The sequence below is a fragment of the Pseudoalteromonas sp. MMG012 genome, assembly GCF_018100875.1.
Classification (GTDB): Bacteria; Pseudomonadota; Gammaproteobacteria; order Enterobacterales; family Alteromonadaceae; genus Pseudoalteromonas; species Pseudoalteromonas aurantia.
Genome location: NZ_JAGJEF010000009.1, coordinates 1 through 115343, shown reverse-complemented (window position 1 = coordinate 115343; position 115343 = coordinate 1). Strand labels below are relative to the sequence as shown.

91 protein-coding genes and 1 pseudogene (1 of these 92 running past the window's edge) are annotated in these 115343 nt (G+C 41.4%); 59 read left to right on the top strand and 33 right to left on the bottom strand.

What is annotated here, in order from left to right:
* Positions 1–738, top strand: partial view of a LysR family transcriptional regulator gene (locus J8L97_RS05215; protein WP_211048137.1) — the 3' portion only. Its footprint begins 135 nt before the window's first position; 738 of the gene's 873 nt are visible here — the last part of the coding sequence; its start codon lies beyond the left edge, outside the window; it ends in the stop codon at positions 736–738.
* Positions 739–789: 51 nt separating this feature from the next.
* On the opposite strand, the gene J8L97_RS05210 is transcribed toward J8L97_RS05215, so the two are convergent.
* From J8L97_RS05210 to pabB, 3 genes are all read right to left on the bottom strand, one after another.
* Positions 790–2166, bottom strand: coding sequence for an L-serine ammonia-lyase (locus J8L97_RS05210; protein WP_192507965.1), 1377 nt, complete (start codon positions 2164–2166; stop codon positions 790–792).
* Positions 2167–2255: 89 nt separating this feature from the next.
* Positions 2256–2819 carry a CoA pyrophosphatase gene (locus J8L97_RS05205; RefSeq protein ID WP_211048136.1) on the bottom strand — a complete coding sequence of 188 codons (564 nt, stop codon included), beginning with the start codon at positions 2817–2819 and terminating at the stop codon, positions 2256–2258.
* Between the two features lie 18 nt (positions 2820–2837).
* The gene (gene pabB, locus J8L97_RS05200) at positions 2838–4196 is read right to left on the bottom strand and encodes an aminodeoxychorismate synthase component I (RefSeq protein WP_211048135.1); all 1359 of its coding nucleotides are present in this window, start codon (positions 4194–4196) and stop codon (positions 2838–2840) included.
* 157 nt (positions 4197–4353) lie between these two features.
* Here pabB and J8L97_RS05195 point away from each other — a divergent pair, with 157 nt between their 5' ends.
* From J8L97_RS05195 to J8L97_RS05150, 10 genes are all read left to right on the top strand, one after another.
* A complete protein-coding gene (locus J8L97_RS05195) occupies positions 4354–5880 on the top strand; it encodes a fumarate hydratase (RefSeq protein WP_192507962.1) in 1527 nt (508 codons plus the stop codon).
* A gap of 328 nt (positions 5881–6208) precedes the next feature.
* A complete protein-coding gene (locus J8L97_RS05190; protein WP_211048134.1) occupies positions 6209–7249 on the top strand; it encodes a Glu/Leu/Phe/Val dehydrogenase in 1041 nt (346 codons plus the stop codon).
* 75 nt (positions 7250–7324) lie between these two features.
* The gene (locus J8L97_RS05185; protein ID WP_211048133.1) at positions 7325–7966 is read left to right on the top strand and encodes a CatA-like O-acetyltransferase; all 642 of its coding nucleotides are present in this window, start codon (positions 7325–7327) and stop codon (positions 7964–7966) included.
* A 411-nt stretch (positions 7967–8377) separates the two neighbouring features.
* Positions 8378–9148 (top strand): DUF3450 domain-containing protein, encoded by a 771-nt coding sequence (locus J8L97_RS05180; RefSeq protein WP_192507959.1) that lies wholly within the window; start codon positions 8378–8380, stop codon positions 9146–9148.
* A gap of 7 nt (positions 9149–9155) precedes the next feature.
* Complete coding sequence (locus J8L97_RS05175) at positions 9156–10520, top strand: MotA/TolQ/ExbB proton channel family protein (RefSeq protein ID WP_192507958.1); 1365 nt, start codon at positions 9156–9158, stop codon at positions 10518–10520.
* Positions 10520–11044, top strand: coding sequence for a MotA/TolQ/ExbB proton channel family protein (locus J8L97_RS05170; RefSeq protein ID WP_138593585.1), 525 nt, complete (start codon positions 10520–10522; stop codon positions 11042–11044). Before J8L97_RS05175 ends, J8L97_RS05170 begins: the two co-directional genes overlap by 1 nt.
* Before the next feature lie 14 nt (positions 11045–11058).
* The gene (locus J8L97_RS05165) at positions 11059–11463 is read left to right on the top strand and encodes an ExbD/TolR family protein (protein WP_192507957.1); all 405 of its coding nucleotides are present in this window, start codon (positions 11059–11061) and stop codon (positions 11461–11463) included.
* Positions 11463–12077, top strand: coding sequence for an energy transducer TonB (locus J8L97_RS05160; protein WP_192507956.1), 615 nt, complete (start codon positions 11463–11465; stop codon positions 12075–12077). Before J8L97_RS05165 ends, J8L97_RS05160 begins: the two co-directional genes overlap by 1 nt.
* An 11-nt stretch (positions 12078–12088) precedes the next feature.
* Positions 12089–13348 (top strand): tetratricopeptide repeat protein, encoded by a 1260-nt coding sequence (locus tag J8L97_RS05155; RefSeq protein WP_211048132.1) that lies wholly within the window; start codon positions 12089–12091, stop codon positions 13346–13348.
* 56 nt (positions 13349–13404) lie between these two features.
* Positions 13405–14415, top strand: a complete 1011-nt coding sequence (locus tag J8L97_RS05150) for a hypothetical protein (RefSeq protein ID WP_211048131.1) — start codon at positions 13405–13407, stop codon at positions 14413–14415.
* On the opposite strand, the gene J8L97_RS05145 is transcribed toward J8L97_RS05150, so the two are convergent.
* Positions 14402–14755 carry a conjugal transfer protein TraR gene (locus tag J8L97_RS05145; protein ID WP_192507953.1) on the bottom strand — a complete coding sequence of 118 codons (354 nt, stop codon included), beginning with the start codon at positions 14753–14755 and terminating at the stop codon, positions 14402–14404. The two genes, J8L97_RS05150 and J8L97_RS05145, sit on opposite strands and share 14 nt — an antisense overlap.
* 35 nt (positions 14756–14790) lie before the next feature.
* Complete coding sequence (locus J8L97_RS05140; RefSeq protein ID WP_192507952.1) at positions 14791–15777, bottom strand: tRNA-dihydrouridine synthase; 987 nt, start codon at positions 15775–15777, stop codon at positions 14791–14793.
* Between the two features lie 153 nt (positions 15778–15930).
* On the opposite strand from J8L97_RS05140, the pseudogene J8L97_RS05135 reads away from it, so the two are divergent.
* From J8L97_RS05135 to J8L97_RS05100, 8 genes and pseudogenes are all read left to right on the top strand, one after another.
* Positions 15931–16257 (top strand): annotated as a pseudogene (locus J8L97_RS05135) (hypothetical protein); the annotation flags it as partial.
* A 56-nt stretch (positions 16258–16313) separates the two neighbouring features.
* On the top strand, positions 16314–17156 hold the full coding sequence (locus J8L97_RS05130; RefSeq protein ID WP_211048129.1) for a DUF692 domain-containing protein: 843 nt from the start codon (positions 16314–16316) through the stop codon (positions 17154–17156).
* Positions 17156–17896: a DUF2063 domain-containing protein gene (locus J8L97_RS05125; protein WP_211048128.1), complete on the top strand. Its 741-nt coding sequence runs from the start codon at positions 17156–17158 to the stop codon at positions 17894–17896. Before J8L97_RS05130 ends, J8L97_RS05125 begins: the two co-directional genes overlap by 1 nt.
* A 366-nt stretch (positions 17897–18262) precedes the next feature.
* The gene (apt, locus tag J8L97_RS05120; RefSeq protein ID WP_192507949.1) at positions 18263–18808 is read left to right on the top strand and encodes an adenine phosphoribosyltransferase; all 546 of its coding nucleotides are present in this window, start codon (positions 18263–18265) and stop codon (positions 18806–18808) included.
* A gap of 1 nt (position 18809) precedes the next feature.
* Entirely contained in the window at positions 18810–21197 is a 2388-nt protein-coding gene (gene dnaX, locus J8L97_RS05115; protein WP_211048127.1) for a DNA polymerase III subunit gamma/tau, read from the top strand.
* 59 nt (positions 21198–21256) lie between these two features.
* Positions 21257–21583 (top strand): YbaB/EbfC family nucleoid-associated protein, encoded by a 327-nt coding sequence (locus tag J8L97_RS05110; RefSeq protein WP_010365021.1) that lies wholly within the window; start codon positions 21257–21259, stop codon positions 21581–21583.
* A 409-nt stretch (positions 21584–21992) separates the two neighbouring features.
* Positions 21993–23408 carry an SH3 domain-containing protein gene (locus tag J8L97_RS05105; RefSeq protein ID WP_211048126.1) on the top strand — a complete coding sequence of 472 codons (1416 nt, stop codon included), beginning with the start codon at positions 21993–21995 and terminating at the stop codon, positions 23406–23408.
* A 137-nt stretch (positions 23409–23545) separates the two neighbouring features.
* Entirely contained in the window at positions 23546–24322 is a 777-nt protein-coding gene (locus J8L97_RS05100) for a hypothetical protein (protein WP_211048125.1), read from the top strand.
* 336 nt (positions 24323–24658) lie between these two features.
* Here J8L97_RS05100 and J8L97_RS05095 read toward each other — a convergent pair whose 3' ends face one another.
* From J8L97_RS05095 to J8L97_RS05085, 3 genes are read right to left on the bottom strand one after another with little or no spacing between them, the layout of a single operon-like run.
* Entirely contained in the window at positions 24659–25258 is a 600-nt protein-coding gene (locus J8L97_RS05095; RefSeq protein WP_211048124.1) for a hypothetical protein, read from the bottom strand.
* A 3-nt stretch (positions 25259–25261) separates the two neighbouring features.
* The gene (locus J8L97_RS05090; RefSeq protein WP_211048123.1) at positions 25262–25564 is read right to left on the bottom strand and encodes a hypothetical protein; all 303 of its coding nucleotides are present in this window, start codon (positions 25562–25564) and stop codon (positions 25262–25264) included.
* 32 nt (positions 25565–25596) lie between these two features.
* On the bottom strand, positions 25597–25854 hold the full coding sequence (locus tag J8L97_RS05085) for a helix-turn-helix domain-containing protein (protein ID WP_192507943.1): 258 nt from the start codon (positions 25852–25854) through the stop codon (positions 25597–25599).
* 472 nt (positions 25855–26326) lie between these two features.
* On the opposite strand from J8L97_RS05085, the gene J8L97_RS05080 reads away from it, so the two are divergent.
* Positions 26327–27277: a DUF1015 family protein gene (locus J8L97_RS05080; protein ID WP_211048122.1), complete on the top strand. Its 951-nt coding sequence runs from the start codon at positions 26327–26329 to the stop codon at positions 27275–27277.
* 65 nt (positions 27278–27342) lie between these two features.
* Here J8L97_RS05080 and hisC read toward each other — a convergent pair whose 3' ends face one another.
* Genes hisC through J8L97_RS05035 form a run of 9 tightly spaced genes read right to left on the bottom strand, consistent with a single transcriptional unit; the run spans position 27343 to position 39004 of the window.
* Entirely contained in the window at positions 27343–28485 is a 1143-nt protein-coding gene (gene hisC / locus J8L97_RS05075) for a histidinol-phosphate transaminase (RefSeq protein WP_211048121.1), read from the bottom strand.
* Positions 28482–29867, bottom strand: coding sequence for an MATE family efflux transporter (locus J8L97_RS05070; RefSeq protein WP_211048120.1), 1386 nt, complete (start codon positions 29865–29867; stop codon positions 28482–28484). Before J8L97_RS05070 ends, hisC begins: the two co-directional genes overlap by 4 nt.
* A complete protein-coding gene (locus tag J8L97_RS05065; RefSeq protein ID WP_211048119.1) occupies positions 29861–30847 on the bottom strand; it encodes an ornithine cyclodeaminase in 987 nt (328 codons plus the stop codon). Before J8L97_RS05065 ends, J8L97_RS05070 begins: the two co-directional genes overlap by 7 nt.
* Positions 30848–30861: 14 nt before the next feature.
* Positions 30862–31908, bottom strand: a complete 1047-nt coding sequence (locus J8L97_RS05060) for a cysteine synthase family protein (protein ID WP_211048118.1) — start codon at positions 31906–31908, stop codon at positions 30862–30864.
* 41 nt (positions 31909–31949) lie between these two features.
* The gene (locus J8L97_RS05055; RefSeq protein WP_211048117.1) at positions 31950–33302 is read right to left on the bottom strand and encodes a lysine/ornithine decarboxylase; all 1353 of its coding nucleotides are present in this window, start codon (positions 33300–33302) and stop codon (positions 31950–31952) included.
* Positions 33299–34765 (bottom strand): DUF3526 domain-containing protein, encoded by a 1467-nt coding sequence (locus J8L97_RS05050; RefSeq protein ID WP_211048116.1) that lies wholly within the window; start codon positions 34763–34765, stop codon positions 33299–33301. The genes J8L97_RS05055 and J8L97_RS05050 overlap by 4 nt, the downstream gene beginning before the upstream one ends.
* Positions 34762–36162, bottom strand: coding sequence for a DUF3526 domain-containing protein (locus tag J8L97_RS05045; RefSeq protein ID WP_211048115.1), 1401 nt, complete (start codon positions 36160–36162; stop codon positions 34762–34764). The genes J8L97_RS05050 and J8L97_RS05045 overlap by 4 nt, the downstream gene beginning before the upstream one ends.
* Complete coding sequence (locus J8L97_RS05040) at positions 36156–36890, bottom strand: ABC transporter ATP-binding protein (protein ID WP_211048114.1); 735 nt, start codon at positions 36888–36890, stop codon at positions 36156–36158. The genes J8L97_RS05045 and J8L97_RS05040 overlap by 7 nt, the downstream gene beginning before the upstream one ends.
* A gap of 11 nt (positions 36891–36901) precedes the next feature.
* A complete protein-coding gene (locus tag J8L97_RS05035; RefSeq protein WP_211048113.1) occupies positions 36902–39004 on the bottom strand; it encodes a TonB-dependent siderophore receptor in 2103 nt (700 codons plus the stop codon).
* 369 nt (positions 39005–39373) lie between these two features.
* Here J8L97_RS05035 and recR point away from each other — a divergent pair, with 369 nt between their 5' ends.
* From recR to J8L97_RS05005, 6 genes are all read left to right on the top strand, one after another.
* Entirely contained in the window at positions 39374–39976 is a 603-nt protein-coding gene (recR, locus tag J8L97_RS05030) for a recombination mediator RecR (RefSeq protein ID WP_211048112.1), read from the top strand.
* A gap of 462 nt (positions 39977–40438) precedes the next feature.
* Positions 40439–43240, top strand: coding sequence for a TonB-dependent receptor (locus J8L97_RS05025; protein ID WP_211048111.1), 2802 nt, complete (start codon positions 40439–40441; stop codon positions 43238–43240).
* 59 nt (positions 43241–43299) lie between these two features.
* On the top strand, positions 43300–44631 hold the full coding sequence (locus J8L97_RS05020; RefSeq protein ID WP_211048110.1) for a DUF5690 family protein: 1332 nt from the start codon (positions 43300–43302) through the stop codon (positions 44629–44631).
* 11 nt (positions 44632–44642) lie between these two features.
* Positions 44643–45452: a phosphonoacetaldehyde hydrolase gene (gene phnX / locus J8L97_RS05015; RefSeq protein WP_211048109.1), complete on the top strand. Its 810-nt coding sequence runs from the start codon at positions 44643–44645 to the stop codon at positions 45450–45452.
* Positions 45452–46858, top strand: coding sequence for an FAD-dependent oxidoreductase (locus J8L97_RS05010; RefSeq protein WP_211048108.1), 1407 nt, complete (start codon positions 45452–45454; stop codon positions 46856–46858). The genes phnX and J8L97_RS05010 overlap by 1 nt, the downstream gene beginning before the upstream one ends.
* Before the next feature lie 126 nt (positions 46859–46984).
* Positions 46985–47677 carry a UTRA domain-containing protein gene (locus J8L97_RS05005; protein ID WP_211048107.1) on the top strand — a complete coding sequence of 231 codons (693 nt, stop codon included), beginning with the start codon at positions 46985–46987 and terminating at the stop codon, positions 47675–47677.
* Positions 47678–47809: 132 nt separating this feature from the next.
* Here the strand turns inward: J8L97_RS05005 and J8L97_RS05000 are convergent, their stop codons facing one another.
* A complete protein-coding gene (locus J8L97_RS05000) occupies positions 47810–48904 on the bottom strand; it encodes a 2-aminoethylphosphonate--pyruvate transaminase (RefSeq protein WP_211048106.1) in 1095 nt (364 codons plus the stop codon).
* 259 nt (positions 48905–49163) lie between these two features.
* Between J8L97_RS05000 and J8L97_RS04995 the strand changes: the two genes are divergently transcribed.
* The 4 genes from J8L97_RS04995 (at position 49164) to J8L97_RS04980 (ending at position 54067) form a co-directional block, all read left to right on the top strand.
* Positions 49164–49637, top strand: a complete 474-nt coding sequence (locus tag J8L97_RS04995; RefSeq protein WP_211048105.1) for a DUF6998 domain-containing protein — start codon at positions 49164–49166, stop codon at positions 49635–49637.
* A 497-nt stretch (positions 49638–50134) separates the two neighbouring features.
* Entirely contained in the window at positions 50135–50965 is an 831-nt protein-coding gene (locus J8L97_RS04990) for a hypothetical protein (RefSeq protein WP_211048104.1), read from the top strand.
* Positions 50966–51781: 816 nt separating this feature from the next.
* On the top strand, positions 51782–52594 hold the full coding sequence (locus J8L97_RS04985; RefSeq protein ID WP_211048103.1) for a helix-turn-helix transcriptional regulator: 813 nt from the start codon (positions 51782–51784) through the stop codon (positions 52592–52594).
* Positions 52595–52945: 351 nt separating this feature from the next.
* Complete coding sequence (locus J8L97_RS04980; RefSeq protein WP_211048102.1) at positions 52946–54067, top strand: heme-binding protein; 1122 nt, start codon at positions 52946–52948, stop codon at positions 54065–54067.
* Positions 54068–54786: 719 nt separating this feature from the next.
* On the opposite strand, the gene J8L97_RS04975 is transcribed toward J8L97_RS04980, so the two are convergent.
* Positions 54787–55269, bottom strand: a complete 483-nt coding sequence (locus tag J8L97_RS04975; protein WP_211048101.1) for a hypothetical protein — start codon at positions 55267–55269, stop codon at positions 54787–54789.
* Between the two features lie 3 nt (positions 55270–55272).
* Between J8L97_RS04975 and J8L97_RS04970 the strand changes: the two genes are divergently transcribed.
* On the top strand, positions 55273–57705 hold the full coding sequence (locus J8L97_RS04970; protein WP_211048100.1) for a TOMM precursor leader peptide-binding protein: 2433 nt from the start codon (positions 55273–55275) through the stop codon (positions 57703–57705).
* Positions 57706–57720: 15 nt separating this feature from the next.
* A complete protein-coding gene (locus tag J8L97_RS04965; RefSeq protein WP_211048099.1) occupies positions 57721–58692 on the top strand; it encodes a Gfo/Idh/MocA family oxidoreductase in 972 nt (323 codons plus the stop codon).
* Between the two features lie 561 nt (positions 58693–59253).
* Here J8L97_RS04965 and J8L97_RS04960 read toward each other — a convergent pair.
* A complete protein-coding gene (locus J8L97_RS04960; protein WP_211048098.1) occupies positions 59254–59760 on the bottom strand; it encodes a hypothetical protein in 507 nt (168 codons plus the stop codon).
* A gap of 649 nt (positions 59761–60409) precedes the next feature.
* On the opposite strand from J8L97_RS04960, the gene htpG reads away from it, so the two are divergent.
* Together htpG and adk are read left to right on the top strand one after the other, a co-directional pair.
* On the top strand, positions 60410–62323 hold the full coding sequence (gene htpG / locus J8L97_RS04955; RefSeq protein WP_211048097.1) for a molecular chaperone HtpG: 1914 nt from the start codon (positions 60410–60412) through the stop codon (positions 62321–62323).
* 154 nt (positions 62324–62477) lie between these two features.
* Positions 62478–63122, top strand: coding sequence for an adenylate kinase (gene adk / locus J8L97_RS04950; RefSeq protein WP_192507915.1), 645 nt, complete (start codon positions 62478–62480; stop codon positions 63120–63122).
* A 50-nt stretch (positions 63123–63172) separates the two neighbouring features.
* Here adk and tpx read toward each other — a convergent pair whose 3' ends face one another.
* Positions 63173–63754 carry a thiol peroxidase gene (tpx, locus tag J8L97_RS04945; RefSeq protein WP_211048096.1) on the bottom strand — a complete coding sequence of 194 codons (582 nt, stop codon included), beginning with the start codon at positions 63752–63754 and terminating at the stop codon, positions 63173–63175.
* Positions 63755–63959: 205 nt separating this feature from the next.
* On the opposite strand from tpx, the gene J8L97_RS04940 reads away from it, so the two are divergent.
* On the top strand, positions 63960–64964 hold the full coding sequence (locus tag J8L97_RS04940) for a response regulator (protein ID WP_192507913.1): 1005 nt from the start codon (positions 63960–63962) through the stop codon (positions 64962–64964).
* Between the two features lie 4 nt (positions 64965–64968).
* Positions 64969–65940: a diguanylate cyclase gene (locus tag J8L97_RS04935; protein WP_192507912.1), complete on the top strand. Its 972-nt coding sequence runs from the start codon at positions 64969–64971 to the stop codon at positions 65938–65940.
* A 104-nt stretch (positions 65941–66044) separates the two neighbouring features.
* On the opposite strand, the gene J8L97_RS04930 is transcribed toward J8L97_RS04935, so the two are convergent.
* From J8L97_RS04930 to J8L97_RS04915, 4 genes are all read right to left on the bottom strand, one after another.
* Complete coding sequence (locus tag J8L97_RS04930; RefSeq protein ID WP_192507911.1) at positions 66045–67556, bottom strand: SpoVR family protein; 1512 nt, start codon at positions 67554–67556, stop codon at positions 66045–66047.
* A 20-nt stretch (positions 67557–67576) separates the two neighbouring features.
* Positions 67577–68860, bottom strand: coding sequence for a YeaH/YhbH family protein (locus tag J8L97_RS04925; RefSeq protein ID WP_192507910.1), 1284 nt, complete (start codon positions 68858–68860; stop codon positions 67577–67579).
* Positions 68861–68886: 26 nt separating this feature from the next.
* Positions 68887–70809 (bottom strand): PrkA family serine protein kinase, encoded by a 1923-nt coding sequence (locus J8L97_RS04920; protein WP_192507909.1) that lies wholly within the window; start codon positions 70807–70809, stop codon positions 68887–68889.
* 203 nt (positions 70810–71012) lie between these two features.
* Positions 71013–71594, bottom strand: coding sequence for a Fe-Mn family superoxide dismutase (locus tag J8L97_RS04915; protein ID WP_192507908.1), 582 nt, complete (start codon positions 71592–71594; stop codon positions 71013–71015).
* Positions 71595–71831: 237 nt separating this feature from the next.
* Between J8L97_RS04915 and J8L97_RS04910 the strand changes: the two genes are divergently transcribed.
* The 3 genes from J8L97_RS04910 (at position 71832) to J8L97_RS04900 (ending at position 78539) form a co-directional block, all read left to right on the top strand.
* Complete coding sequence (locus tag J8L97_RS04910) at positions 71832–72179, top strand: Grx4 family monothiol glutaredoxin (protein ID WP_192507907.1); 348 nt, start codon at positions 71832–71834, stop codon at positions 72177–72179.
* 475 nt (positions 72180–72654) lie between these two features.
* Positions 72655–77115 carry a glutamate synthase large subunit gene (gene gltB, locus J8L97_RS04905; protein WP_211048095.1) on the top strand — a complete coding sequence of 1487 codons (4461 nt, stop codon included), beginning with the start codon at positions 72655–72657 and terminating at the stop codon, positions 77113–77115.
* Positions 77116–77123: 8 nt separating this feature from the next.
* Entirely contained in the window at positions 77124–78539 is a 1416-nt protein-coding gene (locus J8L97_RS04900) for an FAD-dependent oxidoreductase (RefSeq protein WP_192507905.1), read from the top strand.
* 85 nt (positions 78540–78624) lie between these two features.
* Here the strand turns inward: J8L97_RS04900 and recN are convergent, their stop codons facing one another.
* The 3 genes from recN to nadK form a co-directional block, all read right to left on the bottom strand.
* A complete protein-coding gene (gene recN, locus J8L97_RS04895) occupies positions 78625–80301 on the bottom strand; it encodes a DNA repair protein RecN (RefSeq protein WP_211048094.1) in 1677 nt (558 codons plus the stop codon).
* Positions 80302–80394: 93 nt separating this feature from the next.
* Positions 80395–80979, bottom strand: a complete 585-nt coding sequence (locus J8L97_RS04890; protein ID WP_211048093.1) for a hypothetical protein — start codon at positions 80977–80979, stop codon at positions 80395–80397.
* Positions 80980–81042: 63 nt separating this feature from the next.
* On the bottom strand, positions 81043–81927 hold the full coding sequence (gene nadK / locus J8L97_RS04885) for an NAD(+) kinase (RefSeq protein ID WP_192507902.1): 885 nt from the start codon (positions 81925–81927) through the stop codon (positions 81043–81045).
* An 88-nt stretch (positions 81928–82015) separates the two neighbouring features.
* Between nadK and J8L97_RS04880 the strand changes: the two genes are divergently transcribed.
* Both J8L97_RS04880 and grpE read left to right on the top strand, forming a co-directional pair.
* Positions 82016–82960, top strand: a complete 945-nt coding sequence (locus J8L97_RS04880) for an HrcA family transcriptional regulator (RefSeq protein WP_210996927.1) — start codon at positions 82016–82018, stop codon at positions 82958–82960.
* A 58-nt stretch (positions 82961–83018) separates the two neighbouring features.
* Positions 83019–83615, top strand: coding sequence for a nucleotide exchange factor GrpE (gene grpE / locus J8L97_RS04875; protein ID WP_192507901.1), 597 nt, complete (start codon positions 83019–83021; stop codon positions 83613–83615).
* Between the two features lie 53 nt (positions 83616–83668).
* On the opposite strand, the gene J8L97_RS04870 is transcribed toward grpE, so the two are convergent.
* Positions 83669–84844 (bottom strand): Bcr/CflA family multidrug efflux MFS transporter, encoded by a 1176-nt coding sequence (locus J8L97_RS04870; protein ID WP_211048092.1) that lies wholly within the window; start codon positions 84842–84844, stop codon positions 83669–83671.
* Between the two features lie 218 nt (positions 84845–85062).
* On the opposite strand from J8L97_RS04870, the gene J8L97_RS04865 reads away from it, so the two are divergent.
* Complete coding sequence (locus J8L97_RS04865; RefSeq protein ID WP_192507899.1) at positions 85063–85860, top strand: M48 family metallopeptidase; 798 nt, start codon at positions 85063–85065, stop codon at positions 85858–85860.
* Here J8L97_RS04865 and J8L97_RS04860 read toward each other — a convergent pair.
* The gene (locus J8L97_RS04860) at positions 85848–89810 is read right to left on the bottom strand and encodes a response regulator (RefSeq protein ID WP_211048091.1); all 3963 of its coding nucleotides are present in this window, start codon (positions 89808–89810) and stop codon (positions 85848–85850) included. The genes J8L97_RS04865 and J8L97_RS04860 overlap by 13 nt on opposite strands.
* A 143-nt stretch (positions 89811–89953) precedes the next feature.
* On the opposite strand from J8L97_RS04860, the gene J8L97_RS04855 reads away from it, so the two are divergent.
* The 8 genes from J8L97_RS04855 to J8L97_RS04820 all read left to right on the top strand — a co-directional run bounded on the left by J8L97_RS04855 (position 89954) and on the right by J8L97_RS04820 (position 98949).
* Positions 89954–91078, top strand: coding sequence for a response regulator (locus J8L97_RS04855; protein ID WP_210996922.1), 1125 nt, complete (start codon positions 89954–89956; stop codon positions 91076–91078).
* A gap of 163 nt (positions 91079–91241) precedes the next feature.
* Complete coding sequence (locus J8L97_RS04850; RefSeq protein ID WP_192507896.1) at positions 91242–92084, top strand: isopenicillin N synthase family dioxygenase; 843 nt, start codon at positions 91242–91244, stop codon at positions 92082–92084.
* A gap of 315 nt (positions 92085–92399) precedes the next feature.
* Positions 92400–93311 carry an N-acetylglucosamine kinase gene (nagK, locus tag J8L97_RS04845; protein ID WP_192507895.1) on the top strand — a complete coding sequence of 304 codons (912 nt, stop codon included), beginning with the start codon at positions 92400–92402 and terminating at the stop codon, positions 93309–93311.
* Positions 93312–94436: an N-acetylglucosamine-6-phosphate deacetylase gene (nagA, locus tag J8L97_RS04840; RefSeq protein WP_211048090.1), complete on the top strand. Its 1125-nt coding sequence runs from the start codon at positions 93312–93314 to the stop codon at positions 94434–94436.
* 66 nt (positions 94437–94502) lie between these two features.
* Entirely contained in the window at positions 94503–95630 is a 1128-nt protein-coding gene (nagX, locus tag J8L97_RS04835) for a transmembrane glucosamine N-acetyltransferase NagX (protein WP_211048089.1), read from the top strand.
* 239 nt (positions 95631–95869) lie between these two features.
* The gene (gene nagB / locus J8L97_RS04830) at positions 95870–96664 is read left to right on the top strand and encodes a glucosamine-6-phosphate deaminase (RefSeq protein ID WP_210996919.1); all 795 of its coding nucleotides are present in this window, start codon (positions 95870–95872) and stop codon (positions 96662–96664) included.
* A gap of 189 nt (positions 96665–96853) precedes the next feature.
* On the top strand, positions 96854–97768 hold the full coding sequence (nudC, locus tag J8L97_RS04825) for an NAD(+) diphosphatase (protein WP_211048088.1): 915 nt from the start codon (positions 96854–96856) through the stop codon (positions 97766–97768).
* 11 nt (positions 97769–97779) lie between these two features.
* Positions 97780–98949, top strand: a complete 1170-nt coding sequence (locus J8L97_RS04820; RefSeq protein ID WP_211048087.1) for a cystathionine beta-lyase — start codon at positions 97780–97782, stop codon at positions 98947–98949.
* Between the two features lie 74 nt (positions 98950–99023).
* Here J8L97_RS04820 and J8L97_RS04815 read toward each other — a convergent pair whose 3' ends face one another.
* Positions 99024–100349 (bottom strand): dicarboxylate/amino acid:cation symporter, encoded by a 1326-nt coding sequence (locus J8L97_RS04815; protein WP_211048086.1) that lies wholly within the window; start codon positions 100347–100349, stop codon positions 99024–99026.
* A gap of 166 nt (positions 100350–100515) precedes the next feature.
* On the opposite strand from J8L97_RS04815, the gene J8L97_RS04810 reads away from it, so the two are divergent.
* The 7 genes from J8L97_RS04810 (at position 100516) to J8L97_RS04780 (ending at position 112005) form a co-directional block, all read left to right on the top strand.
* Complete coding sequence (locus J8L97_RS04810; RefSeq protein ID WP_211048085.1) at positions 100516–103839, top strand: hypothetical protein; 3324 nt, start codon at positions 100516–100518, stop codon at positions 103837–103839.
* Between the two features lie 248 nt (positions 103840–104087).
* Entirely contained in the window at positions 104088–106730 is a 2643-nt protein-coding gene (gene topA, locus J8L97_RS04805) for a type I DNA topoisomerase (RefSeq protein ID WP_211048084.1), read from the top strand.
* Positions 106731–106981: 251 nt separating this feature from the next.
* Entirely contained in the window at positions 106982–108514 is a 1533-nt protein-coding gene (locus J8L97_RS04800; RefSeq protein ID WP_211048083.1) for an alpha/beta hydrolase, read from the top strand.
* Positions 108511–109245 carry an ATP-binding cassette domain-containing protein gene (locus J8L97_RS04795; RefSeq protein WP_211048082.1) on the top strand — a complete coding sequence of 245 codons (735 nt, stop codon included), beginning with the start codon at positions 108511–108513 and terminating at the stop codon, positions 109243–109245. The genes J8L97_RS04800 and J8L97_RS04795 overlap by 4 nt, the downstream gene beginning before the upstream one ends.
* Positions 109245–110378 (top strand): ABC transporter permease, encoded by a 1134-nt coding sequence (locus tag J8L97_RS04790; protein ID WP_211048081.1) that lies wholly within the window; start codon positions 109245–109247, stop codon positions 110376–110378. The genes J8L97_RS04795 and J8L97_RS04790 overlap by 1 nt, the downstream gene beginning before the upstream one ends.
* 270 nt (positions 110379–110648) lie before the next feature.
* Positions 110649–111386: a prephenate dehydratase domain-containing protein gene (locus tag J8L97_RS04785; RefSeq protein WP_211048080.1), complete on the top strand. Its 738-nt coding sequence runs from the start codon at positions 110649–110651 to the stop codon at positions 111384–111386.
* A 142-nt stretch (positions 111387–111528) separates the two neighbouring features.
* A complete protein-coding gene (locus J8L97_RS04780) occupies positions 111529–112005 on the top strand; it encodes a DUF1456 family protein (RefSeq protein ID WP_211048079.1) in 477 nt (158 codons plus the stop codon).
* Between the two features lie 130 nt (positions 112006–112135).
* Here J8L97_RS04780 and J8L97_RS04775 read toward each other — a convergent pair whose 3' ends face one another.
* Both J8L97_RS04775 and J8L97_RS04770 read right to left on the bottom strand, forming a co-directional pair.
* Positions 112136–112675 carry a hypothetical protein gene (locus J8L97_RS04775; RefSeq protein ID WP_211048078.1) on the bottom strand — a complete coding sequence of 180 codons (540 nt, stop codon included), beginning with the start codon at positions 112673–112675 and terminating at the stop codon, positions 112136–112138.
* 57 nt (positions 112676–112732) lie between these two features.
* Positions 112733–113749, bottom strand: a complete 1017-nt coding sequence (locus J8L97_RS04770; RefSeq protein ID WP_211048077.1) for a YHYH protein — start codon at positions 113747–113749, stop codon at positions 112733–112735.
* Positions 113750–113981: 232 nt separating this feature from the next.
* On the opposite strand from J8L97_RS04770, the gene J8L97_RS04765 reads away from it, so the two are divergent.
* Both J8L97_RS04765 and J8L97_RS04760 read left to right on the top strand, forming a co-directional pair.
* Positions 113982–114704: a glutamine amidotransferase-related protein gene (locus tag J8L97_RS04765; protein ID WP_211048076.1), complete on the top strand. Its 723-nt coding sequence runs from the start codon at positions 113982–113984 to the stop codon at positions 114702–114704.
* A gap of 307 nt (positions 114705–115011) precedes the next feature.
* Positions 115012–115343, top strand: a 332-nt coding sequence (locus J8L97_RS04760) for a hypothetical protein (protein WP_211048075.1), incomplete at its 3' end; no start/stop codon positions are given.

The window sequence follows — 115343 nt, the reverse complement described above, 5'->3', positions numbered from 1 at the left end:
GCAGATGTGTTTGAGTCGAATCAATCTGGATTTGTGCTAACCTGTTTTGGCAAAACCTTATTACACTCGGCGCAAGAAATTGAAAAGCTGATATTAAGCGATTTACGCCGAGAGCAAAGTGTCAATGCGGATCTGTCGGGTAATATTCATTTATCAGTGCCACCTGCAATTGCGCAATTCTTAATTTTTGACGCGTTACATGATTTTCAATTGCAGCATAAAAATATCTCTTTACATGTACATACTTCATACTCTTTAGCTGATTTAGATAGATCTGAAGCAGACGTTGTTGTGAGGGTATCTAATACACCCGATGAGCATTTAGTTGGACATCGCTTATTCCCCATTTATTTGGGTTATTATGCCAGTGAGGCATATTTAGAAGCGAAGGAGTGTTCACAATATCAGTGGATAACTAATGTGTATCAACAGGCAGCACCGACCTGGATTGCTCAATCTCCCTTTCCTGATGCACCGATTGGATTTACAATCGAAGATTTAGTCTTGCGTCATTACGCGGCTTTAAAAGGTCAAGGAATGATACTCGGTGCCTGTTATATTGCAGATACGTTAGGACTTAAGCGCTTAAACACTCAGTCGTTAATGATACATCAGGATATATGGGTGTTAACTCACCCAGACCTTAAAGATGTTCCACGTATTCGCGCGTTAATGCGCTTTTTAACACACGCGATACGTCAGAAAAAACCGTTAATATTCGGTGAAATTAAACAGTGAAAACCCAAGCACGATTGAGCTTGGGTCAATCAGAATGTTACATTGGCGACTTTAACACTCGATAATATTCACAGCCAATCCACCGCGGGCTGTTTCTTTATATTTTGTCTTCATGTCATTACCAGTATCTAGCATGGTTTTAATGACTTTATCGAGCGATACCTTTTGGTCACCAGTACCTCTAATGGCAAGTCGAGACGCGTTGATGGCTTTGACGGCGCCCATCGCATTTCGTTCGATACAAGGTACTTGCACTAAACCACCAACAGGGTCGCAGGTTAAGCCTAAATTGTGTTCCATACCAATCTCTGCAGCATTTTCAACATGTACGACATTGCCGCCCATAATTTCTGTTAATGCGCCTGCGGCCATTGAGCACGCAACGCCGACTTCACCTTGGCAGCCTACTTCAGCACCAGAAATAGAGGCATTTTTTTTGTATAAAATACCAATAGCTGCAGCTGTCAGTAAGTAACGGGTGGCAATTTCTTCGTCAACTTCTCGAATAAATGTGTGATAGTACATTAATACTGATGGTAAAATACCGGCGGCACCATTGGTCGGCGCTGTTACAACACGGCCGCCAGCAGCATTTTCTTCATTAACGGCAAGGGCAAACAAATCAACCCAGTCCATGGCCCGTAATGGATCATTACTGTTTTCTACATTGAGCTTTAAATACAGACTAGGTGCTCGACGCTTAACTTTTAAGCCACCAGGTAAAATACCTTCAGTTCTCATACCGCGCTCGATACACGCTTTCATGACTTCCCAGATATTAAACAATTCAGCTTTGATTTCTGCCTGTGTACGCAATGTTTTTTCATTTGCCATCATTAAAGATGAAACACTCAGGCCAGAGTCTTTACACAAAGCAAGGAGTTCAGCTGCATTTTCAAATAGATAAGGAGCAGGGTTTTGTTCTCTTATATCTAGCGCCGCTTGCTTTTCACAGTCAAACTGTTCGTCAGTTACAATGAAGCCACCGCCGATTGAATAATATACTTGGCTATGCAGACGTTCGTCACCATTAAAAGCAACAATTTCCATTGCGTTAGAGTGCTTTGGAAGGGTTTTTCTACGGTGAAATACGATGGCGCCTTGCTTAGGAAAAGCTGCTTTGTGGGTTTTATCTAAGTAGATCACTTGTTCTTTTTCGATTTGATCTAAGATAGATGGAACAGCATCAGCGTCGATGGTCTCAGGATCATAACCTGCAAGACCTAAAATAACCGCTTTACCTGAACCGTGGCCAATACCAGTTTGACCTAATGAGCCGTATAGCTCGACTTTAACAGCAGTAACGTCTTCGATCATTCCTTTAGATTGTAAATCTTGTACGAATAAACGAGACGCGCGCATTGGACCGACGGTATGCGACGACGAAGGTCCAATACCGATACTAAACATATCGAATGCACTAATCATAATTTATACTCAACATTGCCTTTGAACGGGCGCACATCATAACTTTAAAATGCATAATTGTAACCAGTTCAATTATGAATTTATTATGCTTACTCAACCAATTTAACAAAGTTTTTAACGACACTGGCGGTTGCTCCCCATAGGAGACCATATGGTGTTAAAAAGCCGTCCATTTGACGTGACTTACCGGCATATTCAACATGCATAGTTTGCCAGTTATTACGGTCTATCAGGTGTGAGAGCTTGATGGTAAAAGCATGATCAACTTCAGCACTTTGAGTATGCCATATGGCATGTTTTTCAAGTGTTGCCACGATAGGTCTAATACAAAACCCTGTTAAAGTATTATGCTCGTTGAGCTGACCTATGGTGTTTATGTATTGTGATTCTATTCCCAGCTCTTCTTGTGTTTCTCGCACGGCCGTGTGTGTTTTTGATTTGTCACTGGGCTCTACTTTGCCCCCAGGAAAACAAATTTGACTTGGGTGATGTGCTAGATAAGCGGGGCGTTTGCAAAATAGTAAAGCAGCTTCACCGTGTTCTTCAATTAAAGGTAACAAAATGGCGCTGTCACGAACGCTGGTATGTGGTTGATGGTCGCTTGTTGTATCAGCATGAATATGAAATCTGGCAATAACATCAGATAGTTTCACTGTTTCTCCAAACGAGATTTATTGTTTACTAAGTATAGGTAAGATTTTTTGTACTTTATGAAAAGTTTCTTGATATTCTAAATCAGCTTCCGAATCAGCAACAATTCCGCCACCGGCCCAACAAAATATTGTATTGTTGTGGCATATTAATGTTCTGATGGTAATGGATGTATCCATTCGACCACATGCACTTAAATAGCCAATTGAACCACAATATACACTGCGTCGGTGCGGCTCTAGCTCTTCGATGATTTCCATGGCTCTAATTTTTGGTGCGCCTGTTATCGACCCTCCAGGGAATGCTGCATATAATTGATCAACCGCGGTTTTTCCTTGTGCAAGTTCACTGGTAACGGTGCTTACTAAGTGATGCACCGCGGGGAAGCTCTCAATAGCAAACAGTTTGGGGACAGATACGGAGCCAGGCCGAGCAACCTTACCGAGATCATTTCTTAATAAGTCGACAATCATCACATTCTCAGCACGATCTTTCGCACTATTTTGCAGTGTTATGGCTTGTTGGCGATCGGCATCGGCGTTTGCAAGTCTGGGTAGAGTACCTTTGATAGGTTTTGATTCAACTTTGTTGTGATTAACGAGCAAAAACCGTTCTGGTGATACCGATAAAACTGCGCCATAAGGCAAATTAATATAGGCAGAAAAAGGGGCTTTATTTTGAGTTTGCAAGCGTTTATATGCTGCCCAAGGATTGCCAGAGTATTGTGCACTGAAGCGTTGTGCGAGATTAATCTGATAACAGTCACCACTTTTTAAGTAAGCTTGAATGTGTGAAAATTTATCAAAGTATTCTTGTTGTGTAAGGTTCGATGTCCAATCGCTGTTTAATGAGAAGTCGTTGTTACTCTCAGCGCTGTTTGTCGGTGTAGATAAGTCGAAGTAATCGGATAAGTTATCGACGTTTGGTTGCGACACATAATACCAAGTATCTGTTAAGTTATCTTTGATCAACGCATCTAGGTAGAGGCCAACGACCATATCAGGTAACGCAATATCTTGTTGTGCTGATTCAGGCACTCTTTCTATATAACGGCCTAAATCATAACCAAAATAACCTAACCAACCGCCTGAAAATGGCAATTCAAATGGCGCGGGCTGTTTAGATAACATATTTAAGTGGGTATTCATGGCCTCGAACCAATTTAACTCTATTTTATTTCCATCTAGAAAAATTGCTTGAGATTTGGCTTCAAGTATCTGTGTCGGGTTAATGCTGATAATGTCATAGCGACTATTTTCATGTTGAGCATGACTAGAATCGAGCAAAATTGCGTATGGTAAGTGGGCAAATTGCTCAAAAAGTGCCACAGTGGAGAGTGATATATCTAATTTTTTACAATTGATTTGCTCATTTATCATTTACTTGAACCTGAAAACTAGCCCGAAACGGGCGGGGAGGGTATCATACTTATCTCGTTTTCTACAGTCACCCAAGGGTCACTGTAAACCGTCATTATCGTCTAGATGTATTCTGTTATTGACTATTGTGGTTAATAGCACAAATTAAGGAACCGTCATGAGTATGATCCGTCAGCAAGATTTCATCGACAGTATTGAAGATGCTTTGCAATATATCTCTTTTTATCACCCGTTGGATTTTGTTCAAGCATTAGAGAAGGCTTATCACAAAGAAGAAAGTAAAGCTGCAAAAGATGCCATAGCGCAAATTTTGATAAATTCTCGCATGTCTGCAGAAGGCAAACGCCCGCTGTGTCAAGATACAGGTATCGTGACCTGTTTTGTTAAAGTTGGCATGGATGTGAAATGGGATCAAACGGATTTAACTGTTCAACAAATGGTTGATGAAGGTACTCGTCGCGCATATTTAAATCCAGACAATCCTCTGCGTGCTTCTATTGTAGCAGACCCTGCAGGAAGTCGTAAAAACACCAAAGACAATACACCATCGGTTGTGCACATTGATATGGTGGCTGGCGCTGAAGTGGAAGTAATGATTGCCGCGAAAGGTGGTGGTTCAGAAAATAAAACAAAAATGGTAATGCTTAACCCATCAGATGATGTGGCTGCATGGGTTGAAAAAACACTGCCAACAATGGGGGCAGGTTGGTGCCCACCGGGTATGTTAGGAATAGGTATTGGTGGTACTGCGGAAAAGGCCGCTGTACTGGCAAAAGAATCGCTGATGGATCCGGTTGATATTCATGAATTACAAGCTCGAGGGGCTGAAACTGCAGAAGAAAAATTGCGTCTAGAGATTTTCGAGCGAGCGAACAAACTAGGGATCGGTGCTCAAGGTCTTGGTGGGCTAACAACAGTGGTTGATATAAAAATCAAAACAGCGCCTACCCATGCGGCATCAAAACCTGTGGTTATGATCCCAAATTGTGCAGCTACACGCCATGTACACTTTACGCTCGATGGTTCAGGACCTGCAGATTTAAAAGCGCCAAAACTAGAAGATTGGCCTGAAGTGACATGGGAAGTGGGTGAAGATACGCGTCGCGTTAACCTTGATACGCTGACAAAAGAAGATACCCATGACTGGAAAATGGGTGAGACAGTATTACTTTCAGGCAAAATTTTAACGGGACGTGATGCTGCACACAAACGTTTACAAGACATGATCAACTCTGGTGAAGGTTTACCTAAAAATGTAGACTTCAATAATAAATTTATTTATTACGTAGGCCCTGTTGATGCTGTCGGTGATGAAGCAGTGGGCCCTGCTGGTCCAACAACGGCAACGCGTATGGATAAATTCACTGACTTGATGCTCGAAAGTACTGGCATTGTTGGTATGATTGGTAAAGCAGAACGAGGTCCAGCGACCGTTGAATCAATTAAACAAAATAAATCAGTGTATTTAATGGCTGTCGGTGGTGCTGCATACTTGGTTGCGAAGGCAATAAAAAAAGCGCGGGTCGTTGCTTTTGAAGATTTGGGAATGGAAGCTATCTATGAATTTGAAGTAGAAGATATGCCGGTAACTGTTGCGGTAGATAGCACTGGTGCCAATGCGCATGAACAAGGCCCTGCAATCTGGAAAGCAAAAATAGAAGAGTTAGACAGTAAGTTAAAATAAACTTGTTAACAGTTTAATCATAACCGCATATAAGGTCACTTTTATGCGGTTTTTTTGTAATTATATCTGTACATTGAGGCCCAACTTTACGTTTACGTAAAGGGTCCTTGCTGATAATTAAGATATTTTAACTGTATAAGTTGTTGTTTGAATAAATATTGGATTATTTACCTATGTTTTTTATTTAATTTAAAATAACAATTCAAATATACAAGCAATTGTAGGTTGATCATCTCATTTCCTAGTAACACCAAACAGATAGTGATAGAGTTTTGCCAGTTTCAGCGCTACTCACCCCAATGGGGCAAAAATTTCGGAGAACTATAAAGTGGCTGTTTTTAACCAAGTTGAATTTGATAACCATGAACAAGTGGTGTTTTGTGCCGATGAGGCGTCAGGCTTAAAAGCCATTATAGCAGTACATAGCACTAAGCTAGGTCCTGCCGTAGGCGGTTGCCGCTTGTGGGATTATGCAGAAGATGAAGATGCGGTGTATGATGTACTGCGCCTGTCAAAGGGAATGACATATAAAAATGCGGTTGCTCGTTTACCATTTGGTGGCGGAAAATCAGTCATTATAGGTAATGCTAAGACGATTAAGTCAGATGCACTATTTAAGGCTTTTGGCAGACACCTTGAGCGTTTAGGTGGCAGCTATTATTCAGCAGAAGATGTTAACATTACTACCGGTGATGTAATGGTTATGAATCAAGAAACTAATTATGTATTAGGTCTTGAAGGTAAAAGTGGTAACCCATCACCATTTACTGCCCTAGGTACGTTTTTAGGGATCAAAGCGGCATATCAGCATAAGCATGGACATCAAGATTTGGCGGGTGTTAAAGTCGCAGTGCAAGGGCTTGGCGCGGTTGCTTATGGCTTGTGTAAGCACTTACATGAGGCGGGCGCAGAGTTGTTCGTGACAGACATAAATATGGCGTCCGTTGATAGAGTGGTAACTGATTTTGGTGCAACTGCTGTTGGTATCAATGAGATTTACGACCTTGATGTGGATGTTTACGCTCCATGTGCTTTAGGCGCAACGGTTAATGATGAAACTATTCCGAGAATTAAAGCGAATATCATTGCAGGCTGCGCTAATAACCAGCTTGCAGAGTCTCGACATGGTGAGATATTACGTGAAAAAGGCGTGTTGTACGCACCTGATTATGTGATTAACGCTGGGGGTATCATTAATGTATTTTATGAAACTCAACCACAAGGGTACGATGAAGTACTTGCAACTAAGCATGTTGAAGGCATTTTTGAGACATTAGCAGAGATATTTACTCGCTCTGAGTCTGAGCAAAAGTCTACTCACATTATTGCGGATGAATTGGCACAAGAGATAATAGCAAACGGTTTATAATCGATAGACTATAATTTCAATGAGAAATGATAAGGCATGCTTTGGCATGCCTTTTTTATGTGAGAGTGATTAGCAGTGAAAACTTTGAATATGAAAATATGGCCAAGAGCAGACCACTTTAGATTTTATCAAGCGTTTTCGGAGCCATTTTTCAATATTACAGTTGAATTAGAGCTTGGTAAGTTACACGCGTGGTCGAAAGCGCGCAAAGTGCCGTTTTCACACTGTTATTTATATTGTTTGTCACGAGCGATAGATGCTTATGAGCCCATGCGCTATCGAATTATGGGTGATACGGTGGTGGTGACTGATGATGTGGTTTTGAGTACGGTGTTTTTAAATGATGACGAGACCTTTCGCTTTGTGCCATTGAATAAGGGCACCGACTTATTTGAGTTCTCTCAAAGTACGGCGCTCGCACAACAATTCCATTCAAAACAGCCCTTGATTAACGATGTATTTTTGTCAAGGTCCACTGATTTAAACCAGGTGTATGTTTCCATTTTGCCTTGGTTCAAGTTTTCCAGTTTTAGCCATGCCCGTACAGTAAGAGATGTAGAAAATGGCATTCCAAAATTTGTATTTGGGAAATATGATTCTATAACTAATACAATACCGTTAAATATTGAAGTCCACCATGGCCTTATGGATGGGCTTCATGTTGCTAAATTCCTCACGGAAATTGAGGTTCAAATAGTGAAAGCAAGTAAAGAATAAGCTCGTTTTTTAGTCGTTTGAAGCACTCTATGTTTGTTGGTGAATAAATTGCAATAATTTTTTTAGAGTTAATATTTCTACCCTTTTAAAATCAATAGGTTGCATTTAAAATTTACCAAAATAATATATCCATTACAATATTTTGTACGGTTGTAATAAATTGTAAAGAAGATTGGTTAAGTGCTTTATAATCAACGGCTACAGGCGCTGGGGTAGAAAATCATTGTTAATTTTTTGTTTTCTATCGAGTTTATTTTTTCTTGTCAACAAAAATTGTTTTGCCCGTGAAGTTGACACATGGACTTGCATTTAGCATTATTGGACAGTTGATATCTGTTAAAAGATATCAGGGTTGCTCTTTTAAAGAGTGATAAAATTATAAAAGTAACATTACTTAATTGGTTGGGAACTATGTCTGTTAAAATCAGAAAGAGTCTTGTAGCTACAGCACTTTTAGGTGCTACAGCATTTGCAAGCAGCAATGTGATTGCAGATCCTTTGAACGACGTACAAAAAGTAGGTCAACAAACTCAAAAGGCTGCTCAAAAGTCTCAAGAAAAAATCGACAACATTTTCGGTCAGACGCAAGAATTGGTCGGCGAATATCGCAGTGTTGTAGACGAAACAGAACTTCTTAAAGTTTATAATGATCACGTTGAACGTTTGGTTATGGACCAACGTGCAGGTATCGAATCTTTCGACCGTCAAATCGGAACTATCGAAAAGACCAAACAAGACGTTGTGCCTTTGATGTATCGCATGATCGATACGCTTGAGCAATTCATCAAAGCGGACGTTCCGTTTGATACTGAAACTCGTATGGGTCGAGTTGAAAAACTACGCGGATTACTTTCTAACTCAAAAGTAACGACTTCTGAGAAGTTCCGTCAAGTTCTAGATGCATATACAATTGAAACTGGTTACAGTTCAGGTATTGCTGCATCACAAGGTTCTTTAGAAATCAGCGGAAAGAATATTAACGTTGACTTCGCGCGCTTAGGGCGTATTGCCTACGTTGCTCAATCATTTGATATGAAGCACGCTTGGGTATGGAACAACGATTCAAAGCAGTGGGATGCATTAGGTGAAGAATACCTTAAGCCGATTAAAGATATGATCCGTATCGCTCGTAATCAGGCAGCCCCAGATCTTGTTGCATTACCAATCTTTGGCGCGGAGTAATATAAAAATGAAGAAACTATTTAAAGGTTTTGCAGTTGCTGCAGCACTATCTGTTTCTGCAGGTGCCGCGCTTAACGCACATGCAAACACAGAAGCACTAGACAAAATCCTTCAAGAAGTTAAGCAGTCGCGTATTTCTGAAGGTAATATCAACAAGAAACGTGAGCAAGAGTTCTTATCAGCACGTGCTGATAAGCAAGCTTTGTTTAACAAAGCGAAGCGCGAACTAGCTGCTGAAAAAGCACGTGGCGTTCGTTTAAACAAAGAATTCAAGCAAAACGAAATTACACTTGCTGAGAAAGAAGTTGAACTAAACAATGCAACGGGTACGCTTGGTGAGATGTTCGGTGTTGTTCGTCGTTCTGCATCAGAAGCAATTGGTTCAATTGAGGCATCTTTAGTTAGTGCTGAAAAACCAGGTCGTGCTGAAGTACTTCGTTCATTAGCAGCAGCAAAAGAGCTTCCGACTACTCGTGAGTTAGAAGAGCTTTGGATTGCTTTCCAAACTGAGATGACTGAATCTGCAAAAGTTTCTACTTTTGAAGCACAAGTTGCTGAGTTAAGTGGTGAAGTGAAGGTTAAGCAAGTAACTCGTGTTGGTAACTTCAACCTTGTAACGAAAGACGGTTATGTACTATACGATGCGGCAAATAAAGCAATCGTACCTTTAGGTAAACAACCTGATGGATACGTACTAAATCAAGTTAATGAACTACTAGGTACTTCAGCTGGTTCATATGCTAAGTTTTATGTTGACCCGACTCGTGGTTCAATTTTACGTTTGAACACACAGCGTGCAACAGTTGAAGAGCGTTGGCATCAGGGTGATACAGTTGGTTATATCATTACTGTATTACTTATTATTGGTGCGTTGTTAGCGCTAGTTCGCTTTATTGATTTAATGATCGTTGGCGGCAAAATGAAAGCGCAAATGAAAAACATCAATACACCTAACGCAAACAACCCGCTTGGTCGTATCTTGAAAGTTTACCAAGATAACAAGAACCAAGACGTTGAAAACCTTGAGCTTAAGCTTGATGAAGCTATTTTACGTGAAACACCACGTGTAGAAGCTGGTATCAACATTATCAAGATTCTTGCAGCTATTGCACCTTTACTAGGTCTACTAGGTACGGTTGTAGGTATGATCATGACGTTTGAATCAATCACGTTATTTGGTACAGGTGACCCGAAAATCATGGCAGGTAACATCTCTCTAGCGCTAGTAACTACAGCACTAGGTCTGATTGCTGCTCTACCTCTAATCCTATTACACGCTATCGTTTCAGGTCGTAGTAAATCTGTACTACATATCCTTGACGAGCAAAGTGCTGGCATCGTTGCAGCACATGCGGAGAAGGAGAAAGCCTAATGCTAGTCCTGATGGAGACCTGGGAATCTATCAGGGATTTTGTTGGCACAGGCGGCCAAGTATTATACGTGGTCGCGATAGCACTCTTTCTTATGTGGGTTTTAATGATAGAGCGCTATTGGTTCCTACTTGCTGAATACCCGAGAATGAAAGCGGATATTGTAGCTAAGTGGGACGCCCGCCAAGACACAACGTCTTGGTACGCACACAGAATTCGTGATGCATGGATTTCTGAAGCGTCTGAGAAATTAGATGAGCGTATGTTGATTATCAAAACATTGGTAGCTATGTGTCCATTAATAGGCTTACTAGGAACCGTAACAGGTATGATCACAGTTTTTGAAACTATGGCTACCCAAGGTACTGGTAACGCACGTTTGATGGCATCAGGTATTTCAATGGCAACGGTACCAACGATGGCTGGAATGGTTGCGGCACTGTCAGGTGTTTTCTTTAGCACTCGCCTTGAAGCAAGAGCGAAAATGGCTAAAGCAAGCCTTGTGGACAGTCTGCCACATCACTAGAGAGAGAAATAAATATGGCACGTAAACAACGTTTTCGTGAAGACGAAGAAGCAGCAGTAGATATGACACCGATGCTAGACATCGTATTCATCATGCTGATCTTCTTCATCGTTACCACTTCTTTCGTGAAAGAAGCAGGTATTGAAGTTAAGAAGCCTAAGGCTGCTCAAGCTCAACAGACCAAGAATGCTAATGTCTTTATCGCTATCCGTGAAAATGGTGAGATTTGGATGGATAAGCGTCAAGTAGATGTTGAGCGTGTTAGTGCGAACCTTGAAAGTATCATTGCAGAACAACCGACTGAAACCATCATTATCCAAGCGGATAAAGGTGCTAAACACGGTGTAGTTGTGAAGGTAATGGACCAAATCAAGGCGACTGATGACGGCCTTAAGATTTCAATTGCTGGAGCTAAGTAATGATTCGTTTTCTGTTTTCACTGATTGCAGGTGGGGCAGTTACTTTCGGCTTGTTCTTTTTTATGTCTTATTTGATCTCCGGCGGTGCCGATAGATCAAATGAGCAAAAAGAGCAGATAGTTGTCGAAATTTTGACGAATCCGCCTGAATCAGAGGTGCAGGAGCGGAAACGTGTTCCGCCTCCACCGCCACCTCCACCGAAGCAGCCGCCTAAACCGCAGCCGCCTCAACCTGAAAATGCAAACCCTGCAGCAGGTGCTATTGGCTTTAACATGCCTAGTATCAACTTAGGGGGAACAGCTGGTGGTCTTAGTGGTCCTGGTGCATTTGGACGCGATGGTGATGCTACACCTATCGTTCGAATTGAGCCTAAGTACCCAACACAAGCTGCGCGTGATGGTAAAGAAGGTTGGGTACAACTTTCATTTACAATTAACGAGCTTGGTGGCGTTGATGACGTAAAAGTTATTGCCGCAGAGCCAAAGCGTATATTTAATCGTGAAGCGATTAGAGCGTTACGTAAGTGGAAATACCGACCTAAAATTGTTGATGGAAAGCCACTGGTACAGCCAGGGTTAACTGTTCAACTTGACTTTAAACTTAACCAAGATTAAGGAGGCAAGAAATGACGCACTTAAAGAAAGCTACAGCTCTTGCTTTACTTATGTCTTTATCAGGTACTGTTTACAGTGCAGCTGCTGTTGCAGCACCTGATTATGCTAAGATTGAAGAACGTAAAAACGCCAAGACCAAAATCATGGGTGAACGTACAGGTAAAAAAGTGGTTAAAGCTTTTGACTTGTACAACGAAGATAAAGTTGATGAAGCAATCGCATTGCTGAAAGAGCTGGAGCCTTCAAGTGATTTTGATAAAGCAACGGTTAATCGCTATCTAGGTAGCATGTATGCGCAAAAAGAGAACTATGCTGAAGCGATCAAATATGGTCGTTTAGCAATTGCGCCTGATGCACTGAACTTCAAAGATCAAGCTGACTTATATAAGTTACTAGGTGATTTATTAGCTGGTACTGGTAAGTTTAACGATGCGATTAAATCGTACAATGACTGGATGGACTTTACTGGAGAAGAAGACAGTAAAGTGTATGCGCGTATTGCTCAGGGTTATTATGAACTTAAGCAATACAACAAAGTTGTTGAGCCTGCAGATAAAGCTATTGAGCTAGAAAAAGAACCTAACAAACAATATCATATGATAAAGATTGGGGCGTTCTTTGAGCTTAAGCAGTATCAAGAAGCAGTTAAAGTTGGTGAAACTCTCGTTAAGTTATTCCCTGAAGATCCGCAGATGTGGACTCGTTTGGGTTCTTTTTACATGCAGACTGAACAATATAGTAAAGGGCAGACTGTGATGGAAATAGCGTATAAAAAAGGCTATTTTGAAAAAGAAAACCACTACAAGATCTTAGGTAGTTACTATTCTTTAAACGAAATTCCTTATAAAGCGGCGATTGTGTTTGAAAAAGCAATCAAAGAAGGGAAGATTGAGCGTGTTAAAAAGAATGTAACGGCGGTTGCAAGTTACTTTCACCAAGCTAAAAACTTGATTAGTGCAGCTAAGTACTATGAAGAAGCAGCAAAGTTTGACGATGATGCTGAACTTTATAGGAAAGCGGGTAGTCTTTTACTTTCTAAGCAAAAATATAGTGCTGCAGTTAAAAAACTGAATAAGGCACTAGAGTTAGGCACTGATAAGAAAGGGATGACATACTCAGACTTGGCTGAAGCTTATTTGTATCAAGAAAAATACAAAAAAGCATACCAGTCTATTGTTAAAGCACAAGAAGATCCTAGAACTCGCAAGTTTGCAAGAGGTTGGGCTACGTTTATTAAAGACAAGGCACAACGCAAAGGCGTTAAAATCTAGAAATAGAAGCCCCGAAAGGGGCTTTTTTATTGGCTCTGTTTTAATACGATAATATTATGAACCCTAAAATTACTTACCTTTTAACAACCTTGATGCTGTTAGTTGGCTGTGATGCTCATACACCTGCGTCTTTGTCTTTTAATGATGTACGCAATGAGCTTAAAGCGAACAATCGCGTGCTTGATGGCCATACAAAGATGGATGACATCATTACGTTACCATTTAGTGAGGCTTACTTAGCGCGCCGGCATCATTTGTATGGATCGGTTGCTGTTGATGTGTTGACGCAAGCACAGCAACAAGAACTCGAATTTCTTCAAATTCAGGAACGCTACCCTGAGCGCTTTTTACCTTGGCCTGTACAAGTCAATATGCTCGAGAACTTAGGCACTAACAATGAAAAATTAGCTGCATGGTCACACTTAGTACAGACGCGATTGCAGCAAGCGATAGACAGTAAAATTTATTTATCTCGCTATGAACGTGACAGACTATTGCGATATATCACGACGACAACGCCTCAGGTAGGATCAATAGTGTCGTTAGAAACGTATTTAGACACATATAAGCCCAGAACAGCTCTAGGTTTGTATCAATTGCCAAATGGTAAGGAATGGTATCAAAGTAAGCTAAATTACTACTATGGCCTTACTAAGGCACCTAGTAAAACGCTCAATGTAGTTCAACAAGCATTGGCGAGCCAAGGAAAAAAGAGTTCGATTGATATCGATGATAGTAATGGAAGGCATTTTACACTGCATTATTTACAAGCGCACTGCCAGCTGATAAATGGGTTAAATTGGATTGATAGTTATATCAATTTACCTGAAACGGCACGCCACTGCGCATTCAGTATTAAACCAGATACAAAGCACTTGATTTTGGCATTAATGGAGATTGACCTCGGGATTCATTATCAAGGTTGGTCACACAAGCAGGCGAGTGTTACTTTGCAAGCGCGGATAAAACTCGTTGATGAGCAAACAGCGGCACTGATTGAAAGTGTGCTCTTATACCCAGGCAGTATTTTCTCTTTGGCGAACATCGCTGGCTTTAACTCACTTTAGATTGGCATTGATGGCATCGCTGAGTAGCCGCATCTTTTTTGAGTTCTTCGTACGTTAGTGGTACTTCACAGTCACAACAATAGCCAAATTGACCAATGTCGATTTGGCACAGCGCGGCTTCTAATTGCACTAACCGTTGGTAACGTGGAAATTGTTCAGGAGTCACTTTACTTGCAATAAGGTCAAGCCAATCTGCGGGCGCGTTTTGTTCTAATACTAGCGCGAGCTCCCCTGTATATGGATGCTTTGATTGCTTTAGTTCCAATAAAAACCGATTGCGAACGAACTCAAGCTCATTCTTCAATTGAAGTTGATAGTTTCCAGTTTGTTCTGTATTCATAGTTGCTCTCCTGTGAACAACTATTATCATCAGCTTTAGTCAATTATATTATGATTTGAATCAATACTTGGCTGTTTTGCGTATTTTTCTAACACATTCACAACATCTTGTTTGGCTTTTAAGGTTTTTATTTCATCAAATAACTCATGGGCTTGTGGGTATTGACGCTTCAAATAGCCTAACCATTGCTTTGTTCTGGATGAAAAGTATTTCTCGTTAGACGCTGGGTCTTGGTGCATAGATGAATGCAGTATATGATAAATAATATGCTCCCATTGCAGTGGAGTATAGTCATACCCTTGCATTTTAGCTTTAATTTTTGCCGCTAAATCAGGTGTTGCAAGCGCACCTCGGCCTAACATCAAATCTTTACAACCACTGCGTTGTTGACACAAGAAAGCATCTTCAACTTGCCAAATTTCTCCATTTGCGACAACTGGTATTGAGAGCCTAGATAATAAGGGAGGGATCTTTTCCCAATAAGCAGGTGGTTTGTAGCCATCTTTTTTGGTTCGGGCATGAATCGCTAAACTAGATGCGCCAGCACTTTCAACGGCATCAATAATCTCGCTGCTGTTACTGTCATCATCGAAACCCAGTCGGATCTTAGCACTCACTTGATGTTCGCTTGGTACTGCGTCACGTACGGCTTTGATGATTTGATACATTTGCTCTGGTTCTTTGAGTAAAACAGCCCCACCTTTACTTTTATTGACCGTTTTAGCTGGGCAACCAAAATTTAAGTCAATGCCATGAGAGCCGAGCATAACGGCTTTTCGGGCATTATTCGCCAAAGCATGTGGTACCTGCCCTAGTAGCTGAATACGAACGGGTGTGCCAGCGCGTGTTTTACCTTTATTGAGCAACTCAGGGCAATAGCGAGTGAAAACGCGTCGTGGAAACGTTAGGTCGACAACGCGAATGAACTCGGTGACACATAGATCAAAGCCGCCAATGTCAGTTAATAACTGGCGCATTTTAAAATCGACGACGCCTTCCATAGGGGCTAACACTAGTTTCATCAGGTTACTTCATACAGCAAAAGGGCGGCCATTTTAAACGACTCTGTAGAAGTTTCTAAGTACAAATTTGCTTTTTTTGAGTTTTTAGTGAAAGATTTTAGTAGGGCATATGGTCTATTCAATGAATCAATTATTTCACAGAGAGAATCCAGCATGAACACAATTAAGAAAAACTCTATTGCATTAACACTAGGTGCGGTTGTTGTAGGTACTACGAGTTTAGCTGCTCCAGAGGCGAGCGCTAACCCATTTGCATTTGAAACAATGACTGCGGGATACCAGTTAGACGCTGGAGAAGGTAAATGCGGCGAAGGTAAATGTGGCGGCGACGCAAAAGGTAAAAAAGAAGGTAAATGCGGCGAAGGCAAATGTGGCGGAGACGCAAAAGGTAAAAAAGAAGGTAAATGCGGCGAAGGTAAATGTGGTGGCGACGCAAAAGGTAAAAAAGAAGGTAAGTGTGGTGAAGGCAAATGTGGTGGTTCACACTAAGAAAATAACACTGGGGTAGCGCTGGCTGCCCCAATTGAGGAGAAAAGATGCTGCAGTCCCAATTAGGAAAAGTCGGCCTTGGTTTAAGGCGAGAGATGTTAGATGACTTTTTACTTTCTCCACCGTCTGAGGCGCAGTTTTTTGAAGTGGCACCAGAAAACTGGCTTAAGATGGGAGGTAAGTTTGGTCGCCAGTTTAAACAATTAACACAGCGGCATCAGTTTATTTGTCATGGTTTATCACTCTCGTTAGGGTCACCGAATGCTCTTGATGTTGCTTTTGTTAAAGAGTTAAAAACATTTTTTGATGAGCATAATATTCTGCTTTACAGTGAGCATCTTAGCTACTGTTCCGGTAGCGGGCATATGTACGACTTAATGCCTATTCCCTTTACTGAGGAGGCGGTAACACATGTTGCGAGCCGTATTCGGCAGGTACAAGATATTTTAGAGCGAACTATTGCAATAGAAAATGTCTCGTACTACGCAGCGCCGGGTCAACAGATGTCAGAGCAGGACTTTACTTTAGCTGTTTTAGAAGAAGCAGACTGTGACTTGTTATTAGATGTAAATAATATTTACGTTAATAGCGTAAACCATCAATATGATGCGCTTGAGTTCATGCGTGCAATGCCGCAAGCGCGCATAGCGTATGGGCATGTGGCAGGGCATTTTGTAGAAGCAGAAGATTTACTTATTGATACACACGGCGCACCGGTTTGTGATCCGGTTTGGGATTTACTGGATAAAACATACCAATATCATGGTGTATTTCCCACTTTACTAGAACGCGACTTTAATATTCCCGACATTGTAGAGCTTAGGGGTGAATTAAATCAAATTCACAGCCTGCAGGCCCAAGCACAACTTAATACGAAAGGGGTTGCATAATGTCATTTGCTGAAGTGCAACAAGCATTTATGGCCCACATTCGAAACCCTGAATTAGTTGCTCGGCCAAAAGGTGTGTCAGAACGGCGAATAAAAATTTATAACGAACTGTTTTTTAATAATATTGAAGGTTTTGTTGCGTCGGCCTTTCCAGTATTAAAAAGCCTGTATGGGCGCAAAGATTGGCTGGCATTGGTACGGCAATTTTTTACTGTACATAACTGTCAGAGCCCCTATTTTTTGGAGATTAGCCAAGAATTTTTATCGTTTTTACAGCATAGTTATGAGCTGACACCGAACGACCCTGTCTTTATGCTGGAGCTAGCGCACTATGAATGGGTAGAGCTTGACGTATCTGTGTGCCTAAGTTCAGACAACTATTGTGCAATAAGTGATTGGCAGACACAGCCTTTATACTTAAAAGACACCGCCCGTAATTTAAGTTATATCTTTGCGGTTCATCAAATTAGTGAGGAATTCGTGCCACAACAGCCAAGTGAGCAACCCCATTACTTTGTGGTATATCGGGACGCAGATGAAGAGGTGGCATTTATTTCTTCTAATCCGATGACGGCTTTACTGCTGAACGTGTTAGAACAAAACCCAGGGATTGTACTGCCGAAGTTAGTTGATGCAGTGTTGACTCAGGTCCCTCAGTTTACGTCTGAACAGCTAAGTGTAGGTGCACAACAAACACTCAGTGCAATGGCCGAATTAGGAGTTGTTGCGTCAAAAAACTAACATTTACATCTTTATTGACTATAGTAGATCGATTATCATGTGCTGCGTTTTGTCGTGCTAAAAATTAAGGTAATTACTATGTCTGAAGGTGATTTCAAAGACCCATTTAATGCAACATATTTTTTTGCATTTTTAGCGGTGTTTGCAGTGGTAGGGTGTTTAAATGGGATTTTAGGTTGGATCAGCCTAAGCGCATAAACCCAATCACATTGTTTATATCATAAGGCTGCCAATGTGCAGCCTTTTTTGTTGTTTGTTTGAGCACTCAAACGTATTAATTTGATAAACATAGCAACGGGCATTTCATGTTCAGCCATTCTTGTTATAATCACTTCTTTGATAATTTATTTAACAAAGTTTCTTATTATGACGAAAGCTAATTTGTCTTTAATTGCAGACAGTATTGTAACTATTCCAGATTACCCTAAGCCTGGGATCATGTTTCGCGATGTAACAACGCTACTCGCTAACCCTGAAGCACTTAAAGCAACCATCGATTGCTTTATTGAGAAATATCAAGGGCAAGGGTTTACAAAAATAATAGGGACAGAATCCCGCGGCTTTATTTTTGGTGCACCTTTATCGTACGCATTAGGTATTCCATTTATTCCAGTACGTAAGCCAGGCAAATTACCACGTGAAGTGATCAGTCAATCTTACCAATTAGAATACGGTGAAGACACCTTAGAGTTACATACCGATGCAATCGTAGAGGGTGATAAAGTACTCTTAGTTGATGACTTACTAGCAACAGGTGGCACAATTGAAGCAACCGCTAAATTGGTAGAGCGCTTAGGCGGTAAGGCAACGGATGGCGCGTTTGTTATCTCATTACCGGGCCTTGGTGGCGAGAAGCGTATTAAAGAACTTGGTATTAACGTGTTTACGTTGGTCGAGTACGAAGGCGAATAATATGAGTTATCAGGTCCTAGCTCGAAAGTGGCGTCCACAAACCTTTCATCAATTAGTTGGCCAAGCGCATGTAAAGCAAGCACTGGTCAATGCACTCAATGAGCAAAGGTTGCACCACGCTTATTTATTCACTGGGACCCGAGGCGTTGGTAAAACGACCATCGCCCGTATTTTTGCAAAAAGCCTTAATTGTGATCAAGGGATCACGTCTAATCCGTGTGGACAGTGCAGTAGCTGCCAAGATATCGAAGCTGGTAAGTTTATTGACCTCATTGAAATCGATGCAGCGTCACGCACAAAAGTAGAAGATACACGGGAAATTTTAGACAATGTACAATATTCACCAACAAGAGGCCGATATAAGGTTTATCTAATAGATGAAGTACATATGCTGTCAAAGCATAGTTTCAATGCATTGCTTAAAACGCTTGAAGAGCCTCCCGAGCACGTTAAGTTTTTATTGGCGACAACCGATCCACAAAAGTTGCCAGTCACGATTTTATCGCGATGTTTGCAATTTAATTTAAATGCATTGTCTCAAGGTGAAATCACCGCTCAGCTAGAGCACATTTTACCGCAAGAAAACGTGACCTTTGACGAGCAGTCGTTACAAATATTGGCCAAAGCAGCCGATGGCAGTATGCGAGATGGCCTCAGTTTAACAGACCAAGCTATTGCACAAACCAATGGTGACTTAAATGTGGTTGCAGTCCAACAAATGCTCGGACTGATGGACAGCCGCCATGCTTTATTCTTATTGTCAGCTGTTTTATGTCAAGACGGCGAGTTATTACTCACTGAAGTCGCAAATATAGCTGTAAAAAATGGCAATTTCATTAGTGTTCTAGATGATTTAATTGCGCTATGTCATGTGATCCAATTAGCGCAGCTTGTGCCTCAGGCCGTGCAATTTAGTCAATTTGAAGAAGCTGATGTTCTCGCTATTATGCAGCAAACTGATGCCCATCAGGTACAACTGTTTTACCAATTATTACTCAATGGTAAAAAAGACTTAAAATGGGCGCCAGAGCAAAAACTGGGTTTTGAAATGGTGATGCTACGTTTGTTGGCGTTTGAACAAAGTGATATATCACAATCAAGCACACCATCCACAGAACACGTCACAACAAGTAAGTCAAAGGTAGGTGATTTACGTGCGTTATTTAATAAGCCAGCAAAACAACAAAGCCAACCACCGCAGCCCTCTGTATCCGACTCTCAAGCAGCATCTCAGGTAATACAGCCACAAGTTGAGCAGCATACGAAACAGCAAATAACAGAGCAACAACAGCAGCATGAAGTCACTGCACCTGCAATCGCTGAACATGGCATGATAGAGCACACCTCGGTTAACCAAGCTGCGGCTTTTGAATCAGCAACATCTAACAATGTTAATACAGTTGATATGCACTCTCCAGAGTTGTCAGCTAATGCACCTGACGTAGTTGAAAGCTTTGCAGCGATCCCTGCGCTGGATAAAGCATTTATTGGACAGAATAATGACCAGCCCGCTGAACACAGTGCAGAACAGAATATTGCAAATGAATACAGCGAGCTAATGTCGCAAGCGGTTGAGCTAGGGTTTAGTGAACCTCAGAATACTCAACAGCCTGCAGACAATAGCAATACTCAATCGTCTACAGTGCCTCAGGTAGAGGGTGATTCCTTACAAGCTAAGCAAGCGAATGCGAATTCGGCAATTGCTAAAATATTGCAAAATCGCAATATTTCTGGGGCAGGGCAACTTTTACAGCCAAAAGGCGAAGAGCTAAAAAAGCCGACGGCGCATAGTGCGCCGCATACACACGAGCATAAACGTGCGGTTACTGTTGAAAAATCTGAAAAGAAAATTCCGTTTGCGCAAAAGCATCAAACGAAAACTGAAAATTTAGCACCGGAACTATTAGAGCAAATAGCGCCTGTGAAAAAGGCAGAGCAACCAGAACCAGTTGCTCAAGCAGTCGAAATACCTGAAGATTTTACCAGTCCAATTAGTGATATTCGTTTTGCTCATCAACAAGATGAATGGGCACATTTAATTAAGCGAATGGGGCTTGGTGGTAGAATGCGACAATTTGCGTTACATTCTATTTTTAATAAAGAAAATAACAGTATTAAGTTGGATGTAGATGCGTCGCAGCAACACTTAGACAGCGCAATTTTACGACAGAAATTGATTGCTTCATTAAGTGAAATATACGGGTATGAAGTTGAGGTAGACATTGTGTTTGCCCCAGGCGTAATAGATTCCCCGTTTTTGATTCAGCAAAAAATAGACGCACAGCGCTACCAGCAAGCTGTGGATGTTATTAACCAAGATGAGAATGTCGTGCAGTTCGTACAAGAATTTGCTGCGATCATTGATGAAAATACGATTCAGGCGTTGTAATTCGTTACAATAGCCCTTATCTTTTAGCCAGTTTTGATTTGATGTAAGAGAGAAAGTTTATGTTTAAAGGTGGAATGGGTAACATGATGAAGCAAGCGCAGCAAATGCAAGAGCGCATGCAAAAAGCCCAAGACGAAATTAAAAATTTAGAAGTAACAGGTGAAGCCGGTGCTGGCCTAGTTAAAGTGACTATGTTAGGTAGCCACAATGTGCGTCGTGTTGAAATTGATGAGAGCCTAATGGAAGACGACAAAGATATGATTGAAGACTTGCTGGCAGCAGCGGTGAATGACGCAGTACGTCGTGTAGGTGAAGCGTCAGAGAAGAAAATGGCCGACGTAACAGGCGGTATGCAACTACCACCTGGTATGAAAATGCCGTTTTAATAATTTGGATTGATATGAACGCCCAAGCTAATGCTTGGGTTTTTTTGTAGGTTATTTTAGTAGAGGAAGATTTATAAAAAACTTGCTTCTGTATTAGGGTTTGATTCATTATTGCAGTCTGCATATAGTTTAGTGCTTTGAACGTATGCATTGTTACTTAACAATAGCCTCGGTATATCTTACCCTCTTGATTTACAACTTGAGAGCGGACTGTTTTAAAGACTGAACTTTAACTTAATAAGATTAAATAATTAATTTCACATGGTGATATTTTTAAAATATCATATGTCGATTTTTGACTTTATGGAAGAGGCAGTTTATGAATTTTAAGTGTGTTTGGTTGCTCTGTATTTGTATTCTTTTTGGCAATACAGCTGTTGTAGCGAGTACAGATTTACAGTGCTCTATCATGGAAGTAGCAAAAAACGTTAATGTACGTTCAATGCCAACTAAGAATAGTAAGAAAATAGGATATTTGCAGGTTGGGCAACAATATGTTGAAACCGAACAGCAAGGAAATTGGAGTCGTGTTTGGTTTAAAAATAAACAATATTGGGTCTATAGAAAGGGTTACTTAAAGTCTGTATCGGGGCAATGTGTTCAAATTATGAATACAGAGACTGGCCATGTTAATGTCAGAGAAAGTAGCAACAAATATACGCAGAAAATAGGCGTGGCTCCTGAAAAATCTTTGTGGGCATTACAAGCGAAAGAAGGGATGTGGGCCAAATTATGGTATGACGCTAAACCAGCATATATACATACAAAGTATGCAAAAGATACCAACCCACTTTTAAAAGATGTAATCGCAGACCCTAACTTCTTAAAATGCTTAAGTGAAAATCACACCCGGGCTTCAGATGTTACAAGTATAAATTGTGCACGAAGAAAAATTGAATCAACTCGCGGTATAGAATTTTTACGTTTACTTATTGAAGCCAGATTAAGCGGTAATCAGATTAAAGAAATTGACACTAAACATAATATTAGATTAGAAGTATTAGACCTTTCAGTAAATCAACTTTCGTCTGTAAACGTGACGGAAAATCCTGAGTTAGTAGAATTGTCTGTTACTTATAATGAACTTGTGGATATTGAACTGTCTAGAAATCAACGGCTTAAAAATTTATCAGTAGCCAACAACAACCTGCAAAAAATAGATATAACAAATAACGTTCATTTAGTTGAATTTTACGCAGAGTATAACGAGCTTACAGCACTTGATGTTAGTAAAAACCTAAAACTAAATAATCTAGATATCAGTAATAACAATATCGCTGAGGTGGATTTGAGCTTGAATGAAAACCTCAAGACTTTAATCGTTGAAAGTAATCAGCTTCAGGAACTTAATGTTAGAAATAATTTAGAGTTAACGTCGATTCTTGCGAATAACAATTTTCTTAATGAAATAGACGTTTTTAATAATGTTGAATTAGTCTTTTTTTATGCTGAGCATAATGCGCTGGAAAGAATAAATGTAGAAAACAATAAAAAGTTGGTCAGTTTATTTCTTGGGTTTAATGCGTTAGCTGAAATAGATGTGAGCAATAATTCTGAACTGAAGAGGTTTAGAGCGCATGTTAACCAGCTAACAAAGATTGACTTAGCTGAAAATAGTAGTCTGATAGAGCTAGTACTAGATAGAAATAAAATTGAGAATATTGACTTCAGTAACAATCTTGAGTTAGAAATTATCGGTCTAGAGCGTAACCGAATTTCACAACTTGATATAAATAACAATATTAAACTTAGGTTGCTAGGGATAGATGAGAACGTAATTTGTGTCGGTGCTCGGTGTGTAATAAGAAAAGTGTGGATGAAGTAGCTATGAAGAAAAATCCTCTTAATCCCGAGCATGCCGCCTACTTTCTTTTGCAAAGAAATAACGCTGATTAGACTGTTTATGACGTATTGGTATGTGTTTAATATAATTAAAATTAAGTTAACAACAAGGAATATATTTTGAAGTTTGTATGGGTGTTAATTACTGTATTGAGTTTAAACGCATTTGGGTTGACCTATAAGTCAGATAATTTCACGGTGGAATATGATGCAAATGTGTCTAAAGAAATAGTCGCAAAACTTGCGACGCAAATAGAAAAAGAGCGGGCGATTGTTTTGAACTATTTGAATCAGTCGACAAGCTATCATGGTACGCCAATCAAAGAGCCGCTCATTGTTTATATCTCAAAGAAAAAACGTATACCTTATCAAGATTGGAATACCATCCATTTACCAGAAAAAAGAGTGCTTCAAACATTTTCTGAAGAAGTATTATCAGAGAAAGTTAAAGGGACTAACGCAGGGCTCGCCGTTATTCATGAGCTGACTCATGTTTATGCTGTGAGTGCGTATAGAAAGCAGAAGAAAAATGGCTATGAAGATAGGTTCTTTGATGATGGAATTGCGGTATTTTTGCAGCATAGATTTGGTGCTGTGCCTGAGTACCCTGATTTTGGCCACGACCTTTATCGTGCGGTTGCCGTGGCAGCAACGGAATATGGCCAGCTAATTCGCCTTGCTGAGGCTGAAAACGTCAGGCACAGTGCTAAAACGGGGTTAGGTAGAAAGCTGGCTTATTTACAAGAGGGGGCTTTCACGCAGTTTTTAATCGAGCGATTTGGACTGACTACTTACCTCGAAATATATGCTGGCGCAGACGTAAAAGTGAAAACAGGGTATTCATTGATTGAGCTTGAAAAGCAATGGGCGACGTTAATATCGGTGTTTATGCTATAACGGCTGTACTTTGGTCGCTTATACTAATATATGAATCGTTCAGCTATTAAAATAGAAGCGCTTGTAAAGCAAAGGTACGCGAAGGCACAAAGGTGAGAGAATGTTATGCTGGTTCTTTTTTATTTGTGTATTCCTTACAAGTTACTACGTTGTGGTTATTTTTTTATTATCATTTATAGAAAAAGAATATGGGTAGGGACTCATAAGCATCTACCCAATACTTTTTTAATAAACTTGCAAAAATACAGCGTAACTTAACCCAAATACAATGATAATTATGTGAAATAGTTGCTCCGAATTTTCGAGAGGGTTGAATCTGCAATTATTATGTCTACGTTACAGCGCATTGGCTTCATCTGTATTATGCTCTTTTGAACTACAAATTATCATGGTAAGTAATGCACCACAGCATAACGCCCACGCAATATAAATAAGCCCTTCAAAATTATCATAAATGAATGTCCAAGAAGTAATAGCAAAAACGATATAAGCCATATCCTCTAACAAGACCAAAAGGTTTATAACCGTCATGTAGATAAAAATCCAGTGAAAAACTCCATCAAAGTGAGTTAGCTCAACACTTTTTGAGTTGGAGAGCATACGAGAAAGTTGTACTCTAAAAATTAAGACTAAAGTGAGCGCAACGCTAAACAATGCATTTGTGCCATAGATGAGCAAGCTTTGTAGAATGGCGTTGTCATCTGGTGTAACTCTATTTATTAAGCCAAGTTCAAATACTATTTGGTTAGCTCCTGTTATTAGTAAAATAAACCCAGCTATATGTGCCATATTAATATTTCTTAAGTATATGGCATAGGCAGTACACATACCCAATAAAATTAAATGCAAAGGAGTGACTATACGATCATCCCAGAGCTGAATGTAAAAAATTGCCACAGAAGCGATACTTAGCAAAATCAAGTGTGAAAGTTTCATTATCTATCCTTGTGAATCAATGAGGGGAACCGGAGGTGATGAGATAGATATTACAATCGCAGTCGTAGCTCTAGGGCGTTTAACAGGCACCGTACCTCCTGAGATTAAAACACAAGATTGCTTTGTTAGTTCATTTTCGGTTAACTGATTTAAAGCCGTTCGAGACTGTTTTTCATGTATGGCAGTAGGTCTCGGTGGCTTATCAGGTACTGAGCCACCCGATACCAAAGTACTAGCATTACCCGAAAGTAAGTATTTGTCAGCGGTTTTACTCGACTTCCCATTTTCCTTTATTAAAAAAATCATAGCGCTAAGAGTCTTTAATAGGTTTGTATTTCTCATTGTTCTTCATCCTGTAAGCGAGAGGTTTTTGTACGATTAACTTGATCACGAATTCGTTTAATTTCATTTAATAGCGATCCTGAGTCTATCTTACAATACACCAGCCACATGAAAAGCTGTTTCGAACGAATATCACTTACACCTAGCTCATAATTAATGATTGTTTTTCTATCACAGTTAAGTTTTTTTGCCATTTTATCTTGAGAAATAGCCGCATTGACGCGCATGGCCCGTAAATCATCTCCATTTATCACATCCTTATCCTTTTTATGAATGGGTAGAAAAGGGGTGGTTTTCCACATTATAAGAAGAGCATAATATTTACAAATGGGTTAAAAGTAAACATTTTATTTACATGGTGAGTGGTTATGACTTTTAGTTTTGAGTGTAAAGTGAGGAGTTGTATCGAAGCTGACACGTCTTTTTGATGGTGGACTTGCGGTATTTTTGCAGCATAGTTTGGTGCTGCGCCTGAGTACTTGTGACAGAGCTCTTGTAACTGAGTATCTGCACTTCTGCCTTAGCCATTTAGCCCTTCAAAAGAGGGGCTGATACATGGTGCTTGTTTATTTTTTACACGAGCGCTTTGTCATTATTTATCACATGTCTTCTGTTAGGTCATTTAGTGTTGGTTAAGTCTGGCTCACTGATCTCGTTTAATTGTATCTTCAGTCATTGATTTGATATGTTATATTGTATCTATATTTGGAAGGATACAATGATAACATGGCAATTAAACCACATAGAGATAAACGCTTTTCATTTTATGAAATTGATATCAATGGGTATAAAGCAGTAGGGGTATTGGCACTTTATTCACATCAAGACGCACATGAAGGAAGCTCGTCAATACGTCTGCTAGGGCATGAAGCGGTGAGTGTCTCGCACGCGCTGGCTTTGCGAAAGTCGCTGACGCAGTCTGCTAACACATTACCGCCTTGCATGTTAATTGCTGATATTGATTTTAGCGTACTAGATTGGCACTCGCAGTGTACATTAGTGAAAACATGGTTTGAGCCGAGTGTGGGGGGGCGTGGTAAAAGCAAACACCGAGTGTATGATATTAATAACGAACAGTTGCAGTCTAGGTTGCAAAATACGTTATTACAGCAACAGCAGCTGTTGATTGCTGACGGACATCATCGTGTATTTGCAGCGAGTTTACCCGGTAAACATAAGATTGACTTGCCAATATGGGTCACCTCTAAAACTCAAGCATGGGTTGATAGTTTTACTTTGCAAGTACACTTGTCAGCGCCAGTGAGCGTTGACTATATTGATCAACATTTTAGTCAATATGACATTACACGCACGGTTGATAACGCCACATCTCACTATATGTTACAGACAAATGGTCAATCTTATCCGTATTGTCTTAATAACGACGAAGTAGGTCCAAGTACATTGCAGATATATCAGTCTGACTCACTTAAAATTCAGCGGGTTATTCGCTGCGCCATCGCTGCATTACCGCAGGTACTTTATTGTCAGTCAAGTAAAGAGTGTCACAAAGACAGCAGTGGGCTATTTATGCATATTGGTATTCAAGCGCCTTTAGTGTCTGATATTTTTAATGCGGCGCAACATGGAGAGTACTTTCCTGAAAAGTCGACGTATTTTATACATAAACCCGTATCACAAGCGGTATTAGAGCGTATTACAGTTGATTGTGCCTAACGCATTGAGTGAGCAGTGTGAATGTGCATGATGGATATCATGCACATAGTTAGCGCTCTCGTACCTTACGTTTCGTGTGAGGCCAATTTTGAAAGTAGCTTTATAACGCGGTCATTGTGCTCTGGTAGGCCAATGGTAATGCGTATAAATTGCTCGAACCCAGATTCTTTCCAAGGCTTTATCATGATCCCATTTTCTAAAAATATATCTGCAACATGCGTTGCTGGTTGACGCACATTGATAAAGAGAAAGTTTGCAAGGCTTGGTGCAACAAAGTAGCCAAATGATTCTGCTTCACTGCGAACTCGCTCTCTTTCGTTGTTAACCAAGTCAACGGTATCGTTTAAATAACTGCTATCTTCCAGTACCGCGATAGCCGCCGCTTGTGCGAGGTTGTTGACATTATATGGGGTCCTCACCCGATCTAGATAATCAACAATATGGGTGTCAGACATAATACCGTATCCTACACGCAGCCCAGCTAAGCCATATGCTTTTGAAAAAGTACGCAGTATTGCAAAGGGTCGATTTTGCTTTTTGAGTATTGCTAAGCTATCAGCGAACTTATGGCTGTTGTTAGCGAATTCACAATAGGCTTCGTCAATTAAAATAAAGGTGTCTTTCGGGCAGGCATCAATAATATCTTGCAATCCAGCATCGTCTAACGTGCATCCGATAGGATTTGAAGGATTGGCAATCATCAGCATTGTGAGGTTAGGGTGTGCTTTAATGGCACTTACCCACGCTGTGACATCGTAGTCGAAGTGCTCATCCATTGGGATGTTGGTCACATTTGCTCCCATCATATTGGCGTAAATGGGGTGTAAAGCAAAGGCAGGTTTGGCCACAAACACAGTATCGGCCTGATTGATAAAAGCTTTACACAGCATAGATAGAATATCTTCTGAGCCGTTACCAATAACCAGATTTTCTCTGGGTACGTTGAGCTTGGCGGAAAGTGTACTTTTCAATTCAGAACATTGGCTATCTGGATAATAACTCATGTCGCTAAGCTTACTTTGCACCAAATTGAGCGCGGCAGTGCTGGCGCCAAATGGGTTTTCATTTACAGACAAATTCACCATATTTTTAGCAGGATACAGCATGTCAGCTTGCACTAACGTTTGACCTGCGCCATAAGCGGGAAGTTGTGCGACTTCTTGCCTGACTTGCTGGTCGGTAAAGGCGATAGAATGCGTGGTTATCATGCTTGTTGTCCTTGTATTTCAGCGGCAGTGTCTAAGCTTTTGACGCGATAATTAAACATCCATAATTGTGATAACGCGGTGACACTTAATCCAAGAGTGAGTGCGTACCAGACCCCATTTATGCCAAGGTTCATATAACTGCTTAGTAGCCATGCGACCGGCAGACCAATAACCCAATAGCCAAGAATCGATAAGAAAAATGCACTTTTAACGTCACCGACACCACGGAGTATGCCTACACCAATATTTTGCGATGCATCAAAGACTTGTAAAACAGCCGCAATCAATAACAGCTGAGTGGCAATAGCAACGACATTTGATTGTTGTAATTCAGTGGCACTGAGAAAGGGGGCTAAAATAAACTCGGGCAGTAAAACATATGTAATTGCTATGACACCCATGATACTCGCACCGAATAGCAAACCAAAGTGGCCAACACGTTTGGCATGGGTTTTGTCAGATTTCGCATGGGCTTCACTGACATAAATTGAACATGCAGAAGAAAGTCCAGCGGCTATCATGAATACAATGTAGACAATTTGGCTCACGACGTTGTGTGCTGCAAGTTCACTAATACCTAACGTGGCGACAAATAAGGCCAGTACGGTAAAAAAGCCAGCTTCAGAGCCATAGGTTGCGCCAATGGGGTAGCCCATATGCCATGTTTTTGAGAGTGACTCTTTGTTTGTTTTCCATACTTTCCATGTGATATAGGGTTTAAGCACCTGATTTTTACAGGCAATGATCACAAACAGAAAAAATGATAGGTAGAGCACGATACAGGTTGCAACCGCCACACCAAGAAAACCTAATTCAGGTAGGCCAAAATGACCAAAAATAAAACCGTAGTTTAATATAACAGTCAGTATTACTGATACGCCCGTGATCATCATGAGCGGTCCGGGTGATTTTAAGCCAACACTAAAATGACGGATGCTTTGAAACCAGAAACAAGGCACTAAGCCCAGCGCAGCAACTACTAAGTAAGTTTCTGTTTGCTCAGCAAGCACCTCAGGTGTGCCTATGAATAGCAAAAAAGGTTTTATATTCGCCATGAGTAAAGCAAATATAACGCCGATGAGTGTACCGATCAGTAAACTGGCATTGAGCAAAGGGGTTATTTTTTCGGTTTGCGCTTTGCCTTCGGCATAAGATACAAGGTTGCCAGTGGCGGTCACAACCCCAGTCCCCATGGTTCTAAATTGGTTAAAAATACCGATGGCTAACCCACCAGCAGCTAAGTCGAGTGGGCTGAGCATGCCTAGCATCACCAAATCAATAGTGGCGATAGCCACATATAATAGATTGGTTAATATCAGCGGGCCAGCGAGTGTGCTGACCTTTTTCAGGTCATCAAATATAGAGGGTGATGTAGTTACCATAATGACACTTCCTCTACTTGAGTACTTGCTTTAGCGAATTCAGCGACAGCACGACCCAAAGCAACATCAGTGATGATCATACCGCTGTTATAGACAAAAATAATGTCGTCTGGGTGGTTACGAGCTGGTTTTTCGCCATTGAGAATGTCAGTGAGTGTGGCATCAACTTCAGGGAGTTCGCCCTGTTCATTGAGTAAGTCGTCACCGGTGACTTTCATTTGTTCTGCATCAGTGGTGATCAATCTATCCGCTTTGTGTAACACGTCTTTGTCGATGCCATAGCCGACTAATATGACGACTGCTCCGGGTTTTAACCATTCATATTTAATGTTTTCTTTTGCGGATAAACCTGTCACAGCGAGAATAATGTCTGCTTGTCGTACTGATGCCTCTAAGTCGCTGGAAACCTCAACGTCATAGTCAGGGTGGTGGTGTTTAAGTTTGTTTTGAACATTAGTAATACCCGCTTCATAACTGCCATGTACCGCTAATTTATTGAGTTGTGGCATTGCGCTCACTAACATGGGTAAAGCAATTTGACCTTGCACGCCAGTACCAACGACGAGTGCGCTGCGTGCGTCTGAAGTGGCTGCTGCTTTTGCGAATAACGCGGAAGTGGCCGAGGTACGCATAGGGCCAAGCTCTTTTACATCCATTAATGCCACAGGGGTACCCGTGCTGTCGTCACATAAAAAGATAAATGAATAGAACTGGTAATTGCCACGACTTCTGTCAGGATCAAACTCATACACGACTTTAAAGCCGACGGTATTACTGGAAGCATCTCGCCCTGCCATACTATAGGCAATGGAACGGCCATCCTCTGGGGCCATGATGACTTTTAGCGGGTTGGCTGAGTCGGGGTGATCGATGGCTTTGAAAGCGTGCTCAACGACATCAATAACTTGCTGATATGGAAAGGCAAGTGACTCGAGTAATGCAGCGTTGAGTATGGGCAAGTTGGTTTGTGTAGTTGTCATAATATGTCATTCCTTTAGGCTTTAAGTTGTTGCAGTAGGTCACTGAGTTGTTGATCTAATTGGGGGTCAAATAATTGATGCTCGGTCATCCATTGATCATTAAATACGGTATCTAAATACTTTTCACCACCATCACACACAAGTACCACAAAGATGCTGCCTGCAGGGGCTGATTGGATAGATTTTAATGCTTCATATATGACACCACCTGCTGAACCACCTACCATTAATGCGTAATGCTTTGTAAGGTAACGCGCGGTGTTAAATGCATGTTTATCTGATACTTTGACACCCAGATCTATCAAGTCGTATTCGATTAAGGCACCAATTTCTGCGCCTTCAGGTGTACCAGTACCTGACTGATGATACCTGGCCCCAGGGCCGCCAAAAATGACAGAGCCGATTGGCTCAACGCCCAATGTTGTAAGCGAATGGCAACCAAGGTCGCGAAGCGCGCGAGTCGTGCCACACAATGACCCGCCAGTGCCGACAGCGCCAACAAGGTGAGTGATATCAGTACCAATTTGATTTACAACTTCTTTGGCCAGTTCAGTATAACCACGGCTATTGGCAAAATTGTTATGCTGTGCCGTCCAAAGCGCGCCTTGTTCTTTGGCAACTTGTTCAGCCATTGCATCACGCACGTCGGTAGCTAGGCCATCATTACCTTCGTCGCTAACACAAACGACCTCAGCACCAAATGCACGCATATTATTAATTTTGTCCTTTGCAGCATGGTTATCAACAAACGCGGTGAAATGATAACCACGTTCAGCGGCGAGCATAGCAAGACCGACACCTGTATTGCCTGAGGTTGATTCAACAATGCGGCCACCTGGTTTAAGTAGGCCGTTTTGTTCAGCTTCATCAAGCATGGACTTAGCCATACGAATTTTGGCGCTGCCGGTGGGGTTAAATTGTTCTAATTTTAAATACATTCGACTGCCATTTGGCAGTACGATGAACTCCATTAAAGGTGTATTGCCGATGCTTTGAGAGACCTTGCGATAGGCCGAAGTTGCTGAATTTTTTGTGCAGTTTTCCTGCGTATTTATAATCATAAATATGCTCCTTATAATGTCTATAAATTGCCAGTGAAAGGCTAGCGCTCTAATTGCCAGTGTATGTTTGGTGAGTCCCACCTCACTGTTATTTTTCTAGGTATTGGCATGGAATGAAACTCAGATTCGTTAGAGTCCATTTGGTAGCCAGCGGTATTGATATAAACCATAAGGTCATGGCCTGTTGGTAAATGCGGTAGTGGAATATAGCGCCAGCTGATCATGTCATCTTCTAAACATGTTGCGCTGCCAAAGGCAACTCTGACTGGGCTCGGTGACGAAGGTGTGGCTTTTGAAAGCAATCTTGGAGAAGGCAAAAACTCACTATTGAACCATTGTTCTGATAATGACAAGCTGGTACCTGAAAGTGTTGCAATATGACAATCTGAGGTACCGTGTAATGGTTTACTACCTTGTACAGAAAATAGACTAACACCCGCTTGATCAAGCAAGGCGCGGCCAGGCTCTAGCATGAGCGTGAGCGATAGCGAGTTGATTGCGTCAGCTGCGGTTTGCCCTGCTTGGTTGGGCGTTAATAGAATTTGCGCCAATGCATCAGCACCTGGTTGGGCACAGTGATATGGGTAGAAGCCACTGAACTGTCGGTTTTTATGAAAATATTCATAATCTAATGCATCTTGCCATTGTGTGGAATCCAGATAAGAGATAGGCAAACCGCCGCCAATGTTGATCACATCGGCGTTCAAGTTTAGGTGGTTTGCACGCTTAATACAGTCACACATATAATGAATAGCTTGTCCTCTTTGCTGGGTATTGTAACCACTTAAATGGCAACTAAACCCCTGTAAAAATGCATGGTTTTTATATTCAACACAGTACGAAAGTGCCTCTTCTATTTCTGCGTGCACCAGACCAAATCGGCTGTTTGTGTCTTTGCTGGGGTGTACTCTGAGTAGAATACGTATCGGCATGTTCTGGGTTGCATGTTGGGTGTGGCGTACAATCTCAATCGCGCTTTTAAGTTCATTGATAGAATCAATTGCAACCAATGCATTATGTCTTATGGCAAGGGTGAGTAATTCGTGAGATTTATGGGGCCCAGATACCCCAATTTTCTCTCCACATACCCCGCCGGCTAACGCCAATTCAAACTCTTCAATACTGGCTACATCAACCCCCAAGCCCAATGCACTGCTTTGTGTTATAAAGCATTGAGATTTATTGGCTTTTTTTGCATAAAGAATTTGATGTTTCAGCTGATGAGCCTTAAGCACAGACGTGATCTGCGCTACATTGTCACTAAATATCTGCGGAAAAAGCACATGCAGGGGAGCACCAAGCCCGTACGCCCACTCAAACATTTTCTCCTTATGAGTATCAAGCAATTGTTCAACCAGAGGGTGTGTTATTGCTGTAAAGTGCTCCTTGCTCATACTCGTACCTCTTGAGATTGGGCAGAGCCAATTTGTATCACTCTTTGGTTGGTTTTTAAGCTGAGGGCAAATATAGCCAACACCAATAATATTAATGACCAAGGGGGGGAAGACGTGTCGTTAACCGTATTTTTAAACTGTGGGATCACGGTTAAATCTTTAAGCGTTGGTCTTGCATTACAGCCACGACAAGGCGTGAAATCACCGCGCTGACTGGCAGCAACAATCTGTGTTTTATAGAACTGTTGCAGCGCTTGATGATGCTGTGCAACAGCTTGCATAAAGTCTTGCTGTCTGGTTAAGCCATTTCCAGAAAAGTCCACTAAGGCCGAATAAACTAAAGTAGCTGGAGACAGTAACTTAAATGCTTGTGCATACTGAGATTGTTGATCTTGAATTTGTAAAAACTCCTGATCGAAATCATGCATAGCTTGCTCAATGGCAATGATTGTGGCAATTTTTTTTGTGGCATAGTCACTGGGGTTGTCGTTAGCTGACGCCAATTCTGGATGGTCTTGGAAAAACTTAGCTAACGTTTTCTCGCTGGCTTTTTTCGCACTGTCTGCCTGCTCTCGCAATGAATCAACGTAGTGTATTCTCGAAGGCGTTGGATTTGCTGCCCCGTTCAGCGTATTTAATGTGGCGGGGATAATAATCACAAATGCCAACCAACATGCGACTAATATAGCCGCATTTGTTGCGGTACTTTTACCTTTACTGACAATAAAGCCGGCTAGATAGCTCCAAAATAGACAATACAGACTGACAATGAGGGAAAAGATCAGACTATTTTGAATAGTGAAATCTTTATTGCTCAATAGCAATAAGCTGTTGCTACAGAGTAAAAATGGTACCAGTACCAGTGAAAGTCTGACAAGTAGCTGGTTTTTTAATAAATGTTGCGGATTGATCCCCTGCAATAACAGTATTCTTAGCTGACCTGTTTGCTGTTCTTGCGTTAACGCATTGTAACTTAGCCCAATGATGAGCAACGGGAGGATATAAATAACCACAAACGCTAGATCAAATTGTCCAAGTAATAATTGTAATGGGTTTACATAATCATATTGCTGTACCACATTTTGCTTTTCACTTATGAGCATCCGAAAGTAGTAGGGGAATACATCAGCTTGACCTACCGCGATAGGGGCTGTTGCTAATGGCGGCTTGGTGGCATAGTTGACCATCAAATAAAAAGCTTGGCCTCTTAAATCATAAATGTCTTCCCACCATTTAATAGACCCTTGCTCTGATAGGCGTTGCGTGAGTGAATTTTGTGCGGTTTCTATTGCGCTGAGTTGCTCCTGCTGAGCGATGTCAATAACCGCATGCTGTGCTTGGCTAAAGTGATATCCGTTGTAAAAAGACAGCGCTGCAAAAATCAGGGTAATAGATAGCACCGCAACAGTGAGTTTTTCGCGCCATAAATTTTTGAGTTCAGTGGTAATAATTAATCGGTTCATCTTTGTACTTCCTTGCGCAGTAGGTAAAGCGAGTAACTACCCAATACTCCAGAGAATAGTAACCAGCCAATAAGCGCGCATAGCGCAACAAGGTAATGTCCGCTCATGAGAGAGAATGAGGGCGGTTGATATACAAACTCAGGGATCGCTTGCCATAGCTGCTTATCGGCAACGTAGTGGCTGGTGGCTTTATGAGCATGGTCGCGTTGATTGAAGTTCAGTGTTTGCTGCATTACTCGGCGGTATTTTTCTGCCGCAACTTCAAAATTGTGATGGTGGGTGTGGTCTGAACCAGCGAGCCCCATAGAAATGGTTTGTATTGCGATAAATGGACTTAATAGTGCGGTACTTTGATAGTATTGGAACTGTGCGTTTAGCTGCTCTGAGCGCGCGCCAAAGAGTCGATCAAAGACTTTATCTGAATACTGTTCGCCGAATTGTAATTGCGCACCAGACCAGTCAAAAGGTAGGTCATCGGTTGAGCTAACCCCATAGGTAGTTAATGTCTCTTGCTTGAATTGGGCAATGGCCTGTTGTCGCTCAGGTGTATATACCTCAGATTCAAGTTTAGATTGAAACGCTTGACCAGATTCAATGGGGTATTGGTTGCTGGCATGAGTCATTGCTATTTTGGGTATTAATAAGCAGCTGATTGCCCACAGAGCTAATAGTACAATGAGTGTGCGTCGAGCGGTAGATAACCAACAAGAGATTGCAACCACCATGACGCACCAAGTACTCAGGTACACTAAATAACTCAAGGCATATAAAGCACTGCGTAACACTTGAGCATGTTGTTCGCTGATGCTGCTGTAGAGTAAAAATGCAAACAGCGGAATAAGGACCATTGCGGCAACCGAAAATAGCGCTGCTGATTTGGCAATAAACAGGTGTATTGAAGAGCAACCTGACGCGAGGAGCTGCTTTAAAGTGCCTTGCTCACGTTCACCTGAGAAAGCTGGGTAACCCACCAGTATGATTAACAAGGGTAATAATATTTGCAGTACAAATGACGGTGACAAGCTGCCAAAGCGTTGCATGGGAATAGTATCTTGAATGGGGCGAAATAACGTGTCATTACGCTTATGGGCTTCTAATCGAAGCACATTGCCTTGAAAGTCTCGTAAGCCAGGGTCAACCATGGCCAGAGGTAACTCTGGTTTTAATACATAAACACCGTAATGCGCAGCAGAGTGAGGGCCCTTTTCCCCTTGCTCTAACCAGCGATCACGCTCTGACTGAGCAACGGCTGATTTGGTTGCTGATTGAACTTGAAAGCTTTGCCAGCTCGTAACGCAAGCTACCAGTAATAGCATTAAAGCAATCAAACTTATCCACAATGCATGTCCTTGCCGCCATGAATCAAGCCATTCCTTTTTCATGGTGATCATTAACATGACGGTTCCGCCTTAATGTGTTTTAAATAAACAGACTCGAGCTGCACAGTTTGTATTTGCTCAAAGTTAAGATAATCGACCAAGCGACCTTGGTTTAAAATGGCGACTGAATGGGCATCTTCTTGTGCTCTAAATAAATCATGGGTTGCCATTAATATAGCAACGCCTTGTTTGGCGAGTTGCTGGATTAATTGACTAAACTCATAACTGGCGGAGGGGTCAAGGCCTGAGGTAGGCTCGTCTAAAATTAATGCTTTGGCTTGTTTTGCTATGGCGATTGCAATGCCCACTTTTTGTCGCATGCCCTTTGAGTAACTATTAACTGGCTTATTGAAGGCGTGTGCTGGCAAGGCAACTTGTTCTAACAGTGCTTTGAATTCTTGCTCAGATTTTTCAACTTTTGCCACTTTACTGAAATAAATTAAGTTCTCCAAGCCACTCAAACGTGGATACAACGCAACTTGCTCGGGAATGTAAGCTAAATTTTTTCTGGCATTGACCACATTCTGTTGCGGATCAATCCCAGCTATCCGAACTTGCCCATTATCGGGTTTTAAAAAGCCCAAAAGGCAATTAATCGTGGTTGTTTTACCTGCACCGTTAGGGCCTAGCAATGCTAAGACTTCACCCTGTTTGACCGTTAGAGTGACATCATTAAGCGCTTGATAATCACCAAAGTGCTTACTGAGTTGATTGATCTCAATTATTACGTCCTGATTTGTTGTCATTGATTTATTCCCTAAAAACTAAACGTTGTTGAAGCGCTAATTAATCTGCCTCGACCAGGAGATACGCCCCAGTCAATGCCCTTTGCACCACCAGATAACCAGTATTGTTTATCAAAAACGTTTTCAACCCTGAGTCTTACAGTGGCATTAAGCGCAGATAGCTGGTATTTGAGCCCCAAATCAACGCGGGTATACGCAGGGAGAGTGAGTGTATTTGACACATTTTGCTCGCGCTCACCGACATGAAAAATACCTACATTCATGCTGAGTGATTGATAGCTTGGAATGGTGTAATCTACGAAGGTATTTGCTTGAAATTTAGGAACATTGGCCGGTCTATTGCCATTGATGGTGTTGTCTCCCCCTAATTCATCAAGCGTTGGGTTCATAAAAGTCACCGAGGTAACGGTAGACAGGTGAGCGTTTATTTCACCGCTGAGGTTGAGCTCTAACCCTTGGTGTGATTGGACCCCATCTTGTACGAAGTAGTTAGTATTGCGGTTGTGATACTCGAGCATTTTCTCTACTTGAAATAGCGCTGCGGTATAATTTATACCCGCATGTTGGTATTTAATCCCCGCTTCAATTTGTTCACTTTCTTGTGGACCTAATGACTCCCCCTCGTTGATAGCGCCACTGCCAATAACAGCAACAGCCCCTTCTCCAGCGCCTTCTGAATAGCTGAGATAAAATGCGAGTGTGTCACTGGGGTTATAGTTAATCCCCAACATTGGCGTGTTAAAGCTGCGATCATCTAATGTCACCCGTGCGCTATTCGGTGCGCGTTGTGTCTTATCATACTGTATGTGACGTAACCCAAGCGTGGTATAGAAAACGTCATTGAAGTGCAGGGTATTGGTGATAAAAAACGAACTTTCACTGGTGTCGGTTACGTTCGCATCGGGATAGTCGGGATAGTTCGGTTTTTCAGTGTAGGTTGGGTTGAATATATTGCCAACAGGATTGGTGAGTTCAAACCAACGGCCGTCTTTAGATTGATATTCTCTGGCGCTGAGGCCAATAACCAGTTCATGTTCAATTCCCTTAGTCTGAAATGCACCTTTAACAAAGGTGTGGGCAGACACTGTCTGATATTCCTCATCAGGGGTAACATGTATTGCGGATGATAAAACATCTCCAGCTTGATTGACGCTATAAATGTCAGGGAAAATGGTAAATCTATCATTGCTTGAATAAGCAACTTGATTCACCCATTGCCATTGGTCATTGAACCAAAAATCCGCGCGCAGGGCACTATTAAAGGTTTGAGTTTCATACAAAGCCCATGGCTGCCCAAGGAGTGTCTCGCTGGTATCTACGTAGGGTGGCAAAATGGTTTTGCCAGTACTCGGGTCAGTAGATAACCCAATAAGGGGTTGTGAGACGGTTTTTTTGTCTTGAAAGTCACTGTCTAGTCTGACAAACAACTGATCAGATAATTGCCAGTCAAAAGCAGCACTGACAAAAGTCCGTTTGAGGTCGTCGCCGCCAGTAAAGTCGCCATTTTTTTCAAACGCGGCGTTGAAACGATAGCCCATGTCTTTGTTGTTTGAGAGTGGGCCACCAAAATCAAGGTGTAAAAATTTACTGGCTCGATTTTTTAGCTCAACTGTGACATCGAAGAAACGCGCTTGAGTCGGGCGCTTGGTGACATAATTAATGGTGCCACCAGGGTTATTAAATCCAGAAACAAGGCTAGATGGCCCCTTAATCACATCAATGCGTTGGATATTTTCAAGTGGTACATCTTGATAGGGCGCCAACGCTAAACCATCACGCCTAAGCCCGTTGGTCCAATCAAGTTGAAAACCGCGTAGGCTGACAAGGTCAAATACGGTGCCAATAGAGGTATTCTGTACTGATGCGTCATTTGCCAGTATTTCCCCTAATGTTTTCGCTCTTTGGTTCGCGATAAGTGCTTCTGAAAATGATTGTATGGAGATGGGTAATAGCTGTGTGTCTTTAGAGCCAAGGGCTGACGCATTAATATCGCGAGTACTATATAAAGGCGCGCGCGTGCCTATCACTTCTACTTTTTCTATTTCTTGAGATGCTAAGCTATCCGAGCTTATTAAACCGACCAAGGTGCTGGCCGCAATCAAAGACCTTTTCATTTTTAGTTCCAACTACTTATGTATGTATTTTCCGTATTTTAAGGCGTCTTATTTGTGAAGATGCCAGCTCGATTTTCGATCAAACGTTATAACATCTCAATACTAGCAAGTTTTAATTTGTTTTGGGAAGAGGTAATTGGAAATAGTTTTCATTACAACTGGAATGTTCGCGTCTAAATTATGATTAAAATAGCGATTTTTGAGTTAAGGAATGTGGGGGGGATTGTCGATACTCGCTAGTGCCATCAATATTGATTTTCTGATATCATTGATTAATCCAATAAAATAGGTTGGCTATTGATTGACTCACTCTCTGTTATGGTGATGTTGTTACCTATTTTAATTCTCTCATTTTAAGTTAACTTTAATATGCAATTATCACCCTCACTTACCGCATTAATAGAAGCATTGCGCTGTTTACCAGGTATAGGTCCTAAATCAGCACAAAGAATCGCGTTTCATTTACTTGAACGAGACCGTTCAGGGGGAACTCAACTCGGCGATAGTTTATTGAAGGCCATGCAAGTTATCGGGCATTGTGAGTCTTGTCGTACGTTTTCAGAAACTCCTCATTGTGATATTTGTTTAAGCGTCAAGCGTCAAGATAGCCGATTGTTATGTATTGTTGAGTCACCTACAGATGTTTTAGCAATAGAGCAAACAGGGCAATATCAAGGTCTTTACTTTGTATTAATGGGACATTTATCTCCGCTGGACGGCATAGGTCCTGCAGAAATTGGTTTGGATTTGTTGGCTGATAAATTGTCAAAAGGCAATATAGACGAAGTTATTTTAGCGACAAACCCCACCGTTGAAGGTGAAGCAACTGCGCATTATATCGCTGAGCTATGTCAAAAGCATGGGGTAGATGCATCGAGAATAGCCCATGGTATGCCGGTAGGGGGTGAACTCGACTTGGTGGATGGTATGACGCTGATGCATGCTTTTTCAGGTCGACGTAGTATTAGTTGAGGGGCGGGTACACATCACTGTGTGGCATATTGATTGCCTTATGGCTTGCCCAACATTTTACTGGCGGCTATAAGGCTATTGTAAATTAATTATCTCGTATAATTAATTGTGTTCTTAGCCGGTTTTTCTATTATGGCGTTTCAGTAGCATTACACGCATCATTTCCTCAATTGACGAAGTATCGTCAAAAATTTATTTTATCGTGCGATACGCCTTTAAGTTACCCGTATTTAAATGGGTGACTAATTGCAAATGGCTATCAGGCGGATGCTAACGTTAAGTTCTCAGTTACATATTTTTAGCGGTATAGCATGTCATTTCCTTTAATGGGCCATCCATTTAAATCATAGCTCCATAAACGTTTAATTAAACCGTCATGAATTTGTAAACAATCAATACTACCATCTCTTTAATAAATCTGGACTAGACCAGAAATAAAACCCAACATTAGAGATGAAAGCAATGAAAAAACTAACTCAGATCGCTGCTGCTATTTTCCTCGCTACCAGTTCGGGCGTGTATGCATCGAGTGGCAAACTTGTCGGTACCGTAAAGGACTTTCAGGGGAACCTGTCAGGTGCATCCATATCGATTAAAAACACCCGTGTTACTGCAGTCACCGACTATAGAGGCCGTTTTGAATTACCGAAACTGGCATCCGGTGAGTATACACTCGTGGTTAACTATTTTGGTTATGAGAATTCACAGATGAATGTCACGGTGGTTGAAGGGAAAGTGACCACAGTTGCGCCCATTGTGTTAAATACTCAGCAAGAGATAGAGGAAGTTGTTAGTGTTGGCCAGATATTTCGCGGTGAAATGGCTGCGGCGAATAATCAAAGAAATGCCTCTAATATCATCAGTGTTATTGCCGCAGATGGCATTGGTAAACTCCCCGATAGAAATGCCGCTGAAGCCGTTCAGCGAATTCCTGGTGTGTCTATTGAGCGTGACCAAGGCGAAGGGCGTTTTGTTGCAGTGAGGGGATTACCATCACAGTGGAGCTCAGCAAGTATTAACGGTAATCGATTGCCAACCGCAGAAGAAGAGACCACCAGTCGTGCCACCGCATTCGATTTCTTTCCGAGTGAACTCATTGAGTTTGTCGAAGTGTCTAAAGCAATAACGCCAGATATGGAAGGAGATGCAATTGGGGGCAGTGTTAACTTTATAACCAAAAAATCAGCGGATGAGTTTTTACTACAAACCAACTTCGCAGTCGGTCAAAATGAACTCGCTGGTGGTAATAACTACTCAGCAAATGTGGTATATGGCGATCGTTTAATGGACGATAAGTTAGGGTTTATTGTTAATGCGACGGCTTGGAAACGAGATTGGGCAACAGACAATTATGAGCCACGCCGTCGAGGTGAAAGTGAGGACTTTGGCATTTATCGCTTAGAGCTCAGAGATTACACCGGCACACGTGAAACTTACGGGCTCAATGGTTCTATGGAGTATGATTTAGACAATGGCAGTATCAGTGCGAGTGCTTTGTACGGTACTTTGATTGATGATGAAACCCACTATAAACATCGCTTAAGGTTCGATAAAGACAGAGCCGAACTCCAGCATATTCGCAACGAGTTGATCACTCAAATGCATGGCTTTGAGTTTGCGGGTGAGCATGATATTGGCTTTGATAAAACCATCAACTGGCAGCTTGCGACGTATGAAAATGAATTTCGTTATGGCGATAAGCCAAACGGCCAAGATAATAGCTATTTTGTGATGCGTTTCGATCAAAAGCAGGTGGGTTATACCGGTTTAAAAGAAGCGAGTAATGGTAAAAAATACGCATATAACTTAATTGATGGTGGCACGGACGCTTGGAATGGGATCAGTAACCACTTTCCAGCCGGTTTTAATATGGACCCCACGCAAGCCGGACTGTCTTGGGTTGAGCTGTATAAAGTTTACGTGAATGAGAAAGACCGTGTGGTTGCTAATTTAGACTTTGAATGGAGCATAGCACCTGAGCTTAGCTACAAATTCGGCGTTAAATATCGTGACAAAGTACGTCATGCTGACTTTGCTGATGAGTTTTACGAATGGAACACCGATGAGTATGGCGCAGCGCCAACATTGGCAGATTTTGCACTGAGTGATCAGCCCGGTCGACATGACTTTTTATCTGACGCGCACTTTAATTATCAAGCGCAGTTTTCTCAAGTGGCCACGACAGAAGCAACGATGGCATTTTGGAATAAAAACCGCAGTAAGTTTCGCCTCAATGCAGACGAGTCAGCATTGATCAGTAACGGTGGTGCATTAGGCAGAAACTTTGATATTGAAGAACAGCATACCTCAATTTACGGGATGGCAACGTATCAAGTTAATCCTAAGTTAGAAGTATTAGCTGGCCTGCGTTTAACCAAAACCGACACCACTGTGTCGGGGCATACCTATTTATCAGATGAAAAGAGAACGGTTGCCACAACACAAAGTAATGATTATTGGTCGGTGCTACCTGCACTGCATTTAACGTATCACGCGACAGACACAACCAATTACCGATTGGCATTAACGCGTAGTTTTGCCAGACCAGATTTTGGCTCTTTAACGCCAGGGGCAACGTATCTTGAAGCCGACAACAAACTTGACTCAGGTAACCCAGCGCTAAATCCGACCTATTCAAATAACTTAGATGTCATGGTTGAACATTACTTTGACCGTGTTGGCCTTATGTCAGTAGGGGCTTTTTACAAAGATATTCAAGATCCTATTTTCGAAAAACGTTCTACTGGTAACTATAACGGTCGAGATGGCATTAATATTGTTCGCCCTGAAAATGGTGAGCGTGCTTGGCTTGCCGGTTTTGAATTAGCCTTTAACCGTGATCTTGGCTTTATTTCTGCGACACTGGAAAACTTTGGAGTCATGACGAATGCCACGTTTATGGACTCGCAAATGCGTATTCCAACACGTGATGATAAGGTTCATATTCCGCGCCAAGCAAGCGAGTTGTATAACTTTACCCTGTACTATGATGATACTGCATTCGCGGCAAGAATTGCGCTAAATCATAAAGGGGCTTACATAGAGGAGCATGGTAAATCGTCGCAAAGTGATAGTTATTACGGGGCGAATACCAGTGTTGATTTTACGACGTCTTATCAAATCAATGAGCAAACCTTAATTTACCTTGAACTGAATAACTTAACCAATGAAGCACTGGAATACTATATGGGCGAAAAAGGCCGACCACTACAAGTGGAGTATTACGGTATGCGCGGCATGATTGGTATTAATTATCAGTTTTAGGTTGTAAAGGCAGTGATGCAAGGTGTTGCTGAACACCTTGCTGTTATTTAAGGTTGATTATGTATTCTTTAACTGTTTGGCAGCGCACGCCGAACTGGCTTAAGCCAGCGCAAGGTGCCGCATTTGTGTTATTTGCAGCGTCTAGTGCTTTTATGACTTATTTTTGTATGTATGCGTTTCGAAAGCCTTTCTCGGTCAATAGTTATACTGATTTTGACCAAGGACATTGGGCTATTAGCTTTAAAGTGGCACTCATTTTATCGCAAGTGTTTGGCTACTTAATTGCAAAGTTTATAGGCGTTAAATTTATTGCCGAAATGCAAAGAGCAAAGCGCGCAAAAACCATTCTATGGATGATAGTGGGAGCGGAGTGTGCGCTTATTTTATTCGCGCTTACACCGGTACCTTTCAACATCGTGTGGTTATTTTTTAATGGCTTAGCCTTAGGCATGATCTGGGGCCTAGTGTTTAGTTATTTAGAGGGACGCAAAACTGCTGAATTACTGGGGGCTGTATTAAGTGTGACGTTTATATTGGCATCAGGGCTTGTGAGAACCGTCGGACAATGGCTGATCATTGCATTGGATGTATCTGAGCTTTGGATGCCAGCCGCAACGGGTGCTATTTTTTTGCCGTTATTGGTATTGTCGGTGATGTGTTTAAATAGTATTCCTCCTCCAACATCTGAAGATGAAGCGGCTAGACAGCAGCGTTTACCCATGAATGGTGCACAGCGTTGGGCGTTTTTTAAACGCTATTGGTTTGGGATCACAGTGCTGATTTTGAGCTTTTTACTTTTCACTGGGTTTAGGGATTTCCGTGATAATTTTTCTGCAGAAATATGGCAGGCTTTGGGGTATGGGCAGGAACCGGCCATATTCGCTTATGCGGGCATACGGATTGCGCTGATTGTTTTGATTGCACTGGCGGCTTTGGTATTGATTAAAAACAACCGCACCGCTTTTTTCGTAAATCATGGCGTTATATTGCTAGGTACTGTTATTTTAGCGAGCTGCACATGGGCTTTTGAAGCCAATCTAATCAGTGCTAAAGCGTGGATGGTGATATTAGGCGCGGGCCTTTACATTAGCTACATACCCTATAACTGCTTCTTATTTGACCGGATGATTTCCGCGGTAGGCTCTACGGCAAATGCAGGGTTTTTATTATATTTGGCAGACTCCGCAGGTTACATCGGATCAGTGGGTATTTTACTTTACAAAACCTTCTCATCTCCAGATCTGAGTTGGTTACAATTTCTTATTCAAGCCTGCTACTGGGTGGCAATGATAGCCAGCATCTTGGTAGTCAGCTCTTTGATTTACTTCAGTTTAAAACTAACTTCCGCGAAAGCAGGCAACATAGTTAAGCCTGTTATGTCGGCAACTTAATAGGAAAAAAGATGAAAAATATTGAAGCGCTCATTTTAGATTGGGCTGGCACTGTGGTTGACTATGGATCAATTGCACCGACGCGTATTTTTGTGGAAGCGTTTAAAAAGGGCTTTGATTTTGACATTAGTCTTGAAGAAGCGCGTGCGCCAATGGGTTTAGGTAAATGGGATCATATTAATACACTTTTGAATACCCTAACAATTGCACAGCGCTGGCAACAACAATTTGGCCGTTTGCCATCTCAGCAAGATGTTGATCATATTTACCAAACCTTTATGCCGCTTCAGCAAGATAAAGTGGCGGAACGGGCAGCACCTATAGAAGGGGTACTTGCAGTAATTAATAAGTTACAAGCAGATAACGTCAAAATAGGCAGTTGTTCAGGCTATCCAAAGCCTGTAATGGATGTGCTCGTACCTGCTGCACAGGCGCACGGCTATAAGCCTGATTGTGTAGTGGCCAGTGATGAATGCGTGGCGGGCTCCCGGCCTGGCCCTTGGATGGCGCTAGAAAACGTGCAACGTCTTGGAATTTCTAAAGTAGCAAATTGCGTTAAAGTGGATGACTCTGTGCATGGTATCACTGAAGGATTAAACGCAGGCATGTGGACAGTAGGGATAGCTGTTACGGGCAATGCGATAGGACTAAGCGAACAAGAGTGGCAAGCCTGTGATGCAGATAAACAAGCCTTATTGACACGCGAAGCTTATCAGCAACTGTCTTGTGCAGGCGCGCACTTTGTTATTGATTCACTTGCCGATATTGAGCCGGTACTTAATGAGATTGAAGCAAGACTGGCACGGGGAGAACGCCCTTAATGCGCTTTACTCCTTTTTGGTTTGATGAAGCAATCAACGAGGCTGACATACGCTCAGCCTTGCCCCTGAGGCAAAATATAGACACCAATATCTGTATCATTGGGGGTGGCTTTACCGGACTTTGGACTGCGATTAACTTAAAGCAATCACAGCCTGAACTGGATGTTGTGATCATTGAAAAAGACTTATGTGGGCAAGGGGCATCAGGTCGCAATGGTGGCGCCATGCTAACTTGGTCAACCAAATTTGCCAGTTTAATTAAACACATGGAGATTGATCAAGCGGCGTTTTTAGTTAAGTCATCAGAGCAAGCCGTACATGATATTAAAGCATTTACTGAACAATATGGTATTGCGTGTGATTGTCGCATAGATGGCACGTATTACACGGCATCAAATGCAGCACAAAAGAGCGGATTTGCACCGATTTTATCTTTGTTAGACACGCATCACTTGAATGCTTGGCAGGCTGTAGACGAAAGTAACCTAGCAAAAACCGGTTCGCCAGCCAATTTATCTGCGATTTATTCACCGAATGCAGGCAGTGTGCAACCCGCTAAATTAGTCAGAGGCTTATTACGTGTTGCGAAAAAGCTAGGTGTAAAGGTGTTTGAAAATACACAGTACCTTGGTTATCAAGCGGGCGAAACAATTCAAATTACCACTTCAGGGGGCGTTGTTAGGGCAAACAAACTTTTGTTTTCTGTTAATGCTTGGCTGCCTCGCTTAATGAGCGAATTTAAGCGTACGGTGGTGCTAGTGTCAAGTGACATGGTGATCAGTAAACCAGATCCTGAACGTTTGGCCAGCATGTCGTTAGCGCATGGTGCCCCCATTATAGATAACCGTATTTTCGTGAATTATTACCGTAGCACTTCAACAGGACGTTTGATGCTTGGCAAAGGGGGAAACTACTTTAGTTTTGCTAACAAGGTGACGAAACGATTTGATCAGCCAAGTCAGTATCTGGATATTATGCAGCACTACTGGCAACACTTTTTTAAAAATAGTGGCCTAGAAATAGAACGAAGTTGGACAGGTCCCTCGGATAGAAGTGTGACTGGGCTGCCTTTTTTTGGCTATTTACCACGTCAAACTAATGTATTTTATGGTAGTGGCTATTCTGGTAATGGGGTTGTGCAAAGTTATTTAGGCGGAAAAATACTGTCTAGTTTAATGCTGAATAAACACAATAAGTGGCAGCGTTGTGCACTTGTAAATCAAACACTGTCACAGTTTCCAATAGAGCCGGTGCGAACATGCGGAGCGTATGTCGTCCGAAATGCGATAAGGCGAAAAGAATATGCAGAAGACCGTGGCCACTTCCCAAAATTGTGGGATGTGCACTTAAGTAAACTCAGTGGCTCAGCAGCCAAAGTAGACCCAAATTTAAAAGCAACATCATGAATAAGGCTCTTTTTTAGCGCATTAATAGTGCATCAGTACGATGAGCTGGTGCATATTATGAATAACGCCTTTTTTTGTCATAAAATTGCAGTAAGCTATTAGCAAAGTTTTTGATAAAATTTAACTATGCTTTTATATCAAGTTATTAGAAATCATATTCAGAGTTTGGTGGCTGAAGGCCGTTTACAGGCGGGTTCAAAGCTGTCATCTGAACGGGCGCTCCAAGAGCAATTTAATTCGACGAGAATAACAGTCCGTGAAGCACTCGCGCGGTTAGAATCGGAAGGGGTTATCTTCAGTCAAAAGCGTCGTGGTTGGTTTGTAACGCCAGATAAATTAAAGTGGCATCCAGCTCGAAAAGTGAATTTCAACGCGTTAGCACAAAAGCAAGGTTTTGTACCCTCCACTGAAGTGATTGAAATTCAGAGCCCATCCAATACGCATCAGGTTTCGCATCACTACTTTGACAGTAAACCAGTATATAAGTTAACTCGTGCGCGCTATTTAGATGGCAGAGGAATATTGATTGAAGAGATATATTGCCTTGCAGATAGGTTTGAGGGGTTAGAGCAACAGCCACTCAATGGCTCTATAACCCAAGTAATGGAGCACAGCTATCAAGTGAATGTATCTCACGAAAAATGTGAGATCAGTGTGACGGTGTTACCGGATCGTGCCGCTGAGTTACTTGAAAAGAACTGTGGCGCCCCGTGTTTAAAAGTACAACGTGCGCGATATGATGAACACCAAGCACTCGTTGATTATAATATTGAATTTTGGTTGCACGATGCCATCGAAATGATCATTGAAGGCAAGTAGCTCTACTTATTTTTGTGGAAAATAGGTCTTAAACGGATATGTACGGTGCCATTCGCGAGTACTGAAACTAGCCAATGGCACCCATATTCGTGATTGCTTATTTAAAGTCGGTCAACTGATATTGAGTCGTGCTTACCAATCTTTGGCTTCACTGATTGCCTGTAATAAGCCTTCAATATCATTTTGGTATACTTCGCCGATATTGCCGATTCTAAAGCAATCTGAATCTGATACCTTGCCTGGGTAAATCACATAGCCGAGCGACTTTAATGTGAGATAAAAGCGTTTAAAATCGTAGTGTTCAGCCTCAGGGGATAAAAAAGTGGTGATAATGGGCGAGTGTAATTGCTCGGGTAAAAGCGGCGTAAAGCCCAGCTCTTTCATACCACTGACTAACAACGATTGGTTAGAAGCATATCGCTTGTGTCTGGCCGCCACACCGCCCTCGTCACGCAATTCAGTTAAAGCTTGGTCAAATGCTCTGACGACATGGGTTGGAGAAGTAAAGCGCCATTTGCCATTGTGCTTTTCCATGGTTTCCCATTGGTCAAATAAATCAAGAGAGAGAGAGCGCGCATTGCCTTTACATTGCGCGATGAGCGATTTTTTACTGATCACAAAGCCAAACCCAGGCACGCCCTGAATACATTTATTCGACGAGCTAATTAATACATCAATGTGCAATTCGTGCATATCAATGGGTATGCCGCCAAAGCTACTCATGGCATCTAATATCATCACTTTGTTGAACTCTTTCGCGAGTGAAGCGACTTCTTCTAAGGGGTTTAGCATACCTGTGGTTGTTTCGCAGTGCACCATCACAATGTGCGTGATATGTGGGTTATTTTCTAGTGTATTTTTAATTTTTGATATGTCTGGGTAGTGCGTTTCTGAAAAATCTAATGCGATTAGGTTAATAGAGAGATATTCCGTAATTTGTTTAATACGCGCGCCATAAGCGCCATTATTAATGACTAATACTGTGGCGTTTTCATGAATAAATGTGCCTAGTGCTGCTTCAACAGAAGCCGTACCACTGCCTTGCATTAACGTGGCTGTAAATTGATCAGAGGTACTTGCAAGGTGACATAATTCGGAGCGAATTTTTTGTACGATACCCACATTGTACTCTTCATCCCATGTACACCAATCTTTAAGCATGGCTTGTTTGACCGTCGCTGATGTTGTTAACGGGCCGGGTGTGAGTAATAAGTAATTTTTGTCCATTTTTCTAATCTCAATCTGGTCTATACCAATAATTAAAGCACATGAAACATGACTTTTTGATGATGGAATTATGACAGTCTAAGAGATGCTTACGAGATCGTGTTGCCAAAGTTTAAAAGTGATACTTATTGATTTCTAAAAGTATATTTATATATGCTTTTTCAATGTCCGAAAAAGTAGATTGTGGTACATATCCATCGAAAGCAGTATGCTATAACACAATGCTTATTACTTAGTTGCTAGCTAAAAAGGAGTTTAGGTGAATCTTAAAGAAATGAATATCAAAGCGCTTTTGCAGTTGCAGGCGTCAATTACTAAAGAGCTTAAAAATCGAGGAGTGGTAAGAACTAATAACAACCCAATTGGTGATTACACTGAATGGCTTGTAGCCAAAGCGCTTGAACTTGAACTTCAAGCCAATTCTAAAGCAGGGTTTGACGGTATAGATAAGCATGGCACTCGTATTCAAATAAAAGGGCGTAGGGTGACACCGACAAATAACTCGCGTCAGCTCAGTGCAATCCGAAAGTATGAAGAACAAGACTTCGATGAATTGGCCGCGGTAATCTATGACGAAGACTTTAATATAATTGAAGCACTGCTGATCCCGCACACGGTTGTAGGTGAATATGCCTCATATCGAAAGCACGTCAATGCACATATTTTAATTCTAAAAGGACAGATACTGAGTGATCCACGAGTTAGGTGTATTAAAGAAGTAGTACGCAACTAGAGAGGCCAGCTATTGGGACGAAGAATAATAGAATAATATGGGACAGGCACAAATTTCTTTGAAGTATGCAAAATCGGGGTCTTACGGTTTAACGAAAGGGTTAATTCAAGTGAAGAGACCATGAAATTAGCACGAACGAGCTAGCAGCAGAGCTTACTGAATTAAATCAACGCGTTAACCTGCTTAAGTGTTCGGGCTAGAAAAATGTGTGTGTGGTGATAATATCATTGATAAAGCAGCCAAAATTAGCTCTAATGGTAAGATAAAACGTACTGAGTAATGCAGGGATGGCTCAAGCGCGAAAGACAAGCCGATAAAATAAGCTTGCGACAAGTTAAGCCACTAAAAGCAAATAGCAAATTCCCGCAGCATAAATGACACCAACTCTGGCACACAGAGCAGGTAGCGGCTCAGTCCAACAAGCGATTATGCAGCACAAACAACGTGCCGCATAAATACTAAATAGTTAGAACTAATCGAATTATATTTGTATTCAGGTGGTACGTATTAAAAAAATAGAAACTGATTGTCCCGAAGGGTTATTCAAAAAAGCCAAGTTAGATTACACTAATTTGAGTATAGAATACGGTGATAATATAAATTTTGAATACAAATTCTCGATGAAGCCAGAAGATTATTTGAGGTTTGCTTATGCAGACATGGAAGATGGCGGAGATAAAGGGTTAATTAATGCGTTATCAAATGCTAAAAGGTGCATTGATTGCTTAGTTGAAACTGTTTTATACAGCCTTTCTTTCGAACCTGATAATTTACACAAAAATGCATTATTGTTTTGTGATGAGTTCCTTTGTGAGAGAGAGGCAAGCCTTAAACCAAATAGTTTAAGGCTATTCTGTGCATTGGGATTTGCTCCTTCTTTATTGATCTCTGAGGTTCGCCAATTGAGAAATAAAGTTGAACATGAGTATAAAACCCCAAAATTGGAAGACGTATTAAGAGCAATAGAAGTTGCTGAGTTGCTATTAAATAATGTGAAAGCAAAAGAGTTATATAGCACAGGTATTTATATATCAGACATTAAAAGGGATGCTGAGCCGAAAGGCATTGGTTGTATTGAGTTTACGGAAGATTACCTGAGTAAAAAAGAGGGAAAGTGTTATTTTGAGCTAACTGTTAGAGTTGAAGCGGAAGGCACATATAAATACCACTTTAAAGGAAATGAACCAATCTTTTTCTATCTTTTAAGATCAATGTTTGTTGGATATTTAGATCAACATAAATTGGTAGATACCATATTAAAAATGCTTAATAAGGTATCTATTAGTACACCTCTAAAGCACGTAAATATAGTTAAAGTGCATGGGTGAAAATAAGTTCTAGCACATATGAGCCTTAACTCTGTCAATAGGCACTAATGTTCTTTTTGGCCGTTCTTATACAGTGACGGCCAACTCTAAATCAATAAACAAATTCGTTTACTTAGTCTGTCGATGTTGCAGTTAAGCAGGTTGCTTACGGCAAACACATAGTGAGGCTCTCTTATTGCGATCTCATCGCTGTCTACTTTTACCTACTTCCTTCTGGATTCGCAGGGGCACTATGCCTAAAAGGATTTAGGTAGTAGAGCGAAGCAGGACGCCAGAGCCGAGACATTCATCGGTTAACCCAATCAAGGCACTATTCAAAGCGGCTGGTTTCATTATTGTGATCCAGTTAGTTTCAGGCTCAAGTCAGGTGTAAACGACTTTGCTTGTTGTATTAATACACGCGCACTGAGCGTCTAATCAAGCCAAATGGCTTTGGTCGTTAGGCATATGATCAGGTTATAGCTTAATAGCTATTCACTCACCCAATTGATTGATGCTCAGCCTTTTATCCAGTTAGATGTGCCTGTCCCATTACTGTTGTTGTTCCTTTTTAAAAAGTTAAACGGGCGCTCAGTGTTCTACCCTCATCAGCAATCGCGATTAAATATGCAAACAACTCTGTTATGTAAATAAAACATTGACCTTTTCACTTTTTCGAAATATCTTCTATGACACAGCCCTGCATGGCTGTAGCACTATTTTTATAACGCTAGAAAGTTTAACATACCTGGTTTTTTAACATAACCTCACCATTGTTAATATTATGTGTGTATAGATGGGGAGAAATCTCCCCATCATAATAAAAAGGGAAAGGACGTGATTAATGGTGATGATTTAAGGGCTATGAGACTAAAAGCTGGTATTTCTCAAGAAACTATGTCGAAGAAACTAGAGTGTGATCGAAAAACAGTCATTAATTATGAACTAGGCGTGAGTGATATACCTTCAAAAAAATTATTCCGATGGTTTCAATGCTGCCAACTTGATTTTAGTGCTTTACTCCGCCAGATTAAAGAAGTGCGTAACCAAACGTATAATAATAAATCTAAATTGATAGACTTTATTTCACTTGTTCTATTAATTAGTCTAGTTTTGGGACCAAAAGTAACGGCCGAGATTTACATGGCAATCATAGCCATAACCGCTTTTTATGGGGCAATCAAAAAAGACCCTAATGTTCTGCATATTGCACTGATACTACTTTTTGTTAATTTAGTAAACTATATAATCTTTGCTTTTGGAATTATTGATTTAAGTACGGCTGGTAAGAATAGAGTATTGCATGGTAGTTTGATCTATGGTGTTCAGCTTATTATTAGTGTCACTTCAGTCATTATATTAATTTTTAGGGTACAACTATCAAGAATTTTATCTCACTCTAAAAAAATTGAGCTTACCTATTTCGATGGACTGTTCCATTGGATATTTATATATCTATCAATGATTTATATACTAGCTATTATCGAGCTTTTTGCTCGACATACTTTTGGATTACACAGTATTACTATTATTCATTATAATTTTACATCTTTGGTGTATATTGGCTGGGCTATGTCTTGTGCCTTATTATTAACAATGATAATTAGTACGGAAAAAAAAAGTAATCTGCAAGAATCAGATTCACACTAAAACAGAAGTAACAGAGTGGCTAAAGGGGTTTGTAATAATAAGATTAACTTCGACTTTGAAATGCCACTCAAAACCAATGGGTTCAAAAAACCAATGAGTTCGGAGACGTTGGAGATCTTACCTAAGACGACACTCATCTAAAATTGCTTATCTTTCATGCCTCAGGTAATCATAACTACGAAAAAGTTCAACCTCGCTCTCACAGTAATAGCGATGCATATGTGTGCCAGTGAAAAACGCTTATTTTTTGTGTAATGGAGTGTAATACCCTAAAAAACCCTTGCTGATATACTCAAAAGCTGATGAAAAATTAATCAACCGTTAATTTATGCACAGCAAGGAAAGTAAACTATGAGCAAGCCAGATCCTATTGCGCAATTACAAGTTGAAGTCGCGCAACTTCAATCTGCATTTGAAGATCTCAATAAACAATGTTCTACAGCAAGTGAGCACAATGCCATTATACGTTGCGCTACCTGTGTTCCACAATCGCCTAATTACTGCACCGATAAAGCCACTAATCCACAACAACCTCATTTTGTCCCAGATTTTAATGTTCCGCTGATTGCAGCCGGTGGCGGCGATCAAAAATGTGACATTCTTGAAAAACTCGGACCATTAGCGGGCCTAATAGGTACTTGGGTCAGTACCCGATACGGGGGGTTTAATGTCATGCCTATCCCGCAAGACAACGCACCTAATGGGTTTATCTTAAAAAATACCTCTTATTATGAAGTCATGACGTTTAGTGCCATTCAGGGAAAAGTCGCTAATCGGGCAGGTAATTATGAACAAGATGCATACACTATTTTTTACTCACAGCGGGTGTTTTTTGCCGATGGCCCTCAAAAAGATGAGCTTGTGCATGCTGAAAATGGGAGCTGGCTACATCAGGTGACGGCGCCTCAAGGACAAGGAACTCTGAACATAGCGCCATGGGTCCCAGATACCCCCGATCCATTACCTCAGCAAGAGCAGAACCGAACTATCGTAAAACAGGTTTCAGTTCCTCATGGTAATTCTATTCTGGCAATTGGTCATCACGACAGTTTTGGAGGTGCGCCGAGTATTCCTGTTACTAATGCCTTGCCAACGGCTGGCGGTAACAGCTTTAAAGTCCCATATGGTGTTGATATTCCTGAAAACCCCAATGTTAACCCCAATATTGTGCTGCAAGTTGCTTTAGATAGCCTTTATCAACAAGGCATAGAGGTGGTCGAGACCACTGTGCTGGATGTTGATACAGAAACAGATGGTAATATTGCCAATACACCATTTATGAAAGCACATGCAGACGTACCTCGATTCAAAACTACTTTGTGGTTAGAACGACTGTCTAATGGCCTAGATATGTTGCAGTACACCCAAGATATTACTTTGGACTTCAGTTTGATAAATGGCAAAGACCCCGGCAAACGCACCCGTTATAAGTTTCCACACATTACTGCCAACACCCTATTTAAAGTGCAATAAACACGTTATTGCATTGTGCTGAATATGTCTGTTCAAGACATTTTGTTTGCCACTTGTGACATACATTCGGCAAGCAGCAAACCAAGTTGTTTTTGGTATGCGATACCAAACAAGACAATTAAATAAACTTTAAGGAAAGTAACATGAGCGAACAAGCAATAAAAGAACTCCAATTACAAGTGACAGAGCTCACTTCTAAAGTCAAAGCATTAGAAACACGCTGCAACCCTCCAGGAATCGCAGACTGTGCGGTATGTTATTACTGTACACCTTGTACTCCTTGTATCACACCGACAATTTTATGTGCACCATGTACCACTACATTGTGTGCTATATGCGCACCGGTTGGTACTAGCTATCAACCTTTAGGCCCACCAACACCTTGTGTTGCCTGCGTGCAATGTGATGCAAATTACAAGTGTGTAACATGTGAGCCTGTCGCTAAGTGTGTCACCTGTTACCCTTGTATTGTTAATTTCTGTGCACTGTGTCAGCAGGGTCAAAACTTACAATGTCAGCAATGTGCACCAGTCACTCAATGCGACACTTGCTACCCGTGTGTTGTTACCCTCTGTCAGCAATGTGCGCCTATTACTCAGTGCGACACGTGCTACCCATGTGTTGTTAATTTCTGTCAACAATGCCAGCCGATCACTCAGTGTGACACTTGTTATCCATGTGTGGTGACGTTCTGTGTGACATGCCAGCCAGGTCAAAATTTACAATGTCAGCAGTGTGCATCCATCACTAAGTGTGATACTTGCTATCCATGTATCGTGAATTTCTGCCAACAATGTGAGCCTGTTACGCAATGTGATACCTGCTCTCCTTGTGCTGTGAACTGCTGTGCGCAGTGTTTCCAATGCGCCCCGCAGTGTGCGCAGTGTTTCCAATGCGCCCCGCAGTGTGCGCAGTGTTTCCAATGCGCCCCGCAATGTGCGCAGTGTTATCAATGCGCCCCGCAATGTGCGCAGTGTTTCCAATGCGCCCCGCAATGTGCGCAGTGTTTCCAATGCGCCTCGCAATGTGCGCAGTGTTTCCAATGCGCCCCGCAGTGTGTGCAATGTTATCAATGTGCCCCGCAGTGTTTGCAATGTTTTCAGTGTGTAACTTGCACACCGTGTAGTACCGGCGGTTAGCACGCAGTTAGTGACATTCCCTGAGCTGAACTCAGGGAATGTCCTTAGAGATTGGATGTTCAATTTATGAAAAAACTAAGATTAACCCCAGCTGCGAGCATTATTCCCAATAGCAGCGGTGTGTTATTAAGTTCAGATTTGGGAGATTTTCAAGTTCACGGTCGAGATACTTCAGACTTTGTTGAAAAAGTTTTGCCGCTATTGGACGGGGCGCTCACTCAAGCTGAAATCTGCACACACTTACCTGAATATGCAGATGCGAGCATTCAGGCAGTCCTACAAATGCTTAACCAATATGGTTTATTAGAAGAAGTCTCTGAGCAACGAGAGTTTAGGCCGCCAGGTTTAGTTCAAACACGTTTTCTACGCCCGTGGTATCAAGCAGGCCAAATGCCACATAGCCAAGAGCAAATCTATTCTCTCACTCCTTGTCGAGTATTAGTTGTGGGCCTTGAGCCTTGGGCTGTTACATTGTTAGAGGAGCTAGGTACAGCAGGTGTAGGCCATATTCATTTATTAGATAAAGAAAATATCACCTGTGATGACTTAACGTGTCATCGCTTTCTTACGCCTGAAGATATTGGCAAACCAAGAGCACTGGTGTTTAAAGCCGTACTACAACAGCGTAATCCTTGGATGCAGATCAGCCATTCTGAGCTAAGTTGTGATAATCACAACTTAGGCTGCCCTTCAAATGACTGGGATTTAGCCATTATCACTTTAGGTAAAGACGCTAACTTTTGGTCACATAAAGTATCTGAATATGTACATCAATACACGATTAAAGCGATTTATGGTCACTTGAATGGCTTAGAAAGTTGGGTAGGCCCCGTTGTTAATTTAAGTGATACCACCTCGAGCTCATGCTGGAATTGCTTAAGACTCAGAAAACTAGGTACTGAGCAGCATGGAGAATTGGCACACGAAATAGAAAAAAGCCATCAAAAAAATCGTGATGGCCGTGCCCGCAGTATGTTGACACCTATGTCTGCCATCACCGGCCAACAACTAGCGATGGAGGCATTAAAAATCCTTTGGGGTTATACTGAAAGTGCGTTATCGTCCCATGTTATTGTACAAAACCTAGTCACACATCAATCAGAAAAACATACCATTATTCCTATTCCTTGGTGTGAAGTGTGTGGCTTTGACCACAGCAATGCCACGACTCATGCATTATCAATGCATCGTGATAAAAAATCAGCTGCCAACCCTCTTAATCAACTACAAGATGTTGAGCAATTTAAATCTTTATTTGAAGGCTGGGTAGACTCAGTAACAGGTATCGTACGTCAGCTCACAGGACATGCACCACACTTACCCGATTATCCTATTACTGCTTCAGCCGGGGTATCGTCGTTTACTGAAGGCGAGTTTGACCCAAGAGCTTCAGGTCAAGTAGGTTCTGGTAAGGGGCTAGATCATATTTCTGCACATATCAGTGCGGTAGGAGAGGCGCTGGAGCGTTACTCTGCGGCGCGATACCAATTAAGTGATTTTAAATATGCCTCAATTGGCCAGTTACACGGTGATTATGTCGATCCAGATACCTTAGTTTTATATTCGAATAAGCAATACAGTACCCCTAATTTTCCATTTCACAAATGGCATAGAAAGCAAAAAATACACTGGTGTCGTGGTAGCTGGTTAGCAACCGATAAACCTGTTTGGGTACCTGCATTAGTCAGCTATTTTAATTTTGCTTGCCCCTATAAAGAACAGTTTAGTCAGGTATCTTCCAACGGGCTAGCAGCGGGCCAAGACAATGATGATGCCGCGCTCAGAGCTTGTTATGAATTAATTGAGCGTGATGCCATGATGCTCACTTGGTATGCACAATTACCTTGCGAACGTCTCAGCTATGAGTCGCTCAACCAAGGTAAAATGCGGGTAATGATAGATGACTTAACTCAGCTCGGCGTAGAACTTGAATGCTACTTATTGGATGTGGGGTTACATGTACCAACGGTGGTATGCCTAGCCCTTGGTGATGGTTATCGCACCCCTGCGGCATCTGTTGCGCTCGCCACCCATGGGGATATCAAGGTTGCCATGCGCAAGGCGTTATTGGAACAAGGGCATGTGATGCCTTACCTGTGCCAACTTATGCGTTCGGGGCATAAAATTCCGCGTCATGTTAGTGACGTAACAAGTTTAGAAGATCACGCGGCTTATTATTTTAGCAAGAGCCAGCTCGCTTCATTTGAGTTTATGCGTCGCCCTATAAGCGAAGCAAAAACACTGGACGATTGGCCTTATGAAGCGATCACGCAAGTTACCCAACTCAAGCAGTGCCTAGATGAAGCGGGAGTAGAGGTTGCTATTGTGGATGTCACGTCTCCAGATATGGCGTTAAGTCCTTTTAGAGTTGCGCGGGCCATCGGTGTCAATATGCAGCCCATTCACTTTGGTGAGCAATTTAAACGGGTAGATAACCCAAGGCTACGCAAGCTATTACAAGGGCGGCCTGTTAATAAAGAACCACATCCCATTGCTTAGAAAAAGGATTATATTATGAAAGTACTCGTGTGTGGCACCCACTATGGTTCCACTTACATTCGCGCATTAAGTCAATTTCCGCAAGATAGTTTCTCATGTGTAGGCGTACTATCAAAAGGAAGTGAATACTCTCAGCAAATTGCCAAGCAAACTGGGGTACCATATTACACTGATGTTACCACTGTGCCGACTGACAATATTGATATTGCTTGCGTTGCTGTATCGGGCGATGCTGGAAAAGCAATTGTATTGTATTTATTAAAAAAAGGCGTTTCAGTATTATGTGAGCATCCCGTTGACCAAGCGTTTGTGCAAGAAGCGTTGGCACTTGCCAAGCAGCAGCAAGTTTATTTTCACGTCAATGGCCACTTTGCTGATTTATATGCCCCACAAGCCTTTTTACAATCCATACTTGCCGCATATCAACAGGGTTTTGGCTGTATGCATTATGCTATGGGGGCTAACTTAAGAACCTTATATTCGGCGCTGGACTTACTAGGGCGTGCACTCGGTGGGTTTGAAGGGCTCGAAATCATCAAATATAGCGGCGAACCAATGGCATTTCAGCCCGTCATGCTCAAAAATAACAACCTCACCGTCTCTGTTTTATGCCAAAACTTTTCGTCAGTTGAAGATGACGGCAGCGCCACGTTTTTAAATCATCAGTGCTCTGCGCTATTTCCTCATGGTACTTTGACGCTTAGTGAAACCACCGGCCCATTAAGCTGGTTTCCTGCCAGTCATTCCTTACCTGCAGAGTCGTGGAAAACCTACATGCCTATTGAGCTTGCACCTATGAGTCAGCTGCAGTTAATGAGCCACAGAGATCAGTGTAATCTGGCGGCGATTGCAACATTAGCTGCCTCTGCCAAAGGCGAAACACAGCCTGTATATCAGCAGCCAGATTACTTATTGGGGTTGAGTGGACTATGGCAAACAGTATTGATGACGTTGCAACCACCAGCAAAAGACAATTGTGCAGCGTAATGATGCGTTGTTTTTACACCTAGCGCATTTCATTGCGCTAGGTGTAAAACCTTCAGCTCAAACAGAGCGGAAGCGGTACTCAAGACACCGGCATTAAACTATTTGCTACACGTTTCGCTTTATTACTTAACCTCAGCTCTGGATAAGCGAATTTGCCCAATAAAGCTATTTTTTCACTCTCGGCGTTGCTTTCATTTGTAATAGCCCGCTATTACTGCATAAAAGCGCCTTGATATTGAAAAAAATACCATCACTGGATTGTACGTAAGTTTGTTTTCAAAACACTTGCTATTCCAAAACCCTTATCCAAACCTGAGGTTACTTAGTATTCAGAAGCAAGTGGCATGACCATTTTTATTTTTAATGGATGCCATTATTGGTTCGTTTCTGTTTTTCTCAAAGCAGCATAAGTGTGCACATTTAAAGGGGGGCTATTAAAGTGATGTATTGTGTCATAGGCAGAGGGGCTAATAATTTTATTCGTGCCCGTTATATTGTTATTTAGTGAAAATCTGCCACCTGAATTCATTGTTAGAATTTAGGTGGCGCTTTGCAACTAGATTAAATTGAAATGGCAATTTCATATCCATCAGTACCCACATAAAGCACTGTTTCTGATTTATTTATGCACATTTGAACTTCATGATTACCTCTGTCAGGTAAATCATTATGGCCTAGGGTGTTACCATTATGATCTAATTGATAGACATGACCGCTAGACCCACAGAAAAGGAATTTATCAGTTAGAAGCAAGTTGACTTCATTATCACCTGTATTTGGTAAAGAAGTTTGCCACTTGGTTTCCATTGTAAGTGTTTCAATCGCAATCGCATACCCATCAGTGCCTGCATAGAGTGTTTTCTCGTCATCAGACAATACTAAGTTCACCGCGTGATTTCCTCTGTCAGGTAATGTATTTGTATTTTCTATTGTTCCGCCATCGATGGTTAATTTAAATACCCGCCCTTGACCCGCGGCATATACGTATCTATTCGCTACAACGGAGCTAATAACATTATCACCAGTTTTTGGTAAGGAAGTTTGCCACATTGTTTTTAAAGCTGTCATTGTAAAAACCTTTTTAAGTAGTTTAGTTATTGTTTTTTGCTAAATACTTCTATGATGTATTAACAAGTACAATTTGAAGGAACACAGACTAAAGAATTTACGCGTACTTAAATTCAAAAGAATGCAAATGTAACTTCCAGCCAGTCGTTAGAAGTTGTGCACAGGTTATTGGAGGTTGATTGTAAAAAACATTACATCAACATTACATCATCACTCTGCAAACAGAAGCGGTACTAATAATCAGGTATTTAAAACAGTGATTTGACAATGCTATTTATCTCACATTACTTATTTTTTATTTATCACCTATCTTTAAATTCAGCTTGACATATGGGGGGGGATCTTCATGGCGATAGCACGTAAAAAGTAAGTTGGTGGTCACTATTAAGTGGACTTCCCAGCTTTCAGCAAATCATGCCGACCTTTACCGTTACGCATAAATTTATGGCTAGAATTATGGTCAGCGTCAGGACTTATATGCTGTAAAAAATCACGAAAATACACTTTCATTTAAACTAAACAGACGACTGCAATGGCTTTTCAACTTAGATTCACTATAAAAATATAATTTCCCCCTTGAACTTGAAAAACTCCCCCCCATATCCTTTTGCATAATATTTAGTATCAATTTGGTTAGACGGAGAGAACGATGACCACAGCTCAAAAAGAAACATTAGGCTTTCAAACAGAAGTAAAACAATTATTAAACCTAATGATCCATTCTTTGTACTCGAATAAAGAAATCTTCTTACGTGAACTTGTATCTAACGCATCAGATGCAGCAGATAAACTGCGCTTTTTAGCTCTGTCTGATGGTAGCCTTTATGATGGTGATGCAGATTTACGCGTACGTGTCAGTGTTGATAAAGACGCGAATACCGTGACTATTTCTGATAACGGTATTGGTATGACACGTGAAGAAGTGATCAGCTCATTAGGGACGATTGCTAAATCTGGTACGGCTGAATTCTTTAGTAACTTAACGGGTGATCAAGCACAAGATTCACAGCTAATTGGTCAATTTGGTGTTGGTTTTTACTCTGCATTCATCGTTGCAGATGCTGTAACTGTAACTACGCGTAAAGCGGGTGAAAGCACAGCTGTTGAATGGCATTCACAAGGTGAAGGCGATTACACGCTTGCTGAAGTTGAAAAAGAAGGTCGTGGTACTGAAATCGTGCTGCATTTACGTGAAGACGAAGGTGAGTTCTTAGACGACTTCAGGCTACGCGGTATTGTGACTAAATACTCTGACCATATTTCTATTCCTGTTGAAATGTTCAAAGCACCAGTACCTGAGTCAGAAGGTCCAGACGGTGAAAAAATTGAAGCAGTTCCGGGTGAGTGGGAAGCTATTAACCGTGCCACAGCGCTTTGGTCTCGTGATAAATCAGAGATCAGTGAAGAAGAATACAAAGAATTTTACAAGCACGTTGGTCATGACTGGGAAGAGCCACTAACATGGGCACATAACAAGGTTGAAGGTAAAACAGAATACACAAGCTTATTGTATATTCCTAAAAAAGCGCCGTTCGACATGTTCAACCGTGACCGTCAAACGGGCTTAAAGCTTTATGTACAACGCGTTTTCATTATGGATGACGCTGAGCAGTTCATGCCAAGCTACCTACGTTTTGTTAAAGGTTTACTTGATTCAAACGATTTGCCTCTGAATATTTCTCGTGAAATCTTACAAGATAACAAGATCACACAAGCAATTCGTAAAGGCTGCACATCTCGCGTACTTAAAATGCTTGACCGTATGGGCAAAAACAAGCCTGAAGAGTATCAAACATTCTGGAATGAATTTGGTCAAGTGATCAAAGAAGGTCCAGCAGAAGATTCAGCCAACAAAGAAGCCATTGCTAAGTTATTGCGCTTTAGCTCTACGCACACTGACGAAGCAACACAGAACGTGTCGTTAGAGCAGTATGTTGAGCGTATGAAGGAAGGCCAAGATAAGATTTATTATGTTGTTGCTGATAGCTTTGAAGCAGCTAAGAGCTCTCCACATCTAGAAATCTTCCGTAAGAAAGGCATCGAAGTATTATTGTTGTCTGACCGTGTTGATGAGTGGATGATGAGCCACCTAACTGAGCTTGATGAGAAGCAACTACAATCAATCACTCGTGGTGACTTAGACTTAGGTGAGTTAGACGACGAAGAAGCGAAGAAAGCACAAGAAGAGAGCGAAAAAGAAGTTGAAGGCTTAGTTGAGCGCATTAAAGAAGTGCTGGGTGATAAAGTGAAAGAAGTACGCTTTACGCATCGTTTGACTGATTCTCCAGCGTGTGTTGTTGCTGATGAGCACGACATGAGTTCTCAAATGCAAAAGCTAATGGAGTCTGTGGGTCAAGCAGCACCGGAATCAAAGCCAGTATTTGAACTGAACCCTGAGCACCAGCTTGTTAAACACCTAAATGTTGAGCAAGATGAAGACAAGTTTGTACAGTGGTCAGAAGTATTATTTGACCAAGCGTTACTTGCAGAGCGCGGTAGCTTAAAAGACCCAGCAGGGTTTGTGGCTCGTTTGAACAAACTCATGCTTGATTTAAGCAAATAAGCATTTAAATTGAGTTAGAAAAGGGGGCTTTATGCCCCTTTTTTTTATCTATAACGAATTAACCTTAGCAATTAGTATAAGTTGCTTGAGAAACACCGGCGCTTATGAAAAAATTCAACCAAATTTAAATAAACTCCGATACGAGGAACATATTATGCGCATTATCCTTTTGGGCGCACCGGGTGCAGGTAAAGGCACTCAAGCACAATTCTTAATGGAAAAGCACGGCATTCCACAGATCTCTACTGGTGACATGCTGCGCGCTGCTATCAAAGAAAGCACGCCTTTAGGCCTTGAAGCGAAAAAAGTGATGGATGCAGGTCAGCTAGTATCTGATGAAATCATCATTGGCCTTGTAAAAGAGCGTATTGCTAAAGCCGATTGTGCAAAAGGATTCTTACTGGATGGTTTCCCTCGTACAATTCCACAAGCAGATGCAATGAAAGACAATGGCATTAGCATTGACCACGTTATTGAGTTCGATGTAGCTGATGACATCATTGTTGAGCGCATGGGCGGACGTCGTGTACACCCTGGTTCTGGTCGTGTTTATCATGTTGTTTATAACCCTGCAAAGGTTGAAGGCAAAGATGACGTGACAGGCGAAGACTTAATCATTCGTCCTGATGATGTTGAAGAAACAGTTAAAAAGCGCCTTGGTATTTACCATGAGCAAACTAAGCCATTGGTAAGCTACTACCAAGCGGAAGCTGACTCAGGTAACACGCAATACCATAAATTAGATGGTACTCAGGCAGTTGAAGCTGTCAGCGGTCAACTTGCAGAGCTTTTAGGCTAATTGCTTGATTGATGCTTAAATTAAGAAAAAACCGCCTGTTGGCGGTTTTTTTATAGTGCTTTTAATTGTTCAATGACTTGTGTGTAATCAGGTTCAGAGGCAAGGTTTTTGACTAATTGCTTATAAACAATTTTATGATTTTTATCTAGAATTAAAACCGCTCGGCTGAGTAATCCCATATCTTTTATGTATAAACCGTAGTTCTCGCCAAAATTACGCCACACTGAGTCTGATAGTGTCGTGACTTTATCTATATTTTCTTGCTTACAAAAACGTTTTTGTGCGAAGGGTAAATCAGCACTAATTGTTAACATTTTTACGTCTTTATAGGTATTTGCGACTTGTTCATTAAAGTGTTTCGTCTGTAGGCTACAAATGCCAGTATCTAAACTTGGTACAACACTTATTAATACCGCTTGCCCGTTAAAATCAGATAGGCTCACAGGTACAAATGCCTCATCAACTACTTTAAAGTTAGGAGCTTGTTGACCTTCAGTAACCCCTTTACCTAAAAGGGTTACAGGTTTGTCTTGTGCATGAACTTTGCCTGAGTCAATCGTATTCTCTGGTAAATCGTAAGCAAAGGCGCTCATGGCGATGAGGCTTGTAGCAATAATGGAGACTTTCAGCATAAAGTATTCCTTTTCGAGTTATCTTAATTGGCGTCAGTGTATTATACTGTAAAACGCTAACAAAGTATTACCGGATAAGCACGTTGTAAATCGTTAGGTATTTTATTAACATTAGCCGTAAAATTGAGCCACTAAAAACAGTATAATAACCACTATTGTCTCAATTGAGTGACTATTGAGATCAACTCGAGCAAAGAGAGCTTTTATGTCAACATTAGTTTTAATATGTGATGACTCTAAATTAGCGCGCCGACAATTGGCCCGTTCGTTGCCTGAGGATTGGGATATTAAGGTTGAATTTGCTGAACACGGATTAGATTGCATTGAAAAAATCAAACAGTGTTCACCAGAGATTTTATTCTTAGATTTAAATATGCCACACATGGATGGGTATGGTGTATTACAAGAAATTCAAAGCCAAGATTTAAACGTTTTAACGGTTGTAGTATCGGGTGATATTCAGCCAAATGCACATCAGCGCGTTATTGAGTTGGGTGCGATCGACTTTATTCGTAAACCCTGTGATGCAGCAAAGCTTGCTGAAATAATAGAGCATCACGGGATCAGAGATCGCGCAATACGTGAGAGCTTGGTTCATAAGCTCGGTGAACAACTCGACCCAGAAATTAGAGATATTTACCAAGAATTGACCAATGTTGCAATGGGGCAGGCCGGTGACTTATTAGCTCGATTGCTTAATGTGTTTGTTGAGTTACCCATACCCAATGTCAATGTGCTTGAAGTGAGTGAATTACACATGGCTTTGCAAGCAATAGATGCTAGCGCGAGTACCTCGGGTGTGTGCCAAGGGTTTATAGGCGGCGGGGTATCGGGCGAAGCATTGTTATTATTGAATGATTCTAGCTTCAAAGAAGTAGCCTCACTCATGAATTATCACGGGGAACTTAACGAGAAAGTTGAGCTTGAACTGTTGATGGACATTAGTAACATCTTAATAGGGTCTATTCTAACTGGGTTGTCACGACAACTCGACATGCCATTTAGCCAAGGACACCCAGTTGTGCTGGGGCAGCACTGTGATGTGTCTGAACTGGTAAAAGCCAATAAATCTAGATGGCAGCGCACGCTTGCTATAGAAATTAGCTATGGAATAGAAAACCACAACATCAATTGTGACTTAATGCTGTTATTTACCGAGGACTCATTGAAGACCTTAAAGTATAAAGTCGAATACTTATTAGAAGATTAAAACTATGCCTGCTGCTGATTTTGACATGAATGAAATCCATTGGTTAATGGATATGTTTAATACGGTTGATGTTGGTTTAGTCGTATTAGACAGAGACTACAAAGTGTGTATTTGGAATGGGTTTATGGAAAACCATTCTGGATTGTTGCCAAGCGCTGTAAAAGACAAAGATATCTTTGATTTGTTTCCGAGTATTGATGAGCAGTGGTTTAGAAGTAAAACAGAGTCGGTATTTGTATTAAAAAATCGCTCTTTTACTATTTGGGAACAACAGCCGTATATATTTAAATTTAAAAATTACCGCCCGATCACAGGAAAAGCTGATCATATGTATCAAAGCTCAACAATTATTCCTTTGAGTACGATCACGGGTGAGGTAGGGCATATTTGTATCATAATTTATGATGTTACCGATGAAGCAATGAACAAGCTAGAACTGGAACAAGCAAATCATAAGCTTGAACAAATGAGTCGCACTGATAGCTTGACCACATTGGCAAATCGCGGGTATTGGGAATCAACATTACGGAAAGAGTTTAAGCGGTTGCAACGTAGCCAAGGCATTTGTAGCTTGTTGATGTTTGATATCGATTACTTTAAGCGCGTAAATGATGCCTATGGTCATAGTGGTGGAGATGAAGCCATACGACATATTTCTGATCTATTGAAAAAAACCTTAAGAGAAACTGACACGGCAGGACGTTATGGTGGTGAGGAGTTTGTGGTCACTTTAGTGGATACAGATGTTGAAGGTGCGCAAATATTTGCGGAGCGCTTAAGAAGTTTAATAGAAAAGTCATCTATTTTCTATGATAACAAACAAATACAAATTACCGTGAGTGTCGGGTTTGCAACCTATACCAGTGACTTTAAAAAGCATGAAGAGTGGATTGAAGCGGCAGATACCGCTTTATACCATTCAAAAGAAACAGGTAGAAATAAGGTGACTGGATACAGCATTGAGATGAAAAAGTAACCATCGTTTTTTGACAATATATTGATACCAATAAAAAAGCCCTATCAAGAGGGCTTTTTTATTGGTTTTTAACGGATACAAGGGCTGAGCAACTACTTTAATGTTTAAGCCGATGCTTCTTTATTTTCAATCGGGCATTGACCAATAACCGTTTTTGTTCCGTCAGCATCTAATTGCTCTAGCTTCACTGAAAACCCCCACAGCCGATACAAATGCTTCAGAACCTCTTTTTTTGACTCTGCCAGAGGTATGTCATTTTGTGGTACATATCGCAATGTTAGAGATCTATCGCCTCTGACATCTACATCGTAGACCTGTATATTGGGTTCGTGATTACTTAAATTATATTGAGCAGATAATGAAGAGCGCACATACTGATAGCCTTCATCATTATGAATGGCACCAACTTCTAAATGCGGTGACTTTTGCTGATCAACAATTGTAAATAGTTTAAAATCACGAATGAGCTTGGGAGATAAAAACTGGCTGACAAAACTTTCGTCTTTGAAGTTTTCCATGGCAAAGTGCAGTGTGTCTAACCAATCTTTTCCCGCGAATTCAGGAAACCATTGTTTGTCTTCATCTGTTGGGTTTTCACAAATACGACGAATATCCACCATCATGTTAAACCCCAGCGCATATGGATTAATGCCTGAATAGAACTTGCTATTATAGGGAGGCTGATAAACAACATTCGTATGACTTTGCAAAAACTCGAGCATAAATGCATCACTGACTTTTCCTTCATCATACAAGTGGTTAAGAATGGTGTAATGCCAAAAAGTAGCCCACCCCTCATTCATGACTTGAGTTTGACGTTGCGGGTAAAAGTACTGAGACACTTTGCGAACAATTCGAATGACTTCTCGTTGCCATGACTCAAGCAGAGGCGCATTTTTCTCAATAAAATACAGTATGTTTTCTTGAGGCTCACTAGGAAAGCGGATCCGCTTCACTTTTTCTTCATGTGCGTTAACCGGAATGGTGCGCCAAAGTTCATTGACTTGCGATTGTAGATAATCTTCCCGTTCTTTTTGTCTTTTTTGCTCTTCGTACAGAGAGATTTGTTGCGGTCTTTTATATCGATCTACTCCGTAATTCATCAATGCGTGACATGAGTCGAGTAAGTTTTCAACCTCGTCAATGCCATATTTTTGTTCGCATTCTGCAATGTAATTTTTGGCAAATAATAAGTAGTCGATGATAGAAGGCGCATCAGTCCAGGTTTTGAATAGATAGTTTCCTTTGAAAAACGAGTTGTGCCCATAACAAGCATGTGCCATAACCAGTGCTTGCATTGGTAAGGTATTCTCTTCCATAAGATAGGCAATACACGGGTCTGAATTAATCACTATTTCATACGCCAAGCCCATTTGGCCGCGTTTATAATTTTGCTCAGTTTGAATAAATTTTTTGCCATACGACCAATGGCTGTAGCCAATCGGCATACCAACGCTTGAATACGCATCCATCATCTGTTCAGCAGTGATCACCTCAATTTGGTTAGGATATGTGTCCAATCGATAGTGTTCTGCAACTCGCGCTATTTCGGCCTGATACTCCGCTAACATCTCGAATGTCCAATCAGGTCCGTCATTCATAGGGTTATAACTCATATAGTTCCCTCCTATAAAGGCTAAGCAGCGCCTTGTTGTTGACGATTCTTTTTAAATAGTTCTCTGAATATGGGGTAAATATCTTCAACGCTTTTAATATGTTGCATTGCAAAATTATCAAAAGAATTTTCAATTGCTTGATACTCTCGCCATAAACTTTGGTGTGCTCGGGTGGTAATTTCTATATAGGCATAATAGCGCACCGTTTTAAGCAAGTGATTGGTCATAATATCGGTGCAGTGGGGCGAGTCATCAGCCCAATTGTCACCATCGGATGCTTGTGCCGCATATATGTTCCAATCACCTTGCGAATAGCGATCTTTTACGATTTCGTCCATCAACTTAAGTGCACTAGATACAATGGTTCCACCCGTTTCCTGAGAGTAAAAGAACTCTTGCTCATCGACTTCTTTTGCTTGTGTATGATGGCGAATATAGACAACTTCGATATCTTTATATGTACGGGTTAAAAATTGATACAACAAAATATAAAAACGCTTTGCCATATCTTTAGTACCTTGATCCATAGAACCAGATACATCCATTAAACAAAACATCACGGCTTTACTTGTTGGATGCGGTTTTTTCTCATAATTTCTAAAACGCAAATCATAATTATCGATAAAAGGTACTGCGGCGATTTTACGTTTTAAATCGTCAATTTCTAATTCTAATTTGGATATTTGATGTTGTGGCGGCACTGGCTCATTCAGCAAATCTGCCAATTCAGTTTCAGCCTCTTTGAGCCTGCGGCGTTTACCTGCCGACATAGCCACTCGTCTTGCGAGTGAGCCTTGTAAAGAACGCACAATATCTAAATTGCTTGGCATGCCGTCATTACAAAACCCAGCCCGATGGGTTTTCATTTGTACAAGCTTGTCTAACTGACTTTGCTGTAAATTAGGAAGCTCTAAGTCTTCAAATAATAAATCAAGGTATTCGTCTTTCGATATCGAGAATACGAAGTCGTCTTGACCTTCGCCTTGATCACTTGCTTCTCCTTCACCAGCACCTCCACCTTGACCCGACGGGGGACGTTGTATTTTGTCGCCCGTTGTAAATTGGTCATTACCAGGGTGGATCATTTCTCGATCCCCCCCTTTACCTTGGTGAAAAGCGGGTTCACTCATATCTTTTTGCGGAATTGAAATACTTTCACCGCTACTCACATCGGTCACGCTTCTCTTATTAATTGCATCTGAAACAGCTTCTTTTATCTGTTTCTTATAACGCCTAATAAAGCGTTGCCGGTTAAGCGTGCTTTTATTTTTCCCGTTCAGGCGACGGTCTATAAAATGCGCCATAAATCACCCTCTCAGTCGAATTAATCTTATTGTGACTTTCTCACTCTTAGATACCATTCAGAGAGTAGTCTAACTTGCTTTTGGGTATACCCTTTTTCTACCATGCGATTGACGAAATCTTCGTGTTTCTTTTGATCTTCAGCAGAGGTTTTTGCATTAAATGAAATAACGGGTAACAAATCTTCAGTATTGGAAAACATTTTCTTTTCGATTACAGTGCGCAGTTTTTCATAACTGGTCCAAACTGGATTACTGCCATTATGATGTGCTCGTGCTCTTAAGACGAAATTAACAATTTCATTTCGGAAATCTTTCGGATTTGAAATGCCCGCTGGCTTTTCTATTTTTTCCAGCTCAGCGTTTAATGCCGAGCGGTCGAACAGCTGGCCTGTATCTGGGTCTCTATACTCTTGATCTTGAATCCAAAAATCGGCATAAGTGACATAGCGGTCGAAAATATTTTGGCCGTACTCAGAATATGACTCTAAATAGGCAGTTTGTAGTTCTTTACCAATAAATTCAACATACTGTGGTATTAGATAACCTTTTAAGTGACTTAAATAACGTTCTTGAATTTCGGCGTTAAATTGTTCACGTTCAATTTGTTGTTCAAGTACATAAAATAGGTGAACTGGATTGGCAGCAACTTCTGCATGATCAAAGTTAAATACACGAGATAATATTTTAAATGCGAAGCGAGTCGATAGCCCATTCATGCCTTCATCGACACCTGCATAGTCTCTATATTCTTGATAAGACTTTGCTTTAGGATCGGTATCTTTGAGACTTTCACCGTCGTACACTCGCATCTTCGAATAGATACTCGAGTTTTCCGGCTCTTTTACACGTGATAAAGAAACAAATTTTGCTAATGTTTCGAGTGTACCTGGCGCGCATGGCGCAGAGGCAAGTTCACTGTTTTCAATGAGCTTATCGTAGATCTTCACTTCTTCCGATACCCGTAAGCAGTAAGGCACTTTGACAATGTAAACACGATCTAAGAATGCTTCATTGTTTTTATTATTCTTAAATGTTTGCCATTCAGACTCATTGGAATGCGCTAAAATCATGCCATTGAATGGTAAAGCAGAAATACCTTCCGTGCCGTTGTAGTTGCCTTCTTGAGTGGCGGTAAGAAGTGGGTGTAGCACCTTAATGGGCGCTTTAAACATTTCTACGAATTCCATCAAACCTTGGTTTGCCAAGCATAGGGAGCCAGAATAGGCATATGCATCAGGGTCATTTTGTGCAAAGTGCTCTAATTTACGGATATCCACTTTACCTACGAGAGCTGAAATGTCTTGGTTGTTTTCATCACCAGGTTCTGTTTTAGCAATAGCAACCTGATCGAGTATGGACGGATAGCGTTTCACTACTTTGAATTGGCTAATATCCCCGTTGAATTCATGCAAACGTTTAGTTGCCCAAGGAGACATAACGGTCTTTAAATACCGAGGTTTGATGCCGTATTCTTTCGCGAGGAGCTCAGCATCCTCAACTGGGTTAAAGAGTGATAGCGGGTGGTCGTTAACCGGTGAGCCTTTGATAGCGTAAATTGGCACCTGTTGCATTAAATACTTTAACTTTTCAGCTATCGAAGATTTACCGCCGCCAACAGGGCCAAGCAAGTATAGAACTTGTTTACATTCTTCAAGGCCTTGAGCCGCATGCTTTAGGTACGCAACAATTTGCTCGATGGCATCTTCCATGCCATAAAACTCATTGAATGCTGGATAGCGAGCGATGACTCGATTAGAGAAAAGTCGACTGAGTCTAGCATCGTTTGAGGTGTCAATCATTTCAGGTTCACCAATGGCCATTAATAGGCGTTCTGGGGCACTGGCATAGGCTGATTTGTCGTTCTTACAGATCTCTAGGAATTCAGCGATACTGTATTCTTCTTCTTGAGCTGCTTCATATCTGGATTGGTAGTGTTCAAATATCGTCATAACGACCTCCAATAACCTGCTTAAATAAGGAAAGCTATTTAATCTTCAATGGGAAAGGTTACTTTTAAGTCTAGACGTGAAAATTAGAATTTGCCTAAAAATTCCAAACATTTAATGGAATAACATAATGGTATTCGCAAATGAAAAAAGGCGCTTACGCGCCTCTTTATTGCAAAAAAATAAACAGATTTTATTGCAAAGAATTATGCGAGGTTTGCGTTTGCAAATTCCCAGTTTACGAGTGCCCAAAAACCTTTAAGGTAATCAGGGCGTACGTTACGGAAGTCGATGTAGTAAGCGTGTTCCCAAAGGTCCACGGTTAAAATTGGTGTAACACCTGCTTCAGTTAACGGTGTAGCAGCGTTTGATGTGTTAACAATATCAAGTGAACCATCAGCTAATTGCACTAACCAAGTCCAGCTTGAGCCGAAGTTGTTAACAGCTTTATCATTAAACGCAGCCTGAAAATCTGCAAATGAGCCCCATTTTGCATTGATTAACTCAGCTACATTACCTGAAGGTTCGCCACCTGCATTTGGTGCAAGGCTGTTCCAATAGAACGTGTGGTTCCAGATCTGTGCTGCGTTATTAAATACGCCGCCTTCTGAATTGCATACAACTTCTTCTAATGATTTAGTTGCCAGTTCAGTGCCTTCAACAAGACCATTTAGTTTAACGACATAGGTGTTGTGGTGTTTGCCATGGTGAAACTCTAGTGTTTCTTTTGAAATGTGTGGCTCAAGTGCATCAATTGCATAAGGTAGTGACGGTAGTTCAAATGCCATTTTAATCTCCAATTGTTATTAAATGCCAAAATCGATACGAAACATAGCGCAGTTGAGTGCACTTTTCTATACGAGTTGGCTTTATAGTGATACTATAATTCCTGAGTATTTTACTCAAGTTTTGGCAAACAGCAATGGCGTTGCCTTATACTTATTTAGGAATCTAGCCCAGTCGATGTATTTTTATACAATTGCGCATCGGTAGGGTTTAAGCTATCGTCATTTTTGAGGTTAAAGATGGAAACCATTGATAAAATTAAAGAGCAAATTTCAGAAAACCCAATCCTTCTATATATGAAGGGATCACCGAAGTTACCAAATTGTGGTTTTTCATCACAAGCTTCACAAGCACTTATGGGATGCGGTGAGCAATTTGCTTATGTTGATATTCTTCTTAACCCAGACATTCGTGCTGAGTTACCACACTATGCAAATTGGCCGACTTTCCCGCAGTTATGGGTCGAAGGTGAGCTAATTGGTGGTTGTGACATTATTATTGAAATGTTCCAGCGTGGGGAGTTGCAACCTCTTATCCAAGAAACAGCGGCAAAATATAAAACACCAGAAGCAGACACTGCTGAATAACCAAGAGTGTTTGTACAGAAAAAACCGAGCCATGAGCTCGGTTTTTTTATTTTTAACATTGGCACGAATGAAGCGTATTTATTGAGTGTTGTATGTTATACCAAGTATTCACATATTCTTATCTGCATAATATTCATATTTTCTATTAATTATCTATCACAGTTATGATTGGGTGAATATATATTCACAATCTCGTATGCTTACGTTTACGTAAACTGTATCATTTCGTATTTTTAATTTACTTTTTTGTCATAATGACACTGGTGTCATGTTGGTTTTTTATTCTTTAAAGTCGATTTTAAAGGTTTTTTTACATTTTGGTTAACTTGTCTTACCAATGAGAAATATTCATGTTCGTGAATATATATTCATAAATGTATTGACTCAGTTTTAAATCCCCGCTAATTTTGAATATCGGCCAGTAATAACCGTCAGCAGTTTAATCCACTGGCAGGGGTAGCAAGGGGAGGAGTCCATGTTATATGACTCAGCACTAGAAAAAGACAATTGTGGCTTTGGTTTGATAGCGCACACAAGCGGTCAAGCAAGCCATAAACTCATTAGAACAGCGATCACAGGGTTGGATCGTATGCAGCATAGAGGTGGGATAGCCTCTGATGGGAAAACCGGTGACGGTTGTGGTTTATTACTACAAAAGCCAGATAGCTTTTTCCGTGCCATAGCAGCAGAAAATGATTGGCGCTTGGGTAAAAACTATGCCGTAGGCATGATGTTTTTAAACCCAGATAAAACTTTAGCAACGCGCGCTAAAGACGTTATTAATGAAGAGCTAGAAAAAGAAACATTAACCTTAGTTGGTTGGCGAATAGTGCCAACAGATCCTTCTATGTTGGGTCCGATTGCTCAACAACAGTTACCAATATTTGAACAAGTTTTTGTGAGCGCACCTGAAGGGTGGCGTCCAAAAGATCTTGAACGACGTTTATATATTGCGCGGCGTCGCATTGAAAAACGACTAGAAGCAGATAAGCAGTTTTATATTTCAAGCTTGTCGGGTTTAGTGACGGTTTACAAAGGCTTGATGATGCCGGTCGATTTACCAAATTTCTACTCAGATTTGGCTGATATGCGCATGACCAGCGCGATTTGTGTTTTTCATCAACGTTTTTCAACAAACACACAACCACGTTGGCCGCTTGCGCAACCATTTCGTTATTTGGCGCACAATGGTGAGATCAATACTATTACAGGTAATCGGCAGTGGGCGCGCGCGCGCGCATATAAATTCTCATCTCCTTTATTGCCAGACCTCCAAAATGCGGCTCCTTTTGTCAATGAAGTGGGTTCCGATTCATCCAGTTTAGACAATATGCTTGAGCTATTTTTAGCCGGTGGAATGGACTTATTTAGAGCGATGAGGATGTTGGTACCTCCTGCATGGCAGAAAAATAGGGCAATGGATGAAGATTTGCGCGCCTTTTATGACTTTAACTCGATGCATATGGAGCCTTGGGATGGACCAGCCGGTATTGTGATGTCGGATGGTCGTTTTGCAGCCTGTAACTTAGATCGAAATGGTTTACGCCCAGCGCGTTATGTTATTACACAAGATGGTTTTATTACGCTCGCTTCAGAAGTCGGTATTTGGGATTATGCTGCAGACGAAGTCGTTGAGAAAGGGCGGGTCGGGCCGGGTGAATTGTTGGTTATTGATACACTACATGGCAAAATTTGGCAGTCGGATGAAATCGATCAAGACCTTAAAGCACGCCACCCTTATAAAGCGTGGTTAGAGCAAAATGTAAAACGTTTGACCCCGTTTGAACAGCTTGACGAGCAGCAGGATACGGGTCAGCGCAGTTTTGATAAGGTGACGTTACAAACGCATCAAAAATTGTTTGGTTATAGTAATGAAGAGCTAGATCAGGTTTTGCGCGTGATGGGTGATAATGGTCAAGAAGCAACCGGTTCTATGGGAGATGATACCCCATTTGCGGTTCTTTCCGAAGGAACTCGTGCGTTATATGACTATTTCAGACAAAAGTTTGCCCAAGTTACAAACCCACCGATAGACCCATTACGTGAAAATCACGTTATGTCGTTGGCCACCTGTATTGGTCGAGAGCAAAATGTATTTAACGAGACAACAGGTCATGCTAAACGTCTCCAATTTGACTCACCGATATTAACATATTCAGATATGCAGCAGCTTAAAGAAGCGGATGATGCACATTATAGCGCTTGCTGTATTGATTTAAACTATGCGCCTGAAGAAGGCTTGAAAAACGCAGTTAAGCGGATCTGTGATGAGGCACAAAAAAGTGCTAAGTCAGGGTGTGTGATGGTTATTTTGAGTGATAGGAACACAACGAAAGATACCTTGCCAGTACCAGCGGCAATGGCTGTGGGCGCAGTACAGCAAAGGTTGGTCAATACTAATTTGCGATGTGATGCCAACGTCATTGTAGAAACGGGCAGTGCGCGAGATCCACACCATTTTGCGGTGTTACTTGGTTTTGGCGCTACAGCAGTTTACCCTTATTTAGCTTATGAATCTTTAGTTGCAATGTGTGACGATAAAGTCATTAAGAAAAGTTATCGGGAAGTCACGATATCGTATCGTACAGCGATAAATAAAGGGTTATACAAGATAATGTCAAAAATGGGCATTAGTACCATCGCTTCATATCGTTGTTCTATGTTATTTGAAGCGGTTGGATTGTCTAATGAACTCGTTGAACTGTGTTTCAAAGGGGTTGCGAGCCGAATTCAAGGTGCGTGCTTCGATGAATTTGAATCAGACCAAACAAAGCTGCACAAACTGGCATACAGTAAACGTAAGTTATTGAGTCATGGTGGCTTATTAAAGTTTGTTCATGGTGAAGAGTACCATGCTTATAATCCAGATGTCGTGAGTACGTTACAAGTTGCTGTACGCTCGGGAAATTATGCTGACTATCAAGTATATGCGAATTTAGTAAATAATCGACCGGTTACCAATCTACGAGATATGTTAGCGCTTAATATGGCACAACAGTCAGTCTCAATTGAAGATGTAGAACCTGCCACAGAACTTTATAAACGGTTTGATTCTGCGGCAATGAGCATTGGTGCACTTTCTCCTGAAGCTCATGAAGCTTTGGCAATTGCAATGAACCGTTTGGGTGGATGTTCGAACTCAGGTGAGGGTGGAGAAGACAAATTACGCTTTGGCACTGAAAAGAACTCGCGTATCAAGCAAGTTGCGTCTGGACGCTTTGGTGTAACACCTCACTATTTACAAAGCGCTGATGTGATTCAAATAAAGGTTGCGCAAGGGGCAAAACCTGGTGAAGGTGGACAGCTCCCAGGGGAAAAAGTTACCCCCTATATCGCTAAGTTAAGATACTCGGTACCTGGGGTGACGTTGATTTCTCCACCACCGCATCATGATATCTATTCAATTGAAGATTTAGCCCAACTGATTTTTGATTTAAAACAAGTTAACCCTAATGCGATGATTTCAGTGAAATTGGTATCGGAACCAGGTGTTGGCACAATTGCAACAGGTGTGGCAAAGGCTTATGCCGATTTAATCACGATTGCGGGCTATGATGGCGGGACAGGCGCTAGCCCACTCACTTCTGTCAAATATGCAGGCAGTCCTTGGGAGCTTGGGTTAGCAGAGACACAGCAGGCATTGGTCGAAAATGGCTTACGTCATCGTATTCGGTTACAAACAGATGGTGGTCTAAAGACGGGCCTCGATATTATAAAAGCAGCAATTTTGGGTGCAGAAAGCTTTGGCTTTGGCACCGGTCCGATGGTTGCGCTTGGGTGTAAGTACTTGAGAATTTGCCATTTGAATAATTGTGCGACAGGTGTAGCGACACAAGACGATACATTACGACAAAAGCACTATCATGGTTTACCTGAAATGGCGATGAACTACTTTAAATTTATCGCGCAAGAAGCGAGGGAGATCATGGCTCAGCTGGGAGTTACCAGACTGGTTGATCTGATAGGCCGAACAGATTTATTGGATATGATCGAAGGCAAAACAGCGAAGCAGAGTAAGTTGGACTTATCTGACTTGTTAGCGAAACCTAATAATCCAACAAATGAAACACTGTATTGTTCAGCCCCGAATATTTCACATTATCAGGGTAAGTTGAATGAACTGTTGTTAGACAAAGCAAAGCAAGCAATTATTAATAAAAGCGGTATTTCGCTAGTGAATCGGATTGCCAATACTGACCGTTCTGTCGGTGCGATGTTGTCTGGCTATATTGCCAGTATTCACGGAAACCAAGGAATGGCAGCTGATCCAGTTGCAGTTGAACTTCATGGCACTGCGGGTCAGTCATTTGGGGTTTGGAATGCGGGTGGCCTTGAGTTAACTCTTGTTGGCGACGCAAATGATTATGTTGGCAAGGGAATGGCTGGTGGGAAATTAGTCGTGCGCCCACCTATGGGGTCAAGCTTCGCAAGTCATCAAGCCACAATTATAGGTAATACCTGCTTGTACGGTGCAACGGGAGGGAAATTATATGCTGCCGGCAGAGCTGGCGAGCGCTTTGCAGTCAGAAACTCGGGTGTCCATGCCGTTGTAGAAGGATTAGGAGATAACGGGTGTGAATATATGACCGGCGGTGTGGTATGTGTTCTGGGGCAAGTCGGCGTTAATTTTGGCGCGGGTATGACCGGAGGTTTTGCATACATTTTAGATGAAAGTGATGACTTTACTAAGCGTATCAACCCTGAGTTGGTGGAAGTTGTTAGTTTACAAAACTTAGTCTCTCATCAAGAGCATTTGCGCGGCATGATTGCTGAACACTTAGATTTAACGTGCTCTTCAAGAGCTGAGCAAATCTTAGCTAACTTTGAATTGTACTTACCAATGTTTAAGTTGATTAAGCCTAAATCTAGTGATGTTAATAGCTTACTTGGTCATAGAGCACGCAGCAGTGCTGAACTTCGTGTTCAGGCTCAATAGGGGGAAGTATGAGCGAAAATGTGTATCAGTTTATTGACGTACAACGAGTAGACCCGAGAAAAAAACCAATTTCTACTCGAAAGCAATCATTTGTTGAAATTTATGAACCATTCTCAACAAATCAAGTTAACTCTCAATCGGACCGTTGCTTAGATTGTGGTAATCCGTATTGCGAGTGGAAGTGCCCAGTACACAATTATATTCCACAATGGCTAAAGTTAATTCGTACCGGCAGGATAATTGAAGCGGCGGAATTGTCTCATAGAACAAATAGTTTACCGGAAGTATGTGGCCGAGTGTGTCCGCAAGATCGCTTGTGTGAGGGCGCATGCACACTCAATGAAGAATTTGGTGCTGTGACTATCGGTAATATTGAGAAATACATTACAGACACGGCATTTGCACAAGGCTGGAAACCAGACATGTCGTATGTTGTGTGGACAGACAAAAAAGTTGCTGTTATTGGCGCTGGTCCTGCTGGATTAGGCTGTGCAGATATACTCGTGCGTAATGGCGTTAAACCGGTGGTGTTTGATAGAAATCCTGAAATAGGAGGATTGCTAACTTTTGGGATACCATCTTTTAAGCTTGAAAAGTCCGTCATGGAGAAACGCCGAGAAATTTTCACTGAAATGGGCGTTGAGTTTAGATTAAATACCGAGATTGGCACTGATATTACCATGGATGATCTCCTTAGTGAGTACGATGCGGTATTTGTAGGCGTTGGGACATATCAGAGTATGCGCGGTGGTCTCGAGAATGAAGATGCGATGGGTGTTCATGATGCTTTGCCATTTTTAATAGGCAATACCAATCGTGTTATGAGCTATGACGAGTCTAAGCAACCTTATATTGATATGGCTGGCAAAAAAGTAGTGGTTTTAGGAGGGGGAGATACAGCGATGGATTGTGTACGAACCTCGGTACGTCATGGTGCTACAAAAGTCACCTGTGCCTATCGTCGAGATGAAGAGAATATGCCAGGCTCTCGACGTGAAGTAAAAAATGCCAAAGAAGAAGGTATTGAGTTTCAATTTAATGTTCAGCCAAAAGGGATAGTATTAGACAGTAACGGCAATGTGGCTGGTGTGAAAATGATTAAAACGCAGCTAGGTGATGCGGATGAAAATGGTCGTCGTCGGGCTCAGGAAGTGGAAGGCTCTGAACATGTTTTAGATGCTGATGCTGTGTTGGTTGCATTTGGATTTAAACCACATAGCTTAGACTGGTTATCACAGTATGATGTGCAAATTAATAGTTGGGGCGGCATAGAAGCACCGGAACAAGGCGCTTATACCCACCAAACTAGCAACCCAAAAATATTTGCAGGAGGGGACGCTGTGAGAGGCTCAGATCTCGTTGTGACTGCTATTTTTGAAGGGCGCAACGCAGCGGAAGGTATTTTAGATTATTTAGAAGTTTAGTTTGTACTACCCTGGAGACAATAAGGCCCTTAATTGGGCCTTATTTTTTGTATTCACAAATTGGCTTGGCTGGTACTGTTTGGTGCTATGCGCTTTGCACTAGGAGTAACTCTTCAGCACTGGCTTTTGTTGTATCACTTATTTTATTTCCTCCGATAAGCCGCGCTATTTCAGCAATGCGCTTAGAGTGTTCAAGGGCTTCCATAGAAGTAAACGTTTGCCCATTTTTCACTGTTTTTGCGACAAACTGTTGTTGATGTCCACTACAGGCGACTTGCGGTAAATGTGTTACACAGATCACCTGGGTAGAGTCTCCGAGTTGTCGTAGTAGTTTACCAACTTGTGAAGCTGTGGGCCCAGAGATCCCTACATCCACTTCATCAAAAATAAGTGTCGGTGTTGTCACTCGTTGTGCAATAATAACTTGGATTGCCAAGCTAATCCGAGAAAGCTCGCCACCAGACGCCACTTTGCCAAGTGGCTGTAAAGGTTGCCCTGGGTTTGTTGAGACTAAAAACTCAATGTTATCAAAGCCTGAGCTATTAGGTTTTTGTTGTGGCATTTGTTGTAGTTCAATTGAAAAACGACCATTGTCCATTGATAGCGAATGCATGCTTTGAGAAATTAAAGCATTGAGTTTGGCTGCTGCTTTACAGCGACTGTCGCTTAATGAACGTGCAGCGACTTGATATGCATGTAATGAATCTGCTATCTCTATTTCTAAGTCATCAATGCGTGCAGAATCTGAGCTGATACTTTGTAACTCATCGCATAACTGCTGATGAAACTCATACAGTTCCTGAGGTTTTATATGATGTTTTCGAGATAAGTCCATAGCTTGAGAAAGCCGAGACTCGACATCTTGCAGGCGCATGGGGTCTTGTTCGATATTTTCGCTATAGCTACGTAGCTCTCGACATGCCTCTTCAACTTGCACGGCTGCTTCATCAAGCATTTGTGCTATAGGTTCTAAAGCTTGGTCGTAACCAGTTAAATCAACAAATTGTTGCACACTTTGCTGTAACTGGCTTAATACTGTTTGTTCATCTCGTTCATATAAGTGTTGTAACTCTCGTTGACACGTCTCAATAATTGTTTGGCTATTACTGAGTTTACTATGTTCGACTTCGATAGCTTCATACTCATCCTGTGTGATTGCAAACTCGTTCAACTCGGCCACTTGATATTCAAGTAATTGCTGACGTGCGGCCTGTGCATGTTGTTGCTTTAGCAGCTCGCTATGCTCACGTTGTAATTTATTGAAGTGAATGTACTGAGTTCTGACTGCATTAATGAGTGGCGTGTGGCCAGCATAAGAATCCAATAGATGCAGTTGGTGCTCTGGTTTAAGTAGTAACTGATGGGCATGTTGGCCGTGAATTGAAATGAGGTACTGACCAAGCTCTCTAAGTTGGCTGGCAGTGACAGAAATGCCATTAATATAGCTTTTACTGCGGCCAGTTTTACTAATGACTCGACGTAAAATACAATCTTCATCGTCGTTGTTAAGCATATGCTCAGATAAAAACTGTTGTGCAATAGGAAGCTGGCTAATATCAAAATGAGCACTTATTTGTGCTTTATCGGCACTTGGACGAACCGCGGCAGGATCAGCACGTTCACCGAGACATAACGATAAGGCATCTATTGCAATTGACTTACCAGCACCGGTTTCACCAGTGATGGCAGTCATACCAGCGTGCCACTCGATATTGAGGGCACTTACGATAGCGAAGTCATTGACTTCCAAATTGGTTAACATACTGTGTATCCAAACAGTTATTTACTGTTAATTTATACAGTGTTTATAATAAATGCAACCTGAAAATAGATTTTATTAAGTCGTTAACCTAAATTATTGAGCTATAGCCGCAGCCTCTTGCGTGGTGTCTTTCTCTGTCTCTTGTTCACTCTCTAATTGCACAGCATCTTGGCCGTCAGTAGGCTCTTCACTTTGCGGTTTACTAGGGCCTTGGTCTGGGGTTTTTATCATGACAATTAATGCAGGTAGAATCTCATGATAGAATTCTTTATTAAAGGCAATCCCCGAGCTAGGGAGTTCAGCAACAAAATACTGTAACTGGTCGGCGAGCAAGTCAATATTGCCCGTTTCACGGCATTTGTTTAATTCAAAAACCACAGACATAACAAACTGCTCGGCAACACGCTCAAGTTGATCAAGATTTTCTTCAGTATGAGGCTGAACAACGAAAAAATTACCGACAATAGCGTTAATTTTAGGTGAGTATTTTGGACGCAGTGCTTTTGCGTCAACAAACTCTGCAGTTCTAGATTTAAATTGAGATGTGATATTTTTTAATCGGTCATTGAATATTTTTTTCTCAGCGTCTCTGGCCTTTTTACGATTATTTTCAATAACCACATAGACACCTAATAAGGTAATAAGTAAGACCAAGGTAGAAAAAACAATGTAGCTCATAATTCTTATAATTTCCTAATTTAGAAAAATGCTAATTTGCTATTGTGCGTCATCTCTATAGCATTAGTAAAGCCTACTACCCCAATTTAATTTTTGTCTAAGAACATTGTAGTAGGAATATGATTTCGGGTGGATTAAGCGTAATTTTTTATCTGCTTTTTTTATCACTACTTCATCACCGGGCAATACAGCCAGTACTACGTGACTGTCACAACTTACTTGTAAACTGTCAGTATTTGATAAACTTAGTTTGAGCCTGACTTGCTTATCTGCATCCACGACTAAAGGTCTGCTTGAGAGTGTATGTGGAAACATAGGCACCAACGCCATTGCATTGAGCTCAGGTGTTAAAATTGGCCCACCGCCTGATAATGAATAAGCTGTAGATCCTGTTGGTGTTGATACTATCAGTCCATCGGAACGTTGAGAAAACACAAATTCATCATCAATGAATGCTTCAAACTCAATCATATGCGCGACTTTATCGGCATGTAAAACCGCTTCATTAACCGCAGAATTAGCACTTTTTAATTCCGCATGGCGGTAAACTTCAACTTCGAGCAGAAATCGAGACTCGGCAATAAACTCACCTCGTAACACGGCTTCAAGACTGGCTTCAAACCCATCAGGGCTCAAATCGGTGAGAAAGCCTAAGTTTCCGCGGTTTACGCCAATAACAGCAACATCAAAGCGTGCTAATACTCTTGCAGCACCTAGCATATTACCATCGCCACCTACGACAATTGCTAAATCACATAAACGACCTAATTCGACAAGTTCTGTTAATGAATTGTTGTTTATGGCGTCAATTTGGGCACCGACGCGAGATTCTACTAAAACCTCGTAACCTAATGCTTGCAAAAAGGTATATAAGCGTTGTAATGTCAACGCGGCGCCTTCATGGCTTGGTTTGCCGATTAAACCTATGGTTTTAAAAGGTGATGTCATCTTTATATAGCCCTTGTTCTTTATAGCGCAAGACTAACTGAAATCTTTGCTACTTGAAACTGACAATTAACGTCACCATTAAAATAATATGAAAATTACAGCACGTGACCAACAAATCTTTACAGCCGTTATGAGTCTTTACTGCGATAGCGAAGGTAGTCCCGTTGCATCGAGTAAAATAGCCAAGCAAAAAGGCATGGTCGTATGTTCTGCAACGGTTCGAAATGTGATGGCAAGGCTTGAGCGAGAAGGGCTATTATATTCACCTCACACGTCAGCTGGCCGAGTGCCCACTGAGGCAGGTTTTCGATACTGGTTTGAGGAATTTTTTGAACTAACAAAAGTAGGGGCTTATTGGCAGCCACAACAAACGCAGCTGGTTGAGTTTGCCCATGGTTTAAGTCAAAAGTATCAAGTGTGTTGTTGTGTAGGCTTGCCGCAGGCGAGTTCTCGATTGGTATTTAGGGTTGAGGTTTTAGGCTTTGATAGTATGACTTGGCTTGTGTTATTGATTGATAAGGCAGGGCAGTCTCATAATATTTGTATTAGAAAGCCAGAAAACGATACCGATGCACTACGTTACCAATTTGCCGCGTGGATGAATACGGTATTTAGTCAACAAACGCTGATCGAAGGCCTTTATCGAATGAAGGCAATGGCAAACTGTGCTCCGCCACAGTGTCATGATCAACTGGCGCAATGGACTCGAGAGCTGAATCAACAGTTGGGTACAGATAATAGCATTGTCGTTGGAGAGCGATATTTATACCAAGGCCTTGAGCTCGAGGGAGAACTCAATATTGGGGTGCCATTTTTACATGAGGTGGAAGACCGGCTGGCATTCAAAAATGGCATATCAGTTCTCTATGCCAACGAACTTAACACTCTAAATATTGAAGACTCCTTAATCTTGAGTTTGCCTTACTTTACTGAGGGTGAGTATCAGAGTCGCTTTTGTATAATTTGTCCAGTATATGCGCCCATAGAAGCAATCATTGGAGAATTTTCTAAAATTGAGAGTTTTGGGACTTGAATCTAAGAATTCAATCCCCATAATTAGCCACAATTGTAAAGAATCGGAGAAGTTTTACATGTCTGAGCAAAATAATGCCACTGAACATGAGCAAGAAATTGTAGAGCCAGTTGAGCACGTCGACTCAGTTGAAGAAGTTGAAGTAAACGAAGTTGAAGCTGAACTAAGCCCTGAAGAAGAAATAGCGGGTCTATACGCTGAGCTTGAAGCAACTAAGCAGCAAGTGATTGATCAAAAAGATAGTGTTGTCCGTGCTGCGGCTGATATTGAGAATATGCGTCGTCGCGCAGCTCAGGATGTTGAGAAGGCACACAAATTTGCTTTAGAAAAGTTTGCAAATGAGCTTTTACCTGTCATTGACAATTTAGAGCGTGCGATTGAGTTTTCAGATAAAGAAAATGAAACGCTGAAGCCCGTTCTTGAAGGCATCGATATGACATTAAAAAGCTTTGCAGATGCAGTCGCTAAGTTTGGTGTTGAGACGGTTAACCCTCAAGGTGAAACGTTCAACCCTGAATTTCATCAAGCGATGTCTATTCAGCCAAGTAATGATGTTTCACCTAATACAGTACTTGCCGTTATGCAAAAAGGCTACACCTTAAACGGACGCTTATTGCGCCCAGCAATGGTTATGGTGTCTAAAGAAGCTGAATAAGTATTGAAAAAGATATATAACTAGGCCGGTTCTCCGGCCTTTTTTGTATCTGGTCAAAAACGTCGGTGTTGAATTTGACATAGCCCAGCGAGTATTACAGCTGAAAACATCAGTGCAGCGAATGGAATAGTATTTTGTGGTTGTATGAGCGCGAGAAGAGGACCTACTAATGTGCCACTGCCAAACCGTAGTGTGCCGATCACAGCGGTTGCCGTTCCCGTATGTTTTTCAAATGCAATTAAGATGAGTGCATCAGCATTACTTGCTGTGATCCCTAAGCTCATCATAAGCGGTGCAATTGCACTGGCAAGTACCCACACAGATACACCGTAAATACTAAGCACTAATACAGATATCCCTGAAACTAAACCAATTAATAGGCCAATATAGAGCATTTTTCTGGATCCAATCTTGGGAACGAGTCTGGTATTGAGAAAGTTACCAAACATCAAGGCAATTATATTCAGCGCGAAGAGCATTCCAAATAATTGCTCAGATACTTGATAGTAGTCTAGATAAATAAATGGGACAGATGTTAAAAAACAAAAAAAAGCAAATGATACGAGCATTGACGTTAATATATCGTGGCGAGATGATCTATTAGAAAAAACAGTCAGATAGTTGCGAGTAAAAAAATGAAGTGTCATTTTATCGTTTGTAAACCGAGGGACATCAATACTGACAGTGAGTGTAATGATAAGTATGGTAATAGCATACCCTGTTAATACAAAGAATATGGCACTCCAATGCCAGACAAGCATCAACACAGCACCGAGTGAGGGGGCAACCAGTGGGGCAACCATCATGATCATAGACACATACGACATGCCCTTGGCAGTGTTTTCTTTGTAATAATGTCTAATTACGCCAGGGACAACGACAGAGGCTGCGGCGCCAAAAAAAGCTTGGAGGATTCTTAATATACAAAAAACTTGAATGTCCTGTGTGATTGCAAGTGCTGCAGAGGTCATTGCAAAACCGAGTAACCCAATTTGAGTAAGACGAGTTCGTGAAAACCTATCGGCAAGTGGGCCAAAAACCATCATCCCAAGCGCATATCCACCTAAGTAACTGCTTAAAGAAACCTGAACGTTTTCCAGGTCGGTGTTAAGATCAGATGCAATCACCAACATGGCTGGTAAATATAAATCAATCGCCAGAGGTGTTAGTGCCACAATACTTGCGAGCAAAGGTAATAAGAATCGGCCGAGAGGGTGTTCTAGAGTCATTGGTTATGCTTCATTTTCACACGGTTTTCAATAATAACAAATTTTCCCTAAATTAGGTTGATATGAGGTGAATGGTTTTAAGGTTTTAACTTTTTGGCAATTAAAGATAAATTGGCGATTCAGGTGTCTGAATGCATAAAAAAGTATGAGCTTACCGCTTGAGTCAAATCATAGATGTTTTAAACTAGAGCAATAAATGACATAACTTGGATAATAATATGAAACAAATACTGTTGATCGTCGGAATTGTTTTAGTGATTGCAGGGTGTAAGACTTCACCGACAGGCCGGACTCAAATAGCACTTTATTCAGATCAAAAAATGAATGAAATGGGATCGGCGAGTTTTGAACAAATGAAGAAAGAGCAAACAATAGAAGATGATCCTGTAACAAATGCGTATGTAAAGTGTATAGCTAATCATCTTATTGCTGAATTACCCAGTAATTATGCAAACCAGCAATGGGAAGTGGTCGTATTCAAGGAACCAAGTGCAAATGCGTTTGCTTTACCGGGAGGTAAAATTGGGGTGCACACAGGCTTACTTAAGGTGGCAAAAAATCAGCATCAATTAGCAGCAGTCATGGGACATGAAGTTGGTCATGTAATTGCAGAGCATTCAAATGAGCGAGTATCTCAGAATAGCTTGTTGCAATTTGGTCTTCAAGCGAGTAGTACCGCGCTGCAAATGGGGAATGTTGAGTACCGAAATGCAATTATGCAGGGGTTGGGACTGGGTGCACAATACGGTGTGGCTCTACCATTTGGACGAACCCACGAAAGCGAAGCGGACGTAATAGGACTTGAACTCATGGCAAAGGCGGGCTTTGAACCTGAAGGGTCGGTAGCATTATGGGAAAATATGGAAGCGGCATCATCGGGGAACCGTCCACCAGAGTTTATGTCAACGCACCCAGCTCCACAGAGTCGCATTGATAACTTAAGCTCGAAAATGGGAGGAGCGTCACAATTAAAAAGAGCGGCATGGCAATTGGGTAAAAAACCTCAGTGCATGTAGGTTGAACTACCTTTAGAAATTTTACTTTGTACTTTTGTCAGCGCAACCTGTGCTTGTGTAAACTCAAATCGAGCAATGAGTGTTTTAAGTTCATCGAGTTCTTCGGAACTTAAATACTCATTGCAGGTTAATTGCAAAACAATATCAGAGGCATTGGTATCAAACTCTTGCAATGCTTGAGCAAGCTTTTCTAAAATTTGTATTGAGTCAGGTTCATGCTCTGTGCCCGTATTATCATGCAGCTGCTGAGCAATTATTCGAGGGCATAGTACCAGTGCTCTGCGAACAAACTCTATCATCGCGTCAATGTCATCTATGTTAACAGTCATCGTTTTTAACTGACTTTCTAGCGATTTTGCTTTGTCTGTAATGAAGTATATTGACAAGTTTGCTGCTGCGCCTTTAATAGCATGTAGGATGTTTGCGGCGAGATCATAATTTGCAATGGCGACAGCTTGCTTGAGGTTTATAAGTTCCTCCACTTGTTGTGATAAAAAGGTGGTGAGGATATTGAAATATATTTTTTTATTTCCAGCAGCGCGTTCTATACCTTCTTCAATGTTAATTCCATTTATAAGTTGCTCAGAGGATGCCTCGTCGAGGGTATCAAATGTAGCTTCATCTGATGATGAGATTTGTGTTTGAACTGTATTGTCAGGCTTTAGAGGAGAGGCATATTGTTGAATTTTACTTATCATTGTGGGCACATCGATGGGTTTTGCGATATGGTCGTTCATACCGGCGTTAAGGCATTGGGAAATATCTTCCTGCATTGCATTGGCAGTCATCGCGATAATTGGAAGATCACGTTCGTTTTTAAATTTGCGAATTTCTTGTGAAGCTTGAATACCGCCCATATTGGGCATTTGCATATCCATTAAAACAATATGGAAGATATCTTCTTTGAGTCGTTTTAAGGCCTCAATACCATCGTTTGCCACTGTAACGTTCGCACCATAGCTTGATAAAATTTCGACTGCTATCTCTTGATTTACAGGCTGGTCTTCCGCTAATAGTATAGTAATATCTGCTAAGCAATGAGGATGGCTGGCTATTTTGTTTTTCTGTGCGCTCTCGTGTGTATAAGTCCCTAAGCAACCGGCGAGTGTATCAAATAAATGAGAGGCGCTCACAGGCTTTAATATCACCCCATCAATTATTGACTTTTCGTGTTCTTTTAGCTCGAGTTCTCTACCATAGGCGGTTGTTAATAACACCTTGGTTTGATTGAGCAGTTGTCGTTTGTTTAGTATTTCAATGGCTGTCAGACCGTCTAACTCCGGCATCTGCCAATCTATAATCATAGCATCATAAGGATGCTTAGCTTTGATGATCATATTAATTGCATCGGTGGCATTGGATGCACAAGATACAGACGCATTCATGTTACTGAGCATGCCGAACAGAACTTCTTTAGCGTGTTCGTTATCGTCAACAATTAAAATCTTTCTAGGCCCATTGAGGCGGGGTACATCTTTGTTCGTGATTGTTTCATTGAGAGGAAACTCTAGCGTGAAAGAGAAAGTTGAGCCCTGACCATTAGAACTCTCGACATAGATCTCGCCTCCCATAAGTTTGACCAGTTGCTGTGAGATGGTTAAACCCAAACCTGTGCCGCCATATTTTCTGGTTATTGATGAGTCGGCTTGAGAAAATGACTTAAAGAGTTTTTTCTGTTGTTGGGGGTTCATGCCAATGCCGGTATCGATAACAGAAAAAGTGAGTTTTGAAATTTTTTCCGTTGTTTCAAGTTGGCGAATTTGGATGGTGACTGTGCCTTGGTCTGTAAACTTAACAGCGTTCCCAGCTAGGTTGATTAAAACTTGACTTAGCCTTAAAGCGTCACCTGTTAGGTCATTAGGAATGTGTTGTGGTACATCAAAAATTAACTCGAGCCCTTTTTCCTGTGCTTTGATGGCAATGATGGCTGTCACGTTATTTAAAAGTTTGTCTAACTCAAATGGGGTATTTTCTATTTCAACTTTACCCGCATCAATTTTTGAGAAATCTAGAATGTCATTTATTAGTCTGAGTAGTTGTTTTGCAGCCACATCGATTTTATGCACGTAATTATGTTGTTTAGGATTTAGATCCGTATTTAGTGCTAGATGAGCCATCCCTATAATCGCATTCATAGGGGTGCGGATCTCATGGCTCATATTCGCTAAAAACTCCCCTTTGACTTGTGCAGAACGGTCGGCCACTTCTTTAGACGCAAGCAGCTCTCTTTCTAGCTCATTTCTTTGCGTCACATCAAGGAACATACCCACAATACCAGCGACTTGGCCCTGGCTATCAAAGAAAGGGGCTTCATAGACGATGAGTTCAACGGCATTGTCGTGCCCATCTAGTGTAATGAGTTCGTAAACAACATTTATTTGATTTTGGAATATGGTTTGGGCTTGATCATAAAATAAGCTGGCGGTTCCAGAATCAAACACATCGTTAAGTGATGATCCGATAACATCGACTTCGAATTGATTGAGAAACTGTAAAAACGCTCTATTAACGCCCATGAATGTCCCATTTTCATCTCGGTAGTATGTGGGATTCGGAATTGCATTAACGATATGATGAGTAAGCTCTAGCTGTTGTGAGAGTGCAGTTTTAATTTCTTGTTGCTTTAAATTATGGCTGCTAATCTCCATCGAGACAGCAAGCTCACGACTAATTTGATCTAGTCCATCAAGTTGCTCATCACTTAATTTGAACACACAGCCAATGTATAAGATGCCTATACAGCGATCACTAACTAGCAGAGGTAATAAATGAATTTCAGCTAACTGTAGCGGCTGCTCTTCGAGCATAATGATAAAGTTCTGGTCAGTTGAGGATAAGTGTTGGCGTTGACTTGTTTTTACGGTTGCTTTTATATAAGGAGATGTTTCGTCAAAACAAGGTTTTGCTCCTGTAAAGTCGAACAATTGAAAGCGGTCTTCTTTAATGGTGAAAATACCACAACTTGGCGCTTGATATTCTAATGCAACAAATTGAAGTGACTCTTTAACCACATCATTAAATAGATTCTTTCCCCGTAATGACGTGCTGTATTTTTCGATGCTGCTTGCAGCATGAATTTTACGATTTAACTGGTTAAGTGTACTATTAAACTCGCGGGCTAACGTACCTAATTCACCGGGTAAATTAGGGGGAAGTTGTAAGGCATAGTTTTTTTTGTTACCAGACTCAGCGATGGCTTTATGTATTTGCCTCAACGGCAGGAAATAGCGAACTCTGAGCATGATGTAAGATATTAAAAACATTAAGAATATGAGTGTAAAACAGGCGATTAAAAGCATTTTATTGAGGTTGGTTTGTTGAGTTAACGCGTCTCTGTGAAGGCTTTTTCTTATGCCTATTACATTACTAGCATGGGCTATTGCATTCATGATTTTTGCTTTTTCTTTTAAATATGGTTGGCCAAACACAATATTTTGCGCTGCAATTTTCCCGCTGTGAGTGTCAGACGAAATAAGGGCAAATGCTTGCTCTTCGAGTTTCACTAATTGTTCTGATGTTTCAAGTGCAATGGTGAGGTTATATATTTCTTCTTGTTGAATGCCTGTGTTGGCCATACGCTCAATAATGGAAGGGTGGCTTTTCTCATCTAAAGAATTACTGAGGTGTCTAACAGAGCTTCTAGCTAAGTTATCCCAGTAATTAATAGGATCTTTTGGGGGGGCAAAGTAACCATTTCGAACGGCCAAAACATGATTGAATAAAATAAGCCATTGAGGTTCACCTGTTACTGAATAACTGCGCGCATAGCTTGTCAGTAAATCAGAACTTAACTTCAGCTCACTGGTTAAATTTTGTAATGTATTGATTGCGCTGAGGGTACGAATTTCTTGTTTTGATATATGAAAAGAGTACAGCATCGTGCTGAGCAACAGTATCAACAAAAAGCCCATTGAATAAAACAATAAGTTAACTAACAACTTCGCTCTCATTTAATAACTTTTACTTTTTAAATGCCCTGACCTAAACCATAGTCCGCAATACATTTTTCACAAGAAAACGATAAAGATAGCATGTACTGAGCAATCAGAATGTATTTGGCTATACTTCTATTCATTAGACTTAGGGAAATAGTATGTTTGATATATTAATAGTGGATGATATTGCGGAAAACCTGCAGGTGTTGCAGCTTATTCTTAAATGTCCACGTTTTAGAATTAGAGCGGCGACAAGCGGACATACGGCGTTGCAATTAATTGACAATCAAACCCCCGATTTAATTATCACAGATATTAAAATGCCGAAAATGAGTGGGGTAGATTTATGTCGAATATTGAAGTCAAATAAGGCCACATCACATATTCCAATTGTATTTGTCAGTGCATATACAGATACCGAAAATATTGTTGAGGCATTAGAAGTTGGTGGTGTCGACTATATAAGTAAGCCTTTTCGACCTGCTGAAATTAATGCCCGGGTAAATACTCAAATAAAACTGCTTGAAGTTAATGCGTTGCAAGTTAAACGCCAGCTGTCGGATGCATTGAACAAAATGGTGATAGGTGTCGCCCATGAAATCAATACGCCTTTAGGGACGGGGATCACTGCGGTTTCCCATTTGTTAGCTTTGACACGCGAATTAATAGATGCATTCGAACAACAAACATTATCACAAAACATGCTTTGTGACTCACTGATTCAGTCATGTGAGAGCATTAAGTTGTGCGAGAGAAGCTTAGGTCGAGTTGCTGAGTTTGTTAATTTACTAAAAACGATATCAAAAGCTGAGTCGCCAGCACAGCCTGGCCGGTGTGACTTTGTGGAAGTGATGGATCAATTGGTTTCACAGTATTGTATTGATGATACGGGCGTTGAGTTTAAATTGACTTCTCAAAGCAAAAATATGCCTATGTCTTTGGATGCCAATTTGGTGCAGTTAGTGATGAGCAACATTATAGAAGACTCAATCTGTCATGGCCTTGTGGATAAAAAAGGACCCATAGAGATTAAGTTTGCCGTGGATCATGAATTGTTAGAGATTCAATACTGCGATAATGGTGTTGGGCTTATTGACGTAACTGTGGATGAGTTACTCAAGCCTTTTGTTACATCTCGCCGTGGCAATTTAGGTCATGTAGGATTGAGTGCGCCTGTGGCAGCTAATATTATCAGTGGCGCATTAGAAGGTGAATATAGCGTAGCCAGTACGGAGCGTGGTCTGCAATGGGTTATTCGGTTACCCATTGTAAATTTGAGCTAAATCAAACTACTTGTATTACCTGAGCGCAAAGAGGACAAAAGTCCTTATCTGATTTGGCTTATTTATCTATCCTCGCGAGCAATGTTAGATTATTTAAATTGATCGCTTAAATGTATTATCAAGAGTGACCGGTTTATTACGCAACAATCTGGGTGGAACCATTATGCAACAACTACCAACAGTCGATTATCGTGCTCCTGATGCAGCATCTCAATTTGTCGAATCTCTACGCAATACAGGGTTTGGTGTATTAAAAAACCACCCAATTCCGCAGTCATTAGTTGAGTCGATTTATGAAAACTGGCAGGTGTTTTTCAATTCTGAAGAAAAACACGATTATTTATTTAATAAAGCAACCCAAGATGGCTATTTCCCACCGGATGTATCGGAAGTTGCTAAAGGTTTTACAGTAAAGGATATCAAAGAGTATTTTCATGTTTACCCTAAGGGCCGTGTACCTGCACAACTAGATGCAGAAATTCGCGAGTATTATAGGTTAGCGAATGAGTTTGCTGCTGAGTTGTTAAGTTGGGTACAGGCGCAAGCCCCAGAAGATGTTCGAGCAAAGTTTTCAATTGATCTTAAAGACATGATTGCGCAATCTGAGCAAACATTACTTAGAATCTTGCACTATCCACCAATGACAGGTGACGAAGAGCCAGGTGCAATTCGTGCTGCGGCGCATGGTGACATTAATTTACTGACAGTGTTACCAGCGTCTAATGAACCGGGTTTGCAGGTTCAGACCAAAGAAGGTGGCTGGTTAGATGTGCCTTGTGATTTTGGTTCATTAATTATTAATATTGGAGATATGTTGCAAGAAGCATCGGGTGGGTATTTTCCATCGACGATTCATCGTGTGATAAATCCAACAGGTAAAGGGTCATCAAAGTCACGTATTTCTTTACCGTTGTTTTTACACCCTCATCCTCAAGTGAAATTGTCAGAACGTTATACAGCCGACAGCTATTTACAAGAGCGCTTAAGAGAATTAGGCGTGAAGTAATTTTATCTAAGCTTAGAAACCCAATCAATTTGATTGGGTTTTTTTATAGTTATTTTGGTTTAAAGCATTGAGACTACTTGTCGACTCCGAGTTAGTTAAAACGGCATTTCTTTGGCTTATTTCAATAAATTAGGTAAATTTTCCCTGACAATAATGTCATTCTGTGCAATATTAGAATTTTTCAATGTGACGCATTTTTAAAAAAATATAATGACAACGCTGTCATTTTATGTGTAACATTAATTCAACATGACTGAACGCTCAGTAAATAAATAAATAAAATTGAGCAAAAACCCATTTTATAGAGGTCGCAACATGATGGCTAAACAGGTGCAACAAGACCAATTATATATAGGTATAGATGGCGGAGGAACAAAATGCCGCGCTACTATCTATTCTTTAGAGCATGGTGTGTTAGGCACTGGGCTAGGAGGTCCCGCAAACCCGTTGCACGGTCTTGAACGTACTCTAGAGTCAATTATGGTCTCTACCCAGCTTGCACTGCAAGATGCAGGCTTACATGTAGAGCAGGTTCACTCGTTAAATGCAGGTTTAGGTCTGGCTGGTGTAAATTTACCCGCTTTGTATGACAAAATAATGCAATGGGATCATCCATTCCAGCAAATGTTTTTAACAACAGACCTGCATACAGCTTGTATAGGTGCTCATGAGGGAGATGATGGCGCTGTAATAATAACAGGGACGGGGTCTTGTGGTTTTTCACTTGTCAATGGTCAAACAGTGAACTTTGGTGGTCATGGCTTTGCACAAGGTGATATGGGCAGTGGCGCGTGGATGGGATTAGAGGCTGTCAAAGCAGCATTACTTGATTTAGACAAATTAGGTGAAACAACGTTATTATCCTCAATGTTAACTCAGCATTTTAATACGACAACGGCTATGGGCGTTGCTGAACAAATGGCCGGTCAACCTTCGAGTAGTTATGCGAAGTTAGCACGGTTTGTATTTACAGCTGCAGAACAAGATGATGTTGTTGCACTCGCAATTGTAAAACAAGGTGCAGATTACGTTAGTAACCTAGCGCGGCGCTTGCTTGAAAATAATCCCCCCCGATTATCGATGATAGGGGGACTTGCTGAGCCACTGAATAAATGGCTAGCACCAGAGATCGCTAATAGAGTTGAATTACCGAAACAGCCACCAGAGATGGGGGCAATATATTTTGCTATACACTCGGTCGAGCAGCAATTAAGTGAGGTAAAATAAATGGGTAGACAATTGTACCGTGCTAACAAGCTCTTTGACGGTGAAGGTTTTCTTAAAGATGTCATTTTTGCAGTGGAGCATAATAAAGTAAGCTACCAGGTTGATGAATCGAGTCAGGATGTTATTGAACTAGATGGTTTGGTTGTACCTGGCTTCATCGATGTCCAAGTGAATGGTGGTGGTGGTGCATTTTTTAATGCCGCACAAACGACGGCGTGTTTAGGTAGAATGGTTGCTGCTCATGGTAAGTTCGGTTCCACGGCATTCATGCCCACTTTAATTACGGATAAAGTCGAAGTGATGGACAAGGCTGCTCAAGCAATAGCAGAAGCAATTGAGAATGGTCAGGCTGGAGTTTTAGGCATTCACTTTGAAGGCCCTCATTTATCTCATCCGAAAAAGGGAACGCATAGTGAGCAGTTTATTAGGCCTATTTCTGAGTTAGAATTTGAGATTTATGCTCGTCAAGATTTAGGTGTGAAAATGGTCACACTGGCACCTGAAACTGTACCATTGGCAGATATAGAGCGATTAATTAGCTTAGGTGTGAAGGTGTGCGTTGGGCACTCAAATGCAGATTTTCAGACGACGATGAATGCATTGCAAGTTGGTGTTGATGGGTTTACGCATTTATTTAATGCGATGTCACCTTTTACTTCTAGAGAACCAGGAGTCGTCGGAGCGGCCTTGTGGGATGATAATTCATGGTGTGGGCTTATTGTTGATGGGCATCATGTTCATAGCACATCAGCAAAATTGGCTCTTCGTACCAAACAAAGAGGCAAGATACTTCTAGTCACAGATGCAATGCCACCTGTTGGTACCGATGATATGGAGTTTGACTTCTTTGATGGCAGAAAAGTAATTCGTACCGGAGATAGGCTAAACTCTACGACAGGAGAACTCGCTGGTAGTGTATTAGATATGGCAAGTGCAGTACGTAATACGGTTGATTCTTTAGACGTGTCGCTCCCAGAAGCGCTAAGGATGGCTTCATTGTATCCTGCGCAGTATTTAAACCTAAAAAGTAAAGGACATTTACGTGAAGGTGCAGATGCTGATTTTGTTGTACTAGATGAACAGTTATTTGCGAAAGCAACATTTATTGCAGGAAGCCAGATTTAACACTCCCTGAGAAAAACCCCGCTGAAGTAATAGCGGGGCTTTTTTGTTTGTAAGGTATATAAAAATATGACAATAAAAACCGAAAAAAAGCGGTTGGCTTCGTTGGATGCGCTGCGCGGCATGGATATGTTCTGGATTTTAGGTGGACAATCAATATTTGCAGCGTTATTTGTACTAACGGGTTGGCAAGGATGGAAAGTATTTGAAGCGCAGACGCTTCATAGTGCTTGGCATGGGTTTACATTTTATGATCTGATTTTCCCTCTGTTTATATTTCTCTCAGGGGTAGCGATGGGGTTGTCTCCTAAACGTATTGACCATTTACCTTTTTCTGAACGCAGAGGTTACTACAACAAAGCGTTAAAGCGGCTATTTTTATTGTCTGCACTGGGGATATTATATAACCATGGATGGGGTACAGGTATGCCCGTCGCATTAGATGAAATACGGTATGCCAGTGTATTGGGCCGAATAGCAATCGCATGGTTTTTCTGCATGTTACTCGTTTGGCATACAAGTCTTCGCATGTTGGGTTGTATCGGGGGAGGAATATTGATTGGTTATTGGTTACTGTTATGTTTTATCCCTGTTCCCGGCGGTGTTGCGGGTGACTTATCGGCAGTAGGAAGTTGGAATGCATGGTTTGATAAGCACTTGCTACCTGGGATTAGCTATCAAGATCGTGCTGTAGACCCTGAAGGTGTATTGTCGAGTCTGCCAGCTATCGTTAACGCGATTGCAGGGGTATTTGCCGGACGGATAATTGCGCAAGCTCATACCGTAGGTCAATGGCATAGTGTTATCCGTTTACTCGGGCTTGGTTTAGTCGCCTTATTACTTGGCTGGGGTTGGAACATTTATTTCCCGGTTAATAAAGAGTTGTGGACCAGCTCTTTTGTGCTCGTAACAGTTGGCTGGAGCGCAATATTACTCGCAGGGTTTTATGTCCTAGTCGATGTATTTGATGGGCAACGCTTTGCGTATCCGTTTGTGATTATCGGTGCGAACTCGATTATTATTTATTTGGCATCTTCGCTTGTTGATTGGGCGTTCATCGCGCGCAGTGTTTTTGGTGGCGTAGTAACGGGAGCGTCAGAGGCATGGCAACCTTTACTAACGGTTTTGGCATTGCTTGCCGTGCAGTTATTGGTATTACATTGGATGTATCGTCGAAAAATCTTCGTTAGCGTTTAAATCAAGGCTCTGTGAAGGTCTTATAATGTCAGGCCTTCACAAGATTGAATAAGTAATTACAAAACTTTTTTCACTTTTACTTTACAAACGGTTATTTTCTGATAATAATGACAGCGTTGTCATAATGGTAATAGCCTAATAGTATGTATCCCAATTAGGTTTGATCTGACCTTTCTTTGATTGCACGCGAAGTAAGGTTCAGATCCCATTTTTCCTAATTCCCAAATCGAGCTCAAACTATGCAAATTGTTATTCTAAATGATGCGACTGAAGTTGCAGCCTATGGCGCAGATATTTTTACCGCTCAACTAAATAAAAATGCAAATTCCATATTGGGGTTAGCAACAGGCTCTACACCTGTCGCTTTGTACCAGGCACTAATTGAGCGAAATAAAGCAGGTGAAATGAGTTTTAAAGGTGTGACCTCATTCAATTTAGATGAGTATTTGGGCCTTGATGGTAGTCATTTACAGAGTTATCGTCACTTTATGAATAGCCAGCTTTTTGATCATATCGATATCGATAATGCGAACACCTTTGTGCCTCCTGGAGATGCAAAAAATCCCGTTTCGGCATGTCATGAATACGAAGAAAGAATAGCGCAGAAAGGCGGCATCGATATTCAATTATTGGGTATTGGCCGTAACGGACATATTGGTTTTAATGAGCCTTCATCAGGTTTGACCTCAAGAACACGAGTAAAAACGCTTACGAAAGCAACAATTGACGATAATGCGCGTTTTTTTGGCGTAGATGAGTACCAGCCACATCTATCGATTACGATGGGTATAGGGACTATTTTAGATGCCAAAAAAGTGGTGCTATTAGCAACAGGTGAGAACAAAGCGGATGCGATTCAAGCCATGATTGAAGGGCCACTTACAGCAGCATGTCCAGCTTCAGCTCTACAAATGCATAGAGATGCAGTGATTGTGATTGATACAGCTGCGGCAAGCAAACTCAAAGACATTGAGTTTTATCAGCACATAGAAGCCGAAAATCAAAAACTGCAAGCATACCTTGCCTCGTTATAGCACAATGAAATACATGAGAACTTAAGCCCGAAAGGGCTTTTTTTTTGCTTGAATTTTCGACTTTACACAAGAAACTCTTAATTATTAAATTATTTATAGAGGGGTGATTAAAAGTTAGTGGGTTGAAATGGTTTTGCTTTATCTTTGCTTATGTTAGTTTTGAGCAAAATAATATACAGGGAATAGATTGTGCTACATTACACACAAATGCATTTGAATCGCGCTTCCAGTGAGCGTAAAAGTAACGACTGGATAATTGCGCAAATGCGTAGTGATAGCCGCTGGTTGTTAATAGATGAGGATAAAAATCTAGTGGATCCTCATGCATGTGAATTACTGACATTGTCGTTTGAGCAAATTAGGGCATTAAACCTAGATAATGCTATTTTTCTGGGTGTAAGTGATGAGAAAAGTTATTTCGCATTGGATATAACTCATGAGAAAAACAGACATGCAATTAAATTACCGGATAACGGTGAGTTTGTGGATATGCGCCAAATTGGTCCTAAGCTCACAGCAAAAATGGGTTCAGTAGGAGTACTCGCGAAAGGACTGTGCTACTGGCACAATACCCATAAATTCTGTGGTAGATGCGGAACAGAAAATCGTAGTGTTGAAGCTGGCCATGCGCGTAAATGTCGCAATTTAGATTGTAAGCACATGACTTTTCCAAGAACAGATCCTGCGGTGATCATGCTGGTTACGCATACCTTCAATGATGGTATCGAGCGGTGCCTACTCGGGCGGCAATCACAATGGCCAAATGGCGTGTATTCAACGCTTGCGGGTTTTGTTGATCCTGCTGAAACATTAGAACAAGCAGTGATTCGTGAAGTGAAAGAAGAGGCTAACATTGATGTTAATGATGTCAAATATTTAGCATCTCAGCCATGGCCATTTCCAAGCTCATTAATGCTGGGTTTTATTGCTCAAGCAACGACGATAGACATTGCGGTTGAGCAAGACGAATTAGAACATGCCCAATGGTTTTCCCGCACTGAACTTGATGCATTTACAGAGTGGGGAGATGACGGGCCAGGATTTAAGTTAACGCGTAAAGACTCTATATCTCGCTACCTTATCGATTATTGGCGAGCATCTTAAAGGTTTAATATATGAAGAAAAATACCAAACTGATTAGTTCTGGTCGCAAGAGCCAGTATACACAAGGGGTTGTCAATCCGGTTGTACAACGTGCTTCTACCGTGGTGTTTGATACTGTGGAGCAGCTACAGGATGCGGTTAAAGGCCGAGGAAATCGAACGCTGTTTTATGGTCGACGGGGTACGAATACACATTATGCGTTGCAAGATGCGGTTATGGAGTTGGAAAATGCGGCAGGGTGTGCGCTTTATCCGTCAGGTGCAGCAGCGATTAGTCAGGCGTTACTGTCATTTTTGAAGTCAGGCGATCACCTATTGATGGTTGATACTGCATATGAGCCGACCCGGGATTTATGTGACAAAATTCTATTAGGGTTAGGCATTACAACGACTTACTATGATCCTATGATTGGTGCAGAAATTAAAACATTAATACAGCCTAATACGCGCGTGTTATTTTTAGAGTCGCCAGGTTCAATTACAATGGAGGTTCAAGATGTACCAAGTTTAGTCAGTGTCGCTAAGCAACATAATTTAATTACGATGCTAGATAATACCTATGGTAACGGTTGGCATTATAAGCCACTAGACCATGGAGTAGACATTAGCATTCAAGCTGCAACTAAATACATCGTGGGTCATTCTGATGTCATGATGGGCGTGGCTGTTGCCAATGAAGCACACTGGCCGACTTTAAGGGAGCACTCCTATTTACTTGGTCAATGTACATCTGCAGATGATGCGTATTTGGCTTTGAGGGGCTTGCGCACTATGCCAGTTAGGCTGGCGCAACATGAAAAGGCTGCACTGCAAGTGGCTAATTGGCTAGTTGCACATCCTTTGGTAGATCATGTCCGTCACCCTGCACTAGAGAGCTGTCCAGGCCATGAGTTCTTTAAACGTGACTTCTCAGGTAGCAATGGATTGTTCTCATTTGTAATGAAAAAAGGCTCGCAAAAAGCCATTAATGCGTTTTTAGACTGCTTACATCACTTTAAAATGGGTTTCTCATGGGGTGGATTTGAAAGTTTAGTAACGGCCAATAAATCCATGGCGGCATTACGTTCGGCCACAGGCTGGCAAGAGGGTCCCATCATTCGTTTGCATATTGGTTTAGAAGATGTAGAGGACTTAATTGCAGATCTTGAAAAGGCATTAACCGTTTACGATGCGAACTGTTAAATATATTTCTAAACAAAAAAGCCGCTAAATGAGCGGCTTTTTTTGTTTTAATGTTTCGTTCATATTGAGCTAGCTTAAAGAGACTTATGGTCTTCCAAGGCTTTTGCTGCATTAGGGTCGTTAAATATCTCTACTTCGAACTCTTTCTCCGACTTAGCAACCACACAGGTCACCATACAATCACCGGTAACATTCACGGCTGTTCTGGTCATATCGAGTAAGCGGTCAACCCCCATAATGATCACAATTCCCTCTACAGGCAAGCCAACTTGATTGAGCACCATTGCAAGCATTATCAGGCCGACACCAGGGACACCAGCAGTACCAACTGATGCCAATGTTGCGGTCAGTATAACCATTAGATAATCGCTTAGAGTTAAATCGACAGCAAAAACTTGCGCAATAAACACTGTTGCGACCCCTTGCATAATGGCAGTACCGTCCATGTTAATTGTGGCACCCAGTGGAACAGTGAAGGATGCGACAGAATTATGAGCACCGAGCTTCTTGGTTGCTGTTTCAAGCGTGATAGGCATGGTTGCAGATGAGCTTGATGTACTAAATGCAAATAGGCAAGCATCTTTCATTTTGCGCAAAAACGTAATTGGGTTTAGCCCAGTTAAGACTTTTAGAATGATTGAGTAGTTGATAAACCCATGTATGAGTAATGCAGCAACAACCACAAAAAAGTACTTAGCCAAAGCATAAATTAAGCCTATGTCTATGGTTGTGAAAAGTTTAGCCATTAAGCAGAAAACACCGTATGGCGCTAAGTTCATTAATAATGTCACAAGTTTTAGAATCACAGTGTTGAGATCATCAAATACCGCACTAACACGTTTGCCAGCCTCGCCACTTAAAGCCATGGAAATACCAAATAGCAATGCAAACACAATGACTTGTAACATGTTACCTTCAGCCATCGCATTAATTGGGTTGGTCGGAAACATGTTAATGATGACTTCGACCAAAGTAGGCGCTTGCTTTGCGTCAAAGCTAGCATTGGTAGGAATAGCATGACCAACGCCAGGGTTCACCAATAGCGCTAAGCTAATCGCAACCGTGATCGCGACTGCGGTGGTAATTAAATATAGCCCGATTGACTTGCCTCCAAGTCGACCTAGCTTTTTAGGGTCGCTTAAACTGCATGTGCCACAAACCAAAGAAATAAAGACGAGGGGAACCACAAGCATTTTTAAGCTGGCGATGAAGATTTGTCCACCAATATGGAAAAAGCCGTCAACAAACACACTTTTTATGGGGAAATCAAATAGACCGAGGGGAATAAAAAGTTCCTTCTGGTCGCCTAATAAGGCCTGAAGCAGTAAACCAACAGCCACACCTGCGATCATACCAATCATGATCCGTGTGGTTAAGCTCATTTTATTATTTATTTGCATAACTTAGGTTACTAAAGTAATCGAAAATCAGCATAGCCTAACAGGCTGACCGCGCAAGGCCAAAATAAATCGACAATTTATTGATAAAAAACTGTGATTTTTTGAACCTTTCTAAGGTAGTATGATAAAAAATTACAACTTTAAACTTAGCTAGGGAGAGGGTTTAATGCCTTTAATGCGCGTATTTAGCATTATAATGCTTAGTTTGTGGCTTACTGCTTGCGGTGGTGGTGGCTCAATTGAAAAGAATGATAATAGTGGTGATGGTGACACATCTGAATATCTATTTACACTTAGTGGGAAGAGCAGTAAAACCAATAACGAGAGTAATTCGGTATCTGTGGATGCACCATTAAATGTGACGGCAGTATTAACCAAAGAAGGTATTGTTCAAACTGACGCAAGGGTCACCTTTACCACTAACCAGTTTGCGACCATGACCCCCTCCTCAGGGACTGTACTGACCGATCATAATGGTGCGGCCGTTATTACTTTGGCGCCTACGGCAATCGAAGGTGCAGGGCGAGTGACTGTATCGTTTGTTGCAGCAGATGAAACGGTCACGGGTTTTTTTGATTTTAACTCAAGCGGCGGAGGCGGAACGGATTCTGGTGTGTCAGGAGATGTGACGTTAACGGTTTCAGTGGTGGATAAAGCGAATCTCCCTTTCACTGAAAGCAATCCTGTAACTCAAGACAATCCTGGGTTTATTAGAGCGACGTTGCAAAAAGACGGCAATGCTTTGGCGAGACAAATTGTATCATTTTCAACAGAGTTCACAGGTGAAATTAAAAATGGCACGGAGCGAGCGATTACAGATGAGCAGGGTCTGGCAGTACTTGAACTCGGCAGTGGTCAGTCAAAAGGAGCTGGTCGAGTAACGGTCACTTATCAAGATACCAGTACCAATGAAAGTATCAGTAAGTCGGATGTGTTTTTCTCATCTGGAGACACTAATCTTGAAGATGATACGAAATTTTTACTCGATGTTAAATTATTAACGGGGTGTAATGCTAATTGGGATGCTAACCGTGATGAGGTTTTAATTGACCCGTTAAATACAGCATCGGGTTGTCAAGTTGTAAACTCTATTTCATCTAATGATTTGGCAGATATATATATACGTTTAACTAGCGCGCAAACAGGCGACGGTGTCGCGGTCGGTTTGGTAAATGTAGAAACAGGGTTAGGAACAACCTTACCTTCGTCAGGCAATGCGTTAACAGACAATTTTGGCGTGGCTTTGTTAAAGCTACAACCAGGCAATGAAGGCGGTGCAGGCACTCTAAAAGTGACGTCAGCGCAAGCTGACAATGTCGAAGGTACCATTAATTTCTCTGTGGGCATCGCCGACCTGGAATTATCTATCGACAACGGCTTGCCGATAGAAAACGGCAATGTGGTTTCGCTAAATGCAGGCGGCAGCACTGTTATAAGCGTCACGTTGCGAGACGAATCAGGCAGCCTTTACAATATACCCACTGATGTGGAGTTTTCATCGACGTGTGCAACAGCAGGCCAAGCAACTATAGATGCTATGGTTAAGTCTGCTAACGGTATTGCAAGTTCTACTTATCGCGCAGTTGGGTGCCAAGGTAATGACGATGTCACGGTTAACGTACAAACTGGCGGTAAAAACTTCAACATACGTACGGTTATTCCTGTGCTATCAGCGCCAGTGCAAGCCATTAAATTTGAAAGTGTCACGGAGCAATTTATAGCCCTTCCACCAGGTGAAGGGGGGATCCCAACTCAGTCTATAGTAAAGTTTACATTACTTGATGAAGATTCGTTAGCTGTACCTAGAGCGCGAGTTGATTTTAAATTATCGGATAATCAAGGGTTGGCAACGCTCACGCAAAGAACCAGTAATACCAACACAGAAGGCTCAGTGCAGACCACCGTTAAGTCTGGTATTGTGCCTGGGCCTTTGGTAGTACGTGCTTGTTATATTCAACAAGCTGATCTAGATAAATTGGCAGTTTCGGCCCCAACTGACGATTATTCTTGTTGGGCAGAAGATGTTGAACTTTGTAAAAATAAGCCAGCTGATGCGGTTTGTCCAACTGGAACATTGCATTTATATCCATTGTCAAAGCAAGTTTACAGTGTCTCTTCCCAAATAATATTAAGCTCTGGTGTGACAGATCAGAATACATTCGATGCAAGTGCGGATATTCTTAATAGTAACTCGTTAAATCACAATAATGTTATTTCAAATATCACGGTATTCTTTGGTGATCAGTTTAATCAATTTAATGCTGATGGTGTAACCGCAACGGTATTAGCCGAGCAAGGGGCAATAGGTAGCATTGATGGGACAAATACCTTTCAATGTATCACTGATAATGCATCGTGTACGGTACAATGGCGTAGCCAAGGCGATAGGCCATTTACTGATGCGAAATGGGGAAATCGCATCGGTGCGACTAACCCAAAAACGGGTGAAATAAACTGTGATCTCTATTTTGGTACCGCAGCCCCATGTTGGACTCGTATACTTAGAGCCAAAAATGACCCCAATGGTGTGGTGATGGGAGGGCGTGTCAGTATACTTGCGGTTGCTAAAGGACAAGAGAATTTTCGTGACGAAGAGTCAGACGATCCGTTGGAAGTAGACGACCCCGTGGTTCGTAGAAATGGTTTATTTGACATTGGTGAGTACCGCCAAGAGTTTGATTTAAGCGAAGCTTTCTTAGACACAAACGAGAACTCTGTGTTTGATAAAGAAAACTGTAGCCGTAATGGTACAGGCCCTTGTACGCCTACTACAACGAAAAATGGGGGGCATGATGATGATTGGCGAGATTTGAATAACAATGGCGTTTTTGATTTTGCCGATGATAAATATAATGGTTTGTTATGCTCGGAAGCTGCACAAGCTGCGAATGAATGTACACGAGATTTAATAGAAGTACGTGATAATCTTGAACTGGTTATGTCTGGCGACGTTCCTTTTGTGAGGTTTTCAGTTCCTTTAACACCCATCTCTGGTGATACACAACCACATCAAATTTACGTTCCAGCAGGTTGCCCTGCGGTATCTTTTGATAGTGCCTCAGATAAAGCTGGGTCTTTAAAGATAAATCTTGAAACGTCAGATAATGACAGTTTTTGTGATGTTAGTTTTATCGATTTATCGACTTCATTGATTGACGATCCGAATAGCTCAGATCCTGATGATATGGTTGACGAGGGTATTCCTGGACTTGAAGTTCGTATTCATTACTCTGATGAATTTGGTAACCCGCTACCTGCTGGGACAGAGGTGACAATATCAGCGACAAATGGAGAGTTGACCATTATTGAGCACAGTGAAGTGATCCCTAACACCAATGATGATAGAACTATGTACTCGATAGTATCTATTGCTCAAGAAGTTGAGGGTAACAAAAAAACCAGAGGGTCACTTGCAATTGATTTTTTATTCAAAAATGGTGATACCGAGACAAAGGTGACTAAGTCAATTCTCATAGAAGATAATAGATAATTGCAGTTTCTTACAAATGCCAACCAGTCAGGTTGGCATTTTTGTATCTATTCCTTTATATTGCGCAGCTTAATTTAGGGTTTATAGTTTTTGAGTAAAATTGCAACAAAAGTTGTGTAATTAATCAGTGATCAGCTAAAAGATTGTATTTAAAGCTTGTAACAATAGGTGTTTGTAGATATACCTATAAATATTAGTCGTCCGTGATGGGCAAAAACGTAGACAAGAACGGTCAAAAATAGGCAGCTATGGGCAAATCGTTAGTAATTGTAGAGTCTCCCGCAAAGGCTAAAACAATTAATAAATATTTAGGTAAAGACTTTATTGTTAAGTCGAGTGTCGGTCACGTACGGGACCTGCCGACGTCAGGTGCAGGTAAAACCAAAGGAGTTGCCACCAAAAGCCCTGCGGAAGTGCGCAAAATGGCGCCAGAAGAAAAGGCCATTTACAAAAAAAACAAAGATTATGCGAATCTTGTTGCACGCATGGGAATTGACCCAGAAAAAGGCTGGGAACCTCATTACGAGGTACTACCGGGTAAAGAAAAGGTAGTCCAAGAATTACAAAAACTCGCTGAAGACGCTGACCATATCTATCTCGCAACCGATTTGGATAGAGAAGGGGAAGCCATTGCATGGCACCTCGAACAAATTATCGGTGGTGAACCTGAAAAATATAAACGCGTGGTGTTTAATGAAATTACCAAGAATGCGATTCAGCAAGCGTTTGAGGCACCTGGTCAGTTAAATACCGATATGGTTTATGCACAGCAAGCACGTCGTTTTCTAGACCGTGTTGTTGGCTTTATGGTCTCACCACTATTGTGGCAAAAAGTGGCGCGCGGGTTATCGGCAGGACGAGTGCAATCTGTTGCTGTGAGGTTGTTGGTAGAGCGTGAACGCGAGATCAAAGCGTTTATTCCTGAAGAATTTTGGGATATTCATGCAGATGTAACTGCCAGTACGCAACCAATTCGATTGGAAGTGACCAAGTTTCAAGGTAGTGCATTCAAACCAGTGAATGAACAGCAAACGGCTGCTGCGGTCACTGTGCTTGAGAAAAGTGATTATAAAGTTGTTAAAGTTGAAGAAAAGCCCAGTAAAAGTAAGCCAAGTGCGCCTTTTATTACTTCAACAATGCAGCAAGCCGCCAGTACGCGTTTAGGATATGGCGTAAAGAAAACCATGATGCTGGCACAGCGTTTGTATGAAGCCGGTTATATTACGTATATGCGTACTGACTCAACAAACCTGTCGAATGATGCTGTGTCTATGTGTCGCGAGTATATTACGGAACAGTTTGGAGATAAGTATTTACCAGCTAACCCGATTAAATATAGCGCGAAAGACAACGCACAAGAAGCACACGAAGCGATACGTCCATCTAGCGTGACGGTATTGTCAGGCCATGTTGAAGGCGTTGATGCTGATGCCAAAAAACTGTATGAGCTCATTTGGCGTCAGTTTGTGGCATGTCAAATGACGCCTGCAGAGTATGATTTAACCACGATGTCTGTTGCCGCAGGTGATTACACATTAAAGGCCAAAGGCCGAGTGATGCGCTTTGATGGTTGGACTGCGGTTCAGCCTTCGGTGCGTAAAAAGAATGAAGAAGATCAATCATTACCAGCAGTTGCTGTTGGCGATGAGATTAATTTAGTCGCGTTAGATCCGAAACAGCACTTTACTAAGCCACCGGCACGTTTTAGTGAAGCAAGTTTAGTAAAAGAGCTAGAAAAGCGCGGCATTGGTCGCCCTTCAACCTATGCCGCGATTATTTCAACCATTCAAGACAGAGGGTATGTGCGTGTTGAGAATCGCCGTTTCTTTGCTGAGAAAATGGGCGAGATAGTGACAGACCGTTTGGTTGAAAACTTTAATGATCTAATGAATTTTGACTTTACCGCAAAAATGGAAGGTCGTTTAGATGATATCGCAGAAGGCGAGCGTGTTTGGACGCAAGTGCTCGATAAGTTTTATGCAAACTTTTCTCAGCAGCTAACAACAGCTGGTGGTGAAGAAGCAGAAGGCGGTATGCGTCAAAATGTCATGGTTGAAACTGATATAGACTGCCCAACGTGTGGCAGAAAAATGGGTATTCGTACTGCGTCTACAGGCGTGTTCTTAGGCTGTACAGGTTATAACTTACCACCAAAAGAGCGCTGTACAACGACGATGAACTTGGTGTCTGGTGATGAAGCCGTTGCAGCTGATGTGGAAGATGTTGAAACCGAAACCTTAATGCAAATGAAGCGTTGCCCAGTGTGTGAAACTGCGATGGATTCATATCTTATTGATGAAACACGCAAGATACACGTTTGTGGTAATAATCCGGCATGTGACGGTGTGGTTGTTGAGCAGGGTACCTTTAAAATTAAAGGTTATGACGGTCCAGTTATCGAGTGTGATAAATGTGAATCAGAAATGCAATTAAAGTCAGGCCGTTTTGGTAAGTACTTTGGATGTACCAATGAGGAATGTAAAAACACTCGTAAATTGCTTAAAAGCGGTGAAGCTGCGCCACCAAAAGAAGATCCTGTTCATCTACCTGAATTGGAATGTGAAAAATCTGAAGCCTACTTTGTGTTGCGAGATGGCGCATCGGGGATCTTTTTAGCGGCGCATACATTCCCGAAATCTAGGGAAACCAGAGCCCCTAAAGTCGCTGAACTTAAGCGTTTTAGAGATCGGATCTCACCAAAGTTTTACTATTTGGCAGATGCACCTGAACAGGATGATGATGGTAACTTGGCTGTTATTCGTTATTCTCGAAAAACGAAAACTCAATATGTTATGACTGAAGTTGAGGGCAAAGCCACTGGTTGGAAAGCGACGCTTGATAAAGGTAAGTGGGTGATCGAACAAAAAGTGACTAAAAAGAAAAAGAAGTAATTTTAGTCATTAAAAAATAAAGCCGGGTTTATCCCGGCTTTATTGTATCTGATATAGGTTGGCTTTTGGCAATGTATTAAAGTGCAGAGTGAGAAAAAGTGCGAGGAGCTTTGGGTGGTTAAAAGCGAGGTGCTTAGCTATCAAGTTGACATTGTGCAGAGGCATCATTACTCTCATGTTTCTGTAATGATACACAGACCAAAACTAAAGCCAACTAAGCTGATGTTTAATGCAATTAGGAAAAATTAATAATGCATTCAGTAAAAAAATTCAAATTAGGTCTAGCACCGTTATCTATACTTTTTACCTGTTTAGGTATGAATGTGGGTGTGTTAGCAGACACGCATATTGACGAAAAGCCAACATTAACACCGTGCTACGTAGAAAATCTCGCAGATAGGTTACTGTGTGGCAGTATTAAACGACCACTCTCAGATGATAAGTCAGATGCTGGCGAAATTGACATTCATTTTGCAATTATTCCAGCAATTAAACAAAGTAACCCCACGGAAGCGGTGCTAGGTTTTGCTGGTGGACCAGGACAATCCGCGATTGAATTGGCTGCAATTTTCAATCGAAATTTGCGGTACGCGCGTGAGAATCGAGATATTTTATTAGTAGATCAACGTGGTACTGGGAAATCGTATAAACTTCAGTGTGAATCAGATGATTTAGTTGCTCAGTTTGCTTTTAATGATATGACAGCAGACCTGAATCGTTTAGGAAAAGAAGATACACTCCGTTGCAAAAGTGAGTTGAATATCGACTTAAGTTACTTTTCTACTCCCATAGCAGCGAAAGACTTTGAAGCGGTTCGTAAAGCATTAGGTTATAAAGGGCTGCACTTGTACGGTGTTTCGTATGGTACGCGTATTGCGCAAGAATATACTCGGCAGTTTCCAGATGCGGTATTAACTAGCACATTAGATGGTGTTGTGCCGATGCAGCAAAGCTTATCAGCGATAGGCAGTGCAATTGACACATCAATGGCTGCGCTTTTTACTCGTTGTGCATCAGATAAAGCGTGTACAAAACAGTTCCCTAATTTGGATAAGCAGCTTGAGGTGTTGTTAACTAGGCTCGATGAAGCACCGGTAAAGATTACAGTGAGGCACCCTCGTACGCATGAAAAAGTTCAGCTGGTGGTTACAAGACTAAAGCTATTTTCAGCGCTTCGGATGGCACTATATAGCCACAGCACACGTGCTTTGATCCCTTTGACGATAAAACAAGCTTTAGCTGGTGATTATTCACCTTTGGTTGGGTTACTGTCATCATCCGATATGAGTGACAGCATGGCACTTGGGATGCATAGTGCTATTGTTTGTGCTGAAGATTGGCCTCGACTAACCGCCGCGTCAAGACAGCAATATGAACAGAATTATTTTGGCAAACTGATGATTGAAGGGCTGGATGTCAGTTGCCCTATTTGGCAGGCTCAAGCTGTTGACGAGCGTTTTTATAAGCCATTAAATAATGATACGCCGACTTTGTTACTCTCTGGAGGAGTCGACCCTGCAACACCGCCTAAGTGGGCGGACTTGACGATGGTTGAAATGAAAAATGCGCGCCATTTAATCGCACCGACTGCAACCCATGGCGTGGTATCACAAACATGTGCGGCAAAGTTGGTAAGCGAATTTATTAATAAAAAAAGCGCTGAGACATTAGATGCCAGTTGCTTAGAGAAAAACAACACAACACAATTTTTTATGAATTTAAATGGCGCGATACCGCAAGTAGATGTAAGCAATGATCCTGAGAAAAAAGGAGATAACTCATGATATCAGTCAATAATTTAACGAAGAAAATTGGTTCGGTGAATGCGTTAAACGGTCTGAGCTTTAGCGCCCAAAATGGCAAAATAACAGGGTTGCTAGGGCCAAACGGTGCAGGAAAAACAACCTGTCTTCGTACGGTGTTTGGGTTATTAAAAGCAGATAGCGGTAACACAGAAATTGATGGGATTGATGTTGCTAAAGATCCAATGCAAGCAAAGCAGCAGTTGGGTTTATTCCCAGATCCATGTGGTTTATATGAGCGTTTAACACCTCGTGAATATGTCGAGTTTTTTGCACAACTCAGTGGTATGGATATCGATGGTGCTAAAGATGCAACAACTGACGTGTTATTGAAGTTGAAAATGGAAGATATTGCAAATAGGCGTTGCCAAGGTTTCTCGCAAGGGCAACATATGAAAACTGCACTCGCCCAAGCAATTGTGCATAAGCCCACCAATATTATCTTAGATGAGCCCACTCGAGGACTTGACGTAATGAGTACACGTATATTGCGTGATTTGCTGCTGATGCTAAAAGAGCAGGGGCACTGTGTGCTTTTTTCGAGTCATGTGATGCAAGAAGTAGCGGCTTTATGTGATCACGTTGTGGTGATGGCGAAAGGTAAAGTAGTCGCAGAGGGATCTCCAGAGTCTTTATGTGAACGCACAGGCAAACAAACGTTGGAAGAAGCATTTATAGAACTGATCGGCAGTGATGAAGGAATAGCAGCGTAATGAAGTTACTTACTGTATTGTTTAAAAAAGAAGTGCTGGATGCAGGCCGTGATAAACGCTCAGTGATGGCTGGTTTATACTATGCGATAGGCTCGCCTATTTTGATGTGTGTGTTATTTTCGATAATGTTAAAGCAATTTGCATCTCCGGACGAGCTCAAGATCACAATTAGTAACGCAGATGTGGCACCATCCCTCATTCAATATCTAGATGCTAAAGAAATAAAGCATAGTACAGATGAAGATGTTAAGGCTATAACCTTAGAGATCAGCGAGAATTATCGGCAAAAAATGAGTGAAGGGCGCAGTGCCCAAGTGACGATTATTGCGGATAAATCTGATGATAAGTTACGCAAATCGATTGCTCAATTAGAACGATCACTGATGCAGTACAACAGCGAAATTGCGAGTCTTAGACTATTGTCGAGAGGGATTGACCCAACAGTAATGCGAGCCGTTAATGTGCAGGTGAATGATCAGGCAACCCCAGAGTCAAAAGGGGGGATGTTTCTAGGTATCGCGACCTTGTCTATTGTTCTTACACTGTTTTACGCGGCGATGAATCTAGCGATTGATACCAGTGCAGGTGAAAGAGAGAGAAATTCACTGGCGCTGCTACTGAGTCATCCGTTGAGTAGTATGCAAATCGTATTGGCCAAGTCAGGCGCAATTGCAACATACTCAATGTTAGGATTAGCACTCATTCTTGTGGTGTCTAAATTTGCTTACGCCATGGTGCCATGGGAGCAATTAGGGTTTAGTGTAAACCTCGGTATTGATTTTATATTGCTATGTATGGTGATTGGATTACCCATTGCGCTCATGTCTGCCAGTTTACAGGTATTTGTTTCTTTTATGGCTAAATCATTCAAAGAAGCGCAAACGTATGTGACGATGGTATTGTTTGTGCCAATGGGATTGAGCATGGTAACGACGTATGACATTGGTACTGAGGTTGTTCAGTGGTTACCGATTGCAGCCCAGCAACACGCTATGATTGAGTTTATTAAAGGTAACCCGTTACCGGTGCCACAGCTAGTTATATCTACTATAGTGACTTTGGTACTCTTTGCTCTGTTTAGCTGGCTAAGCAGTCGTATGCTAAAAAGTGAGAAGGTGGTATTTGGCTTATAGCTGACTTTATTTGACATAAAATATGAAAAAGCACTGCAATTGCAGTGCTTTTTCATGCTTGGTTATCCACAGAAAAAGTGGATAACTTGTCATTAAGTTGGGGTTGGTTAAGTTATATTGTTAATTTTATCAGCGAGATATTGGGGGTTGAGGCTAATCATGGATTATGAGCATAGACCGTTATTCCACCAATCGCTTAAATTTGCTGCAAGGGCTTAAATTATTTTGTTAAATATGAACGCTAACTAATTTTATAAATGGAGTGGTTGAGTGATAAAAATTAAGCTGGGTGTTGCTGTTAGTGTACTTTACAGTATAACAACCGGGATGTTGTCTTTTAGTACTACAGCGCTTGAAAAGCGAGAAGTCTACGTTCAAGCTTCGGCTGGTAGCTTCAATGATGCCGCAATAAACCAATTATTTGCGCAGCAGAGCGCTTTAAAAATGCCTGTGAATTTTGCAGGTACGCCCAGTCATACCTTTGAGCAAGCACATAATACAAATACATGGGCATTTAGTGCTGTTGAAAACTCAACGATCCCAGGAAAGTTGGTTGATGCGACCATAACAGCGGTACAGCAATACCGCATAGTTGATGTCATTGGATTTATAACGACGCCAATTGAGATGTGTGCACTGATGCATATTGATGATGTTAATAATAATAAGGAGATCAGTGTTATTGCATCACACCCAGCAGCACTGAAACAAATTAAAGGGTGGAAAGCCAAGGTAGGTGTACCTGAGCTGGCTGTGCCAAACGGAACATCTGCAGCGGCTGAACGAGTGTCAAAACGGCTATTGGGTATAGGCGGTGTCGCAGTTGGTTCTTGTGTTTTGGTGGAAACGTACCCGAACTTATCTGTCATAGCAAAGGGCATTCAAGACAACAAACACAATGAAACAAGTTTCTTATTGATGAAAGTTAACAAGCGGACTGAGATGATCACCATAAGCCAAGCACGGAAAGCGCTAAGTCATGCAATTACCCTAGGTAGAGCACTCTAAGCAGGGTTAGGTACTATCAATTCATGACTCAATCCATGAGTTACACGCAATAAATAGGGGTTAAGCTGTGATTCTGGTAAGATTGAAAATATCTCACAATCGTGTCGATTGTGAAGAACTAATTGAGTGATCAGGATCTGTTTTGAATAATAATGATGTTTTACGACGTGTACGTTATACCTTTGATTTAAGCGATAGTCAGGTAATAGAAGTGTTCTCCCTGACGGATGTTAAAGTGACAAATGAACAAGTGACAGGCTGGCTCAAACAGGGCGCTGAAGAGGGTTTTAGTGTATTGGCTGATCTAGAGTTATCGTCGTTTCTTAATGGCTTTATTGATTTGAAGCGCGGTAAACGAGCAGGTGAGCAAGCAAAGCCAGAAAATAGCTTGAATAACAATATGATTTTTCAAAAACTGCGGATTGCACTCAACTTGAAAGCAGAAGATATATTAGACCTTCTGCAATTGGTCGATGTTCAAATGAGTAAACATGAGCTGAGTGCATTTTTTCGTAAACCCGGTAATAAGCATTATCGAGTATGCAAGGATCAGATGCTCCATCACTTTTTACAAGCACTTCAGTGTCAATTTAACCCATCGGTTGACAATGTAGAGTGAATGAACAGCGCAGAGGCGATACACCTCTGCTACTGCAATAAACTTCGTAGATATTCAATACCTGATTACAAATCTCCATACTGATGACAGGTTGTGTAGTATGGGTGTGGTTTTGCTCTTAAAGCCGAGGTTATAGGTCCCAAAACGGTTGAGTCATTGACAAGTCGAATTGATTTAATTTTGTCGTGTGATTTTTTGTAACGGATAGAGTTATTAATTTTTCTTGCGCTGCCTTCCCATATAACAGGTTATGAAATTGGAGCGTGTTTTTCTGATAAGTCACAGGAAACATACCCATAATTATAATGTCTGTAATTTCAATCAGATCACTATTATTTTGATATTTATGAGAGCGTTGTGGTGCAAGCACGATGTTGTGTAAGAGAATCTTTTGCGTATGCGCCATAGTGAATATGGCGTTTTTTATTTGTGCGATCAATGATGAACGATGATTGTTGAACTCAAGCAGTGTGACTTTACCGTCTTTATCACTATCCAACCCATCAACTGCTGAAATGGGTAATGACAGGACCATGTACGCCCCCGCATTGTTAAAATTTAATGTTCCATTTTGCGCCACCATTAAATGGGCCGAGGAAGTTTGAGGTACAAATAGGCTCGTAGAGAATATCAATATGGCGAATAAGTTAAAAGGCAGTGGTATATTCATGAGTGGCTCCTTAATCGAATCACTTAAGTGACGCTATTTAATTAACACAGGCGTATTTTATAAAGCGCCTTTAACACAGCGTTGAAAGTATGGGTAACTATCTGTGGCGTAATAGTGATAAATACCATTGGGGAATTCAGGCGTGACACCTTCTCGGCCGTTGCACTCATCTAAATCACCTGAGCCCGCCACGTAAACCCAATCCTCGGCAAATGTACCCAAAGGGTACGTATCAACGGAAGGGCGGGTGTTACTTATGTTAGTGATCAGCTCATAACTTCCTTGTAGTGTTTTTAACGACGATGAGCTGTCATTTGCATCTGTGTAACCATATCTTGCGTATATAGGGAAGCCATCAGCAGCCCAGCCAATTAACGTCATGGTGGTTTCATTTCCGCCACGCAGTGCAATAAAACCCTCAGGCATGCCATGGTAGTGATAAGCGCCATTGGGTTGTACATGTGCGTTGTTTTGGTCTGTACCAAAGTTAAAGCTCGTTTGACTGAGTGCTTCAATATGCCAACTTCCGGTGTTACCAACCAAACTACAACTATTACCTGAATCATCACAAGAGCCAGCAGTGTTTGCGTCAATTTTTACGCCGTTGAGTACATACCCTGTTGCGCCTTGTGGTCCTCCTAATGTCGTTGCTGTTGCGGTATGTGCTGGGGTTAAGGTATACGCAATGGAAACAGACTGCTCAGTTATTTCATTAGGATTGTTTTGATTTGGAAAAGTACCGACCATATGATCTGGAATACCGTTTGCGACCAGCGTTCGTTGTGTGCCTGTACATGCCCAGTCGGCGTTACTGGAGGTAGACACCGATTCTGAACTATTAAACTCATTGTAATGATAATCACACAAAATGGCGTCTGTTGAGTTGCTGTTTGATGTGCCTGTGTCTGTTGATATTGGGGTTGTAACTGTGGTGTCGGTACTTTGGGCTGCGGTGCTGCTTGCACTAGTAGAAGACGTGTCGTCACTACTGGAACCACACGCAAGCAAAAAGACTGATAGGCTACCTATAATGGCGTTTACGATACTATGTTTGAGAAAGTATGATTTTTTCATGTAATTAAATCCTCTGCAAAATGGGCATAAGCAAACAATAGGAATGAAATGTGCAAATAGTATGCAAGGGCATTTAGTGATTGTGATTTATTTCTATCCAGTAGATAGTTATTTTCACTCGTAATATGTTTTGTCTGATTATTGATAGTATTTGTCATATTGGATAAGTGACGAGTGAGCTTGTTTAGTTATTATCATGCTAATTAAATCGAAATGGACGATAGGAACGTTTATGCACATTCACTTTTTGATACATGAATCATTCGAAGGACCTGGCGCTTTTGAACATTGGGCTGTCGATAATAGGTTCCATATAACGCGTACAAAATTTTACGAGGGGGAACGTTTACCTGAGCAGCTTGATTTTGATTTTTTGGTGATTTTAGGCGGACCACAGTCACCAAAAACAAGCGTCAGTGATTGCGCACATTTCAATGTCATTGAAGAAGTGCGTTTTATACGTGAATGTATTGTTTTAAATAAAGCCATTGTGGGTATTTGTTTAGGCGCACAATTGATTGGTGAAGCGCTGGGCGCTAAGTATGAGGTTAGTCCTCACAAAGAAATAGGTTACTTACCAGTCACAATGACAGCGGCAGGTGAAAACAATGTATTATTTGATCATTTCCAATCAACGGAAGTGGTTGGGCATTGGCATAATGATATGCCTGGGTTATTACCAACCTCAAAAATACTGGCGAGTAGCTTGGGGTGTCCAAGGCAAATTGTTGAATATGCAGATCTAATTTACGGTTTTCAGTGTCATTTAGAGTTCACTCAACAATGTGTAGAGTCGCTTATTAGCGCGTCCTATGACGAGTCGCTATCGAGCACGCATCAGTGGGTGCAAAAAGCAACAGATATACTGACCTTTGACACACAGCATATGAATAATTTACTCAGTGAGTTTTTAGATAAGTTATCATTGAAATATCAGCGCACGCAGGGTGATTAGGGGTTGTTGATATTTGCTGTTCTATTTTTGTTCTCTTTGAGCATGCTTTTATCGCGGCGCTTAATATGTGGCCTAGTAACCTAAGCGAATATTAAGCAACAAAGAGAAAGTGGTGCTCAAAAGAACCGGTAGGCAGCGCTTGATTGGCTTTTCTACTATGTTATCGGCTGACTCACATGGAATTACCATGCTACGCAGCCTCTGCCTTGTATAAAATCCAATCAAACGGCTGCAAAAATGAACCTGAAAGATCAACAGCCCCTAAATACTCGCAAAACTCAGCGTAATAAAGAAAGGAGTAACGGAAGTGGAAGTATTACTATATATTGCAGCATTTTTACTTATTGCAGTTGCAGGTGCACATTCTTATTTAGGGGAGCGCTACATTTTAAGTCGACTATTCAAGCGAGACAATCTCCCTACACTTTTTGGTGGCACTGAATTTACCAGACATACATTGCGTTTTGCATGGCATTTAACCTCTATCGCATGGTGCGGTTTTGCTGCCATTTTATTTGTATTGGCGCAGCCTAGCATTACTAAAGCAGCCATAGAAAACATTATAATGGTGACGTTTACTTTACATTTTTTAATGGCTTTGCTTGGTTCAAAAGCAAAGCATCTATCTTGGTTGGTGTT

What these genes read in the sequence shown, in the direction of transcription:
- J8L97_RS04860 (WP_211048091.1), bottom strand. Translation starts at nt 89,810, where the DNA reads ATGAGAGCGAAGTTGTTAGTTAACTTATTGTTTTATTCAATGGGCTTT.
- J8L97_RS04915 (WP_192507908.1), bottom strand. Translation starts at nt 71,594, where the DNA reads ATGGCATTTGAACTACCGTCACTACCTTATGCAATTGATGCACTTGAG.
- J8L97_RS04940 (WP_192507913.1), top strand. Translation starts at nt 63,960, where the DNA reads ATGTCAACATTAGTTTTAATATGTGATGACTCTAAATTAGCGCGCCGA.
- adk (WP_192507915.1), top strand. Translation starts at nt 62,478, where the DNA reads ATGCGCATTATCCTTTTGGGCGCACCGGGTGCAGGTAAAGGCACTCAA.
- J8L97_RS05055 (WP_211048117.1), bottom strand. Translation starts at nt 33,302, where the DNA reads ATGAGCAAGGAGCACTTTACAGCAATAACACACCCTCTGGTTGAACAA.
- J8L97_RS05125 (WP_211048128.1), top strand. Translation starts at nt 17,156, where the DNA reads ATGTCATTTGCTGAAGTGCAACAAGCATTTATGGCCCACATTCGAAAC.
- nadK (WP_192507902.1), bottom strand. Translation starts at nt 81,927, where the DNA reads ATGACATCACCTTTTAAAACCATAGGTTTAATCGGCAAACCAAGCCAT.
- J8L97_RS04855 (WP_210996922.1), top strand. Translation starts at nt 89,954, where the DNA reads ATGTTTGATATATTAATAGTGGATGATATTGCGGAAAACCTGCAGGTG.
- gltB (WP_211048095.1), top strand. Translation starts at nt 72,655, where the DNA reads ATGTTATATGACTCAGCACTAGAAAAAGACAATTGTGGCTTTGGTTTG.
- J8L97_RS04900 (WP_192507905.1), top strand. Translation starts at nt 77,124, where the DNA reads ATGAGCGAAAATGTGTATCAGTTTATTGACGTACAACGAGTAGACCCG.
- phnX (WP_211048109.1), top strand. Translation starts at nt 44,643, where the DNA reads ATGAAAAATATTGAAGCGCTCATTTTAGATTGGGCTGGCACTGTGGTT.
- J8L97_RS04765 (WP_211048076.1), top strand. Translation starts at nt 113,982, where the DNA reads ATGCACATTCACTTTTTGATACATGAATCATTCGAAGGACCTGGCGCT.
- J8L97_RS05155 (WP_211048132.1), top strand. Translation starts at nt 12,089, where the DNA reads ATGACGCACTTAAAGAAAGCTACAGCTCTTGCTTTACTTATGTCTTTA.
- J8L97_RS05020 (WP_211048110.1), top strand. Translation starts at nt 43,300, where the DNA reads ATGTATTCTTTAACTGTTTGGCAGCGCACGCCGAACTGGCTTAAGCCA.
- htpG (WP_211048097.1), top strand. Translation starts at nt 60,410, where the DNA reads ATGACCACAGCTCAAAAAGAAACATTAGGCTTTCAAACAGAAGTAAAA.
- J8L97_RS05005 (WP_211048107.1), top strand. Translation starts at nt 46,985, where the DNA reads ATGCTTTTATATCAAGTTATTAGAAATCATATTCAGAGTTTGGTGGCT.
- dnaX (WP_211048127.1), top strand. Translation starts at nt 18,810, where the DNA reads ATGAGTTATCAGGTCCTAGCTCGAAAGTGGCGTCCACAAACCTTTCAT.
- J8L97_RS05130 (WP_211048129.1), top strand. Translation starts at nt 16,314, where the DNA reads ATGCTGCAGTCCCAATTAGGAAAAGTCGGCCTTGGTTTAAGGCGAGAG.
- J8L97_RS04810 (WP_211048085.1), top strand. Translation starts at nt 100,516, where the DNA reads ATGCCTTTAATGCGCGTATTTAGCATTATAATGCTTAGTTTGTGGCTT.
- J8L97_RS05010 (WP_211048108.1), top strand. Translation starts at nt 45,452, where the DNA reads ATGCGCTTTACTCCTTTTTGGTTTGATGAAGCAATCAACGAGGCTGAC.
- J8L97_RS05105 (WP_211048126.1), top strand. Translation starts at nt 21,993, where the DNA reads ATGGAAGTAGCAAAAAACGTTAATGTACGTTCAATGCCAACTAAGAAT.
- J8L97_RS04770 (WP_211048077.1), bottom strand. Translation starts at nt 113,749, where the DNA reads ATGAAAAAATCATACTTTCTCAAACATAGTATCGTAAACGCCATTATA.
- J8L97_RS05040 (WP_211048114.1), bottom strand. Translation starts at nt 36,890, where the DNA reads ATGACAACAAATCAGGACGTAATAATTGAGATCAATCAACTCAGTAAG.
- J8L97_RS05110 (WP_010365021.1), top strand. Translation starts at nt 21,257, where the DNA reads ATGTTTAAAGGTGGAATGGGTAACATGATGAAGCAAGCGCAGCAAATG.
- J8L97_RS05170 (WP_138593585.1), top strand. Translation starts at nt 10,520, where the DNA reads ATGCTAGTCCTGATGGAGACCTGGGAATCTATCAGGGATTTTGTTGGC.
- tpx (WP_211048096.1), bottom strand. Translation starts at nt 63,754, where the DNA reads ATGCTGAAAGTCTCCATTATTGCTACAAGCCTCATCGCCATGAGCGCC.
- nagB (WP_210996919.1), top strand. Translation starts at nt 95,870, where the DNA reads ATGCAAATTGTTATTCTAAATGATGCGACTGAAGTTGCAGCCTATGGC.
- J8L97_RS04925 (WP_192507910.1), bottom strand. Translation starts at nt 68,860, where the DNA reads ATGGCGCATTTTATAGACCGTCGCCTGAACGGGAAAAATAAAAGCACG.
- J8L97_RS05060 (WP_211048118.1), bottom strand. Translation starts at nt 31,908, where the DNA reads ATGATTATAAATACGCAGGAAAACTGCACAAAAAATTCAGCAACTTCG.
- nagA (WP_211048090.1), top strand. Translation starts at nt 93,312, where the DNA reads ATGGGTAGACAATTGTACCGTGCTAACAAGCTCTTTGACGGTGAAGGT.
- nagK (WP_192507895.1), top strand. Translation starts at nt 92,400, where the DNA reads ATGATGGCTAAACAGGTGCAACAAGACCAATTATATATAGGTATAGAT.
- J8L97_RS04865 (WP_192507899.1), top strand. Translation starts at nt 85,063, where the DNA reads ATGAAACAAATACTGTTGATCGTCGGAATTGTTTTAGTGATTGCAGGG.
- J8L97_RS04935 (WP_192507912.1), top strand. Translation starts at nt 64,969, where the DNA reads ATGCCTGCTGCTGATTTTGACATGAATGAAATCCATTGGTTAATGGAT.
- J8L97_RS04980 (WP_211048102.1), top strand. Translation starts at nt 52,946, where the DNA reads ATGAGCAAGCCAGATCCTATTGCGCAATTACAAGTTGAAGTCGCGCAA.
- J8L97_RS05140 (WP_192507952.1), bottom strand. Translation starts at nt 15,777, where the DNA reads ATGAAACTAGTGTTAGCCCCTATGGAAGGCGTCGTCGATTTTAAAATG.
- J8L97_RS05035 (WP_211048113.1), bottom strand. Translation starts at nt 39,004, where the DNA reads ATGAAAAGGTCTTTGATTGCGGCCAGCACCTTGGTCGGTTTAATAAGC.
- J8L97_RS04930 (WP_192507911.1), bottom strand. Translation starts at nt 67,556, where the DNA reads ATGAGTTATAACCCTATGAATGACGGACCTGATTGGACATTCGAGATG.
- J8L97_RS04880 (WP_210996927.1), top strand. Translation starts at nt 82,016, where the DNA reads ATGAAAATTACAGCACGTGACCAACAAATCTTTACAGCCGTTATGAGT.
- J8L97_RS04800 (WP_211048083.1), top strand. Translation starts at nt 106,982, where the DNA reads ATGCATTCAGTAAAAAAATTCAAATTAGGTCTAGCACCGTTATCTATA.
- J8L97_RS04795 (WP_211048082.1), top strand. Translation starts at nt 108,511, where the DNA reads ATGATATCAGTCAATAATTTAACGAAGAAAATTGGTTCGGTGAATGCG.
- J8L97_RS04850 (WP_192507896.1), top strand. Translation starts at nt 91,242, where the DNA reads ATGCAACAACTACCAACAGTCGATTATCGTGCTCCTGATGCAGCATCT.
- J8L97_RS05210 (WP_192507965.1), bottom strand. Translation starts at nt 2,166, where the DNA reads ATGATTAGTGCATTCGATATGTTTAGTATCGGTATTGGACCTTCGTCG.
- J8L97_RS04775 (WP_211048078.1), bottom strand. Translation starts at nt 112,675, where the DNA reads ATGAATATACCACTGCCTTTTAACTTATTCGCCATATTGATATTCTCT.
- J8L97_RS04870 (WP_211048092.1), bottom strand. Translation starts at nt 84,844, where the DNA reads ATGACTCTAGAACACCCTCTCGGCCGATTCTTATTACCTTTGCTCGCA.
- J8L97_RS04820 (WP_211048087.1), top strand. Translation starts at nt 97,780, where the DNA reads ATGAAGAAAAATACCAAACTGATTAGTTCTGGTCGCAAGAGCCAGTAT.
- J8L97_RS04815 (WP_211048086.1), bottom strand. Translation starts at nt 100,349, where the DNA reads ATGCAAATAAATAATAAAATGAGCTTAACCACACGGATCATGATTGGT.
- nagX (WP_211048089.1), top strand. Translation starts at nt 94,503, where the DNA reads ATGACAATAAAAACCGAAAAAAAGCGGTTGGCTTCGTTGGATGCGCTG.
- J8L97_RS05025 (WP_211048111.1), top strand. Translation starts at nt 40,439, where the DNA reads ATGAAAAAACTAACTCAGATCGCTGCTGCTATTTTCCTCGCTACCAGT.
- J8L97_RS04960 (WP_211048098.1), bottom strand. Translation starts at nt 59,760, where the DNA reads ATGACAGCTTTAAAAACAATGTGGCAAACTTCCTTACCAAAAACTGGT.
- J8L97_RS05090 (WP_211048123.1), bottom strand. Translation starts at nt 25,564, where the DNA reads ATGATTTTTTTAATAAAGGAAAATGGGAAGTCGAGTAAAACCGCTGAC.
- J8L97_RS04970 (WP_211048100.1), top strand. Translation starts at nt 55,273, where the DNA reads ATGAAAAAACTAAGATTAACCCCAGCTGCGAGCATTATTCCCAATAGC.
- J8L97_RS05000 (WP_211048106.1), bottom strand. Translation starts at nt 48,904, where the DNA reads ATGGACAAAAATTACTTATTACTCACACCCGGCCCGTTAACAACATCA.
- J8L97_RS05195 (WP_192507962.1), top strand. Translation starts at nt 4,354, where the DNA reads ATGAGTATGATCCGTCAGCAAGATTTCATCGACAGTATTGAAGATGCT.
- recN (WP_211048094.1), bottom strand. Translation starts at nt 80,301, where the DNA reads ATGTTAACCAATTTGGAAGTCAATGACTTCGCTATCGTAAGTGCCCTC.
- J8L97_RS05180 (WP_192507959.1), top strand. Translation starts at nt 8,378, where the DNA reads ATGTCTGTTAAAATCAGAAAGAGTCTTGTAGCTACAGCACTTTTAGGT.
- grpE (WP_192507901.1), top strand. Translation starts at nt 83,019, where the DNA reads ATGTCTGAGCAAAATAATGCCACTGAACATGAGCAAGAAATTGTAGAG.
- J8L97_RS05150 (WP_211048131.1), top strand. Translation starts at nt 13,405, where the DNA reads ATGAACCCTAAAATTACTTACCTTTTAACAACCTTGATGCTGTTAGTT.
- J8L97_RS05160 (WP_192507956.1), top strand. Translation starts at nt 11,463, where the DNA reads ATGATTCGTTTTCTGTTTTCACTGATTGCAGGTGGGGCAGTTACTTTC.
- topA (WP_211048084.1), top strand. Translation starts at nt 104,088, where the DNA reads ATGGGCAAATCGTTAGTAATTGTAGAGTCTCCCGCAAAGGCTAAAACA.
- J8L97_RS05050 (WP_211048116.1), bottom strand. Translation starts at nt 34,765, where the DNA reads ATGAACCGATTAATTATTACCACTGAACTCAAAAATTTATGGCGCGAA.
- J8L97_RS04920 (WP_192507909.1), bottom strand. Translation starts at nt 70,809, where the DNA reads ATGACGATATTTGAACACTACCAATCCAGATATGAAGCAGCTCAAGAA.
- J8L97_RS05045 (WP_211048115.1), bottom strand. Translation starts at nt 36,162, where the DNA reads ATGTTAATGATCACCATGAAAAAGGAATGGCTTGATTCATGGCGGCAA.
- J8L97_RS05145 (WP_192507953.1), bottom strand. Translation starts at nt 14,755, where the DNA reads ATGAATACAGAACAAACTGGAAACTATCAACTTCAATTGAAGAATGAG.
- J8L97_RS05065 (WP_211048119.1), bottom strand. Translation starts at nt 30,847, where the DNA reads ATGACAACTACACAAACCAACTTGCCCATACTCAACGCTGCATTACTC.
- J8L97_RS05070 (WP_211048120.1), bottom strand. Translation starts at nt 29,867, where the DNA reads ATGGTAACTACATCACCCTCTATATTTGATGACCTGAAAAAGGTCAGC.
- J8L97_RS05080 (WP_211048122.1), top strand. Translation starts at nt 26,327, where the DNA reads ATGGCAATTAAACCACATAGAGATAAACGCTTTTCATTTTATGAAATT.
- J8L97_RS04910 (WP_192507907.1), top strand. Translation starts at nt 71,832, where the DNA reads ATGGAAACCATTGATAAAATTAAAGAGCAAATTTCAGAAAACCCAATC.
- apt (WP_192507949.1), top strand. Translation starts at nt 18,263, where the DNA reads ATGACGAAAGCTAATTTGTCTTTAATTGCAGACAGTATTGTAACTATT.
- J8L97_RS05175 (WP_192507958.1), top strand. Translation starts at nt 9,156, where the DNA reads ATGAAGAAACTATTTAAAGGTTTTGCAGTTGCTGCAGCACTATCTGTT.
- J8L97_RS04965 (WP_211048099.1), top strand. Translation starts at nt 57,721, where the DNA reads ATGAAAGTACTCGTGTGTGGCACCCACTATGGTTCCACTTACATTCGC.
- J8L97_RS05165 (WP_192507957.1), top strand. Translation starts at nt 11,059, where the DNA reads ATGGCACGTAAACAACGTTTTCGTGAAGACGAAGAAGCAGCAGTAGAT.
- recR (WP_211048112.1), top strand. Translation starts at nt 39,374, where the DNA reads ATGCAATTATCACCCTCACTTACCGCATTAATAGAAGCATTGCGCTGT.
- J8L97_RS04790 (WP_211048081.1), top strand. Translation starts at nt 109,245, where the DNA reads ATGAAGTTACTTACTGTATTGTTTAAAAAAGAAGTGCTGGATGCAGGC.
- J8L97_RS05095 (WP_211048124.1), bottom strand. Translation starts at nt 25,258, where the DNA reads ATGAAACTTTCACACTTGATTTTGCTAAGTATCGCTTCTGTGGCAATT.
- hisC (WP_211048121.1), bottom strand. Translation starts at nt 28,485, where the DNA reads ATGATAACCACGCATTCTATCGCCTTTACCGACCAGCAAGTCAGGCAA.
- pabB (WP_211048135.1), bottom strand. Translation starts at nt 4,196, where the DNA reads ATGATAAATGAGCAAATCAATTGTAAAAAATTAGATATATCACTCTCC.
- J8L97_RS04890 (WP_211048093.1), bottom strand. Translation starts at nt 80,979, where the DNA reads ATGAGCTACATTGTTTTTTCTACCTTGGTCTTACTTATTACCTTATTA.